This is a genomic window from Bradyrhizobium sp. HKCCYLRH3097 (assembly GCF_051167875.1).
GTDB lineage: Bacteria > Pseudomonadota > Alphaproteobacteria > Rhizobiales > Xanthobacteraceae > Bradyrhizobium.
The window spans coordinates 1-114,579 of the sequence record NZ_JBNPTX010000016.1 but is presented as its reverse complement, the minus strand read 5'-3'; the positions used below and the strand labels follow the sequence as shown (position 1 = coordinate 114,579).

99 protein-coding genes and 1 tRNA gene (1 of these 100 only partly in view) are annotated in these 114,579 nt (G+C 65.5%); 34 read left to right on the top strand and 66 right to left on the bottom strand.

Going from position 1 to position 114,579, the window contains the following annotated elements; all coding sequences use genetic code 11:
* Nucleotides 1-452, top strand: the 3' portion of a protein-coding gene (locus ACQR0U_RS29805; RefSeq protein ID WP_434842823.1) for an HAD family hydrolase. The gene continues 373 nt to the left of window position 1, outside the view; only the last 452 of its 825 coding nucleotides appear in the window; the start codon falls outside the window, past its left edge; it ends in the stop codon at nt 450-452.
* An 11-nt stretch (nt 453-463) separates the two neighbouring features.
* On the opposite strand, the gene ACQR0U_RS29800 is transcribed toward ACQR0U_RS29805, so the two are convergent.
* Together ACQR0U_RS29800 and malQ are read right to left on the bottom strand one after the other, a co-directional pair.
* A complete protein-coding gene (locus ACQR0U_RS29800; protein WP_434842822.1) occupies nt 464-2,275 on the bottom strand; it encodes a glycoside hydrolase family 15 protein in 1,812 nt (603 codons plus the stop codon).
* A 40-nt stretch (nt 2,276-2,315) separates the two neighbouring features.
* Complete coding sequence (gene malQ / locus ACQR0U_RS29795; protein WP_434842922.1) at nt 2,316-4,268, bottom strand: 4-alpha-glucanotransferase; 1,953 nt, start codon at nt 4,266-4,268, stop codon at nt 2,316-2,318.
* 356 nt (nt 4,269-4,624) lie between these two features.
* On the opposite strand from malQ, the gene treS reads away from it, so the two are divergent.
* From treS to treY, 5 genes are read left to right on the top strand one after another with little or no spacing between them, the layout of a single operon-like run.
* The gene (gene treS / locus ACQR0U_RS29790; RefSeq protein ID WP_434842821.1) at nt 4,625-7,930 is read left to right on the top strand and encodes a maltose alpha-D-glucosyltransferase; all 3,306 of its coding nucleotides are present in this window, start codon (nt 4,625-4,627) and stop codon (nt 7,928-7,930) included.
* Nucleotides 7,927-10,065, top strand: coding sequence for a 1,4-alpha-glucan branching protein GlgB (gene glgB, locus ACQR0U_RS29785; protein ID WP_434842820.1), 2,139 nt, complete (start codon nt 7,927-7,929; stop codon nt 10,063-10,065). The genes treS and glgB overlap by 4 nt, the downstream gene beginning before the upstream one ends.
* 4 nt (nt 10,066-10,069) lie before the next feature.
* The gene (glgX, locus tag ACQR0U_RS29780; protein ID WP_315750201.1) at nt 10,070-12,145 is read left to right on the top strand and encodes a glycogen debranching protein GlgX; all 2,076 of its coding nucleotides are present in this window, start codon (nt 10,070-10,072) and stop codon (nt 12,143-12,145) included.
* A complete protein-coding gene (treZ, locus tag ACQR0U_RS29775) occupies nt 12,142-13,908 on the top strand; it encodes a malto-oligosyltrehalose trehalohydrolase (RefSeq protein ID WP_434862875.1) in 1,767 nt (588 codons plus the stop codon). Before glgX ends, treZ begins: the two co-directional genes overlap by 4 nt.
* Nucleotide 13,909: 1 nt before the next feature.
* Nucleotides 13,910-16,708 (top strand): malto-oligosyltrehalose synthase, encoded by a 2,799-nt coding sequence (gene treY / locus ACQR0U_RS29770; RefSeq protein WP_434872363.1) that lies wholly within the window; start codon nt 13,910-13,912, stop codon nt 16,706-16,708.
* On the opposite strand, the gene ACQR0U_RS29765 is transcribed toward treY, so the two are convergent.
* On the bottom strand, nt 16,709-17,020 hold the full coding sequence (locus ACQR0U_RS29765) for a polyhydroxyalkanoic acid system family protein (RefSeq protein WP_315717996.1): 312 nt from the start codon (nt 17,018-17,020) through the stop codon (nt 16,709-16,711).
* Nucleotides 17,021-17,190: 170 nt separating this feature from the next.
* On the opposite strand from ACQR0U_RS29765, the gene ACQR0U_RS29760 reads away from it, so the two are divergent.
* Nucleotides 17,191-17,355: a DUF3309 family protein gene (locus tag ACQR0U_RS29760; RefSeq protein ID WP_006614022.1), complete on the top strand. Its 165-nt coding sequence runs from the start codon at nt 17,191-17,193 to the stop codon at nt 17,353-17,355.
* A 48-nt stretch (nt 17,356-17,403) separates the two neighbouring features.
* Here the strand turns inward: ACQR0U_RS29760 and ligD are convergent, their stop codons facing one another.
* Complete coding sequence (ligD, locus tag ACQR0U_RS29755) at nt 17,404-20,094, bottom strand: DNA ligase D (protein WP_434872362.1); 2,691 nt, start codon at nt 20,092-20,094, stop codon at nt 17,404-17,406.
* 642 nt (nt 20,095-20,736) lie between these two features.
* Between ligD and ACQR0U_RS29750 the strand changes: the two genes are divergently transcribed.
* Nucleotides 20,737-21,618: a Ku protein gene (locus ACQR0U_RS29750; RefSeq protein ID WP_316226459.1), complete on the top strand. Its 882-nt coding sequence runs from the start codon at nt 20,737-20,739 to the stop codon at nt 21,616-21,618.
* 237 nt (nt 21,619-21,855) lie between these two features.
* Here ACQR0U_RS29750 and ACQR0U_RS29745 read toward each other — a convergent pair whose 3' ends face one another.
* From ACQR0U_RS29745 to ACQR0U_RS29710, 8 genes are all read right to left on the bottom strand, one after another.
* Entirely contained in the window at nt 21,856-22,134 is a 279-nt protein-coding gene (locus ACQR0U_RS29745; protein ID WP_315750196.1) for a DUF6496 domain-containing protein, read from the bottom strand.
* A gap of 183 nt (nt 22,135-22,317) precedes the next feature.
* Nucleotides 22,318-22,497 (bottom strand): hypothetical protein, encoded by a 180-nt coding sequence (locus ACQR0U_RS29740; protein WP_315738670.1) that lies wholly within the window; start codon nt 22,495-22,497, stop codon nt 22,318-22,320.
* A gap of 622 nt (nt 22,498-23,119) precedes the next feature.
* Nucleotides 23,120-23,809, bottom strand: a complete 690-nt coding sequence (locus tag ACQR0U_RS29735) for a response regulator transcription factor (RefSeq protein ID WP_315750195.1) — start codon at nt 23,807-23,809, stop codon at nt 23,120-23,122.
* Nucleotides 23,806-26,523, bottom strand: a complete 2,718-nt coding sequence (locus tag ACQR0U_RS29730) for a sensor histidine kinase KdpD (protein ID WP_315750194.1) — start codon at nt 26,521-26,523, stop codon at nt 23,806-23,808. Before ACQR0U_RS29730 ends, ACQR0U_RS29735 begins: the two co-directional genes overlap by 4 nt.
* A 67-nt stretch (nt 26,524-26,590) precedes the next feature.
* Entirely contained in the window at nt 26,591-27,196 is a 606-nt protein-coding gene (locus tag ACQR0U_RS29725; RefSeq protein ID WP_315750193.1) for a K(+)-transporting ATPase subunit C, read from the bottom strand.
* A gap of 121 nt (nt 27,197-27,317) precedes the next feature.
* On the bottom strand, nt 27,318-29,435 hold the full coding sequence (kdpB, locus tag ACQR0U_RS29720) for a potassium-transporting ATPase subunit KdpB (RefSeq protein ID WP_434872361.1): 2,118 nt from the start codon (nt 29,433-29,435) through the stop codon (nt 27,318-27,320).
* Between the two features lie 16 nt (nt 29,436-29,451).
* Complete coding sequence (gene kdpA / locus ACQR0U_RS29715) at nt 29,452-31,155, bottom strand: potassium-transporting ATPase subunit KdpA (RefSeq protein ID WP_316191928.1); 1,704 nt, start codon at nt 31,153-31,155, stop codon at nt 29,452-29,454.
* A 34-nt stretch (nt 31,156-31,189) separates the two neighbouring features.
* On the bottom strand, nt 31,190-31,279 hold the full coding sequence (locus ACQR0U_RS29710) for a K(+)-transporting ATPase subunit F (RefSeq protein ID WP_316191929.1): 90 nt from the start codon (nt 31,277-31,279) through the stop codon (nt 31,190-31,192).
* Nucleotides 31,280-31,719: 440 nt separating this feature from the next.
* Here ACQR0U_RS29710 and ACQR0U_RS29705 point away from each other — a divergent pair, with 440 nt between their 5' ends.
* Both ACQR0U_RS29705 and ACQR0U_RS29700 read left to right on the top strand, forming a co-directional pair.
* The gene (locus ACQR0U_RS29705) at nt 31,720-32,172 is read left to right on the top strand and encodes a hypothetical protein (protein WP_316166610.1); all 453 of its coding nucleotides are present in this window, start codon (nt 31,720-31,722) and stop codon (nt 32,170-32,172) included.
* A gap of 78 nt (nt 32,173-32,250) precedes the next feature.
* Entirely contained in the window at nt 32,251-32,553 is a 303-nt protein-coding gene (locus ACQR0U_RS29700) for a hypothetical protein (RefSeq protein WP_315717982.1), read from the top strand.
* On the opposite strand, the gene ACQR0U_RS29695 is transcribed toward ACQR0U_RS29700, so the two are convergent.
* The 3 genes from ACQR0U_RS29695 to mobB all read right to left on the bottom strand — a co-directional run bounded on the left by ACQR0U_RS29695 (nt 32,540) and on the right by mobB (nt 35,783).
* Nucleotides 32,540-34,195: an OFA family MFS transporter gene (locus tag ACQR0U_RS29695; RefSeq protein WP_315717981.1), complete on the bottom strand. Its 1,656-nt coding sequence runs from the start codon at nt 34,193-34,195 to the stop codon at nt 32,540-32,542. The two genes, ACQR0U_RS29700 and ACQR0U_RS29695, sit on opposite strands and share 14 nt — an antisense overlap.
* Before the next feature lie 687 nt (nt 34,196-34,882).
* Nucleotides 34,883-35,143, bottom strand: coding sequence for a sulfurtransferase TusA family protein (locus tag ACQR0U_RS29690; RefSeq protein ID WP_316201197.1), 261 nt, complete (start codon nt 35,141-35,143; stop codon nt 34,883-34,885).
* A 106-nt stretch (nt 35,144-35,249) separates the two neighbouring features.
* The gene (gene mobB, locus ACQR0U_RS29685; RefSeq protein ID WP_316201198.1) at nt 35,250-35,783 is read right to left on the bottom strand and encodes a molybdopterin-guanine dinucleotide biosynthesis protein B; all 534 of its coding nucleotides are present in this window, start codon (nt 35,781-35,783) and stop codon (nt 35,250-35,252) included.
* Between the two features lie 240 nt (nt 35,784-36,023).
* On the opposite strand from mobB, the gene mobA reads away from it, so the two are divergent.
* The 5 genes from mobA (at nt 36,024) to ACQR0U_RS29660 (ending at nt 39,955) form a co-directional block, all read left to right on the top strand.
* A complete protein-coding gene (mobA, locus tag ACQR0U_RS29680) occupies nt 36,024-36,653 on the top strand; it encodes a molybdenum cofactor guanylyltransferase MobA (RefSeq protein WP_316201199.1) in 630 nt (209 codons plus the stop codon).
* A gap of 9 nt (nt 36,654-36,662) precedes the next feature.
* On the top strand, nt 36,663-37,253 hold the full coding sequence (locus tag ACQR0U_RS29675; RefSeq protein WP_315717976.1) for a cation transporter: 591 nt from the start codon (nt 36,663-36,665) through the stop codon (nt 37,251-37,253).
* A gap of 184 nt (nt 37,254-37,437) precedes the next feature.
* Nucleotides 37,438-38,649: an ABC transporter substrate-binding protein gene (locus ACQR0U_RS29670; protein WP_315717975.1), complete on the top strand. Its 1,212-nt coding sequence runs from the start codon at nt 37,438-37,440 to the stop codon at nt 38,647-38,649.
* Nucleotides 38,650-38,732: 83 nt separating this feature from the next.
* Nucleotides 38,733-39,704 carry a Bug family tripartite tricarboxylate transporter substrate binding protein gene (locus ACQR0U_RS29665; protein WP_315750189.1) on the top strand — a complete coding sequence of 324 codons (972 nt, stop codon included), beginning with the start codon at nt 38,733-38,735 and terminating at the stop codon, nt 39,702-39,704.
* Between the two features lie 175 nt (nt 39,705-39,879).
* Nucleotides 39,880-39,955: transfer RNA gene (locus ACQR0U_RS29660), tRNA-Ile, on the top strand.
* 14 nt (nt 39,956-39,969) lie between these two features.
* Here the strand turns inward: ACQR0U_RS29660 and ACQR0U_RS29655 are convergent.
* The 3 genes from ACQR0U_RS29655 to ACQR0U_RS29645 all read right to left on the bottom strand — a co-directional run bounded on the left by ACQR0U_RS29655 (nt 39,970) and on the right by ACQR0U_RS29645 (nt 43,157).
* Nucleotides 39,970-40,320 (bottom strand): hypothetical protein, encoded by a 351-nt coding sequence (locus tag ACQR0U_RS29655; RefSeq protein ID WP_434842814.1) that lies wholly within the window; start codon nt 40,318-40,320, stop codon nt 39,970-39,972.
* 288 nt (nt 40,321-40,608) lie between these two features.
* Entirely contained in the window at nt 40,609-41,697 is a 1,089-nt protein-coding gene (locus ACQR0U_RS29650; RefSeq protein WP_315718643.1) for a hypothetical protein, read from the bottom strand.
* Nucleotides 41,698-41,921: 224 nt separating this feature from the next.
* Nucleotides 41,922-43,157, bottom strand: a complete 1,236-nt coding sequence (locus ACQR0U_RS29645; RefSeq protein WP_434842813.1) for a hypothetical protein — start codon at nt 43,155-43,157, stop codon at nt 41,922-41,924.
* A gap of 230 nt (nt 43,158-43,387) precedes the next feature.
* On the opposite strand from ACQR0U_RS29645, the gene groL reads away from it, so the two are divergent.
* The 3 genes from groL to ACQR0U_RS29630 all read left to right on the top strand — a co-directional run bounded on the left by groL (nt 43,388) and on the right by ACQR0U_RS29630 (nt 46,551).
* Complete coding sequence (groL, locus tag ACQR0U_RS29640; RefSeq protein ID WP_315718645.1) at nt 43,388-45,010, top strand: chaperonin GroEL; 1,623 nt, start codon at nt 43,388-43,390, stop codon at nt 45,008-45,010.
* A gap of 156 nt (nt 45,011-45,166) precedes the next feature.
* A complete protein-coding gene (locus tag ACQR0U_RS29635) occupies nt 45,167-46,021 on the top strand; it encodes a universal stress protein (protein ID WP_434842812.1) in 855 nt (284 codons plus the stop codon).
* Between the two features lie 29 nt (nt 46,022-46,050).
* Complete coding sequence (locus ACQR0U_RS29630; protein ID WP_434842811.1) at nt 46,051-46,551, top strand: DUF2267 domain-containing protein; 501 nt, start codon at nt 46,051-46,053, stop codon at nt 46,549-46,551.
* A gap of 220 nt (nt 46,552-46,771) precedes the next feature.
* Here ACQR0U_RS29630 and ACQR0U_RS29625 read toward each other — a convergent pair whose 3' ends face one another.
* From ACQR0U_RS29625 to ACQR0U_RS29610, 4 genes are all read right to left on the bottom strand, one after another.
* Nucleotides 46,772-47,119 (bottom strand): c-type cytochrome, encoded by a 348-nt coding sequence (locus ACQR0U_RS29625; RefSeq protein ID WP_315718648.1) that lies wholly within the window; start codon nt 47,117-47,119, stop codon nt 46,772-46,774.
* A gap of 58 nt (nt 47,120-47,177) precedes the next feature.
* Nucleotides 47,178-47,507, bottom strand: coding sequence for a hypothetical protein (locus tag ACQR0U_RS29620; protein ID WP_316172505.1), 330 nt, complete (start codon nt 47,505-47,507; stop codon nt 47,178-47,180).
* 75 nt (nt 47,508-47,582) lie between these two features.
* A complete protein-coding gene (gene polX / locus ACQR0U_RS29615) occupies nt 47,583-49,298 on the bottom strand; it encodes a DNA polymerase/3'-5' exonuclease PolX (protein ID WP_434842810.1) in 1,716 nt (571 codons plus the stop codon).
* Between the two features lie 67 nt (nt 49,299-49,365).
* Nucleotides 49,366-50,709, bottom strand: a complete 1,344-nt coding sequence (locus ACQR0U_RS29610) for a nicotinate phosphoribosyltransferase (RefSeq protein WP_434842809.1) — start codon at nt 50,707-50,709, stop codon at nt 49,366-49,368.
* A gap of 162 nt (nt 50,710-50,871) precedes the next feature.
* On the opposite strand from ACQR0U_RS29610, the gene ACQR0U_RS29605 reads away from it, so the two are divergent.
* Nucleotides 50,872-51,090, top strand: coding sequence for a ChaB family protein (locus ACQR0U_RS29605; protein ID WP_315714354.1), 219 nt, complete (start codon nt 50,872-50,874; stop codon nt 51,088-51,090).
* Nucleotides 51,091-51,101: 11 nt separating this feature from the next.
* Here the strand turns inward: ACQR0U_RS29605 and ACQR0U_RS29600 are convergent, their stop codons facing one another.
* The gene (locus ACQR0U_RS29600) at nt 51,102-51,764 is read right to left on the bottom strand and encodes a phosphoribosyltransferase (protein WP_315714353.1); all 663 of its coding nucleotides are present in this window, start codon (nt 51,762-51,764) and stop codon (nt 51,102-51,104) included.
* Nucleotides 51,765-51,816: 52 nt separating this feature from the next.
* Between ACQR0U_RS29600 and ACQR0U_RS29595 the strand changes: the two genes are divergently transcribed.
* Nucleotides 51,817-52,932 carry a hypothetical protein gene (locus ACQR0U_RS29595; protein ID WP_434842808.1) on the top strand — a complete coding sequence of 372 codons (1,116 nt, stop codon included), beginning with the start codon at nt 51,817-51,819 and terminating at the stop codon, nt 52,930-52,932.
* A gap of 22 nt (nt 52,933-52,954) precedes the next feature.
* Here ACQR0U_RS29595 and ACQR0U_RS29590 read toward each other — a convergent pair whose 3' ends face one another.
* The 4 genes from ACQR0U_RS29590 to ACQR0U_RS29575 form a co-directional block, all read right to left on the bottom strand.
* The gene (locus tag ACQR0U_RS29590; protein ID WP_315714351.1) at nt 52,955-53,947 is read right to left on the bottom strand and encodes a ribose-phosphate diphosphokinase; all 993 of its coding nucleotides are present in this window, start codon (nt 53,945-53,947) and stop codon (nt 52,955-52,957) included.
* 51 nt (nt 53,948-53,998) lie between these two features.
* A complete protein-coding gene (locus ACQR0U_RS29585) occupies nt 53,999-54,565 on the bottom strand; it encodes an HPF/RaiA family ribosome-associated protein (RefSeq protein ID WP_315714350.1) in 567 nt (188 codons plus the stop codon).
* 182 nt (nt 54,566-54,747) lie between these two features.
* The gene (locus tag ACQR0U_RS29580) at nt 54,748-55,170 is read right to left on the bottom strand and encodes a hypothetical protein (protein WP_434872360.1); all 423 of its coding nucleotides are present in this window, start codon (nt 55,168-55,170) and stop codon (nt 54,748-54,750) included.
* Between the two features lie 537 nt (nt 55,171-55,707).
* The gene (locus tag ACQR0U_RS29575) at nt 55,708-56,637 is read right to left on the bottom strand and encodes a hydrogen peroxide-inducible genes activator (protein ID WP_315714347.1); all 930 of its coding nucleotides are present in this window, start codon (nt 56,635-56,637) and stop codon (nt 55,708-55,710) included.
* A gap of 229 nt (nt 56,638-56,866) precedes the next feature.
* Here ACQR0U_RS29575 and katG point away from each other — a divergent pair, with 229 nt between their 5' ends.
* Nucleotides 56,867-59,047 (top strand): catalase/peroxidase HPI, encoded by a 2,181-nt coding sequence (gene katG, locus ACQR0U_RS29570; RefSeq protein WP_315714346.1) that lies wholly within the window; start codon nt 56,867-56,869, stop codon nt 59,045-59,047.
* Nucleotides 59,048-59,142: 95 nt separating this feature from the next.
* On the opposite strand, the gene ACQR0U_RS29565 is transcribed toward katG, so the two are convergent.
* The gene (locus ACQR0U_RS29565) at nt 59,143-59,958 is read right to left on the bottom strand and encodes a lytic murein transglycosylase (RefSeq protein WP_409977953.1); all 816 of its coding nucleotides are present in this window, start codon (nt 59,956-59,958) and stop codon (nt 59,143-59,145) included.
* 169 nt (nt 59,959-60,127) lie between these two features.
* On the opposite strand from ACQR0U_RS29565, the gene ACQR0U_RS29560 reads away from it, so the two are divergent.
* Both ACQR0U_RS29560 and ACQR0U_RS29555 read left to right on the top strand, forming a co-directional pair.
* Nucleotides 60,128-60,373, top strand: coding sequence for a hypothetical protein (locus tag ACQR0U_RS29560; protein ID WP_434842807.1), 246 nt, complete (start codon nt 60,128-60,130; stop codon nt 60,371-60,373).
* A gap of 190 nt (nt 60,374-60,563) precedes the next feature.
* Nucleotides 60,564-61,151 carry a PepSY domain-containing protein gene (locus tag ACQR0U_RS29555; RefSeq protein WP_315714344.1) on the top strand — a complete coding sequence of 196 codons (588 nt, stop codon included), beginning with the start codon at nt 60,564-60,566 and terminating at the stop codon, nt 61,149-61,151.
* Nucleotides 61,152-61,160: 9 nt separating this feature from the next.
* Here the strand turns inward: ACQR0U_RS29555 and ACQR0U_RS29550 are convergent, their stop codons facing one another.
* The 9 genes from ACQR0U_RS29550 to ACQR0U_RS29510 all read right to left on the bottom strand — a co-directional run bounded on the left by ACQR0U_RS29550 (nt 61,161) and on the right by ACQR0U_RS29510 (nt 70,941).
* Entirely contained in the window at nt 61,161-61,853 is a 693-nt protein-coding gene (locus ACQR0U_RS29550; protein WP_315714343.1) for a TetR/AcrR family transcriptional regulator, read from the bottom strand.
* A gap of 148 nt (nt 61,854-62,001) precedes the next feature.
* The gene (locus tag ACQR0U_RS29545; protein ID WP_434842806.1) at nt 62,002-62,724 is read right to left on the bottom strand and encodes an HAD-IA family hydrolase; all 723 of its coding nucleotides are present in this window, start codon (nt 62,722-62,724) and stop codon (nt 62,002-62,004) included.
* Nucleotides 62,721-63,665 (bottom strand): CbbX protein, encoded by a 945-nt coding sequence (gene cbbX / locus ACQR0U_RS29540; protein WP_316192035.1) that lies wholly within the window; start codon nt 63,663-63,665, stop codon nt 62,721-62,723. The genes ACQR0U_RS29545 and cbbX overlap by 4 nt, the downstream gene beginning before the upstream one ends.
* 170 nt (nt 63,666-63,835) lie before the next feature.
* The gene (locus ACQR0U_RS29535) at nt 63,836-64,252 is read right to left on the bottom strand and encodes a ribulose bisphosphate carboxylase small subunit (RefSeq protein ID WP_315714341.1); all 417 of its coding nucleotides are present in this window, start codon (nt 64,250-64,252) and stop codon (nt 63,836-63,838) included.
* Nucleotides 64,253-64,327: 75 nt separating this feature from the next.
* Complete coding sequence (locus ACQR0U_RS29530; RefSeq protein ID WP_315714340.1) at nt 64,328-65,788, bottom strand: form I ribulose bisphosphate carboxylase large subunit; 1,461 nt, start codon at nt 65,786-65,788, stop codon at nt 64,328-64,330.
* A 35-nt stretch (nt 65,789-65,823) separates the two neighbouring features.
* Nucleotides 65,824-66,906, bottom strand: coding sequence for a class II fructose-bisphosphate aldolase (gene fba / locus ACQR0U_RS29525; RefSeq protein ID WP_434842805.1), 1,083 nt, complete (start codon nt 66,904-66,906; stop codon nt 65,824-65,826).
* A 44-nt stretch (nt 66,907-66,950) separates the two neighbouring features.
* On the bottom strand, nt 66,951-68,978 hold the full coding sequence (tkt, locus tag ACQR0U_RS29520) for a transketolase (protein ID WP_434842804.1): 2,028 nt from the start codon (nt 68,976-68,978) through the stop codon (nt 66,951-66,953).
* Nucleotides 68,975-69,850, bottom strand: a complete 876-nt coding sequence (locus ACQR0U_RS29515) for a phosphoribulokinase (protein ID WP_315714337.1) — start codon at nt 69,848-69,850, stop codon at nt 68,975-68,977. The genes tkt and ACQR0U_RS29515 overlap by 4 nt, the downstream gene beginning before the upstream one ends.
* 35 nt (nt 69,851-69,885) lie before the next feature.
* Complete coding sequence (locus ACQR0U_RS29510) at nt 69,886-70,941, bottom strand: class 1 fructose-bisphosphatase (protein ID WP_315714336.1); 1,056 nt, start codon at nt 70,939-70,941, stop codon at nt 69,886-69,888.
* A 146-nt stretch (nt 70,942-71,087) separates the two neighbouring features.
* On the opposite strand from ACQR0U_RS29510, the gene ACQR0U_RS29505 reads away from it, so the two are divergent.
* On the top strand, nt 71,088-72,008 hold the full coding sequence (locus tag ACQR0U_RS29505) for a LysR family transcriptional regulator (RefSeq protein WP_315714335.1): 921 nt from the start codon (nt 71,088-71,090) through the stop codon (nt 72,006-72,008).
* Nucleotides 72,009-72,056: 48 nt separating this feature from the next.
* On the opposite strand, the gene bchJ is transcribed toward ACQR0U_RS29505, so the two are convergent.
* The 16 genes from bchJ to bchF form a co-directional block, all read right to left on the bottom strand.
* Nucleotides 72,057-72,722, bottom strand: a complete 666-nt coding sequence (gene bchJ, locus ACQR0U_RS29500; protein ID WP_316191940.1) for a bacteriochlorophyll 4-vinyl reductase — start codon at nt 72,720-72,722, stop codon at nt 72,057-72,059.
* A gap of 1 nt (nt 72,723) precedes the next feature.
* Nucleotides 72,724-74,328, bottom strand: a complete 1,605-nt coding sequence (gene bchE / locus ACQR0U_RS29495) for a magnesium-protoporphyrin IX monomethyl ester anaerobic oxidative cyclase (RefSeq protein ID WP_316172511.1) — start codon at nt 74,326-74,328, stop codon at nt 72,724-72,726.
* A gap of 93 nt (nt 74,329-74,421) precedes the next feature.
* The gene (hemA, locus tag ACQR0U_RS29490; RefSeq protein WP_316200717.1) at nt 74,422-75,633 is read right to left on the bottom strand and encodes a 5-aminolevulinate synthase; all 1,212 of its coding nucleotides are present in this window, start codon (nt 75,631-75,633) and stop codon (nt 74,422-74,424) included.
* Nucleotides 75,630-76,673: a putative photosynthetic complex assembly protein PuhE gene (puhE, locus tag ACQR0U_RS29485; protein ID WP_316200718.1), complete on the bottom strand. Its 1,044-nt coding sequence runs from the start codon at nt 76,671-76,673 to the stop codon at nt 75,630-75,632. The genes hemA and puhE overlap by 4 nt, the downstream gene beginning before the upstream one ends.
* Before the next feature lie 13 nt (nt 76,674-76,686).
* On the bottom strand, nt 76,687-77,748 hold the full coding sequence (gene acsF / locus ACQR0U_RS29480) for a magnesium-protoporphyrin IX monomethyl ester (oxidative) cyclase (protein ID WP_316200719.1): 1,062 nt from the start codon (nt 77,746-77,748) through the stop codon (nt 76,687-76,689).
* Nucleotides 77,745-78,050, bottom strand: coding sequence for a hypothetical protein (locus tag ACQR0U_RS29475; RefSeq protein ID WP_315714327.1), 306 nt, complete (start codon nt 78,048-78,050; stop codon nt 77,745-77,747). Before ACQR0U_RS29475 ends, acsF begins: the two co-directional genes overlap by 4 nt.
* On the bottom strand, nt 78,047-78,514 hold the full coding sequence (puhC, locus tag ACQR0U_RS29470) for a photosynthetic complex assembly protein PuhC (protein WP_316169206.1): 468 nt from the start codon (nt 78,512-78,514) through the stop codon (nt 78,047-78,049). Before puhC ends, ACQR0U_RS29475 begins: the two co-directional genes overlap by 4 nt.
* 16 nt (nt 78,515-78,530) lie before the next feature.
* Nucleotides 78,531-79,181 carry a photosynthetic complex putative assembly protein PuhB gene (gene puhB / locus ACQR0U_RS29465; protein WP_316169207.1) on the bottom strand — a complete coding sequence of 217 codons (651 nt, stop codon included), beginning with the start codon at nt 79,179-79,181 and terminating at the stop codon, nt 78,531-78,533.
* Entirely contained in the window at nt 79,178-79,960 is a 783-nt protein-coding gene (puhA, locus tag ACQR0U_RS29460) for a photosynthetic reaction center subunit H (RefSeq protein WP_316169208.1), read from the bottom strand. The genes puhB and puhA overlap by 4 nt, the downstream gene beginning before the upstream one ends.
* A gap of 19 nt (nt 79,961-79,979) precedes the next feature.
* Nucleotides 79,980-81,410 (bottom strand): BCD family MFS transporter, encoded by a 1,431-nt coding sequence (locus ACQR0U_RS29455; protein WP_316169209.1) that lies wholly within the window; start codon nt 81,408-81,410, stop codon nt 79,980-79,982.
* Nucleotides 81,407-82,108 carry a magnesium protoporphyrin IX methyltransferase gene (bchM, locus tag ACQR0U_RS29450; RefSeq protein ID WP_316169210.1) on the bottom strand — a complete coding sequence of 234 codons (702 nt, stop codon included), beginning with the start codon at nt 82,106-82,108 and terminating at the stop codon, nt 81,407-81,409. Before bchM ends, ACQR0U_RS29455 begins: the two co-directional genes overlap by 4 nt.
* 13 nt (nt 82,109-82,121) lie before the next feature.
* A complete protein-coding gene (gene bchL, locus ACQR0U_RS29445; RefSeq protein WP_315714321.1) occupies nt 82,122-83,027 on the bottom strand; it encodes a ferredoxin:protochlorophyllide reductase (ATP-dependent) iron-sulfur ATP-binding protein in 906 nt (301 codons plus the stop codon).
* Complete coding sequence (locus ACQR0U_RS29440) at nt 83,024-86,614, bottom strand: magnesium chelatase subunit H (protein ID WP_434842803.1); 3,591 nt, start codon at nt 86,612-86,614, stop codon at nt 83,024-83,026. The genes bchL and ACQR0U_RS29440 overlap by 4 nt, the downstream gene beginning before the upstream one ends.
* Nucleotides 86,589-88,145: a ferredoxin:protochlorophyllide reductase (ATP-dependent) subunit B gene (gene bchB, locus ACQR0U_RS29435; protein ID WP_316194293.1), complete on the bottom strand. Its 1,557-nt coding sequence runs from the start codon at nt 88,143-88,145 to the stop codon at nt 86,589-86,591. Before bchB ends, ACQR0U_RS29440 begins: the two co-directional genes overlap by 26 nt.
* 1 nt (nt 88,146) lies before the next feature.
* The gene (locus ACQR0U_RS29430) at nt 88,147-89,427 is read right to left on the bottom strand and encodes a ferredoxin:protochlorophyllide reductase (ATP-dependent) subunit N (protein ID WP_434842921.1); all 1,281 of its coding nucleotides are present in this window, start codon (nt 89,425-89,427) and stop codon (nt 88,147-88,149) included.
* A 2-nt stretch (nt 89,428-89,429) separates the two neighbouring features.
* On the bottom strand, nt 89,430-90,029 hold the full coding sequence (bchF, locus tag ACQR0U_RS29425) for a 2-vinyl bacteriochlorophyllide hydratase (RefSeq protein ID WP_434842802.1): 600 nt from the start codon (nt 90,027-90,029) through the stop codon (nt 89,430-89,432).
* Between the two features lie 229 nt (nt 90,030-90,258).
* Between bchF and ACQR0U_RS29420 the strand changes: the two genes are divergently transcribed.
* From ACQR0U_RS29420 to ACQR0U_RS29395, 6 genes are read left to right on the top strand one after another with little or no spacing between them, the layout of a single operon-like run.
* The gene (locus ACQR0U_RS29420) at nt 90,259-91,155 is read left to right on the top strand and encodes a cobalamin B12-binding domain-containing protein (RefSeq protein ID WP_315750179.1); all 897 of its coding nucleotides are present in this window, start codon (nt 90,259-90,261) and stop codon (nt 91,153-91,155) included.
* A gap of 21 nt (nt 91,156-91,176) precedes the next feature.
* Nucleotides 91,177-92,661, top strand: coding sequence for a transcriptional regulator PpsR (gene ppsR / locus ACQR0U_RS29415; RefSeq protein WP_315714317.1), 1,485 nt, complete (start codon nt 91,177-91,179; stop codon nt 92,659-92,661).
* A 14-nt stretch (nt 92,662-92,675) separates the two neighbouring features.
* Nucleotides 92,676-93,578, top strand: a complete 903-nt coding sequence (gene chlG, locus ACQR0U_RS29410; protein WP_316201214.1) for a chlorophyll synthase ChlG — start codon at nt 92,676-92,678, stop codon at nt 93,576-93,578.
* Nucleotides 93,575-94,909 carry a BCD family MFS transporter gene (locus ACQR0U_RS29405; protein WP_434841332.1) on the top strand — a complete coding sequence of 445 codons (1,335 nt, stop codon included), beginning with the start codon at nt 93,575-93,577 and terminating at the stop codon, nt 94,907-94,909. Before chlG ends, ACQR0U_RS29405 begins: the two co-directional genes overlap by 4 nt.
* Before the next feature lie 3 nt (nt 94,910-94,912).
* Entirely contained in the window at nt 94,913-96,124 is a 1,212-nt protein-coding gene (locus ACQR0U_RS29400; RefSeq protein ID WP_434842801.1) for a geranylgeranyl diphosphate reductase, read from the top strand.
* An 11-nt stretch (nt 96,125-96,135) separates the two neighbouring features.
* Nucleotides 96,136-96,399, top strand: a complete 264-nt coding sequence (locus ACQR0U_RS29395; RefSeq protein WP_315714313.1) for a hypothetical protein — start codon at nt 96,136-96,138, stop codon at nt 96,397-96,399.
* A gap of 18 nt (nt 96,400-96,417) precedes the next feature.
* On the opposite strand, the gene ACQR0U_RS29390 is transcribed toward ACQR0U_RS29395, so the two are convergent.
* Nucleotides 96,418-96,852, bottom strand: coding sequence for a c-type cytochrome (locus tag ACQR0U_RS29390; RefSeq protein ID WP_315714312.1), 435 nt, complete (start codon nt 96,850-96,852; stop codon nt 96,418-96,420).
* A gap of 317 nt (nt 96,853-97,169) precedes the next feature.
* On the opposite strand from ACQR0U_RS29390, the gene ppsR (ACQR0U_RS29385) reads away from it, so the two are divergent.
* Both ppsR (ACQR0U_RS29385) and ACQR0U_RS29380 read left to right on the top strand, forming a co-directional pair.
* The gene (gene ppsR / locus ACQR0U_RS29385; RefSeq protein WP_315714311.1) at nt 97,170-98,540 is read left to right on the top strand and encodes a transcriptional regulator PpsR; all 1,371 of its coding nucleotides are present in this window, start codon (nt 97,170-97,172) and stop codon (nt 98,538-98,540) included.
* The gene (locus ACQR0U_RS29380; protein WP_315714310.1) at nt 98,541-100,715 is read left to right on the top strand and encodes a GAF domain-containing protein; all 2,175 of its coding nucleotides are present in this window, start codon (nt 98,541-98,543) and stop codon (nt 100,713-100,715) included.
* Between the two features lie 256 nt (nt 100,716-100,971).
* Here ACQR0U_RS29380 and ACQR0U_RS29375 read toward each other — a convergent pair whose 3' ends face one another.
* From ACQR0U_RS29375 to ACQR0U_RS29320, 12 genes are all read right to left on the bottom strand, one after another.
* Nucleotides 100,972-101,655: a heme oxygenase (biliverdin-producing) gene (locus ACQR0U_RS29375; protein ID WP_434842800.1), complete on the bottom strand. Its 684-nt coding sequence runs from the start codon at nt 101,653-101,655 to the stop codon at nt 100,972-100,974.
* A gap of 17 nt (nt 101,656-101,672) precedes the next feature.
* Entirely contained in the window at nt 101,673-102,599 is a 927-nt protein-coding gene (gene pufM, locus ACQR0U_RS29370; protein ID WP_315750173.1) for a photosynthetic reaction center subunit M, read from the bottom strand.
* A gap of 18 nt (nt 102,600-102,617) precedes the next feature.
* Nucleotides 102,618-103,463, bottom strand: coding sequence for a photosynthetic reaction center subunit L (gene pufL, locus ACQR0U_RS29365; RefSeq protein ID WP_315810497.1), 846 nt, complete (start codon nt 103,461-103,463; stop codon nt 102,618-102,620).
* Nucleotides 103,464-103,604: 141 nt separating this feature from the next.
* Nucleotides 103,605-103,793, bottom strand: a complete 189-nt coding sequence (gene pufA / locus ACQR0U_RS29360; protein WP_434842799.1) for a light-harvesting antenna LH1, alpha subunit — start codon at nt 103,791-103,793, stop codon at nt 103,605-103,607.
* A gap of 16 nt (nt 103,794-103,809) precedes the next feature.
* Nucleotides 103,810-104,043, bottom strand: a complete 234-nt coding sequence (gene pufB, locus ACQR0U_RS29355; protein WP_315714305.1) for a light-harvesting antenna LH1, beta subunit — start codon at nt 104,041-104,043, stop codon at nt 103,810-103,812.
* A gap of 152 nt (nt 104,044-104,195) precedes the next feature.
* Nucleotides 104,196-104,423, bottom strand: coding sequence for a hypothetical protein (locus ACQR0U_RS29350; RefSeq protein ID WP_434842798.1), 228 nt, complete (start codon nt 104,421-104,423; stop codon nt 104,196-104,198).
* Nucleotides 104,424-104,453: 30 nt separating this feature from the next.
* The gene (bchZ, locus tag ACQR0U_RS29345) at nt 104,454-105,905 is read right to left on the bottom strand and encodes a chlorophyllide a reductase subunit Z (protein ID WP_434842797.1); all 1,452 of its coding nucleotides are present in this window, start codon (nt 105,903-105,905) and stop codon (nt 104,454-104,456) included.
* Nucleotides 105,905-107,455 carry a chlorophyllide a reductase subunit Y gene (bchY, locus tag ACQR0U_RS29340; RefSeq protein WP_434872359.1) on the bottom strand — a complete coding sequence of 517 codons (1,551 nt, stop codon included), beginning with the start codon at nt 107,453-107,455 and terminating at the stop codon, nt 105,905-105,907. Before bchY ends, bchZ begins: the two co-directional genes overlap by 1 nt.
* A 31-nt stretch (nt 107,456-107,486) precedes the next feature.
* Entirely contained in the window at nt 107,487-108,485 is a 999-nt protein-coding gene (locus tag ACQR0U_RS29335; RefSeq protein WP_316172528.1) for a chlorophyllide a reductase iron protein subunit X, read from the bottom strand.
* Complete coding sequence (bchC, locus tag ACQR0U_RS29330; RefSeq protein ID WP_434872358.1) at nt 108,482-109,423, bottom strand: chlorophyll synthesis pathway protein BchC; 942 nt, start codon at nt 109,421-109,423, stop codon at nt 108,482-108,484. The genes ACQR0U_RS29335 and bchC overlap by 4 nt, the downstream gene beginning before the upstream one ends.
* A gap of 89 nt (nt 109,424-109,512) precedes the next feature.
* Nucleotides 109,513-110,658 carry a methyltransferase gene (locus ACQR0U_RS29325; protein WP_434872357.1) on the bottom strand — a complete coding sequence of 382 codons (1,146 nt, stop codon included), beginning with the start codon at nt 110,656-110,658 and terminating at the stop codon, nt 109,513-109,515.
* A 336-nt stretch (nt 110,659-110,994) separates the two neighbouring features.
* On the bottom strand, nt 110,995-111,864 hold the full coding sequence (locus ACQR0U_RS29320; RefSeq protein WP_316169223.1) for a polyprenyl synthetase family protein: 870 nt from the start codon (nt 111,862-111,864) through the stop codon (nt 110,995-110,997).
* Nucleotides 111,865-111,987: 123 nt separating this feature from the next.
* Between ACQR0U_RS29320 and crtD the strand changes: the two genes are divergently transcribed.
* Both crtD and ACQR0U_RS29310 read left to right on the top strand, forming a co-directional pair.
* Nucleotides 111,988-113,517, top strand: a complete 1,530-nt coding sequence (gene crtD / locus ACQR0U_RS29315; protein ID WP_316193192.1) for a 1-hydroxycarotenoid 3,4-desaturase CrtD — start codon at nt 111,988-111,990, stop codon at nt 113,515-113,517.
* A 155-nt stretch (nt 113,518-113,672) separates the two neighbouring features.
* Complete coding sequence (locus ACQR0U_RS29310) at nt 113,673-114,377, top strand: hydratase (protein WP_315827723.1); 705 nt, start codon at nt 113,673-113,675, stop codon at nt 114,375-114,377.
* Nucleotides 114,378-114,579: the final 202 nt, after the last annotated feature.

Below are 114,579 nucleotides of genomic sequence, written 5' to 3'. Positions count from 1 at the left end.
AGCGGCGCGCGATACGCGCGGAGCCGACGATCGTCGACGATTTCTCCCACTATCTGTCGAACGCCTGCAAGATCGTCGGCGCCAGCAGCGATTTCGAGCTGCTGGCGCACTGCGAGAGCCAGATGCAGCAGACGCTGGGGACCGAGGCGACGGCGGTCCGCTCGCAGAGCTACTATCTCGACATCACTCCGCCCGGGCGCAACAAGGGCACCTTCGTCACGGCGATGGCCAAGCGGCTCGGCGTTCCGCTCCACCAGGTCGCGACCATCGGCGACATGCACAACGATGTCGCGATGTTCGAGGTGAGCGGATTGTCGATCGCCATGGGCAATGCCAGCGACGAGGTGAAGAGCAAAGCCAAGCGCATTACCACGTCCAATCAGGACGAAGGCTTTGCCAATGCCATGGAGATGATCCTGGCGGAAAACGCGCAAGGCTCATCCGCAAGCTGACGCGCGGCGGCTCAGGCTCCCGACCGCTGCCTTGCGGGTTTGTCGCTGGCCTTCTTGGCGCTGCTCAGATTATGCGCCGTGTTGATCAGCGCGATATGGGTCAGCGCCTGGGGAAAGTTGCCGGTCTGCCGCCGTGCCTCGGTGTCGTATTCTTCGGCCAGCAGCCCAACGTCGTTGGCGATGTTCACCACGCGGCGGAACAGCGTCTCGGCCTTCTCCGTATCGCCCGCCAGGACGTGCGCGTCGGCCAGCCACAGCGTGCAGGCCAGGAACGCGCCTTCGATCGGCTGCTGCTCGTCCGGCGGGACCTCGCGCGGATCGTGCCGGAGCACGAAGCCGTCCCGCAGCAGATGCTCCTCGATCGCGTCGACCGTGCCGCGAATGCGCGAATCGGAGCACGGCAGGAAGCCGACCGCCGGCAACAGCAGCAGGCTGGCATCGAGCAGCCGCGAGCCATAGGACTCCACGAAGCTGCCGAGGCTTTCGTCGTAGCCCTTGGCGCAGACATCGCGATGAATCGTCTCGCGCAGCCGCCGCCAGCGCTCCAACGGTGCCTTGAACCCGAACTTCTCCGCGCTCGTGATCGCGCGATCGAACGCCACCCAGGTCATCACCTTGGAGAACACGTAATGACGGCCATCGCCGCGGCGTTCCCAGATGCCGTGGTCGGGCTGGTCCCAGACGTCGGTGAGATGGTCGAGCACCGCGCATTCCAGGTCCCAGGTGCCGTCGTCCAGCTTGAGCTTGGTCATGCGGGCCTGATGGAAGGCATCCATCAGCTCGCCGTAGACGTCGAGCTGGAGCTGCGCATGCGCGGCATTGCCGATCCGCACCGGCTGGGCACCCTCGTAGCCCGGCAGCCACTCGGCCTCCCACTCCATCAGCCGCCGCTGGCCCATGATGCCATACATGATCTGCATGTAGGCGGGAGCGCCGGCCGCGGCGCGCAGCAGCCAGTTGTGCCAGGCCAGCGCTTCCTCGGTGTAACCTGAGTTCATCAACGCGAGCAGCGTGAACGTCGCGTCACGCAGCCAGCAGAATCGGTAGTCCCAATTGCGCCGGCCGCCGAGCTTCTCCGGCAGCGAGGTGGTCGGCGCGGCGACGATGCCGCCAGTCGGCGCGTAGGTGAGCGCCTTCAAGGTGATCAGCGAGCGCATCACGAGTGCGCGATGCTCGCCCTGATAGGTGCAGCGCCGCGACCAGTCGGCCCAGAAGGTTTCGGTGTCATCCAGCGCCTGATCCGGATCGATCGCCTTGGGCGCCGGCAGATGCGACGGACCGTAGGTGAGCACGAAAGGCACGGTTTCGCCGGCAGCGACCTCGAACTCCGCCACCGTGGTCATGTCCGCGCCGCGGGTCGCGACGGGCGTATGCAGCACCGCCATGTCCTGGCCGCAGATGGCGAGCAGCGCGGAGCGATCCTCGGAACGCTTGACCCAGGGAATCTCGATGCCGAACCCGAAGCGGATGATCAGCTCCATCCGCATGGCGACCCGGCCGGAGACGCCGCGGACCAGCCGAACGACATCGGAGGCCCTGCCCCGCGGCGGCATGAAATCGATCATCTCGACGGTGCCGGTCGCAGTTTCGTATCGCGTCTCGAGGATGAGACTGTCGCCGCGATAACGTCGAGACGTCGATCGGACGTCGCCGCGCGGCTCGATCAGCCAGCGGCCGTGGCTGCGATCACCCAGCAGGCCGGCGAAACAGGCGTCGGAATCGAACGCCGGCCAGCACAGCCAGTCGATCGACCCGTTCCGGCTCACCAGGGCAGCCGTCTCACAATCGCCAATCAGGGCGTAGTCTTCGATCCTGCAGGACATTTGTTATCCGCGTGCAACTGCCCCCCGCAATCCCCCCGTTCTAAACGCCGGCCGGGCTGATCCGTTCGGCGGTCGCCGCCTTCAACGCCGCGACGCTGGTCGCACCGGCGATGTCCTCGAGCTTGATCGGCATCTTGCGGCGCCAGTTCGGATGCTCGTCGATCGTGCCGGGAATATTGGGCTGATCGACCACCTCCAGCAGATCCTCCAGGGAAATCACCAGCAGCCGGGACCGCGTCCGCGACAGGAAGGCGATCGCTGAGTGGACGTCGTTGGCTTGAATGCCGTGTTGGCGGAGCACCTCGTCCCAGAGCCCCAACGCATCCCAGCGATCTTGGTCGCTTTCACCGGGATCGATGCCCAGCCCGCGCTTGGTCTTGAGATCGCCGAACGAGCGCCAGCCGGCGTAGGTCGAGAGGTCGTGGGTATTCAGCGTCACCAGCGCGTTCGGCGGATAGAAGTCGACATCGCGGAAGCGGCCGTTGTCGTCGCGTTCGAAGATCATCACCTTGTAGGACCACAAGCCCCAATCGGCCATCTGTTCGCGAAAGCCCTCCGGCACGGTGCCGAGATCCTCGCCAATGACGATGCATTCATTGGCGACGCTCTCGATGACGGTCGCGGCCAGCAGCGCCTCGAACGGCATCTGCACGTACGCGCCCTGCTTGGCCGGAAATCCGTGCGGCACCAGGTACAGCCGCTTCAAACCGAGCACATGGTCGAGCCGGATCGCGCCGGCATGCCGCATCGACGCCCGAACCATCTCCCGGAACGGCTCGAAATTCTTCAGCGCCAGTCCCGGCGCGTTGAACCCGGCGAGCCCCCAGTTCTGCCCGACCGTGTTCAAGGGATCGGGCGGCGCCCCGACGGAGAGCGTGCGCGAAATGGCGCCCTGCTCGTTCCAGGCATCGAAGCCGTCGGATTGAACGCCGACCGCGACGTCGAGATACAAGCCGACCTTCATTCCCAGCCGATGCGCGAGATCCCGGCAATGGCGCAATTGTCGCTCGGCGAGCCATTGCACATAGGCGATGAACTCGGCCTCCCTCCGGTCGGGGCCGCTGAGCAGCGCCGCGCAGCGCGCAGCATCGGGCTGCCGCCACTCCTCGGGCCAGTCCCACCAGGGCTTCTGGAAGCGATGCCGCAACACCTCGAAGCAGGTGAAGCGGGCCAGCAGCTCGCCACGCTCGGCCCGATAGGCCTTGAACTCCGCAGCGGCCGCGGCGTCGGGCGCAGCCATGAAAGCGTCGAAGGCGGCACGCAGGGCCGGCCATTTCAACGCCGCCACACCCTTGTAGTCCACCAGCTCGGCCTGCCGCACCGGCTCCAGCACCTTGCTGCCGGGCCCCTTCGCGAAGCCCGGGGCCTGCTCGACATCGACATAGAGCGCATTCAGGAACAGCCGGCTGTTCGGCGCATAAGGGCTGAAATCGCCCGGCCGATCGTCGAACAGCGCATGCAACGGATTGAGGCCGACGCCATCGGCGCCGATTTCGGCGCAAAGCGTGATGAGATTGGCAAGGTCGGTGAAATCGCCCATGCCCCAGTTGCGGCCGGATCGAATGCCGTAGAGCTGGACCGCCAGCAGCCAGACGCGGTCGAAATCACCGGCGAAGGCCTTCGCCGGCGCGACGAGCAGCGGCAGCTCCTCGCGGTACGACGACGCATCCACCAGCTCGAGGCGGTAGCTGCCGACCGGCAGATCACCCGGCCACTCGACCAGGGCCTCGCCGGCGTCTCCCTTCGCGATCTCAGCGTCGCCACGCCTGATGGTCCACCTGACCGGCAGCTTCGCCGCCTCGGTCAGGCGGCTGCGCGCGGGCTGCCCGGAGCGAATCACCACCGCATCGCTCAGCAGCCGATGCGGCGTGGGCCGGGGAAAGGCCTCCACGATGATCTTGAGGGCCGCTTCGTCGGTCACACGACGGTGCCCCTGACCATCGTAGAATTCTGTCAGGATTCCGAGACTATGGGCTTCGCTGTAGAGATCCATTCGGCACGCGATCTGGACGTAACGGCAAGTCGTACGTCGTAAAATTGTTGTGGGACGGCAAGAGGATAAGCCCCTAACGCCGCGGCAAGGCCGTCGTTCCCCGGGGAACAAAACGAGCCTTGCGGCTTTGTAATTTGGGGTCGTCTCGGTTTCTAGCGAACTGGGACGCCGTTTTATTGTCAATGGCATCACCGTGAACAAATTTGCGCACACGTTCGAGAGCGTCGCCCTCAAAGACGCTTTCTCCCCTATTCTGCCCTCTTTTGAGGAGAGCCGCATCTGTCGAGGCCGAGACATCTTTCGAGACGCCTCCGATCGCAGCCGCATCATCATCCTCTCTCCTAGGTGAGGGCCTCATGAACCTGATGTCATCCCTGGATTCGCCCAGCCTGCAGACCGAGCCCGACGGCGACGGTCTCTGGTACAAGGACGCGATCATCTATCAGCTGCACGTCAAGGCGTTCGCCGACAGCAACAATGACGGCGTCGGCGACTTCGCCGGCCTGACCGACAAGCTGGACTATCTGCAGGACCTCGGCGTCACCACGCTGTGGCTGTTGCCGTTCTACCCCTCGCCCGGCCGCGACGACGGTTACGACATCGCCGATTACGGCAGCATCAATCCCGATTTCGGGACGATGAAGGAGTTCAAGCGCTTCATCCAGGAAGCCAAGCGGCGCGGCCTGCGGGTGATCACCGAACTCGTCGTCAACCACACCTCCGACCAGCATCACTGGTTCAAGCGCGCCCGGCGCAGCCCGCCCGGCTCCAGCGCCCGCAACTGGTACGTCTGGAGCGACACCGACCAGAAATATCTCGGCACCCGAATCATCTTCACCGATACCGAGAAGTCCAACTGGACCTGGGATCCGGAGGCCGGCCAGTTCTACTGGCACCGCTTCTTCTCGCACCAGCCGGACCTCAACTTCGACAATCCACGCGTGGTCAACGCGATCGTCCAGGTGATGAAGCGCTGGCTCGATGCCGGCGTCGACGGCTTCCGGCTCGACGCCATTCCCTATCTCTGCGAACGCGACGGCACCAACAACGAGAACCTCCCGGAGACGCATGCGATCATCAAGCGCCTGCGTGTCGAGCTCGACAGTTACGCCAAGGATAAGCTGCTGCTGGCCGAGGCCAACCAGTGGCCCGAGGACGTGCAGGAGTATTTCGGCCAGGGCGACGAGTGCCACATGGCCTACCACTTCCCGCTGATGCCGCGCATCTACATGGCGATCGCCCAGGAGGACCGCTTCCCGATCACCGACATCCTGCGCCAGACGCCCGACATTCCCGCGACCTGCCAATGGGCGCTGTTCCTGCGCAATCATGACGAGCTGACCCTGGAGATGGTCACCGACGTCGAGCGCGACTATCTGTGGTCGACCTACGCCAACGATCCGCGTGCGCGCATCAATGTCGGCATCCGCCGCCGCCTCGCGCCGCTGATGGACAACGACCGGCGCAAGATCGAGCTGATGAACTCGCTGCTGATGTCGTTCCCCGGCACGCCGATCATCTATTACGGCGACGAGATCGGGATGGGTGACAACATCTATCTCGGCGACCGCAACGGCGTACGAACGCCGATGCAATGGACGCCCGACCGCAATGGGGGCTTCTCGCGCGCCGACCCGGCGCGGCTCTACGCGCCGATGATCATGGACCCGGTGTACGGCTACGAGGCGGTCAATGTCGAGGCGCAGTCGCGCAGCCTCTCGTCGCTTTTGAACGCCACCAAGAAGCTGATCTCGGTGCGCAAGTCGACGCTGGCCTTCGGCAGGGGCACCATGACCTTCATCCGCCCGGCCAACCGGTCGGTTCTGGCCTATGTCCGCCAATACAAGGACGAGGTCATCCTCTGCGTCGCCAACCTGTCGCGCTCGGCGCAGGCGACCGAGCTCGATCTCTCGCCGTTCAAGGATCGCGTCCCGATCGAAATGCTCGGCCGCTCGCGCTTTCCCGCCATCGGCGAGCTGCCTTACATGATCACGCTCGCGCCCTACGGATTCTACTGGTTCCAGCTCAAGGAGCGCGAGAAGTCGGAGCCCATCATCCAGCGCGCGGTACCGGAGTTCGAGACGCTGGTCGTGCCGCTCGGCTCGACCTGGGTATCGCTGGCTCGCACTCGCAGCGTGTTCGAACGCGACGTTCTGCCCGGTCATCTGGCGCGCGCGCGATGGTACCCCGAGCGCTCGGCGGACGCGATCCATCCGACGCTGACCTCGGCGATCCCGTTCTGCGACATCGGCGACAACCGGCCCTGGCTGATCTTCTTCAAGGCCGCCGAGCGCGACGAGAAGCGGCGCTATCTGCTGCCGATGCAGATCGAGTGGGTGCGTTTCGATCGCGATCGCTACAATCCGCAGGCCTTCGCCGCCGTGCGCCAGGGCGCCCGCGAGGGAACGCTGCTCGATGCAGCGACGAGCCCGATCTTTCTTGCGCTGCTCCTGCACAATCTGAAGCAAGCGTTGACGGTCGAGGAAAACGGGGTGCGCCTCGAATTCCGGCCGACGTCGCGGTTTCCCGACAAGCAGATCCGCGAATCGGAACAGGTGCGCGTGGTCGAGACCGACCGCTGCAGCAGCAAGGCGGTGGTCAACAACGAGTTCTTCATCAAGCTCCGCCGCGAGCTGGAGGCTGGTCCGCACCCGGAGATCGAGATCGGCGGTTTCCTCACGGAAACCGTAGGCTTCGGCAATGTCCCGCCGCTGCTCGGCAGTGTCGAGGTGATCCAGGAGGGCGAGCGGCAGACCGTCGGCTGCGTCCACGGCTTCGTCGAGAACCAGGGCGACGGCTGGACCGTCAGCGCCGCCTATCTCGATCGCTACGTCGACGACCAGCGCGTGTTCGCCGCGAGCGGCGACGAGCGGCAGAGCGAGGAGCTGTCGCCCTATCTGCGCTACATGGCGCAGGCAGGCCGTCGCGTCGGCGAGTTGCATGCGGCGCTCGCCTCGCGCAGCGACATCGTCGATTTCGCGCCCGAGCCCGCGAACGCAGATCATCTCGATCACTGGATCGACCGGCTGCGCGGCCAGGCTGACCGGATCCTCACGGGCCTGAGCGAGCGCCGCGATCACCTCAAGGATCCGGAACGAGGGCTGGTCGACCAGGTGCTCGCCAGGCGCGGCGAGCTGTCGGAGCGACTCAGCAGCTTGATCCCGCACCATATCGGCGGCAGCGACATCCGGCTGCATGGCGATTTCCATCTCGGCCAGATCCTCATCGTCAAGGACGATATTTTCATCATCGACTTCGACGGTGACGAGGAGCAGCCGCTTGCCGAGCGTCGGCGCAAGGCGCCGCCGGCGCGCGACATCGCAGGCTTCCTGCGCTCGATCGATTGCTCGGTCCGCGTCGCCCAGGAGCGCGCCCTGAGGGCGAGCCAGGACGATCACGGCCGTATCGCCGCCGCGCTGTCGGAATGGCGCGACCAGGCAGCGACCGCCTTCTTGGCTGGCTATCGCGAGATCAAGGCCAGTCAGCGCCTCTGGCCGGACGATCCGCATACGGCGGAGGCGCTCCTTAACTTTTTCATGCTGGAAAAAGCCCTCGGAGCGCTCGAATATGATCTGGCTCACCGGCCGGACTGGTTGCGCATCGCATTGAGCAACCTGCTTCGCGTCCTGTCCGAGCCAGCATCAGCCAGCGAGTCCTCATGACCCATCTTTCTCCCGAGGCGTTTGCGATCATCGAAGGTCGGCATGCCGACCCGTTTCGCTATCTCGGTCAGCACAATGTCGACGGGCGGGCCGTCGTGCGCGCGTTCCTGCCCGAGGCCTCCCGCGTCGAGGTGGTCGGCGAGCACGGCGACGTCGCCGCGCTGACGCGCATCCATGATGCCGGCCTGTTCACCGGGACCATGCCGTCGCTGCAGCGCTATCGGCTTCGGGCGACATTCGGCGACCACGTCACCGACCTCGAAGATCCTTATCGTTTCCTGCCGATCCTGAGCGACTTCGACCTGCATCTGCTCGGCGAAGGCAATCATGAGCGGCTCTACGACAAGCTCGGCGCGCATCCAATGGTGCTCGACGGCGTCGACGGCGTCGGATTCGTTGTGCTCGCGCCGAACGCGCGTCGCGTCAGCGTGGTCGGCGATTTCAACTTCTGGAATGCGCGGCGCCACCCGATGCGCGTCCGCGGCAACGGCTACTGGGAGCTGTTCATTCCCCGCGCCAGGGCCGGCGACCACTACAAGTTCGACATCATCGGCCCGCAGGGCGAGCACCTGCCGCTGAAATCGGACCCGATGGCCTTCGCGGCCGAGATGCGTCCCAAGACCGCATCGATCGTGGTCGACGAGTCCAGCCTGCCGCAACCTCGGCCGGCGCCGCATGACATCAACAAGCTGAACAGGCCGGTCTCGATCTATGAGGTGCATCTCGGCTCGTGGCGGCGCAAGGACAATAACCAGTGGCTGACCTATCGCGAACTCGCCGAGCAACTGCCGGCCTATGCACGCGACATGGGCTTCACGCACATCGAATTCCTGCCGGTCAGCGAGCACCCGTTCGACGGCTCCTGGGGCTATCAGCCGACCGGCCTGTTCGCGCCGACCAGCCGCTTCGGCAGTCCTGAGGACTTCTGTGCGCTGGTTGATGCGTGCCACCGCGAGGGCCTCGCGGTGTGGCTCGACTGGGTGCCAGGCCATTTCCCGGATGACCCGCACGGCCTAGGCCATTTCGACGGCACCGCGCTGTACGAGCACGCCAACCCGATGCAGGGCCGGCATCTCGACTGGGGCACGCTGATCTACAATTACGGCCGCACCGAAGTCGCCAATTTCCTGCGCTCGAACGCGCTGTTCTGGCTGGAGCGCTACGGCATCGACGGTCTGCGCGTCGATGCGGTCGCCTCGATGCTCTATCTCGACTACAGCCGTCCATCCGGCGGCTGGATTCCGAACAAATATGGCGGGCGCGAGAACCTCGAAGCCATCGAGTTTCTGCGCCGGACCAATATCGACGTGTTCGGCCATTTCCCGCAGGCGACCACGGCTGCCGAGGAATCCACGGCGTGGCCGCAGGTGTCTCGCCCGGTCGACATGGGCGGGCTCGGTTTCGGCTACAAGTGGAACATGGGCTGGATGCACGACACCTTGCGCTACATCAGCAAGGACCCGATCCACCGCAAATATCACCACGGCGAGATCCTGTTCGGCCTGCACTACGCCTTTTCGGAAAACTTCATCCTGCCGCTGTCGCATGACGAGGTCGTGCACGGCAAGCGCTCCATCCTTGGCCGGATGCCGGGCGACGACTGGCAGCGTTTTGCCAACCTGCGTGCGTATTACAGCTTCATGTTCGGGCATCCCGGCAAGAAGCTCCTGTTCATGGGCTGCGAGCTCGCCCAGGAGCGCGAGTGGAATCACGATACCTCGCTCGACTGGCATCTGCTCGGCGACGCCAAATATGCCGGCATCCAGGCCCTGATCCGCGACCTCAACCACCTCTACCGCAACGTGCCGGCGCTGCATGAGCGGGACTGCGAGCCTGCCGGCTTCGAGTGGTTGACGACCGACGACTCCGACCGAAACGTCTTCGCCTGGGTGCGCAAGGGCTTCGATGAGCACGCGCGCTGCGTCGTGGTCGTGAACTTTTCGCCCAACGTGTATTACAATTACCGGGTCCGCGTGCCGTTCGGCGGCAGATGGAGGGAAGCTTTCAATTCCGACTCCCTGCATTATGGCGGCAGCAATGTCGGCAACGTCGGCCAGGTCCATGCCTCTGAAGAACACCAGCTCAACCTCATCCTCCCGCCCATGGCAGCGGTATTTCTCCTCCCGGAAGCCTGACGCAATGCGCCTGGCCGCTGGAAGCCACGCCCGTCTCGGAGCAACCTGGGACGGACGGGGGACCAATTTTGCCCTGTTCTCCGCCAATGCCGAGAAGGTCGAGCTCTGCCTGTTCGACAGCCAGGGCCGGCGCGAGATCGAGCGCATCGAACTGCCGGAGCGGACGGAGGATGTCTGGCACGGCTATCTCAACGATGTCTCGCCGGGGCAGCTCTATGGCTACCGTGTCTACGGTCCTTACGAGCCGGAGCAGGGCCACCGCTTCAATGCCAACAAGCTGCTGCTCGACCCCTATGCCAAGCGGCTCGCCGGCCGGCTGGTCTGGAGCGACGCCCATTTCGCCTACCGCGCCGGCTCGCCGCGCGAGGATCTCTCGTTCGACCGGCGCGACAACGCCCGCGGCATGCCCAAGGCTGTCGTCATCGACGAGACCTTCAACTGGGGCCGGCGCGAAATGCGGCCGCAGATCCCGTGGGAGGACACGATCATCTACGAGGCCCATGTCAAGGGCCTGACCAACAAGCGCGACGACGTCCCACCCAATCTGCGCGGCACCTATGGCGGGCTGTCGTCGCCGGCGATGATCAAGCATCTGAAGCGGCTCGGCGTCACGACGATCGAGCTGCTTCCCATCCACGCCTTCATCGACGACCGCATGCTGGTCGAGAAGAAGCTGGTCAACTACTGGGGCTACAACACGATCTCGTTCTTCGCGCCGGAGCTTCGCTACGCGCAGGACAATCCGCTCGATGCCTTCCGGACGACGGTGGCAAGGCTGCACGATGCCGGCATAGAGGTCATGCTCGACGTCGTCTACAACCATACCGCCGAAGGCAACCATCTCGGACCCACCCTGTGCTATCGCGGCATCGACAACGCGTCCTACTACTGGCTGAAGCCCGACAATCCGCGCTTCTACGACGATTTCACCGGCTGCGGCTCGTCCGTTAACCTGACGCATCCGCGTGTGCTCCAGATGGTGATGGACTCGCTGCGCTACTGGGTGGAGGTCTGCCACGTCGACGGCTTCCGCTTCGACCTTGCCACCACCCTGGCGCGCGAGAAGCACGGCTTCGACCGGCGCAGCGGCTTTCTCACCGCGATCCGCCAGGACCCGGTGCTGGCGAGCGTCAAGCTGGTCGCTGAGCCCTGGGACGTCGGTCTCGGCGGCTATCAGGTCGGCGCATTCCCCTCGCAATGGTCCGAATGGAACGACCGCTATCGTAGCGCCATGCGTCGCTACTGGAGCGGCGAAGGCAGCCTGATCGGCGAGGTGTCGAGCCGCATGACCGGCTCGTCCGACATCTTCAACCATGACGGCCGCACCCAGCGCGCCAGCGTCAATCACGTCACCGTCCATGACGGGTTCACGCTGGCCGATCTCTTCAGCTACAACAGCAAGCACAATGAAGCGAACGGCGAGGACAATCGCGACGGCTCCAACGACAACCACAGCAACAATTTCGGTCATGAGGGGCCGACCGACGACGTGACGATCACGGCGCTGCGGCGGCAGTCGCGCAAGAACCAGCTCGCCTGTCTGTTCCTCGCACAGGGCCTGCCGCTGCTGCTCGCAGGCGACGAGGTCGGCAACTCGCAGCATGGCAACAACAACGCCTATTGCCAGGACAACGAGGTCGGCTGGGTGGACTGGAGCGGCATGGGCCGCGAGGGCGATGATCTCATCGACTTCATCGCGCACATGACCGAGCTGCGCCGCCGCTTCGGCCAGATTCGCGCGCGCCGCTGGCTCGATGGCCGCCGCCCGGACGGCAGCTTCGGCGTGCTGTGGCTGACGCCTTCGGCGGAGGAGATGACGCAAACCGACTGGACCTTTCCCGACGGACGATTTCTCGCCTATGTGCTCGCTCCGGTGGAACAGGAACAGGCTCCGATCTTTATCGTTCTGAACGCGGCCCCCGAAGAGATCGGATTCAAATTGCCCAAGCTTGCCGAGTACAAGACGTGGCAACAGGTCCTGAACACCACCGAAGCCCAGCAGACGCCGATCGATTTCGCGTCCGGTGCGGACCTCAAGGCCCCGTCCCGCTCCGTGCTGGCGTATGCGGGCCAGTCATGAACGGCCGTCAATTCGGACCTCGGCTCACGCAGGACGGCACGACGTTCCGGCTGTGGGCGCCTGCCGCCAGGCGCGTCGATCTGATCCTCGACGTCAAGCATGAGATGCAACGCGGGGATGGCGGTTGGTATTCGCTCGACGTCGCCGGCGCCGGCGCCGGCACGCGGTATAAGTTCCGTATTGACGATGAGCTCGACGTTCCAGATCCCGGCTCGGATTTCCAGCCGGAGGATGTCTCCGGCCCGAGCGAAATCATCGACCACCGTGCCTACACCTGGCGCTCCGAAAACTGGCGCGGTCGTCCATGGCAGGATGCCGTGTTCCTCGAAAGCCATGTCGGCACCTTCACGACGGAAGGCACCTACCGCGCAATGATCGACAAGCTCGATCATCTCGTCGAAACCGGCATCACCGCGCTCGAACTGATGCCGCTGGCGGACTTCGCCGGCTCCCGCAACTGGGGCTATGACGGCGTGCTGCTCTACGCGCCGGACAGCGTCTATGGGCGTCCCGATGATCTGCGCGCGCTGATCGACGAGGCGCATCTGCGTGGCATCATGGTGTTTCTCGACGTCGTCTACAATCACTTCGGCCCGGAGGGAAACTACATCGGCCGCTATGCGCCGACCTTCTTCACCGACGCGCATACGCCGTGGGGCAGCGCGATCGACTACCGGCTCTCCGAAGTGCGCGCCTTCGCGATTCAGAACGCGTTGCATTGGCTGACGGACTATCGCTTCGACGGCCTGCGCTTCGACGCCGTGAATCACATCCTGTCCAACGAGGGTGAGATCCCGATGCTGCACGATCTCAGCGCCGCCGTGGGCAAGCTGGTCGAAGCAACCGGGCGGCACATCCATCTCGTGCTGGAAAACGGCGACAACCGCGCCAGCATGCTGGATTCCGCAGAGGAGCCGCCGCGCGGCAAATTTCGCGCGCAGTGGAACGACGACTATCATCACGCCTGGCACGTGATCCTGACCGGCGAGAGCGGCGGCTATTACGGCGACTACCAGCAGGCGCCGCGCCGCGATCTCGCTCGCGCGCTCGCCTCCGGCTTCGTCTACCAAGGCGAACCCGCGGCATTCTGGGGCGGCGATCCGCGGGGCGAGCCGAGCGGTCATCTGGCCCCCGGCGCGTTCGTCAACTTCCTGCAGAACCACGACCAGATCGGCAACCGCGTGTTCGGCGACCGCCTGGAGGCGCTGGCGTCGCCGGAAGGGATCGCGGCGGCACTCGCGGTGACGCTGCTCGCGCCCACCGTCCCGATGCTGTACATGGGCGAGGAATGGGGCTCGAAGCAGCCGTTCCCGTTCTTCTGCGACTTCCAGGGCGACCTCGCGCATGCCGTGCGCAACGGACGCCGCAGAGAGTACGAGTGGGCGTACGCCAAATATGGCGACGAGGTTCCCGATCCGCTCGACATCGAAACCTTCCAGTCCGCAATCATCGACTGGGACTCCCGCAATGAGTCGCCGGGGCGCGAGCGTCTCGCGCTGGTGCGCGCGCTCCTTGCGGTGCGTCACAAGGAGGTTGCGCCGCGGCTTCCGGGAGCGAAATTCGGCGAGGCGGACGTGACCGATGACGGTCGCCTGAGCGCGCATTGGCTGATGGGCGATGGCAGCCGGCTAAATCTGCTTGCCAACGTCTCCGACAAGGAACTCGCGGCTTCGCCGACCGGCGTCCCGGGCACCCCGATCTGGGGCGGCACGCCTGGAGACCGCCTGCCGCCGTGGTCGGTGTTCTGGAGCATCGGGGGATAGCATGCCTCCGGCCATTCCCCTCGCGACCTATCGCCTGCAGCTCACGGGTGATTTCAACTTCGAATCGGCCGCACGCGTCGTGCCATATCTGAAGGCGCTCGGGATCAGCCACGTCTACGCTTCGCCCTTCATGACGGCGCGGAAGGGCTCGACGCATGGCTACGACATCACCGATCATTCCAAGCTCAATCCCGAGCTCGGCGGCGAGGACGGCTTTGCGAAACTGTGCGCGGCGCTGAAGCAGCACGATCTCGGCCTCATCCTCGACTTCGTGCCGAACCATGTCGGCGTGCATTTCGACGACAATCCATGGTGGCTCGACGTGCTCGAATGGGGCCAGGCTTCGCCGCACGCCGCCTCGTTCGACATCGACTGGGACCAGTTGCCGTACCGCGCGCGCGGCGGCGTGCTGCTGCCGATCATCGGCACCTCCTACGGCCACGCGCTCGAACATGGCGACATCGAGCTGCGCTATGATCCGGACGAAGGCTCGTTCTCCTGCTGGTACTTCGAGCATCGGCTGCCGATCGCGCCGGAGCGCTATGGCGAGGTACTGCGCATCATCGTCAAGGAGGCCGGTGACGAGAGCAGCGAGGCCGGCAAGGCGATCCTCGACCTGGCGTCGCGCTATCGCGGCTTGCGCCATCCGAACCGCAAGGAAGCGCCGGCGTTCAAGGCGGCCCTCAAGGCCATTCCCGGCGCGGCCGACGTCATTGCCCAGGGGATCGCAGCCTATAAGGCCGGCGACCGTGGTGCGCAGACGCTCGCTCTGCATCATCTGCTGGAGCGACAGCACTACAAGCTCGGCCATTGGCGGCTTGCGTCCAGCGACATCAACTACCGCCGCTTCTTCGACGTCAACACGCTGGCGGGCCTGCGCGTCGAGGATGCCGGCACGTTCGAAGCGATCCACCGGCTGGTCAAGAAGCTGATCGCGGATGGCCAGTTGCAGGGTCTGCGGCTCGACCATATCGACGGCCTGCGCGATCCCGCACAATATTTCCAGCGCCTGCGGCGGCTGATCCGCGACGCTCGGGGGCCCGCAGCCGGGCCGTTCTACGTCGTCATCGAGAAGATTCTCTGCGAGCACGAGAAGCTGCCGGGTTTTGCCGGCGTGCACGGCACCACCGGCTACGAGTGGATGAACGTCATCACCCAGGTCCTGATCGACGGCAAAGGTCTGGAGCCCTTGGACGAGATCTGGCGCCAGATCAGCAACAAGCCGCCGAAGCTCGCGCCTGTGATCAAGGAGGCCAAGCGGCGCGTGCTGGAGACTCTGCTGACCAGCGAGTTCACCGTGCTGACCCGCCTGCTGGCGCGCATCGCCAACGGCCACTACTCGACGCGCGACTATTCGGAAGACATCCTGCGCCAGGCGCTTGAGCTGTATGTTCTTCACTTCCCGGTCTATCGCACCTATCTCACCACAGCCGGCCCGACCGAGACCGACCGCAAGCTGATCGACCACGCCATCGCAGGCGCCCGGGCCGAATGGTTCGCCTCCGACGGCTCGATCTTCGAGTTCCTGCGCGATGCGCTGACCATGGATCTCATCAAGCGCGACCGCAGCACCAACCACAGCGTCCCGCGTGTGCGCCGCTTCGCCCTCAAGGTGCAGCAGCTCACCGGGCCGATGATGGCGAAGTCGCTGGAGGACACCGCCTTCTACCGCTTCCACCGACTGCTCGCGCTCAACGAGGTCGGTGGCGATCCAGCGGCGCATGCTCTGGCGATCGCCGACTTCCACAAGCTGATGCGGGACCGCGCCAGGCATTGGCCGCACGGCATGACCGCCACTGCTACCCACGACACCAAGCGCGGCGAGGATGCGCGCACGCGGCTCGCCGCCATCACCGAGCTGCCCAACGATTGGACGTCCGCGATGGCGCGCTGGAAGACCTTGAACGCGCCGCACGTCATCACGGATGGCAAAATGCGCGCGCCCTCGGCGGCGTTCGAATACATGCTGTACCAGACGCTCGTCGGCATCTGGCCGGCAAGCGGCACCGATGGCACCCTGCCCGAGCGGCTGCAGGCCTATGCGCTGAAGGCCGCGCGCGAGGGCAAGGAGGAGACCAGCTGGCTCAATCCGAACGAGGCCTATGAGAACGGCCTGCGCGCCTTCATCGACCGCATCCTGGATCGCGAGCGCTCGTCCGAGTTCCTGCAGTCGCTGGAGACGCTTTCCAGGCGACTCGCTTTGCTCGGCGCGCTGAACTCGCTGACCCAGCTCACGCTGAAGGCGACGATGCCCGGCGTGCCGGATTTCTATCAGGGCACCGAGTTCTGGGACCTTTCGATGGTCGATCCGGACAACCGCCGCCCGGTCGATTTCGCCGCGCGTGAGCACGCGCTGCGTGCGTGCGAGACTCCCGACTGGGCCCACCTCGCGGACCGTTGGCCGGACGGCCGCATCAAGCTCGCCTGGACGCGGGAGCTGCTGAAGCTTCGCAACCAGATGCCCGCCGTGTTCACCGACGGCTCCTACGAGCCGCTCGAGGTGAGCGGACGTCATGCCGATCACGTCATTGCCTTCGCACGGCGGCGTGGGCGCGACGCCGTCGTCGTCGTCACCGTGCGCAACTTTGCACCCTTCACCGACGGTGGCCGGGTGTGGCCCCACGCAGATGGTTTCGAAGCCGAGGTTCATGCCCGCGGCTACATACCGGGGGACATGCAGGACGGCATCCTGGCGGTGTCCTCCATCTTCACGCATTTGCCTGCAGCGGCGATCCCGGCGCGGACCGACGCGGCAGCCCACCCGCCTGGTCGACGTCGGACAGCAGCGGCCCCGACCTGATCAGCTCTTCTTCGTCAACAGCAACTGGCCGCGGCTGCGGATCGCGGATTGCGCCGCCTCGGCAAAGCGCTGCAGCAGCCAGGGCAGCACGACCTCGACACGCACGTGATCGTCGGCGACGTCGACATGGCCCGACGCCGCCTGACCGAGCGCGCGAACGCGAAAGATCATCTTGTCGCCCTCCCAGCGCTCTTCGTCGACCTTCAGGACCGGAACGCTGGTCGCGGCGCGGCTGAGACCGGCCTGGAGCCGGCGCACGGCCTCGTCCTTGCCGAGGCGATGCGGAATGGAAACGACAAGCGGTCTTGACATCGCGATCTCCTGACTAACAACCCTCTCTACGTAGTCATCAGTGGCTACGACCGCAAAGACACAATCCGCATTTTAGCTGTTCCCTTACGGAACTTTCGAAGTTCCGGCCAGTTTTCTCGTCGACGGCAGAGCACGTTGTCGCCCCGCTGCCGGGCACTGGAGGGAAGCACATGTCCATCGGAACTATCATCCTGATCATTCTCATCATCGCCCTGCTCGGCGGCTTCTCCGGCATCGGCGGCGGTCCGTTCTACGGCACCGGCTACTACGGCGGCGGCGGTCTCGGCCTGATCATCGTCATCGTGCTGATCCTCGTCCTGCTCGGACGTATCTGATCTTCTGATGCGATCGGACTCGGGCAGACGGCACGTCTGCCCGAGCGACTACGACGTCTCTGCGAGCGTCTTCATGGCCGCCTTGATAGAGCCAGCGGCATCTTCATAACCATCCCACGCCTTGGTCTTGGCCAGCAGCGCCGGTACGGTGCGGACGGTGTAGCGCTCGGGTTCGAGCCCGTTCTTCACCTGCGCCCAGGTCAGCGGCATGGACACGGTGGCGCCTTCGCGAGCGCGCGGCGACAGCACGGCGACCGCCGTCGACATCCGGTCGTTGCGCAGATAGTCGAGGAAGATCTTCCCCTTGCGCAGCTTCTTCGACATGTTGAGCAGGTACTGCTCCGGGCGGTCGTTCGCCATCCATTGGCACACGCCCTGTGCAAACGCCTTCGCTTCGGGCCAGCTCACCTTGTCGCGCGCGCCGTGCAGCAACGGCGTCACCACATGCAGACCCTTGCCGCCCGTGGTCTTGCAGAAGCTCTCGAGTCCGAGGCTCTTCAAGCGCTGGCGCATCTCCTTGGCGGCCGCGATCACCTCCTCGAACGCGACGTTCGGCGCCGGATCGAGATCGAACACCAGCCGACCCGGCACGTCATAGGCGTCCGGCGCGCAATTCCATGGATGCAGCTCGACGGCGGCGACCTGGGCCACCGCGATCAATCCTTCGACGCGGTCGATCTGCAGATATGGTTTGCGGTCGCCCGAGACCTTGACCAGCTCCAGCAGGTCCGACATGCCCTGCATGCCGTGCCGCTGGAAGAATTTTTCGCCACCGATGCCATCAGGCGCACGCACGATCGAGCACGGCCGCCCCCTCAGATGCCCGATCATCCAGTTGCCGACGGCTTCCAGATAGGTCGCAAGATCAAGCTTGGTGACGGGCTCGCCGTCGCCGGCGTCCGGCCACAGCGCCTTGTCGGGCTTGGAGATCGCAACGCCCATCACGGTCGCCGAGCCCTTCGTGCGTGACGGCGTCTTGTGCAGCGTGGTGCCGACGGTCGCGACGCTCGCGGCGGCCCGCGCCACCGGCCTGGCAACCTTCGTCGTCATCACCGGCGCCTCGGCAACGACCTCGCGGGCCGGCTTGTCCTCGCGCAGTCCCTTGAACGAGGCCTGCCTGACATTGCCGTCGCCGGTGAAGCCGGCAAACTCGATCTCGGCGACCAGCTCGGGCTTGAGCCAATGCACGTCACGCGTCTTGCGCGGCGCGTTCTTGCCGCTGAACGGGCTCTTGTCGGATGCCGCCGCCTTCAGCGCCGGCATGATCTCCTTCACCGTGTCCTGGCCGAAGCCGGTGCCGACGATCCCGACATAAGCGAGATGATCGTCCTTGTTGACGCCGACCATCAACGATCGGAATTTGCCGTTGGTCGTCTTCCAGCCGCCGATGACGACCTCGTGGCCGGGCCTGGTCTTGGCTTTGGTCCAGCTCTCCGTCCGTCCCGAATGATAGGCCGAGTCCAACTTCTTCGAGACGATGCCTTCGAGGTTCAGCTTGCGCGCCGACTCCAGCACGGCTTCGCCGTCGCTCTCGAAATGCTCGACGTAGCGGATCCGCGGTGTCTTGCCCTTGATATGCGCCTTCAGCAGCTTCGCCAGCCGTGCCTTGCGCTCGCGCAAAGGCTGGCGGCGCAGGTCGAACTCCTCGGCGAACATCAGGTCGAAGGCGAAGAAGATCAGCTCGTCGGTTTCACCCGCCGAGATCGCCGCCTGCAGGGCGGAGAAGTTCGGATTGCCGTCCTTGTCGAGCGCGACGATCTCGCCGTCGATGATCGCGTCCGGCAGCTTCGCAGCCTCCTCCGCAATCGCGCCGAACTTGGCGGTCCAGTCCAGGCCCTTGCGGGTCTTCAGGGTTGCCTCGCCGCCCTCGACCCTGATCTGCACGCGGTAGCCGTCGAACTTGATCTCATGCCCCCAGCCCTCGCCGCTCGGCGGTTGCGCGACCGACGTGCAAAGCTCGGGCGGCACGAAATCGGGCAGCGACGATACCGTCTTCGGCGCAACGCGGGCCTTGGTGCCGTTTGCCTTCGCGGCCCTCGCTTTCGGCGATGAGGCCTTCGTAGTCGGCTTGGTTTCGCTGTCACTGCGGTTGGAGTGCCACACCGCATCCGCGTTCATGCGCTGCGTCTTGGCGAGCATGAACGGCTTCGGCGCCTTGCCCTTGCCGGCCGCGATCTGCTCCATCGTGCGGCCCGAGGCGACCGACTTGTCGGCATCCAGGATATCGTTGGCCTCGCCTTCCCGGGCAAACTCGTCGCGATGCTTGATCAGCAGCCAATTGGTCCGCTTGCCGCCGGTGCGATCGTGGCGCATCCGCACCAGCACCCAGCTGCCATGCAGCTTTTCGCCCTCGAGAGTGAATTTGAGATCGCCCTTCTTGAACCCGCGCTCCGGGTCCTCGCTGTCCCAATAGCCGCGGTCCCACAGCATGACGGTGCCGCCGCCATACTCGCCTTCCGGGATCGTACCTTCGAAATCGCCGTAGTCGAGCGGATGATCCTCGACCTCGACCGCAAGTCGCTTGTCGTGCGGATCGAGCGACGGCCCCTTGGTGACGGCCCACGACTTGAAGACGCCGTCGAATTCGAGCCGCAGGTCGTAGTGCAGGCGCGTTGCGTCATGCTTCTGGATGACGAAGCGCGGCCGCGCCGTACGCGCGACCTTGGCGTCGCCGGACGGCTCCGCCGTCTTGTCGAAATCGCGCTTCTTGCGATAGGTGGAAAGCTTCCCGAGCGCCACGGTGATCCCTCGCGTTGAGTGGTAGCGTAGCAAAGCCGGCGAACTCGTGGAACCGGCCGCATCGGCAGGATAACTTCGGGCAAAGTTCCGCGTTCCCGCGGCTCATGGAGGGCCCAGGCTGTGCTGGCGTCCGCCCTCTGCCAGTCGAGAGGGCGCGCAGGGAAGGCCGGGAGCTCGCCGCCCCCATGGCCCGCCTGCAGAAAGAAATGCAGGCGGCAGGTACCACAGGTGCAGCCGAGACATCCCGGCCCTCCCTGCGCGACGGCTTTAACGGCTGCTTCGCGTTCTCCCCGGTGCGCCGGGCTTGTTGGCCACCGTGTCACGACAATGCGCCTGCGCGCATTGCGCTGGATACCAGCATCGGGGTATCAGGACCGCGCGACTTGACCGTGCATGCCGGATTGTTCGTCGGCGCGACTGAATCACGCTGCAACCCGGCACACCCATCGCATTCCGCTGCCGACGTCCGTGACGACCGCGATACGTCCCCTCCGACGCAACGGAACGGTCCGGACCATAATGCTGATTTTACGAAGTCGTCAAGCGAATTATTTTTTCCCGAAGCGACCTTCGCCGGGCTCATGGAACCCACACCGATGCTTGCCCGTTGCAGCCTCGTTCGGATTGTCCAAGGAGACCACGATGGCCCCCCGCGCCTACTGGAAAGGCTCGCTCAAACTCTCGCTCGTCAGCTGCCCCGTCGTGCTCTATCCGGCGTCGACGTCGGTCGAGAAGACGCGCTTCCATCTGATCAACCGCGAGACTGGCAACCGGCTCAAGCAGCAGATGGTGGACGCCGAGACCGGCGACATCGTCGAGGGCGACCAGAAGGGCCGCGGCTATGAACTCGCCAAGGGACAGTATGTCGAGATCGAGCCGGAGGAGCTCGAGGCGGTCCAGATCGAGAGCAACCATACGATCGACATCGATAGCTTCGTGCCGCGCGACGAGATCGACCAGCGCTATCTCAACCACCCCTATTACATCGCCCCCGACGGCAAGGCGGCGCTCGACGCCTTCGCGGTTATCCGCGACGCCATGAAGGACCAGGAGCGCGTGGCGCTGGCGCGGATCGTGCTGACCAACCGTGAGCACGTCATCGCCATCGAGCCGATGGGCAAGGGCATGCTCGGCACCACGCTGCGCTTTCCCTATGAGCTGCGCGACGAAGCCGAGTTCTTCGACGACATCAAGGCGCCGAAGATCAGCAAGGACATGGTCGAGCTGGCCGGCCACATCTTGCAGACCAAGGCAGCCCATTTCGACCCCTCGGAGTTCAAGGATCAGTACGAGACCGCGCTGAAGGCGCTGGTGAAGCGCAAGGCCTCGGGCAAGCCGATCAAGCTGCCGGAGCCGGCGGAGCGGCCCGACAACGTCGTCAGCCTGATGGATGCGCTGAAGCAGAGCCTGAACGGCAAGAGCCGAAAAAAGACAGCGCGTGCGGCGTCGCGGCGGACGAGCACGCATCGACGCCCGGCGAAGAAGGCGCATCGGTCGGCGGCGCGGCAGAGGAAGGCGGGGTGAAAGCCAGCAGCTGCCTGCGTGGCGCAAGCGGCCTCCACACCCACCGCCGTCGTCCCGGCGAACGCCGGGACCCATACTCCGCGGCGGGTGTTGTAAGACAAGACTTGTCCCACATCCCGCGCAATAACATCTCCCTGGGGTTATGGGTCCCGGCGTTCGCCGGGACGACAGCGGAGAATTTTGCGACGGCTGCGGGTCATGGCGTGCGCGATGATCGTAGCCCGAATGATCGCCTCGTCAGCTCTTCTTCGACTTCTTCTTCGTCGTTTTCTTGGTAGTCTTCTTCGTGCTCTTCTTGCTCGCCTTCTTGGCCGTCTTCTTCGCCGAGGCCCTCGCGCTCTTTTTCGCGGGCACCTTCTTGCCTTCGCGGCGCGCCTCCGACAGGCCGATCGCGATGGCCTGCTTGCGGCTCTTGACCTTGCGACCGGAACCGCCGCTGCGCAGCGTGCCGGCCTTGCGCTTCTTCATGGCCCGGCCGACCTTGGCCGATGCCTTGCGCGAGTATTGTCGTGCCATGAACATCCTCCCGATTGCGACACGTAAACCGCGTCGGCGAGACGAAAGTTCCAAAGCGCAAGCTGATGCCGCGTACCTCCACCCATGCTTTCACGATCGCGGGAATCGAAGCCCGCCGATACATCGAGATTCCAATGCAGCTTCGCGCTCGTCGTTTCGATGACGGATAGACCGAGAAGCCAATCAGACGTTCTGATCCGCCGCATGAGGCGCAACTGGACAAGGCGACGTTCCGAATGATGCGTCCCTGGCCTCTTCCTCAGTCAGCAATTTCAGGAGCACCGTCCGCTTGGACTCATCGTTGAATTCAGCGAGACGTTTCCTGAACAGGATGAGGTTCTGCAGATGAATGTATTCTTCCATGACCGACCTCACTGATGGGAGCCAAGAACGACGTCGATGGACGAACGGCAAACGAAATCCAGGTGTGCAATATCTTTGATCTCATCGGGTCTTCCGAACCCGTCAAGGTCTGGATCTTGTGCTGCGATCTCGAACAGTCCCTGCAGGCTGAAAGATCGAACGCGCAGAACCCCTCACCGGGACATAGGCCGGCCTTCATGCCGAAGCGGCACTGCAACGCGTCGGGCTGACCTTGATTGAGATGAATTTCAGGCATGATGCTCTTCCCGGTATCGCCGATGACAATCTCTGCGCCGCAGTCGGCAGCCTCGTCCCCCCAAATTCAGATCGTGTTCTGACAAGCCGAGACATGGCACGTCCCGTGTTTACACCGTCGTGCATGCAAACGCACGATCAGCTGCGCCGATGAGGTGGCACGACCGCGGTCTCGATCATCCGTTGATCCAGAGAACGGGCGCCAGCGGACGTACTGTGCCGCAGCGCGAGATGACCGGCTGGTCAAAATTGCTCGAAAATATAACGAAACGAGCTGATGCCGCCCGCGGGACACGCAAGCTCGCCCATCGAATGGCGATGCCAACGCCCCTGACACACAGGACCAGTCGGCCGATACGGCCAAAGCTCAGTCCGGCGCGCGCAGCCGATAGCCGATGCCGGTCTCGGTCAATACGAATTGCGGGCGCTCGGGATCGGCCTCGATCTTCTGCCTGAGCTGACGCACATAGACGCGCAGATATTGCGCGTCGGTCAATTCGTCCCACAGCTCCTTGAGCAGGAAGCGGTGCGTCAGCACCTTGCCGGCGTGCTGCACCAGGACGCGGAGCAGATCGTACTCCTTGGGCGACAGCTTGATCTCGCGCTCGCCGACCTTGACGATGCGGCGCACCAGATCGACGGAGAGATCGCCGGTGCGGAACACCGGCCGCTCGCCCTGCACCTGCAACTGGTGCCGCAGCGCCGCGCGCAGCCGCGCCAGCAGCTCGTCCATGCCGAACGGCTTGGTGATGTAGTCGTCGGCCCCGAGATCGAGCGCCTGGACCTTGCCCGCCTCGTCGCCGCGGCTGGACAGCACCACGACCGGCACGGCCTCGTTGCGGCCACGGATGGTTCGCAGCAGCTCGAGCCCGTCGACGTCGGGCAGGCCAAGGTCGAGAATGATCAGCGCCGGCTCCTGGCCCAACAGCTCCAGCGCGATCCTGCCGTTCGAGGCTTCGAGAATCTCGTAGCCCTGCGTGGTCAGGCCCATCCGCAGCAGCTTGCGGATCGGCGGCTCGTCGTCGATCACGAGCACCTTGATCGGAGCGCCGGTCATGCGGCCGTATCCAGCGATCTGGCCTGCGCCGGCACGGGCAGGCGGATGGTGAGGACCGCGCCGGGCCGATCGGTGCGGTTGCCGGCGAAGATGCGGCCATGCATCGCCTCGATGAAGCCGCGCGAGATCGCGAGCCCCAGACCGGTGCCAGGCCGCACCTGGTCGCCCTTCTGCACGCGATAGAACTTGTCGAACACGTGCTCGACCTCCGCGGCGGGAATGCCGTCGCCTTCGTCACGGATCTCGAGCATGATCCAGTTGCTGTCGCGGGCCGCGCGGATCGCGATCGAGGTCTCGGGAGGCGCATATTTGGCGGCGTTGTCGAGCAGATTGAAGAGCACCTGCTCGAACAGCACCGCGTCGACCTCGACCATCGGCAGATCGGGCGCCAGTACCAGCGAGACATGATGACCGGCGAGGATCTTGCTCGCGCGCCGCAGCGCGCTGCCGACGATCTCGCCGACGTCGTGGAGCGCGGCGTTCGGCACGATCGCGCCCGATTCCAGCTTGGTCATGTCCAGGAGATTGGCGATGAAACGGTTGAGCCGTTCGGATTCGTCGATGACGGTGGCGAGCAGGTCGAGCTTCTCCTTGTCGGACAGCTGGGCCGCGAGATCGCGCATCGTCGAGGCCGCGCCGAGCACGGAGGCGAGTGGCGTCTTCAGATCGTGCGAGATCGAGGTGAGCAGTGCCGAGCGCAGCCGGTCCTGCTCCATGGTGCGCTTGACCTTGTCCATGTCTTCGACCAGCAGCACGCGCTCGATCGCGAGCGCGCCCTGGTCGACCAGGGCATCGAGCAGCCGGCGCTGGTCCGGCGTCAGCAGCGGCCCGGTGCGATCGTCATCAATGCCGATGACGCCGATCGAGCCGCGCCCCGTGCGCATCGGCAGGAACAGCCGCTTGGCGCCCGGCAGCGTGTCGGAGCCGCGCCCAGCGGCGCGGTCGTTGCTCCAGGCCCAGCTCGCGGCGGCGAGGTCGGCGTCGTCGAGCTGATCCTCCGGCGGGTAGCCGGTCATGACCGTGAGCTTGCCGTCCTGCGGCAGCAGCAGCACGACCCGTACCTTCAGCATCAACGCCGCCTGATAGGCCGTGGCCCACAGCACGTCATCGAGGGTCGCGGTGCCCGCAAGCTTGCGGCTGAAGGCATAGAGCTGCTCGGTGGTCCGGACGCGGTGGGTGGCGGCGTCAGCCTGAACGCGAACGCGCGCGGCGACGTTGGACACCAGGATCGCGATCAACATGAAGAAGAAGAACGCGCCGATGTTGGTCGGATCGGTGATCGTGAACGTATACAGCGGCGGCAGGAAGAAGAAGTTGTAGCAGAGCGAGGCGGCGAGGCTCGCCAGCAGTGACGGCCACAGGCCGTAGCGTGCGGCGACGCCGACCACGGCCGTGAGGAACACCAGATCGACGTTCTCGATGCCGAAGACGGGCTGGATCAGCTCGGCGAGGCCAAGGCCGACAGCCGTGATCAGCAGCGCCTTCAGATAGGGCTTCGGCTGCAGCGGCTCGCTGCGCGCTCGCGTCTGCACCGAGCTGCTCGTGGTGTCCGGCGCCTCCTCGCCGGCGATGACGTGGATGCTGATGTTGCCGGCGCCCCTGACGAGGTCGTGGACCACGGAGCCCCTGATGATCTCGAACAGGCGCGAGCGGCTCGACTTGCCGATGATGATCTGGGTGACGTTGTTGGCCTGCGCGAAGTTGATAAGGTCATCCGCGATACGCCGGCCGACGCCCGGAATCGTCAGCGCCTCGCCGCCGAGGGTCTCGGCTAGCCGCAGCGTATCGGCGAGCCGGTCGCGCTGCTTGTCCGTGAGTTGCAGGTTGCGCCGAGTCTCGATGGTAACGGCGGTCCACGGCGCGTGGACACGGTCGGCGAGCCGCTTGGTGTAGCGCACCAGCCCTGTCGCCCGCGGATCCTCCGACACGCAGACGAGGATGCGCTCGCCGGCTGCCCAGGGGCCGGCGATGGCATTGGCCTGCATGTGGGTGAGCAGTTGCTCGTCGACGCGCTCGGCCGTCCGGCGCAGCGCGAGCTCGCGCAGCGCGGTCAGGTTGCCGGGCGAGAAATAATGCTCCAGCGCCCGCTCTGCCTGCTTGGGCACATAAACCTTGCCCTCCTTCAGTCGCTGGATCAGATCGTCGGGCGTGAGGTCGATCAGTTCGATGGCGTCGGCGCGGTCGAGGACCGAGTCCGGGACGGTCTCGCGCACGCGCACATGGGTGATCTGGGCAACGACGTCGTTGAGGCTCTCGATGTGCTGGACGTTGACCGCGGTGTAGACGTCGATGCCGTGCGACAGCAGCTCCTCGACGTCGAGATAGCGCTTGGGGTGGCGGCTGCCCACCGCATTGGTATGCGCGAGCTCGTCGACGATCGCGAGCTTGGGGCGGCGCGCGATCACGGCATCCAGATCCATCTCCTCGACGATCTGGTCCTTGTAGGAAATACGTTTGCGCGGGACGATCTCCAGGCCGCGCACCAGCGCCTCGGTCTCGGCGCGGCCATGCGTCTCGACGAAGCCGATCACGACGTCGACGCCGGCCCTCAGCTTGGCATGCGCGCTCGACAGCATCTCATAGGTCTTGCCGACGCCGGGGGCGGCGCCGACGAAGATCTTGAGCTTGCCGGCAGGACTGTCCTCCCGCCGGGCCGCTTCGAGCAGGGCCTCCGGCGAGGGACGTTGGTCAGGATCGCGGCGTTGACTGGCCATGCGGCATTATAGACGGAGGGACCTCGGCGCCAAGACCAAGACCTTCAAGGCCAAGACCTTCAAGGCGTCATTGCGGTTTGGCAGCATCGAGTGCCAGGTTGAGCGCCAGCACGTTAACGCGGGGTTCGCCGAGCAGTCCGAGCAGACGGCCCTGGGTCTGCCGGGCGATCACGGCCTGGACGCTCGCCTCCGGCAAGCCGCGTGCCTTGGCCACCCGCGGCACCTGGAACAGCGCCGCCTCCGGCGAGATGTCCGGATCGAGCCCGCTCGCCGAGGTCGTCACCAGATCGACCGGCACGGCCTGCGCGGGATTCTCCGCCTTCAGCTTGTCGACGTCCTCCTTGACGCGGTCGGCCAGCGCCTTGCTGGTCGGGCCGAGATTGGAGCCGGACGAGTTGGCGGCGTTGTAGGGCGCAGAAACCGTCTTGGTGGAGTCGTTCGGATCGGCGGCCGAGGTCGCCGACGGACGGCCGTGGAAATATTTGTCGTCCTTGAACTCCTGACCGATCAGCGCCGATCCGATCACCTTGCCGTTGCGCGTGATCAGGCTGCCCTCGGCCTGCGCCGGAAAGATGGTGCCGGCGACGACGGTCATGGCGAGCGGGTAGAGCAGCCCGGTAATCAGGGTCAGCGCGACCAGGACCAAGATGGCGGGACGGATTTCTTTGAGCATGAGAATCTCCTGTGTCTCTCCCGTCATTGCGAGGAGCGAAGCGACGAAGCAATCCAGAGTCGCGTGGCCCGAGACAGTCCTGGATTGCTTCGCTTCGCTCGCAATGACGGCGGTTGGGGCTTTAAGCCAGATGCAAGGCGGTCACGATCAGGTCGATCGCCTTGATGCCGATGAAGGGGATGATGATGCCGCCCAGCCCGTAGATCATCAGGTTACGGCCGAGCAGCGCGCCGGCGCCGATGGCGCGGTAGGCGACGCCCTTCAGCGCCAGCGGGATCAGCGCGATGATGACGAGCGCGTTGAAGATGATCGCCGACAGGATCGCGCTCTGCGGGCTCGCCAGGTTCATGACGTTCAGCACGTTGAGCTGCGGGTAGAACGCCAGGAACATTGCCGGGATGATCGCGAAATATTTGGCGACGTCGTTGGCGATCGAGAACGTCGTCAGCGCGCCGCGCGTCATCAAGAGCTGCTTGCCGATCTCGACCACCTCGATCAGTTTGGTCGGGTTGGAGTCGAGATCGACCATGTTGCCGGCTTCGCGCGCGGCCTGCGTGCCGGTGTTCATGGCAACGCCGACATCGGCCTGCGCCAGCGCGGGCGCATCGTTGGTGCCGTCGCCGCACATCGCCACCAGCTTGCCCTTGGCCTGCTCGTCGCGGATCAGCTTGAGCTTGTCCTCAGGCGTCGCCTGCGCCAGGAAATCATCGACGCCGGCTTCGGCGGCGATCGCCGCCGCGGTCATCGGGTTGTCGCCGGTGATCATGATGGTGCGGATGCCCATCCGGCGCAGCTCGGCGAAGCGTTCGCGGATGCCGCCCTTGACGATGTCCTTGAGCTGGACGACGCCGAGCAGGCGCCCGTCCCTGGCGACCGCGAGCGGCGTGCCGCCGGATTTGGCGATGTCGTCGGAGATTGCACGGATCTCGCGGACAAGCTCGCTCTCGACCGGCTGGACCGCGCGCGCCGTGTTGCCGGAGACCGGCTGGGTCGGGCCGCCACCGATGGAGTTGAGGATGGCGTCGACCGCACCCTTGCGCACCGAGGAGCCGCCGGCATCGACGCCGCTCATGCGGGTCTGCGCCGTGAACGGCACGAAGGTGGCGCCGAGCTCGGCCATGTCGCGGCCGCGGATGCCGTATTTGTCCTTCGCGAGCACCACGATCGAGCGGCCCTCCGGTGTCTCGTCGGCGAGCGATGCGAGCTGCGCCGCGTCGGCGAGCTCCTGCTCGCTCACGCCCTTGACGGGACGGAATGCAGTCGCCTGGCGATTGCCGAGCGTGATGGTGCCGGTCTTGTCGAGCAGGAGCGTATCGACGTCGCCAGCGGCCTCGACCGCGCGGCCCGACATCGCCAGCACGTTGAAGCGCACCAGGCGGTCCATTCCAGCGATGCCGATCGCCGACAGCAGCGCGCCGATCGTGGTCGGGATCAAGGTCACGAACAGCGCCACCAGCACCACCACCGAGATCGAGCCGCCGGCATAGGCCGCGTAGCTCGGGATCGTCACCGTCGCGAACACGAAGATGATGGTGAGGCCGGCGAGCAGGATGTTGAGCGCGATCTCGTTCGGCGTCTTCTGCCGCTCCGCGCCCTCGACCAGCTTGATCATGCGGTCGATGAAGGTCGAGCCTTGCGCGGCCGTGATCCTGACGCGGATCCAGTCCGACAGCACCTGCGTGCCGCCGGTCACCGCCGAGCGGTCGCCGCCGGATTCGCGGATGACGGGCGCGGATTCGCCGGTGATGGCAGCCTCGTTGACCGAGGCGACGCCCTCGATCACCTCGCCGTCGGAAGGGATGGTGTCGCCGGCCTCGACCAGCACGAGATCGCCGACCTTCAGGCTGGTGCCGGGCACGAGCTTGTAGGTGTGATCGGCCGGGTTCGTGCCCGTCAGCAGCTTGGCCTGGCTCTCGGTGCGCGTCTTGCGCAGCGAATCCGCCTGTGCCTTGCCGCGGCCTTCGGCGACGGCTTCGGCGAAATTGGCGAACAGCACGGTGAACCACAGCCAGATAATGATCTGGAAGGTGAAGCCGAGATCCGCTCCGCCGGTCACGACGTCGCGCAGGAAGATCACCGTGGTGAGCGCGGCGACGACCTCGACCACGAACATCACCGGATTTCTGATCATCAGCCGCGGGTCGAGCTTGACAACCGCGGCCCTGATGGCCGGCAGCACGATCTTCGGGTCGAGCATCGTCGACATCGACGAGCGCTTCTGCAGTTTCATGGTGTCCATGGAGGTTGCTCCGAGATCAAAACACGGTGCCGGCGGCCATCGCGAGATGCTCGACGATCGGACCGAGGGCGAGAGCCGGGAAGAAGGTGAGGCCGCCGATGATCAGGATGACGCCGACCACGAGGCCGACGAACAGGCCGCCCGTGGTCGGGAACGTGCCGGCCGAGGGCGGGATCGACTTCTTCCCGGCGAGCGAGCCCGCGATCGCCATCGCCGGAATGATCATGAAGAAGCGGCCGACGAACATCGACGACGCGAGCGTGAGGTTGTAGAAGAAGGTGTTGCCCGTGAGTCCTGCGAATGCCGAGCCGTTGTTGGCGGTCGCGGAAGTGTAGGCGTAGAGCACCTCGGTGAAGCCGTGCGGACCGGCATTGGCCATCGACGCGACGGCCGAGGGCAGCACCACCGCGACCGCGGTCCAGCCGAGATACATCAGCGGCAGCACCAGGATCGCCAGCATCGCCATCTTGACCTCGCGCGCCTCGATCTTCTTGCCGACATATTCCGGCGTGCGCCCGACCATCAGGCCGGCGACGAAGATCGCGAGCACGACGAACAGCAGTATGCCGTAGAGCCCGGCGCCGACGCCGCCTATGATGATCTCGCCGAGCTGCATGTTGATCAGCGGGATCATGCCGCCAAGCGCGGTGAAGCTGTCATGCATGGCATTCACCGCGCCGCAGGAGGCGGCCGTCGTGATCACGGCGAACAGTGACGACGCGACGATGCCGAAGCGGACCTCCTTGCCTTCCATGTTGCCGCCCGTCAGTCCCAGCGCGTTCAACGTGGTCGTACCGTTGGCCTCGGCCCAGTAGGTGATGGCGACGCCGGCGATGAACAGGACGCCCATCACGGCGAGGAGCGCCCAGCCCTGGCGCTGGTTGCCGACCATGCGGCCGAACACGTTGGTCAGCGCGGCACCGAGCGCGAAGATCGAGAGCATCTGGATGAAGTTCGACAGCGCGTTCGGGTTCTCGAACGGATGCGCGGCGTTGGCATTGAAGAAGCCGCCGCCATTGGTGCCGAGCATCTTGATCGCGACCTGCGAAGCCACCGGGCCGACCGCGATGGTCTGCTTCGCCCCTTCCAGCGTCGTGGCCTCGACATAGGGCCCGAGCGTCTGCGGGATGCCCTGCCAGACCAGGAACAGCGTGTAGACGATGCAGAGCGGCAGCAGCACATAGAGCGTGCATCTGACGACGTCGACCCAGAAATTGCCGACGGTCCGCGCCGAGGCGCGTGAGAAGCCGCGGATCAGCGCGATCGCGAGCACGATGCCGGTCGCGGCCGACAGGAAGTTCTGGTGCGTGAGCCCGAGCATCTGCACGAGATAGGAGAGCGTGCTCTCGCCGCCGTAGTTCTGCCAATTGGTGTTGGTCAGGAAGCTGATCGCGGTGTTGAAGGAGAGATCCTCGGCGACCGCAGACTGTCCCGCGGGATTGAACGGCAGCACGGCCTGCAAGCGCATCACGCCGTAGATGATCAGGAAGCCGCCGACATGGAACAGCAGCATCGCGACCGTGTAGGTCAGCCAATGCTGCTCGCGGCGCTCGTCGACGCCGCCGATCCAGTAGATTGCGGACTCGACCGGCCGCAGCACCGGCGACAGGAAGGTGCGCTCGCCATTGAAGACGCGCGTCATGTACCAGCCGAGCGGCTTGGCAAGCGCGACGATGACGGCGCAGTAGAGCAGGATCTGGATCCAGCCGATCACAGTCATGGGGATGTTGTCCTTGAAGGTGCGACGGTGGCGGTCAGAACCGCTCGGGCCGCAACAGCGCGTAGGTGAGGTAGATCAGAAGGCCGAGCGATACCGCGCCGGCGAACGAATAGTCGAAGATCATGGCTCGTCTCCTAGAGCCGCTCGCAGGCGTAGGTGTAGCCGATCGCCAGCGCGAACAAGCCGGCGGCCAGCGCCAGCAGCAGGATGTCCAGCATGGTGTGCTCCTCATGCGCGCGAAAGACGCGCAACGCTTGGAGCGGCCGGGAGCGCCGGTGCGGCCACGGTCCGTTCCATGGCGGACAGATGGCATCCGGCCTCATAGGTTTTCGAGACAGCACTGCCGACAGAGTTATAGGAATCTCATAAAGACCGCGGCGTTCTCGCGCCCCCCGGCAGAACCGCGCGGCCGCAGCCGCATATGAACCGGCCATGCCGCCGAGGCGTCTTTATGCGCCGGCTATTTCTTCGCGCCTTCGCCCCTCTCGCATTCCTACGCCGCCGTCGACCACATTGCCGATCAAGGCCCATCGGGCCATCGCTCACTGACGACGGGAGGCCGGCATGGCTGCCTTGACGACACGACCGGATGTGCCCGAGCGGGTACAACTCGCGCAGACCACGACGGCGATGCTGACGGCCCTGCTTGGCGAAGACGAGGACGTCTCACCGTTGTCGGCGCGAGGGCGACGCCGGCTGCGGATCGCACGATTGCTGGAGACCGACGCGCGGATCGATGCCGCGCTGGAGCTGGTCGCGCTGCAATTGCCACGATGGCAGCTCCGGCGCATCGCCTATGATGACGGCGAATGGCACTGCGCATTGTCGCAACAGCGCGAATTGCCGGACTGGCTCGATCATTGCGTCGAAGCCCGCCACGCCGATCTCGCCCTCGCCATTCTCCACGCAGCGGCCGAGGCCCGCCGTCTCGAGCCCGGCGTCTCGCAGACTGACGCAAGGCGCGGCGTCCAGGCCGAACCGGGGCTTGCCGACCTGCTCTGCTGCGACAACTTCTGAGCCGGTGTTACCTGCTCGACGCTGATCTCCACCGACAAGCCCGCTGAGCGTCCGGCGGCCAGGATCCTGCTGCGAGTTGTGCTGCGACTAGCAATCCTCATCCTGTTCGCCACGTTCGGCCGCATCGGCTTCGGTCGCAGCCTCGCCGCCCTGCTCTGGATGACCATGATCCTGTGTGCCATGCTTGCGGTGCTGCGCCGCAAGGGCGTGTTCGCCGCGGGCCTGAACCATTGGGACGAGATGATCGGCTACACCGCGCTCTTTTGCGCGACGATGGCGCTGATCCAGTCGTCCGGAAACCAAGCCTCTGCGCCGCAAAAAAAGGGGCGGCCGATCCGGCCGCCCCGCTTGTCTCATCGCCGATCGGTCAGAAGATCTTGACCGCGCTTTCCAACGTCTTCCAGACACCCCATGCCAGCGGCACGCCGACGAAGGCCCAGAACAGGGCGGCCTTGACGTCGAGACCGCCCTTGCCGATGCCGAACGACCCGTGCTGGATCGCCGACTCGTTCTTGGCGAGCTCTGCCTGGTACTTCGCGACTTCGTCCGCGCTCATGTTCCACTTGTCATCGACAGGCTTGATCAGGAAGTTGCAGATCAGGCCGGCGAGCAGCATGGCGCAGAGAATATACATCGTCGTGTTGTACAGCTGGTCGCGCGGCACGCCGGCGGCAAGCTGGAACTCGCGGATGTAGTTGACGACCACCGGACCGATGATGCCGGCCGTCGCCCAGGCCGTCAGCAGACGGCCGTGGATGGCGCCCACGAACTGGGTGCCGAACAGGTCGGCCAGATAGGCAGGCACCGTCGCGAAGCCGCCGCCATACATCGAGAGGATGATGGCGAAGGCCGCCACGAACAACAGCTTCGAACCCATCGCTGCGAAGGTCGGCGCCAGCGCATAGAGCACGATGCCGATCAGGAAGAAGCAGTAATAGGTGTTCTTGCGGCCGATGTGGTCCGACAGCGACGCCCAGAAGAAGCGGCCGCCGATGTTGAACAACGACAACAGGCCGGCAAAGCCTGCCGCGATGCCCGCGATCGCGGCCTTCTGGCCGGCGTCGAGCTGGTTGAAGCTGACGTCGGGCAAACCGATCAGCTTGCCGGCGAAGATCTCCTGCAGCATCGGCGAGGCCATGCCGATCACGCCGATACCGGCCGACACGTTCAAGCAGAGCACCCACCAGACCAGCCAGAACTGCGGAGTCTTGTGCGCGTTGTCGAGGTGCACATGGTGCTCCGAGATCATTGCCTTCTTGACCGCAGGCGGCGTCCAGCCTTCGGGCTGCCAGCCCACCGGAGCGACGCGATAGGCAAAGGCACCGATCATCATGAAGACGAAGTAGATCACGCCCATCGTGACGAAAGTCTCCCAGACACCCACCGAGGTCGGGGTCTTGAAGTAGTTCATCAGCAGGTTGGCGAGCGGAGCACCGATCATCGCGCCGCCGCCGAAGCCCATGATGGCCATGCCGGTCGCCATGCCGCGCCGGTCCGGGAACCATTTCACCAGGGTCGACACCGGCGAGATGTAGCCGAGGCCGAGGCCGATGCCGCCGATGACGCCGGCACCGAGCCACATCATCCAGAGCTGGTGAACATAGATGCCGAGCGCCGCGATCAGGAGGCCACCGCCCCAGCAGCAGGCCGCGACGGCACCCGCCTTGCGCGGTCCGGCCCGCTCGAGCCAGCCGCCCCAGACGGCAGCGGAGCCGCCCAGCAGCACGAAGAACAGGGTGTACATCCAGCCGAGGCTCGCGACCTTCCAGTCGCAGGTCGTCGTGAACAGCTCCTGCACCAGGGTCATGTCCGGGCAGGCCTGGGTCTTGGTCACGCCGATCGCGCGCGACAACGGCAGCCAGAACACCGAGAAGCCATAGGCCATGCCGATGCAGAGATGGATGCACAGCGCAGCCGGAGGAACCAGCCAGCGGTTGAACCCCGCCTTGGCGACCGTGTGCTCACGATCGAAGATCCCCGCCTGCGCGCCCGGGAGCGTGCCCGCGCTTTCAATGGTAGCCATGCATCCCTCCCCTACGGACTCTCGTCCAACGCAACAACGTCATGTTCTGTCCCCTTGATCAGAATCAATACGCCCACTCACCCCGCCCGCTATCGCGTACCAGAGCAGTCTTGCAACGCACAAACGCTCATCACTGCCTCGATGCGCATAACACCCCACCCGAGACGTTATGCCCTCACCATTCTTGTGCCGCTGGTCTGCCTGGCCCGCTCCCCAGCGGGCATGACTCGCCCCCCGCAACCTCCGCGGAAGCGCCCCAATTGGTGCAGAACCGAGGCAAATTGTCGATAGTAAAATGGTAATAATCGGTCAATCTTGGTGGATTGATCGCACTGCAGCGCGAATGTGTTGCTAACACACACACAAATTCACGTGCAACCAACGCGACCGCCACTCACGGCTGTAGTCATGTTGCTCTCGATTACTTTCTCGACGCGTCACGACCATCCCTGATGAAATCAACTAATGAGATGTGCCGACCATCAGCATGCGCGCGCTCGCGGAAACGTGAAGAAGAACAACTTGTCCTTGCCTTGCAACAGCGTCGCAAGCCTGGACTGAGAACGCGGCATTGTTGTGAGCTCGGGTTGGCGCCGCTGCGACGATAGGAAGCAGCGCGATCTCTTGACAGTCCGACCAAGACCGCGCGCGAACTACGTAGTTCGAGCACCCCGCAGCAGAGGATGTTCACCGCCGCACGGATCCGGCCGCTTCCGCGGCCTTCTCGATCCGAAATAGGATGCCGCGCTCAGTGCGATCGACGCTCTCGACCCGATCTCCGGTCTCCCGGACCAGATTCGGGATGTCGATCACGGCAAGCGGGTCGGTACAGCACACTTCGAGCCGCTCTCCCGCCTTGAGCGTCTGCAGCGCCTTCCGGGTCTTCAGCACCGGCAATGGGCACTTCAGGCCCGTCAGATCCAGCCTCGTCATCATGCGCGCGACCATGGAGAAGCGGTTCCGGCACGTCAACCGGGGCGGCACCATCCTATGGAGCTCGGAGCAGGGTTCCTGGGATGCCAGAAGCGATGAGCGCGAGCTCGAGCGAGTTCCATCACGGAACACCAGGTTTGTCGCACAGCGCGAGAATATCCGCCCGCGGCGTCGCCAGATGTTGGACGAGCGCCGCGACCGCCGGGATGTCGTCGAGATGAACGCGCGGCAACGCCGTCTCGACATCGCCGTCGCTGGCGAGCCCGACAATGCCTGGATCGTCGGGAAACAGCAGCGGCTTGCCATTGGCTGTGCGATGCACCTCGATGCGGCGATGCGGCCCGGCCTTGTACCCTTCGATGACGACCAGATCGACGGGAGACAATTTCGCCAGAAGCTCCGCGAGTGCCGGCTCCCTTGCGCCGCGCAGCTCGTGCATCAGCGCCCAGCGCGTGCCCGACGCGACGAGGACCTCCTCGGCCCCGGCCTCGCGATGCCGCCACGAATCCTTACCCGGGACGTCGACGTCGAACTTGTGATGGGCGTGCTTGATCACCGAGACGCGCAGTCCCTGCCCCCTGAGATGAGGAATCAGCCGCGTCAGCAGCGTGGTCTTGCCGGCGCCGCTCCAGCCGGCGAGGCCGATGACTTTCATCGCGGTCTCCAGAAAGGCCCCGGCGTTTTCGCACAGCCAGGAGCGCGGGATCGATCGATGGCCCGAAGGCCCCGTGGAACGCCACGTCCACTCTTGGCGATGTCATGCCAGCAGCCCCATGGACCAGGCAAGGGCCCGTGGGGAGGGCCATGCCGGCATGGCCGCCGGGCAGGCGCAAATGGTGGATCGCGCGCGGCGCAACGCTGACGCCCTGGCAGCAGTCGTGGTAACGAACCCGCGATGACAGCCATGACCTCGACTTCGATCCCCGGCGTGCTGCTCGCCGGCGGTCGCGCGCAGCGGATGGGCGGCGGCGACAAGCCGTTGCGCATGGTCGACGGCCGCACCATCCTCGAGCGCGCGATCGCGCGGCTGGCGCCGCAGTGCAGCCGGCTGATCCTCAACGCCAATGGCGACCCCGCGCGGTTCGCAGGCAACGGCCTGTCCGTCGTTCCGGATGGCGTCGCAGGCTTCCCCGGCCCGCTCGCCGGCATTCTCGCCGGCCTCGACTGGGTCGCGGCGCACATGCCGGAGGCCCGGTGGATGCTGAGCGCCGCCGGCGACTGCCCATTCCTGCCGCGTGATCTCGTCGCGCGGCTGGCGACAGCACGGGCGGCCGAGCAGGCCAAGCTGGCGTTGGCGGCGTCCGGCGGACAGATCCACCCGGTGATCGGACTGTGGCCGGTCGGGCTGCGCGAGGATCTCCGGCACGCCCTGGTCGCGGAGGACATCCGGAAGGTCACCCGCTTCACGGCGCGCTACAAGGTCGCGACCGTGAGCTGGCCGACGGTGCCGCTGGATCCGTTCTTCAATGCCAATACCGCAGTCGACCTCGCCGAGGCGGAGCGGCTCGCAGCTCTCGAGGATTGAGGACGCCTGATGGACGCGACAACCATCGTTCGCCGCGCCGTGCTTGCCGTTGCCGCGCTGAATCTCGGATATTTCGGCATCGAGTTCGCCGTGGCGCTGGCGATCGGCTCGGTGTCGCTGTTCGCCGACAGCGTCGACTTTCTGGAGGATGCCTCGGTCAACATCCTGATTGCGCTGGCGCTGCGCTGGAGCGCGCCGCGGCGGGCGCTGCTCGGCAAGGTGCTGGCGCTGATCCTGCTGGCGCCGGCGGTCGCCGGACTGTGGACCGCCGGCGAGAAGTTCTTCACGCCGATCGTACCCGCACCGCTGCCGCTCACCGTGACCGGCCTCGGCGCGCTGATCGTCAATCTCGGCTGCGCGTTGATCCTGGCGCGGGTCAGGGACCACCAGGGCAGCCTCACCCGCGCCGCCTTCCTGTCCGCACGCAACGACGCCTTCGCCAACATCGCGATCATCGCGGTCGGTCTCGTGACCGCCTTTGTGTGGCCCTCGATCTGGCCCGACCTGATCGTGGGCGTCGGTATCGCGCTCATGAATGCGGACGCCGCGCGCGAGGTGTGGGAGGCTGCGCACGAAGAGCAAAAGACCGCCAAGGCCTGAACGGCCGAGAATCCTGCGCGCGCGCGACGACCTCACTGCTTGCGGCATTGCAGCGCACGGGATCGCTCCACCGCTCCGCCGTCCGGCATGATTGACGGCCGCCCTGGATTGATTGCAGATAGGCGGACCGGCCGGCAGAGCCGGAACAAACAACGGCGTCACGCCGCTACCGGTGGAGGACTGATTGCAACTCAGCTGTTTGAAGCGGGCGGCGTGGGCCGCAGCCGCGCTGCTGGTCACGACCGCCGCGCAGGCCGAGATCTCCGACAACGTCGTCAAGATCGGCGTGCTCAGCGACATGAACGGCCCGGCCTCGACGCCGACCGGACAAGGCTCCGTCACCGCGGCGCAGATGGCGGTCGATGATTTCGGCGGCAAGGTGCTGGACAAGCCGATCAGCGTCATCGTCGGCGATCATCAGCTCAAGCCCGACATCGGTGCCGCGATCGCGCGCCGCTGGTACGACACCGAGCAGGTCGATCTCATCGTCGACGTGCCGGTCTCCGCGGTGGGCCTCGCCGTGCAGACCATCGCCACCGAGAAGAAGAAGCTGTTCATCACCCAGTCGACCGGTGCCGCCGATTTTCACGGCAAGTTCTGCTCGCCCTACGCGATGCAATGGGTGTTCGACACCCGCGCACTCGCCACCGGCACGGCGAAGGAGGTCGTCAAGCGCGGCGGCGACAGCTGGTTCTTCATCACCGACGACTACGCCTTCGGCCATTCGCTTGAGCGCGACGCCTCCAGCGTCGTCATCGCCAATGGCGGCAAGGTCGTGGGCGCGGTGCGGCCGCCATTCGCGACGCCCGATCTGTCGTCCTTCATCCTGCAGGCGCAGGCATCCAAGGCCAAGATCATCGGCATCGCCGCCGGCCCGCCCAACAACATGAACGAGATCAAGACCGCATCCGAGTTCGGCCTGCTCAAGGGAGGCCAGCAGATGGCGGCGCTGCTCGCGCTGGTCACCGACATCCATTCGCTCGGCCTTCCGGCGGCGCAGGGGCTCCTGCTCACCACCTCGTTCTACTGGGACATGGACGACAAGACGCGCGAATGGTCGAAGCGCTATTTCGCCAAGATGAACCGGATGCCGACGATGTGGCAGGCCGGCGTCTATTCCGCCGTCATGCACTATCTCAACGCCATCAAGGCGGCGGGCAGCGACGATCCCCTCGCGGTCGCCGCGAAGATGCGGGACACGCCGGTCGAGGACTTCTTCGCCCGCAACGGCAAGCTGCGAGCCGACAATCTGATGGTGCATGATCTCGTGCTGGCGCAGGTCAAATCGCCGGAGGAGAGCAAATATCCCTGGGACTACTACAAGATCCTCGCGACCATCAAAGGCGATGACGCGTTCGGCCCGCCGGATCCGGCGTGCCCGCTGATCAAGAAGTGACGGCGCACTGAACGATCGGCGGCCGGGGCGACCGGGCCGCCGCATGCGAGCTGAACGACAACAATCAATGGGGGAAGACGAGCATGAAGCTGGCGCGCGCGCTGCTGTTCGGGTTGATCGTCGCGGCGGGACTCGCCGCCAAACCGGGACCGGCGCTCGCCGCCTATCCGGACCGTCCCATCCGCTGGCTGATCGGCTTTGCCCCCGGCGGGCCCGTCGACATCGTCGCCCGCATCATGGCGCAGTGGCTGTCCGACCACCTGGGCCAGCAGGTCGTGGTCGAGAACCGCACCGGCTCGGGCGGCAACATCGCGGCCGCCGCCGCGATCAACTCGCCGCCCGACGGCTATACGCTGCTGTTCGTCGCGCCCAACAACGCGATCAGCACCTCGCTCTACAAGAAGCTGCCCTATGACTTCATCCGTGACACCGTGCCGGTCGCCAGCATCATGCAGCTCACCAACATGCTTGTGGTGAGCAACGACGTGCCGGCCAAGACCGTCAAGGAGTTCATCGACTACTGCAAGGCCAACCCGGGCAAGATCGCCTTCGCCTCCTCCGGCAACGGCACCTCGGTGCACATGGCGGCCGAGCTGTTCAAGGCGATGACCAAATGCGACATGCTGCACGTGCCCTATCGCGGCTCGGCGCTGGCCTTTCCCGATATCATCTCCAACAAGGTGCAGTTGATTTTCGACAACCTCCCGACGGCGCTGGAACAGTCGCGCGGCGGCAGCGTCCGCGCACTCGGCGTCACCTCGCCGCAGCGCTGGCCGACGGTGCCGGACGTGCCCGCGATCGCCGAGACCGTGCCGGGCTACGAATCGGTCGGCTTCTACGGCATCTCGGCGCCCAAGGGCACGCCGCCCGACATCGTCGAGATCCTCAACAAGGCGGTCGGCGAGGCGCTGAAGGACCCCAAGCTGGTGGCGCGACTCACCGAGACCGGCGGCATCCCGCGCGCGATGACACCGGCGGAGTTCGGCAAGCTGGTCGTCGACGAGACCGAGAAGTGGCGCAAGGTGGTGGAATTCGCCGGGGTTTCGGTGGACTAGCGTCGCGGCGCGCCTGGACGGACCGGCGGCGACGGAAGCGCGCCAAAACAATCGGGCAGCGGCATTGCCGGATGGCTGGCCAGGCTGTAAACGGAGCCCGAGCCGTCGTTGGGGTTCCGACGCCGCGCCGGACAGGCCCGCTCCTGCCCGCCGCCGGCAAGACCTCAGCGTCGCGGGGCCTGTAGCTCAATGGTTAGAGCCGACCGCTCATAACGGTCTGGTTGCAGGTTCGAGTCCTGCCGGGCCCACCAATGAGCTCAAGAGTTTACGGCTTACGCGCCAAGTGTTTTTCGAGGTGAACCTCCGTTTCGACCACCGATACGTTCTGCTTGCGATCCCTCGAGGTAATCGCGGCCGCGGCCTTGCGCATGCAGTCCGGATGATGATGGCCGAAGGTGTCGAGCAGCACCTTGACCGACATTCCGAGAAGGCCTGAGACCTGCCACGGATAGCGCGCCGCTGCATAAGCCACGTCGCCGCCGTGTGGCGCAGCGTGTGCGGCGAGATCTCCCCCTCCTTCGGCGACAGCCCTGACAGCCGCACGCGTCTGTATGGCACGGTTGGCTTCACGTGCGGCGAGGACGCAGAGCCGGTCGTTAAGCTGGTTGGCCCGCACGGCAGCTGTACCACGCTGCCGGGCTGGACGCGCACTTCAGGCTCTATCCTGACGTGCGCCACGAGATGGAAATGACGCCGGCAATGTGGAACGATGTCTTGGACGTGTTCCGAGGCGCACCTGGTGCCGATTGACGTGTTGAGCCCGCCGCATGCGCCGCAAGGCCTGCGATGCACCTGTGAGCGCGGCACCCGGCGGCGCACCTCGCGCAAGACCGCTTCGTATGTCCCTGCACTTCAACCTGCGATCCACTGAACGATCAGCGGATCGATACTGCATACGGTTGCCTCAAGAAGCTGGCCCAGCGGGACTCTTATTGCCGGCAACAGGAACGCCGTGCAGCGGCGCGTAGTTGGCTGCGAAATCCGAGCAGAGCTTGTTCTGGTACTCGATAGGTAACGACGCAAGCACCGATGCGGCCGCCACCGCCCTTGCATCGTCCTTTGATTTCACGGTGATGTAGGCGATCATTCGGTGAAGTGTCAGAAAAATCGAGAAAAAGTTCCGTGTATTGACGTAGAAGCAATGATTGCTTTCGAGCTTTGTGCCCGGCCGGTCCTGCCAATGCCGCTGCACGATTGCGGTCCCCGCATCGAAATCTGTAACGGCAAAATTGCCGTAGCCGAGCCGAGTAAATAGCGGACGATTGCTGAGAAACTTGGCAAGGTCGAGCTCCTGTCCACGCACGGCCCCGATCAGCAGCATCTGATCCGCTACAGGAATGTTCTCACGGATCTGAAATCCTTTCGACAGTTCAAGCGCGCAGACTACGTAGCGCGGAAGGCGGGTCGTTTCCATCGCCTTTCCCTGTGCGGCCGGCGTGCACAGATCCTGCCTGACGAGTTGGGAGAGATGAGCGAGCGCGCCTGATACCCCGACCGCCTTCCCCTTCAAGAGCAAAGGCGCCGGGTCTTTCTCACGCAACGCGATTCCAATATCCAGCAGGCCGTCAAATTCATCGTCTGCAGGCAGGTCGATCTCGAGCGTGGAAGACCAGCCGAACGGCCACAGCCAGATGGTTGACCGCACTTTCCCCGTCGTGTGCCACACGGCCTCGTTCAGCGTTAAGTCGAGATTCTTGGGCCTGCAGCGTAGAGGCCACACGAGATCGCAGGCATCTCCAAACGAGGTTATGGTCCCCGGGATATTGCTAGCGACCGCCTGATAGCGCGGCCAGAAGTGATTCCGGCGCAGGTCGAATTCATCATTCAGTGGAAGAAGGACAAGGTTCGCGAGCTCGATCTTGGCCCCCTGGCTGCGCATCTCGCGATAATCACGAGAGGACCAAAGGAAGTGAACCCGTGGATCAAAATCGGCCGCAACGAACGGCTGCGACCAGAGGTGAACGTCAAAAACACAATAGACAGCGCGCGCCATTATCGATTTCCTCACAAGATCGATTTCCTCACAAGCGCAGCATCCCCGGCATCTCGCTTCGCCGGTCATCCGCAAACCATTGTCTTCTCGCGCTTTGCGCGCTATTCTCAACGAGCTGTACAGCTGGGCGACTGCCCAAATATGTCGCCAGTGCTTACCGACCAGGCGAGCAAGGCGGCAGCGATCTCCTGGGACCGGCCGCAAGGCCGGTCCCGGCCGGCTCTTCAGGTTAAGGTGAGCGGTTTCATTTGTGCAAGATCCTCGCGCCCGGCCGGCAACCGCGCTGCCTTTTCGTCAAAGTACATCCAGAGAAATTCGGTCGGCTCAAGATTGCCGGCTCTTGATTCCTTGATCGGGTCGAACATGGTCGGTTCGACTCCCCATCGGGCTGCTGCATCAATGGGTTTGATGAACTCGTCTTTATCGAACCATTCTTTCATTTCCGATCGGCACTTCGCATCAGGCGCCTTGAGCTGAAACCAGCCGAGCAAAATCCTGCCGCCATTGCTTGCAGGCACGACAAGCGAGCCGAAATATTGCTTGCCATCCGCGATCATCATAACCGGATCGAGCTTGCCCCCGGCCGCACGCACGGCTTTCTGAATGATCGGGCCGACCCTGTCGGTTTCCTGGACAATGCGCGCGTTGCGCTCCCGGGCGCCGATCATCGAAATACCTTGCAAGACGGCAGCCAAGATTCCGCCAAGCACAATTGCAGCGCCACACAGCGCGAGAAACGCGATCGCGCTCACAGTCGATCCGATCCCCGCAAAATGCAGCTGCAAGGAAGGAATGAGGTACGCCGTCCCAAGGAACAAAAGAGTCGAGATAAAGATGCTGAGTGTAACGGACTCGGTCGCGCCCAGTTCAACTCTTGACTCCTTGGGGGCGAATAGCCGCAAAATCATCAAGAAGAACGTGCCGGGAATGACGTACGACGCGAGGCGGAGCGAAACACCGCCCACGCTCTCAGTCCCGAAAAGACCGATGCTCATCTTCTTTTCCGCAACAGATGCGCCGGCGATCGTTTTGTTGTCCTTCACGTTTTGGAGCGAATAACTGATACTGAACGCCAGGTTCTCGTCCCGCTCTGCGATGCTGGAATCGGCTTTGAGGCACATTCTGCTGCGCACCAAAGTCGAACCGGGCTCAACGGTGCCGAGACCGATGGTGTCTTTCACGTCGCATGTGCCGTCTGGCCCGAGGCTTCCGATCTTCAAAGAAGGAGGACCAAACAAGCTAAGACCCGCGTCCATGATCCTGGCTTCGGTCGCATTCTCGATCCATATGCTGAAGCCCATCGTCTGGCCGGCGAGGATTTCATTGCGCGCGAGAATAACCGTCAACGCCGGCTTGCCGGGAGCATCGGCCCAGGTGAGGCCGGGAAGCAAGCAGGCCATCAGTTGAAGGACGATGGTCCAAAAAGCCCCATTGAGCCGAGGAATTGGAATAGAGCGCACGTCCCGCTCCCAATGAATTTCGCAGCGCAAGCTGCGCGGCGCGTTACCGCAGCAAAGCTGTTTTCTACTAAAGCTTGCAACAGCGTAGGCTTGCTCGGTAGGCAATGCAAGACCACTCGGCATCCGACCGGCGAGTTGCTCCCAGGCCTAGGCTTGATCAGGATCAAGCGTCCAAAACGGCGTCACTTCTATCTTGATCTGATGAAAGCCGTCCTTCTGAGGAGCGATTGATGCCTCACAAGCAGGTGCTGTTTCATTCCGCGGCCCGTGAAAAGATCCTGCGCGGAGCCTCGCTGCTTGCGGACGCCGTGCGCGTGACGCTCGGCCCCAAATCAAAATCAGTGTTGATCCAGAAGAGCTGGGGCACCCCGATCGTATGCAACGACGGCGTCACGATCGCCAAGGAATTTGACCTCAAGGATCCGGAGGAGAATCTCGGAGCGCAGGTGCTGCGTCAGGCCGCGGAGAAGACCGGCGATCTCGTTGGCGACGGAACAAGCACCTCGACGATCCTGGCACATGCGATTCTTGCCGACGGCGTCAGGAACGTGGTCGCCGGCGCCAGTGCCATCGATCTGAAGCGGGGCCTCGACCGCGCTGCCCACGCGACGATAGCGGCCCTCCATGCCATGGCGCGCCCCGTCAAGACAAAGGCGGAAAGAGCTCAGGTCGCCACCATCTCGGCTCACAATGATCCATCGATTGGCGCGCTGGTCGCCGATGCGCTCGAGAAAGTCGGCAGCGATGGAGTGATCTCGGTGGAGGAGTCCAAGACCACCGAAACGTCGCTCGACGTGGTGGAAGGGATGAAATTCGACCGCGGCTTCCTGTCGCCCTACTTCGTGACCGATGCCGATCGCATGGAAGCGGTTCTTGAAGAGCCATTCATCCTGTTGTGCGACCACAAGATCAGCGCTCTGCGCGACCTCATTCCGCTGCTCGAACAGATCGCAAAGTCGGCACAACCGCTCCTGATCATCGCCGAAGACATTGAAGGCGAGGCGTTGGCCACGCTCATCGTCAATCAGCTTCGCGGCGTGCTCAAAGGCTGCGCCGTCAAGGCGCCCGGTTTTGGTGAGCGACGCAAGGCGATGTTGCAGGATATTGCAATCCTCACTGGCGCCCAGGTCATCTCCGACGATCTCGGTTCGAAGCTCGAAAACACCACTTTGCAGCAGTTGGGACATGTCGCCCGTGTGGTTGCCGACAAGGAAAACACCACGCTGATCGGCAGCAAGGGCGAACGCAGCCAGATCGATGCGCGGCTGCAACAACTCCGCCGCGAGATCGAGAAAACGACCAGCGAGTACGACAAGGAGAAGCTTGAGGAGCGGCTCGCCAAGCTGTCGGGCGGGGTTGCCGTTATCCGTGTCGGAGCGCCGACTGAAGCTGAGATGAAATCACGAAAAGAGGCGCTTGACGACGCCATCAGTTCGACGAAGGCGGCCGTTGCAGAAGGTATCGTGCCGGGCGGCGGGCTTGCCTTGCTTCGATGCATCGAAGCCGTCGGCAAGGAGGAAGCACTCTGCGAAGGCGACGAAAAGACCGGTGTACAGATCTTGAAGCGCGCGCTCGAGGCCCCCGCTCGCCAGATCGCGGAGAACTCGGCAACGGATGGCGGCGTGGTCGTGGCGCGCATGCTGAGTGGCGTCGGCAGTTTCGGGTTTGACGCCGCGCGCAAGCAATATGTCGATCTCGTCGAGGCCGGCATTGTCGATCCCGCGAAGGTCGTTCGGACAGCCCTCGAGAACGCGGTGTCGGTTGCCGGCATCCTCCTGCTCACCGAGGCGACGATGACCGAAATCGCGGAGCCAAAGCGCGAACGGTTAGCGGAACCCGAAATTCCGGTGTGACGCTAGACCACGAAACGGGGCCGTGCCCCCTCCCCCGAGCGGAGCACAACTTTGCGGCGGACCGGTTAGTGACGGCCGGCCATTGACTGTTGATTCAAGTCAACATGCCGCTTCATCCGACGGAGAGTATGGAGTGGGTCCCGGAGGGAGGTCGTCGTGATCAATATCAACGACATTCTCGTGCATATTCCGACCGAGCAGCCACCGCAGCCTGTCGTTGATGCCGCCGTCTCGTTGGCTGCCCGGTTCGACGCCCATCTCGATGCGATTGCAGTCGGATACATCCCGCCCGGTAGCGCGTATGTGGTCGATGGAGGCGCGGGCGCAGCAGTCGCCGCTTCAGAGATCTTCGAAATGGAGCGGCAACGCGCCGCCCAACGCAGCGCGGCTGCACTCGCCATTTTCGAGACGGAAGCCCGGAATGCGAACATCTCTCACGCAAGCCGCTCGGTCGAGGACCTGCCCGGTGAAGCCGCGTCCGCGCTCGGCGCTGCGGCCAGGCTCTATGGACTGACGGTGGTCCTGCAGACGGACGCAACACAGGACAGCTACGACACTAGGACTGCGACGGAGATCCTGCTCCAGGCGGGCGGACCCGTCCTGTTCGTGCCGCATGTCTTCCGCGGCACCTTCAGGGCCAACCGTATCGGCATCTGCTGGGATGGAAGCCGCCTTGCCGCCCGCGCTTTCAAGGACGCAAGACCGTTTCTTTCTCAAGCAGAAGCGCTGGTCACGATTTCGATCAATGAGGCGCAGGTTGCTCCCACCGAGGCCTCAGCGCGGAAATTGACTGAACACATGGCTCGCGCCGGACTTACGACAACGCTGCTCGAGTTGACGGCAGAGCATTCCGAAATTCAGCCGTCCATCCTGTCCCTGGCCGCCGACGAAAGTCTCGACATGCTGGTGATGGGGGCATATGGGCATTCCCGCCTGCGGGAAGGCATTTTCGGCGGCGTCACCCGTGAAATGCTGAGGACGATGACGATCCCGACCCTGCTGTCACATTGAATCGAGGCCGGCATCCGTGCTCACCGATCATGACAACGGACGTGATTGCGGAGACGCCGTCGATCCGGAATGCCTCCATTGTGGCCAATCTAGGAGAACGCATCATGAGCGTAACAGGCGTCACCGCGCTGGATCACACCATTCAGGAGACCAATCTCTGGCTCAAGGCGATCGAGGAGAAGCTGGATCTCGGTAGTCGTCAACAGGCCTACAACGCGCTCCGGGCTGTTCTGCATGCGTTGCGCGATCGCGTACCTCCGGAGGTGGCGATCAAGCTTGGCGCCCAGCTGCCGATCCTCCTGCGCGGGATCTACTACGAGAACTGGCACGCGGCGGGAACGCCGACCAAGGAGCGACATGCCAGCGACTTCGCGGATCACGTCGCAATGGAGCTGCCCCAGCAGTTTCCCATCGCGCCGCTGACCGTCATTCGCGGGGTGTTCGAGATCGCATGGGAGAAGCTCGATCCGGGTGAATTTGAGAAACTGATGCACCATCTGCCGGTGCAGATCCGCGAATTGAAATCCTAATCCGGTCATCTGGCTCCGCCCGGCACGTCCGCCGCGCACTCAGCGACGGGACGCCTTCGTACCGGCCCAATCGCGTGTCGCCAGACCAGCGGCGATGCCGCCGGACCGTCGAATGGACCGCGCAGCCGGCCAAGTGAGCTTCCCAAGTGAGCTTCCCAAGTGAGCTTCCCAAGTGAGCTTCGATGTGCAGGGATCAGCGCTTTCCTGAGCACGCGAGCATTCATTTCCTGACTGCAAGAATGTAGAGATAGCTCATGATCGCGTACACGTCCTCGTCGGAAAATTCGATTTGCGGCATGTCCCTGTGCTTCGACACCATGCCTTCCGACAGCTCCGCCTGCAACTCGCGCCGATTGAACCGGGCGTAGATATCGCGCATCGGCGGAGCATTCTCGAGCGGGCTTTCGCCAACCGATTTGATCGCATGACAGCGCCCGCATCTTTCCTGCAGGATGGTCCTGCCTCGTTGCGCTGCCTTGCTGAGGTTCGCGGCGTCCACGTTTGTCGGCCAACACGAGAGCAGTCCGACGAAGAGGCCCAGAGCCCGAAACTTGAAACGCCCCGACATGCGTCTGGCTCTCCGCGGCAATCTAACAGCCCCGCCCGTTGCTCGAGTGCAAGCGGATTTAATAGCAGACCCGCACGTAATGCACATGCCGCCTGTGCCGGACAGCTCGGACATAGCAGTCGCCGTATCCGTACGGTCCCCAGAACGGTCCTGGCCCCCAATACGGTGCCGGTGGGTAGTAATAGACTGGCCCCGGATAGCCGTAATAGGGATACGGCCCCCAATAGCCGCCGCCGAGGGCCGCGCCGAACAGCGCGCCGGCAGCCAGGCCGCCGACGATTCCCGCGGCAATGCGCCCGTTGCGAGCGTCGGCACCCGTCGGTGCAAGCAGCGCGAGGGTCAGGACAGCCGCGGTCGCAACCGTGCCAATCTTCTTCTCGAAGCTCATTTCACCCCTCCTGTGCTGTTGCCTAAGAGAACGCAACATCGCGTGCGCAACGTTGCGAAGGATCAAACAATCCGGCTAGCGCTTCAGCATTTTCTTCGCCCGCGACAACGGTTGAGTGTTGATGACGTCTGCGGCTTCGAGCCAGCCTCGGCGCGCCTGATCGACGCCGAAACGCATGTTGGCGAATCCAGCCGTCGAATGTGCGTCCGTCGAGATCGCCAGCTTGACGCCCGCGGACTTGGCGGCATGAACATGGATATCGTTGAGATCGAGCCGGTCCGGGTCGGCGTTGAGCTCGAGATGACAGCCGCGCTCGCCCGCCGCCGCAATGACGGCTTCCATGTCGAGCTCGTAAGGCTCGCGGTCCCCGATCAACCGTCCGGTCGGATGACCGATAATCGAGACATGGCGATTGTCCATCGCCCGGATGATGCGCTCGGTCTGCATCTTGCGCGAGAGCTCGAACTTGTAGTGAACGGAAGCAACGACCAGATCGAGCCGCGACAGGATCTTGTCAGGCAGATCAAGGCGTCCGTCCGCCAGAATATCGACCTCGGCACCTTTCAGCACCGTAAATCCATCCAGCCGGTCGTTCAAACGGCCGATCTCGTCGATCTGACGCGACAGACGTCCGGCATCGAGACCGTGGGCGACAGTGACATGTTGGCTATGGTCGGTCAGAGCCATATAGGCATAGCCTCTTGCCTTGGCGGCAGTCGCCATCTCGGCGATCGCGGCGGTGCCGTCGGTCCATTTGGAATGGACGTGCAGGTCGCCTCGAATATCGGACAGCGTAATCAGTTTCGGGAGCTTTTTTGCTTTTGCGAGCGCGATCTCGCCGCGATCCTCGCGCATCTCGGGCGGAATCAGGGGCAGCCCGAGCTTGCCATAGATCTCCTCCTCGGTTGCTCCGGCGATGCGCCGCTTGCCGGCGAACAGGCCATATTCGTTCAGCTTCCAGCCGTGATCGTTAGCGAGTCCGCGCAAGGAGATGTTGTGCGCCTTGGATCCGGTGAAATACATCAGCGCGGCGCCGTAGCTGGCCTCAGGAACAACGCGCAGGTCGACGTGCAGCCCGGAGCGCAGCACCACTGCCGTCCGCGTATCGCCATGAGCGAGCACATTGGCGACATTGTCGTATCGAGAGAGTCTCCCGCCGGCGGCGTGGCCGTCACGTGCCACCATCAAGATATCAAGATCACCGACGGTATCGCGCCTGCGACGGTAGCTTCCGGCGACGATCACCTTTCCATCGGTCGCGTCTGGCCTCAGATAGCTGAGGAGTGCTTCCGCTTCGGCTTCGGCCTCGGATAGTCTGAAGCGCCTCTCGGCTCGAGGCTTGGCCAACGCCGCGGTGAGCTTTTCCTCGCTCTTGGCACCGAAGCCCCGAAGCTCTCTCAGCCGACCCGACCTCACCGCGCGCCTGAGGTCCGCGAGTGACCGCACGCCCAGCTTGTCGTAGAGCAGTTTGACGCGTTTCGGACCCAAGCCCGGGAGTGCCGCGATCTCTCCGAGATCGCCGGGCAGTTCACGCTTGAGCTTGTCCAGCACATCGAAATGATGGGTTGCGACGATCGTTTCGATCTTTCCTGCCAGATCCTTGCCGATACCTGGCAGCTCGGAAAGATCCTCACCCGCCTTCAAGAGGTTGGTGATGCTCTTGGGCAGACGTTCAATCACCCGCGCAGCATTGCGATAGGCCCGCGAACGAAACGGATTGTCGCCTTTGATCTCGAGAAGTTCGGCGGTCTGGTCGAACATCTCTGCAATTTCGGCATTCTGTACCGGCATCGATGCACCTCCGTCGCTTGACAAGCTAGAGAGGGATCGAGCCGCTTCCCTTGATGCAGATCAGAATTCAGGGACGCGAGCCTATCCGGTCGGCGACAGCTGCCAGCTGTTCAAGATGGCTTGAAATCTGCACCGGATAGGGCGCGACCGCTTTGGAGGTTCTCAGGTCCGGAGGCAGTAGATCGAGCTGCCGGCGCGCGTGAGCCCGGATGTCGTGAAGTGAAGGTTGAGAGGCGATAGGGCGTCCGCCGAGCATCACCGCCTGGATCAGCGTTTCCCCCTCTTGTTGGTCCTCCTCGGTCGAAAGAATGTCTGCGAGCATGCGGCCATCCCTGTCATACCGGCGCCAAACCTGCTTGCGGCCGGGCCAGGTGGCCTTTCCCGTCGAGCGCTTGCGACGGGGCAAGCCCGCATACTCCTGCAGCTTATAGGCACAGTCGAGTGCTGGCGCATCGGACGACGTGACGAGGCCCGTGCCGATGCCGATACCGTCGATCGGCGCCGCATCCCGAGCGAAGGCAATCAGGGTACCCTCCTCTATCCCGCCACTGACGAAGATGCCGGTGTCCTTGAGTCCGCCGGAATCCAGAATGCAGCGCACCTTCTTGGCGAGCGCAGACAGATCCCCGCTGTCAAGCCGCACGGCGCTGACCGCAATTCCAAGCTCCTTCAATCGGGGCGCCAGCATGACGACCTTCCTCGCGGCCGCCTCGGTGTCATAAGTGTCGATCAGCAGGACGAGATTCTCTGGCCTGGCGCGCGCAAACGCCTCGAATGCTGCAGCTTCGTCATCAAAGGATTGAACAAACGAATGCGCCATGGTGCCATAGGTCGGAATGCCGAATGACTTCTCGGCCAGGAGGGTTGCCGTACCGGAGAACCCAGCGACATAGCTCGCGCGGGCGGCCAGCAGCCCTGCCTCGGCACCATGGGAGCGACGCAAGCCAAAATCGACCAGGAGCTTGTCTGGCGCGAGTAAGACCATGCGCGCGGCCTTGGAGGCAATCAGCGTCTGAAAATGCAGGATGTTGATCAGGCGCGTCTCGACAAGCTGCGCCTCCGGTAAAGGAGCCGTAACCCTAAGGATCGGTTCGTTGCCAAAGAACACGGTGCCTTCCGGCATCGCGTGAACCTCGCCGGTGAAGCGGAAATTGGCGAGATAGTCGATCAACGACTTGCTGAACTTTTCCGTTCGCTCAAGCCAGCCGAGTTCGTCTTGCGAGAACCGTATGTTTTGCAGGAAGTCGAGCGCCTGCTCCAGTCCGGCCGCCATCAGGAAGCTGCGCTGAGGCGGCAGCTTGCGCACAAAGAACTCAAATACGGCTGTATCAGTCTGGCCCGATTCAAGATACGCTTCGATCATGGTCATCTGATACAGATCGGTTAGCAGCGCGCTCGGTAACGGGTCCATCGATGTCCTCGGCGCTCACATGACGTCAGCCATCCTGTCGATGTCTGCGCATCCCTATTTGACGCCGGTCAAGAGGCGGAAGCAAGTTGCCTCTATCCTCTTTGGTGGAAACGCCGCGGCGTCGCGAGCAAGGCGCGGCAGTGAGCGTCCGAGGCAAGAGCCATGCCCTATCGCACAAACATCGATCTTCCCCCTGCTGTTCGCGCTCACCTCCCATCGCACGCGCAGGACATCTATCGGGAAGCATTCAACCACGCCTTTGCCTCCCATGCGGAAGACGAACGGCAGGAAGAGATTGCTCACCGCACAGCCTGGGCAGCGGTGAAGCGATCCTACGTGAAGGTCGGCGACCGCTGGGAGCCGCTGCCCCACGACCATTAGGCGCCGGCTCGTCAGGAGGCGTGCATGGATCTGCTTGATGGAAACTGCCTCAAAGTGGCAATCACCTCGTCGTCGCTGACCTGATGAAAGTCGCGATAGAAATAGCCGATCGCGCCAAACTCCTGAGGCTCATGCAGACAGACGACGGCATCGACTTCCGCATGCAATTTCCTGATGGCGTCCGGCGGCGCGACCGGGACCGCAAGCACGAGCTCTTTCGGTTCCTGCTTCCGAACAGCCTTGATGGCGGCAAGCGTGGTTGCGCCTGTCGCAACGCCGTCATCGACGATGATCGCAACCTGCCCCTTGACTTCGGCGCGAGCCCGATCGCCCAGATAGCGCTTGCGGCGCCGTTCGATCTCAGCACGTTCCTCCCTGCAGACGACCTCAAATTCTTCGGAGGTGACGCCGGATAGCTCGATCACGTCCTGGTTACGTATGGTGGTCATGCCCTCACCATCCGCGATGGCGCCCATTGCGAGCTCCGGCTGCCCCGGCAGCCCGATCTTGCGGACCAGCAGCAGATCGAGTGGCGCATTGAGGGCTGCTGCGACTTCCGCCGCAACCGGCACGCCGCCGCGTGGCAGCGCAAGAACGACCGGGTGCCGCCCCTTGTATTTGAGCAGCGCCTCGGCGAGTTGCCGGCCGGCATCGGTTCGGTTCTGGAACAGCATGGCAGACCTCATGCGGAAGAGGGGCAGGATATGAGCCGGACAACCACTGCTATTGATCCGTATCAAGCTGCCGGCTGCCTCGATTGGCGATAGGCATCATATGCCCGGATGGCAGAATGAACCCTGGGGCGAGGACGCTGAGAATGGCAGCGCGACCGCTCTTGCTCGCAAGGTGGCGTTTCTCAGCCGGCCGGACAGTTATGTCCCGGTGCCCGACGCTGTGATCACGCGGGAGACCCACATGTCCTGGGTCTTCATGGTTGACGAGCGCGTCTACAAGCTCAAGAAGCCGGTTCATTTTCCATATCTCGATTTCTCCAGCCTTGAGCGCCGCGCAGAGGCCTGCCGCGCTGAGGTTTCGCTGAACCGAAGGCTGGCGCCCGACGTCTATCACGGCGTGGTGCCGCTGACGGCTGCGCCGGGTGGTTACGCCATCGGAGGAGGCGGACACATCGTTGATTGGCTCGTCGTCATGCGCCGGCTCGACGAAGGCCAAACACTCGAAGTCGGGCTTCGCGATCGCAAGGTCTCCCAGGCCCAGATCGATGGTTTGGCAAGTCGCTTGAGCCGCTTCTATTCGCATGCGCGCCGGATCATGATCAATCCGGAGAGCTACATGGTGACCCTGCAAAAGGCAGTTCTGGCGGATCGGCGAGGTTTGCTCGAGTCGGCCTTCGACCTGCCCCGCGGCACCATCGAGCGCATCGCCAACCTGCAATGCCGTTTCCTGCGGCAGCGGACCGATCTACTGGCGCAGCGGGTGCATCACCGGCTCGTCCTCGACGGCCATGGCGATCTGCGGCCGGAACATATCTGGTTGAGCCCTCCCTTCCCCATCATCGACTGCCTGGAGTTCAATGCCCGCTTGCGGACGTCGGATGCACTGGACGAAATTGCCTTCCTGCACTTGGAATGCGCTCGACTGGGAGGACCGTGGGTCGGTGAGAGGCTTCGGCGATATCTGGCCGTCCAGCTCAATGATGACCCGGCCAGCGGACTGTTCTTGTTCTATCGGATTGGCCGCGCCATGCTGCGCGCCAGGCTATCCATCGCTCATCTCGCCGACGCCCATCCACGGACGCCGGAAAAATGGCCGCGGCTGGCGCGCACCTATCTCAAACTTGCCAAGGCGGACGCAGCGCAGCTTGAGCGGCAGCTCACGGCGTGAGCCAGAATTTGAATTGCGGGGATCAATCCTGATACGGAAGCAGCTCCGTCAGCGGCTCGTTGTGGTGCAGCCGACGAATGGTCTCTCCGAGAAGGGGCGCCGCCGAGACAATCTCGAGCTTATCGCGAACCGCGCCCGGCGGAAGCCTGAACGGTGGCACGCTGTCGGTCGCGATGATGCGGCCGATCGCAGGGTCGGCGAGCGTCGTTGCCGCGCCCGGCATGAACAAGCCGTGCGCCACGCAAGCTATCACCTCTTCGGCCCCATGGGCACGGGCCGCCTTCGCCGCCCGCACCAGGGTTCCACCGCTGCTGATGAGATCATCCACGATCACGCACAGCGCGTTCGCCACCTCTCCGGCGAACAAGTCGCCCGAAACGACGCCGGAGCTGCGATGCTTCTCCACGAATGCCTTGCCGATCGGACGGCCGAGCGCTTTCCCCAGAACCTCGCGGAGCAGGTCCGCGCGCTTGCCGCCTCCGAGATCCGGCGAAACCACGGCAATCGGCCGATCAGCCGCGATCGCCTTGATCCTGCCGATCAAGAGCGGCGCCGTGCTCAGCGCTACCGATGGGCAACGGAACGCGTTCTCGAACGCGGCCTCGTTGTGAACTTCGAGGGTCACCACTGCGTCAACACCGATCGCCTCGAACATGGTCGCAAGATAACGGATCGTGACGGGGTCATTGGCCTTGGTGCGACGATCCTTTCGCGCATAGCACAGATACGGTGCGACCGCCGTCACCCGCGCAGCACCGGCATCCTTCAACGCTCCGACCAGGAACAGCAGCCGGCACAGCTTGTCGTTCGGACTCTCGTCAGGACCGCCATGGAGGCTATGCAGAACGTAGACGTCGCAGCCGGCGACAACTTCCAGCGGCCGCACCTTGTGTTCGCCGTCCTCGAAGCTGCGTTCTTCGACAGCGGCGAGACGGCATCCGAGCGCGTGAGCGATTTTTTCGCCAAGCCCTTCCGTGCCATGAAGACAGAACAAACGCAGGCGATCACCAATCATCGGTTACCTCCAACGTCAAACCTGCTCGCCGCTCGCGTCTCGGCCGCCGATCTAAGCCCGCAGCCCATGTTTCCCGAGCAATCTGACTGTGCTCGCCTGCGGTCCTTTTTCTCCGATCTCCTCGACGTAGCTTACGCGGGCGCCGGGCACGATGCTTGGTCCACCATCAACGACACTATTGCAGTTGAAATAGACTTCGTGGCCGTCGGCGGCTTCCAGAAAGCCGAACTGGCCGCTTGGATCGATACGCGCAACGGTTCCGATCGGTTGAGGCTCGTGCGTCTTGACATCGCCACGCATCAGTCGCGCCCGGTCCTGCAGTTGTCGACGCGCGCGTTTGAATGCGTTGTCCACGGCGAAGGTCAAGTCGACGTACCGTTCATCCAGCTTCGGGGTACGTCCAACGTGGACTTCCCGACCGTCGGGCAGCGCCAGCCGAACGCTCACCAGATATTGACCGCCGGTTTGGTGATGGCCGCCCGGACCTTTGACCATGACGCGCGCCGCGGTGATCCGGCCGAAGCGGCTCTCCAGTTCCGCGACATGTTGCTCAACGGCAGCCCGGATTTCAGCGGAGACGCGAATCCCTTCAAATTCGATTTGAACTGGTGTTTGCATTTCCGGCTCCTCTCCCGTGTCGAACTTATTGGACCACGGGAGCGAGGAGCAGCTTTGAGCAAGATCAACTTGCCTTCAGCGTTCTGGCTGCCACGCGATCACGATCAGCTCGCAGCAAACACGAAATCGTCTGCGCGATCGCTCGCGCAGACGCCAGGGCATCCGGAACCAATCAGCCGATCTCACCAGGGGCCGCCCCACGGACCGCCCCAGCCATAATAGCGATGCCGCCAATACGGACGGGCATAGTAGGGACGGCCGCAATACGGCCCGTAGCCGACGCCGACATAGCCGTAGGGCGGACCATAATAATAGGGATCGTCGTAGTAATAAGGCGATGCCGTCGCCGCGATCCCGGCGCCGAGAAGCGCGCCGGCCGCGAGCGCGCCTGCTCCCCAGCCCCAGCCGCCGCCACGCCAACCGCCACCACGCCAGCCGCCGCCATGCCAGCCGCCATAGCGGACCTGAACCGTGCTGAGCGGCGCAACGTCGGCCTTCGCCGCGGCCGACAGCGCAGTGACGGGTGCAGACAACGCCGGAGCGCTCGCTCCGGCCAGCAGCGCGCCGGACAGGGCCAGCGCTCCCACATAGTTCAAGCTTCGCATCGCAAGGACTCCTCGACCAAGGTCATCACGCATGACTGCCCGCGAAGGTCATCCGGCGCAGTCCTCCGCCGCGATCGCGGCGACGAGCAAATGAGTTGCTCGTCGCTACGAACCGCCTGTCGGCACGACCGTTCCATTGCAAAAGCGCGATCGCCGGCGAGACATCCCTTCAATGCCGGCCGAGATTGCTCGAGCTGCCGGAATTGTCGTCGCCGGAGCTCGGGCTGTTGTTGTCGAGCAAGCCGGTGGCGTCATTCGGCGCCGATGGCGTGCGCCCCGATCCGTTCCCCGCCGCACGGCTCCTGCCGCGCCCCACCCCATTCCGGTCGTCCCCGTCGCGTTTCCGGGTCCGCCCGGCGTTGAGGTTGTCGCGTCGCGGGAGGCGCCGGCGCTGCTGCCACCCGTGCCGCTGCTATCAGCCAAGGCGAGCTGCTCGACAACGCGAGCGCAGCAGCGGATGCGATCAAGGCCAATTTCATGAGGATGTCCTTCCTTAAGGAAGGACAACGCCGCCTCGGACGGGATGGTCCCGAAGGATCAGCTTCGCCGTTTGCGGCCCTGCGCTGCCGCGGCCTGCTTGCGCAGACCCTCGGCCGCGCTGCCGACGATCTCGGAAATCTGCATCAGTTGCTTGGCGAGCGGGCTGGTCTTGCGCCAGACCATGCCGACCGTACGCTGCGGCTGCGGATCGGCGAAGCGCGCCAGCGACACCGACGCCGACCGCGTCTCGACGCCGACCGCCATCTCCGGAATCAACGTCACGCCCATGCCGGCGCCGACCATCTGCACCAGGGTCGACAGCGAGGAGGCATCGAGCATCTCGCGCGGCGCCTGCATGTTGCAGAACGACAGCGCCTGGTCGCGGAAGCAGTGCCCCTCCTCCAGCAACAGCAGCCGCATCTCGCGCAGCATCTCGCTGCTCGGCACCGCCGCGCCTTCATATTCCGGCGGCCGCACCAGCAGGAAGCTCTCCGCGAACAGCGCGACCTCGGTCAGCGACGGCTCCGACACTGGCAGCGCGACGATCGCGGCATCGAGCCGGCCCTCGACCAGTTCCTCGATCAGCTTCGGCGTCTTGGACTCGCGGACGTGGATGTCGATCTCGGGATGTCTGCGCGTCAGGTTCCCGATCACCTTGGGCAGCAGATAGGGCGCGATCGTCGGGATCATGCCGAGCCGCAGCCGGCCCGTGAGCTTGTCGCGCGAGGCGCGGGCGAAATCGCCGAGCTCATCGACCGAGCGCAGGATCTCGCGCACGCGCTCGGCGAGCTGCTCGCCGAATCGCGTCAGCACCACCTGGCGCGCATTGCGCTCCAGCAGCACGCCGCCAAGCGCGTCCTCCATCTCCTTGATCTGCATCGACAGCGCCGGCTGCGAGATCGCGCAGGCCTCCGCGGCGCGGCCGAAATGGCCGAGACGCGCCAGCGCATCGAAATAGCGAAGCTGCCGCATCGTCAAATGTATCATCAGTTTATCTTATCGTTCACCGCCGCGGAGTCAATTTTCCCTGACCACAATCTTGAGATGCAGCGGTCATGCACCGTGTCCATATGCGTTTGAATGGCGTCAGACCAGGTTCATCAGATAATCTTATCGTTGCGATCACCAATCTCAATTTCCCCTGATCGAAGCAGCCGCGTAGGGTCCCGGCTCCCACCCCAGGGGGGAACCATGACGATCACGTCAGGAGAGAAACATGGATGACGTCAGCAAGTGCCCGTTCTCGGGCGGCTTGAAGGGATTTTCGAACAAGGATTGGTGGCCGAACCAGCTCAATCTGTCGGTGCTGCATCAGCACTCGAACCTCTCCGATCCGCTCGGTGAGGCGTTCGATTATTCCAAGGAATTCAAGAGCCTCGATCTCGACGCGCTGGTCAAGGACCTGCACGCGCTGATGACCGATTCGCAGGACTGGTGGCCGGCCGATTTCGGCCATTACGGTCCGCTGTTCATCCGCATGGCCTGGCACGCCGCCGGCACCTATCGCATTGGCGACGGCCGTGGCGGCGCCGGCACCGGTCAGCAGCGCTTCGCGCCGCTGAACAGCTGGCCTGACAACGCCAACCTCGACAAGGCCCGCCGCCTGCTGTGGCCGATCAAGCAGAAGTACGGCCAGAAGATCTCCTGGGCCGACCTGTTCGTGCTGACCGGCAACGTCGCGCTGGAATCGATGGGGTTCAAGACCTTCGGCTTCGGCGGCGGCCGCGCCGATACCTGGGAGCCCGAGCAGGACATCTATTGGGGCCCCGAGGGCAAGTGGCTCGCCGACGAGCGCTACAGCGGCGACCGCGAGCTCGCAGGCTCGCTCGCTGCCGTGCAGATGGGCCTCATCTACGTCAACCCGGAAGGCCCGAACGGCAATCCCGATCCGCTGGCTGCCGCGCGCGACATCCGCGAGACCTTCGCCCGCATGGCGATGAACGACGAAGAGACGGTGGCGCTGATCGCCGGCGGTCACACCTTCGGCAAGACCCACGGCGCGGGTGATGCGTCGCTGGTCGGGGCCGAGCCGGAAGGCGCCGACATCGCGCAGCAGGGTCTCGGCTGGGCCAGCAAATACGGCTCGGGCAAGGGCGGCGATACCATCACCTCCGGCCTCGAAGTGATCTGGACGACGACGCCGACCAAGTGGAGCAACAACTTCTTCTGGAATCTGTTCGGCTACGAATGGGAGCTGACCAAGAGCCCGGCCGGCGCGCATCAGTGGAAGCCGAAGCACGGCGCCGGCGCCAACACGGTGCCGGACGCGCATGACAAGTCGAAGCGGCATGCGCCGTCGATGCTCACCACCGACCTCGCGCTGCGCTTCGATCCGGCCTACGAGAAGATCTCGCGCCGCTTCCTGGAGAACCCGGATCAGTTCGCCGACGCCTTCGCCCGCGCCTGGTTCAAGCTGACCCATCGCGACATGGGTCCGAAGGTGCGTTACCTTGGCCCGCTGGTGCCGAAGGAGGATCTGATCTGGCAGGATCCGGTGCCGGCCCTCGATCATCCCGTTGTCGACGACAAGGACGTCGCGGCGCTCAAGGCGAAGATCCTCGCCTCGGGTCTGTCGGTGTCGCAACTGGTGTCGACGGCCTGGGCCTCAGCCTCGACCTTCCGCGGCTCGGACAAGCGCGGCGGCGCCAATGGCGCGCGCATTCGCCTGGCTCCGCAGAAGGACTGGGCGGTCAACAACCCGGCCGAGCTCGCCAAGGTGCTCTCGACGCTCGAGGCCATCCAGAAGGAGTTCAACGCGCAGGCCTCCGGCGGCAAGAAGATCTCGCTCGCCGACCTGATCGTGCTGGCCGGCAATGCCGGCGTCGAGGCGGCCGCCAAGAAGGCCGGCGTCGAGGTGACCGTGCCGTTCGCGCCCGGCCGCACCGATGCCTCGCAGGAGCAGACCGACGTCGAGTCGTTCGCGGTGCTCGAACCGACCCATGACGGCTTCCGCAACTATCTCAGCGGCAAGCAGTGGCTGTCGGGCGAGGAGCTGCTGGTCGACAAGGCGCAACTGCTCACCTTGACCGCGCCGGAGATGACCGTGCTGGTCGGCGGCCTGCGCGTGCTCGGCGCCAACGCCAACGGCTCCAAGCATGGCGTGTTCACCGAGCAGACCGAGACGCTCTCCAACGACTTCTTCGCCAACCTGCTCGACATGGGCGTGGCCTGGCGTCCGGTCGATCAGGGCGAGCACACCTTCGAGGGCCGCGACCGCAAGTCCGGCGCGATCAAGTGGACGGCGACCCGCGCCGACCTGATCTTCGGCTCGCACTCGCAGTTGCGCGCGCTGGCCGAGGTCTATGCCAGCTCGGATGCCAAGCAGAAGTTCGTCAAGGACTTCGTCGCCGCCTGGACCAAGGTGATGAACCTCGACCGGTTCGATCTGAAGGCCTGAGGCGACAAGCCGACTGACCGACACCAAAGAGAAGCGGCGCTTCAGTGATGAAGCGCCGCTTTTTTCATTGGACATGTCTATCAGTCGCGGGCCCGTCAGCGCGCCGCGGCCGAGCCGCCGCCGTCGATCTGGCGGCCCATCAGCGCGATCGCCTTCTGATAGACGCCGGCGGCGTTCCAGGCCTCGATGGCGGCGAAGTTCGGCTCGCCCGGCTGATAGCCGGCGCCTGCCTTCCAGCCGTTGGCGCGCAGGAAGTTCGCGGTCGAGGCCAGCGCGTTGGCGGCGACGTCGAGATTGCCGACGCCGTAAGCGAGGATGTTCTTCGGCATGAATTGCGTCTGCCCGACCTCGCCATGCATCGAGCCGCGGGTGTTGCCCGAGAGCACGCCGCGGTCGATCAGCTTGAGCGCGGCATAGAGCTGGTCGGTGAAGAACTCCGGACGGCGGCAGTCATAGGCGAGCGTCGCGATCGACGACAGCATGTGCTGATTGCCGCGCTGGCTGCCGAACGCGCTCTCCATGCCCCAGATCGCGATCAGCGGTCCGGGCGGCACGCCGTAACGCTGCTCGATCGAGGCGAACATCGCCGCCTGCGACTGCTTGAGCTGGCGGCCGCGCGCGACGATCGCAGCAGCCCCGCGCTTGGCGAGGAACTGATCGAGCGACAGCGAGAAGCTGCGCTGGCCGCGATCGGCGGCGATCGTCGCGGAGGCGTAGTTGGTCTGCATCAGCGCGGCGATCGCGGCGCCGCCGACGCCCTTCGCCCGCGCCTCCTCGCTGAATTCGCGCTTCCACGCCTCGAACCCCGCCGGCGACGAACCGCACTGCGCCGCTTGCGCAACGCCGCCGCAGGCTGCGAGCAGCGTCGCGACGGTGAACGTGAAGGTGATCATGGCCCGGCGCTTAATCATTCAGACTCCTCTGGTCGCGTCCGCCGATGCGGCCTGCATCGTGACCCCTATCGGGACATCGGACGCCGCTGCGCGGCAATATCGGCCGCTCCCGGTTGAAACGGCGACAACCTATCGGAAATGGAAGAAAATCATAGCCGGTAGCCGGAGATGAACGCGCCGAGCACCCGTGATTGCGCAGCCGCCCATCGACATGCGTGGCCGTGCGGGTTCCAAGGATGCAGCTCCCGCAATCGTGATCAGCGCCATCTACATCATCATGAACGGCCGGACGTCCACCGGTTTCAGGCCGGTCGAAAACAGCGCCAAGGCGATCGCGATCCGCTCGCTGGCCATGAAGAGCAAACGCGAGATCCAGAGCTATCTCCCGCCACCTATCAGTTCGCCAGGCACAATGGCTTGGCCTTCAACATGACGGCGATCGCCCCTCCATCCCCGAGGGCCACGGCGTCGGCTTCGACACCGACTACATGACGCCGCCGGTACCGTAACCTTGACATATACGCTGCCCTTAATTATAAAACGATACAGTTTCGTTTTACCACAACCGTTTTCCGAGGGAATGCTCTACAAGCACCGACCGAGATCGGAGACAGCAGGCCGTCATGAAACGAATCATTCTGTTGACCTTGATCCTGCTGTCATGGGCGCCCCTGGCGCACGCGGTCGCCGGGACCGGCTCCGGCATGCAGACCGAGAGGGATCCGTCAGCCTCCACCGATCCGGCACTGAGCCAGGAGACGATCGATCGCGAGCTCGACAAGTTCCGGCGGACGGAGGTGTCACTGCACCAGGCGCTGCGGATCGCCGAAAGGATTCATCCGGGCTCCAAGACCGCGGACATCAGCTTCGAGGGTGGGCTCGACGCGCCCGTCTACAAGGTCCGAACCCTGCAGAGCGGACGGATCTGGGAATCCGACATCGACGGCACCACGGCGAAGGTGCGCAACAGCGTGCTGTTCTCCACCGTGGATGGACTGAGCGAAAGCGATCGTAACAGCCTGGCTGCCCTCACCACGGTCCGGCTCAAGATGTCGGATGCGATTCGGATCGCCGAGCGCTCGGCGGCCGGCCGGGCGATCAGTGGCGGCCTGATGAACAAGGACGGCAAGCTCGCCTTCGTCGTGGTCGTCGTCAGCGGCAACGATCTCAAGCAGGTGACGCTCGAACCGTCATCGCTCCGGCGACGCTGATCGCGCTGCTCAGACCTTCGGCTGCAGCGCCAGGAACGTCTTGACCCGGTCACGGACGAAGCCGGGCAGCTCCCTGCGGATCGTCCTCTCGCTCTCGCCCATGAGCGAGCGCATGATCACCGGCATGACGATCAGATCGATGAAGATCTCGGCAGAAACGGCCGACGCCTTCGACGGCGTCCGGCGAGCGGTCGTGGCCGAGGCGCCGATCGTCTCGCCGAGCAGCACCGCCACAGCATGGGTGGCCCGCTTGCGCGAGACGTCATGAAACTGACAACTGAGATCGGGAAACCGGTAAGCCTCCCCGATCGTGACCCGTAACAATCCCAGCGAGTCCTTCAGCGCGCGATCGACGATGGCGATGGCCAGTCCAACCAGCTTTTCCTGTGCGGTGCCGGCCACCGGCGTGTAGGACCCGAGATTCATCACGTCGTTGATGGAGCGCGCGACGACGGCGGCGAACAAGGCGGCCTTGCCGGTGTATCGGGCATAAATCGTCGGCTTGCTGGCGGGGGCGCGCTCGGCGATCTCGTCGATGCTGGCGCCGTCAAAGCCGCGCTCGAGAAACACCGCGCGCGCGGCGTCCAGAATACGTTCCTCGATGTTTCCAGCCAGCGCCTTCGGCGGCCGTCCCACCCGGCCGCGAAACGCTTCCGTGCGTGCAACGTCCGTACGTTTCAATTTGGCCTGCGTGCGGGCCATACTCAACGACCTCGACTCGACATGAAGAGATGTCGTCAAGGGATTACACGTTCTTGTCGAGACGGCAATAGAACGACCACGCCACGCGGCTATGCGCATGGTGGCGTACATAATCGGCAACGCATCAGCACAAACACCTCAAAATACCTCAGGCAACAAACTCCCCGAGATCGTCGAACACGGCGAGCGCACCGTCGAACGCGTCGTCACGAAAGTAGAGGCTGCGCGTGATCAGCACGGGAACGCCGGCGCGGGTCGCAGCCATCAACCCGTTACCGGAGTCCTCGATCGCGATGCAACTGGCCGCGGGTAGATCGAGCTGCGACAAGACCTCCAGGTAGACATCGGGCGCAGGCTTCTTGCGCACGACATCGTCGGCCGCCACGACGGCGGCAAATCCTGCCTCCCAGTTCGCGCCCAGCACGGGCGCCAACAGGGCACCGATATTGGCGCGCGTGGTCGTCGTCGCGATCGCGAGCCGCTGCCCGCGGGCCGAGGCAGCCTCCAGCAATGCTTGCACGCCCGGGCGCAACGGGCAGCCCTTGTCGGCCATCAGCGCGGCAAACCGCTCCGTCTTGATGCGATGAAGCCGGGCAACGACGGCGTCGCTGAGCGGAGGACCCGTGCGCCGCATCTGGTCGAACGCACGAACGCGCTCCTTGCCACCGGTGACACGCAGCAGCTCCTTGTAGATGCGGCGGCCCCAGTGCCAGTCGATGCCCACCGCGACGAACGCCTCGTTGAAGGCCTCGCGATGGATTTCCTCGGTCTCGGCCATCGTGCCGTCGACGTCGAAGATCAGTGCGCCGGCGTCGGCGATGCGGCGCCGGAGGTCGTCGAGCGGCGCGTTCCTCACCAGAGCCAGACTCATGATTGCACCTCCACCCTGCCGTCTCCCGCGTCGGCCCCCTTGGCGAACACGCGGCTTGCCAGCACGTCGCTGGCTTCGATCGACATCACGTCATCGGACGTCAGCACGCGGTCGAGCCGCGACACCAGCCGGTTGGCCTGGCGCAGGCGGATCCGATCCAGCGCGTTGCGGATCGAGCGCGCGTTGGAGAACATGGGCTGAGTGCGCCGGACGGCGATGTATCTTTCGAAAGCGGCGCGGGCCTCCGGCGTGAAGCGATAATTCTGCCCTTCCAGCATCATCTCGGAGATCGTCAGCAGCTCGGCCTCCGAATAGTCGGGGAAGTCGATGTGGTGGGCGATGCGCGAGCGGAAGCCGGGATTGCTCTGGAAGAACTTCTCCATCCGGTCGGCATAGCCGGCAAGAATGACCACGAGATCCTCGCGCTGCGACTCCATGATCTGCAGCAGGATCTCGATCGACTCCTGGCCGTAGTCGCGCTCGTTCTCGGGACGGTAGAGATAATACGCCTCGTCGATGAACAGGACGCCCCCCATCGCCTTCTTCAGCACCTCCTTGGTCTTCGGCGCGGTGTGGCCGATATACTGGCCGACGAGGTCGTCGCGGGTGACGCTGATGACGTGGCCGCGGCGCACGAAGCCGAGCCGGTGCAGGATGCCGGCCATGCGCAGCGCGACAGTGGTCTTGCCGGTGCCGGGATTGCCGGTGAACGACATGTGCAGGGTCGGAAACGTCGTCGCCAGCCCCATCTTGCGGCGGATCCGCTCCATCATCAGCAGCGACGCGATCTCGCGGATTCGCGTCTTGACCGGGGTGAGCCCGACCAGCTCGCGGTCGAGCTGCTCCAGCACCGGCGCAATATCGACGCTCTCGAACTCGCGGCGCAGGTCGACGGTGTCGACCGGCGTCGCCTCGGTGGTGTCCGTCTGCGTGGCCTGCATCATCGACTGGTGCTCCGTTCTGGACGTTCGCATCAGATCGCCGTGCGTTCGATTGCGAACCTGGCAACAACGAAGCAACGGCAAATACAAGGTGATATGGCCGCTCCGGGCGGAGATCCCTGCCACGCCGCAGACCCGCAGACGCAGCAGCGACCTCCGCCCGCCAGGGATCAGTAACGCTGGCCTTCCGGGCGCTCGGCCGCGTAGGACCGCGTCGAATAACGCTGATTGCGCCCGACGGTTTCCTGCCGGTCGAGCCGGAAGCCCGGCTCGTTCTGCGGCCGGTTGACGATGAAGGACAACCGGGTCGATTCCCAGCCATGGCTGGAATCGAAGGCCGAGATGCGGATGTAGCGGTCGCCGTAGATCTTCCGGCACTCGGTCAGCTCGCGCATGATGCCGGCAGCGTCACGCAGGTCGAACATCGGCAGGCCCCACATCTCCCAATAGGTGTTGCGGGGATGCGGATCGTCGGTGAACTCGATGTTCACGGCCCAATTCTTCTCGAGGCAATACTGGATCTGAGCGGAGATCTGCTCGTCGGTCAGATCGGGCAGGAAAGAAAAGCAACCCTGGGTCACGCGCATGTTGATGTCTCCTGATATCGCTGAAACGGGCGAGCCGGTGTCCGGCTCGCATCGCGGCGTCGCATCGAACGATTGTTAGGCGGCAGGCGTCACGGTCGGGACGAAGTCCGGCGAATCGGTCGATTCGTAGTTGAAGGTGACGTCCTTCCAGATCTCCAGCGCCTCGCGCAGCGGCGTGCAGGTCTGTGCCGCCTTGGCCAGGATCTCCGGACCTTCATGCACGTAGTCGCGGCCCTCATTGCGGGCGAGGATCATCGCTTCCAGCGCGACGCGGTTGGCGGTCGCACCGGCGGCGATGCCGCGCGGATGGCCGATCGTGCCGCCGCCGAACTGCAGCACGACGTCCTCGCCGAGCAGGTCGAGCAACTGGTGCATCTGGCCGGCATGGATGCCGCCGGAGGCCACCGGCATCAGCTTGTTCAGGCTGGCCCAGTTCTGGTCGAAGAACACGCCATGCTCCAGCCGCATCGGATTGAAGTCCTCGCGGCAGATGTCGTAATAGCCGCGCGTGGTGTTCGGATCGCCTTCGAGCTTGCCGACCACGGTGCCGGCATGGATGTGGTCGACGCCGGCGAGCCTCATCCATTTGGCGATGACGCGGAACGACACGCCGTGCGCGCGCTGCCGCGTGTAGGTCGAGTGACCGGCACGATGCAGATGCAGGATCATGTCGTTCCGGCGCGCCCATTTCGCCATCGACTGGATCGCGGTGTAGCCGATCACGAGGTCGATCATGACGATCGTCGAGCCGAGCTCCTTGGCGAACTCGGCGCGCTCATACATGTCCTCCATCGTCGCCGCGGTGACGTTGAGGTAGGTGCCCTTGATCTCGCCGGTTGCCGCCTGCGCCTTGTTGACCGCCTCCATGCAGTACAGGAAGCGCTCGCGCCAATGCATGAACGGCTGCGAGTTGATGTTCTCGTCGTCCTTGGTGAAGTCGAGCCCGCCCTTCAGCGCCTCGTAGACGACGCGTCCGTAGTTGCGGCCGGACAGGCCGAGCTTCGGCTTGACGGTGGCGCCGAGCAAGGGACGGCCGAACTTGTCGAGCCGCTCGCGCTCGACGACGATGCCGGTCGCCGGGCCCTGGAAGGTCTTCACATAGGCCACCGGCAGCCGCATGTCCTCGAGCCGCAGCGCCTTCAGCGGCTTGAAGCCGAACACATTGCCGATGATCGAGGCGGTCAGATTGGAGATCGAGCCGGGCTCGAACAGGTCGAGGTCATAGGCGATATAGGCGAAATAGCTGCCTGGCGAGCCCGGCACCGGCTCGACCCGGTAGCACTTGGCGCGGTACTTCTCGGCTGCGGTCAGACGGTCGGTCCACACCACGGTCCAGGTCGCGGTCGAGGATTCGCCGGCGACCGCGGCGCAGGCCTCGGTCGGATCGACACCGTCCTGCGGCGTGACGCGGAACAGCGCGATGACGTCGGTGTCCTTGGGCTGATAGGACGGCTCCCAATAGCCCATCTTCTTGTATTCCATCACGCCGGACTTGTAGCGATCCTTGCCGCGCACCGTGATCGATTGGTCGTTCATGTGTTCCTCCTGGATTTTCGTTGTGGCTGTGGACGTCACGCAGCTTCGGTCATTCCCCCAATTCGTGGATCGAGCGCGCCGGAGCGATAGCGCTTGGCCATCTCCGACAGCGGCAGCACCTTGATCCTGGATGCATTGCCGGCGGCGCCGAACTGCTCGAACCGCTCGCGGCAGAGCTCGCGCATCGAATCCATCGCGGGCTTCAGGAATTTGCGCGGATCGAACTCGCTCTTCGACGACGCGCCGACTTTTCGGAAGATGGCGGTCATTGCCAGCCGGCAGTCGGTGTCGATGTTGACCTTGCGCACGCCGTGACGGATGCCGCGCACGATCTCCTCGACCGGGACGCCCCAGGTCTGCGGCATCTCGCCGCCGAACTGGTTGAACATGTCCTGCAGGCTCTGCGGCACCGAGGACGAGCCGTGCATGACGAGATGCGTATTCGGCAGCCGGCGATGGATCTCCTCGATCACGTTCATGGCGAGAATCTCGCCGTCCGGCTTGCGCGAGAATTTGTAGGCGCCGTGCGAGGTGCCCATCGCGATCGCCAGCGCATCGACCTTGGTCGCGCGGACGAAGTCGACCGCCTGCTCCGGATCGGTCAGCAGCTGCTCGCGGCTGACCTTGCCTTCGAGGCCATGGCCATCCTCCTGCTCGCCGCCACCATGCTCGAGCGAGCCGAGCACGCCGAGCTCGCCTTCGACCGAGGCGCCGACCCAGTGCGCCATGTCGGTGACGCGGCGGGTGATGTCGACGTTGTAGTCGTAGTCGGCCGCGGTCTTGGCATCGGCCCTGAGCGAGCCGTCCATCATCACGGACGTAAAGCCGTACTTGATCGCGGTCGCGCAGGTCGCCTCGTCATTGCCGTGGTCCTGGTGCAGGCAGAGCGGGATCTGCGGATACATCTCCTCCAGCGCGTCGATCATCTTGGACAGCATGATGTCGCCGGCATAGGAGCGCGCGCCGCGCGAGGCCTGGATGATCACGGGGGCATCGACGGCCGCGGCCGCCTCCATGATCGCCAGCCCCTGCTCCATGTTGTTGATGTTGAACGCCGGCACGCCGTAGCCGCGCTCGGCCGCATGGTCCAGCAATTGTCTGAGCGTGATCCGCGCCATGTTGGTCTCCGTCCCTGGTTCGATGTTCTGCTTGGTGGCGCGGCTCAGGAAGCCCGCGCCCGGATGATGTTGCGCATCGCCGCATCGGCCACCGCCGCAGGCGTGATGCCGAATTCGCGGTACAGCACCTCGGCCGGCGCCGAGGCGCCGAAGCCGTGCATGCCGACGAACTCGCCGGCATCGCCGAGCCAGCGCGCCCAGTCGCCCTCGATCGCGGCCTCCACGCCGATGCGCGGCACGTGGCCGAGCACCGCGGCGCGATACTCTGCCGACTGCTTGCGAAACAACTCGAAGCACGGCGCCGACACCACCGCCGCCTGGACGCCCTCGGCCGCCAGCAGCTTGGCCGCCTCCAGCGCGATCGCCACCTCCGAGCCGGTCGCAATCAAAGTTACGTCACGACCGGCCTCGGGCTCGATGACCACGTAAGCGCCGAGCGCGACCTTGTTGTGATCCGATGCCTCGGTGCGGAAGGCCGGCAGGGCTTGCCGAGACAGGCACAGCACCGACGGCGAGGTCTCCGCGCGCAGCGCGCAGTCCCAGGCTTCCGCCGTCTCGACGGCGTCGGCCGGGCGGAAGACCAGGAGGTTCGGAATGGCGCGCAAGCTCGCGACATGCTCGACCGGCTGATGCGTCGGGCCGTCCTCACCGAGGCCGATGGAATCGTGGGTCATCACGTGGATGACGCGGATGCCCATCAGCGCGGCCAGGCGAATCGCCGGCCGGCTGTAGTCGGCGAACGCGAGGAAGGTGCCGCCATAGGGAATGAAGCCGCCATGCAGCGCGATGCCGTTCATGGCAGCAGCCATCGCGTGCTCGCGCACACCATAGTGGACGTAGTTGCCATCCATTGCGGCCGGTGTGACGGATTTGTGCGTCTTTGCCTTGGTCAGGTTGGAATGCGTCAGGTCCGCCGAGCCGCCGAGCAGATTTGGCAGCACTGTCGCAATGACATCGATGACGTTCTGCGAGGCCTGGCGGGTGGCGATCTTCGGCCGCTCGGCCGTGAGCTGCGCGATGAACTGCGCCATGCGCTCGGTATAGGCGGCCGGCAGCTTCTTGTTCAGCGCGTCATGGCACGGCGATCGGTCCGCGGTGCACAGCTTGCGCGCACGCTCCTTCCAGGCCTGGCGCACGCTGCGGCCGCGCGCGCCGATCTCGCGCCAGCTCACCAACACATCGGCTGGCACCTCGAACGGACGGTGCGGCCAGTGCAGGGCCGCGCGGGTCTTCTCGACCTCCTCCGGCCCGAGCGGCGCGCCATGGGCCTTCTCCGAGCCCTGCCGTCCGGGTGAGCCGAAGCCGATCGTCGTCCGGCACGCAATCAAGCTCGGGCGGGTGCTCTGCCGCGCCGCCGCGATAGCAGCCTCGATGGCTTCGGGATCATGGCCGTCGATGCGGGACGTCGCCCAGCCCGACGCCGCGAAGCGTCCGAGCTGATCGTCCGAGCAGGCGAGATCGGTCGAGCCGTCGATCGAGATGCCGTTGTCGTCGAACAGCACGATCAACCGATTCAGCTTGAGATGGCCCGCGAGCGAGATCGCCTCGTGGCTGATGCCCTCCATCAGGCAGCCGTCGCCGGCGATCACGTAGGTGTAGTGATCGACCAGATCGTCGCCATAGCGCGCGTTCATCAGGCGCTCGGCGAGCGCCATGCCGACCGCCGTCGCGATGCCCTGCCCGAGCGGACCGGTGGTGGTCTCGACACCAGGCGTGTGGCCATACTCAGGATGCCCCGGCGTCTTGGCGCCCCATTGCCGGAACCGCTTCAGCTCATCGATCGTGACGGCCTCGTAGCCAGTCAGATGCAGCAGCGCATAGAGCAGCATCGAGCCGTGTCCGGCCGACAGCACGAAACGGTCGCGATCGGGCCAGGCCGGATCGGCGGGATCGAATTTCATGAAGCGTGAGAAAAGGACGGTTGCCACGTCGGCCATGCCCATCGGCATGCCCGGATGACCCGATTTCGCCTTTTCGACGGCGTCGATGGCCAGGAAGCGGATGGCATTCGCCATCTCGGCATGGCTGGGATCGGCTTTCGGAGCCAGCGTTTGCACGGCGGTGGCGGTCATAGCGTGCGCCTCTTTCGGTCCATCAGTTGCATGATCATGGGGGTGAGAATGAGCTGCATCGCGAGATCGAGCTTGGCGCCGTGGATCACGATCGAATTGGCGCGCGACATGAAGCTCTGCGGAATCATCGAGAGCAGATAGGGGAAGTCGATGCCGCGCGGGTTCTTCAGCCGGATCACGACCATCGATTCATCGGGCGTCGGGATCCAGCGGGCGACGAACGGGTTCGAGGTGTCGACCGTCGGCACGCGCTGGAAGTTGATGTCGGTCTCGGAGAACTGCGGGATGATGTAGTTCACGTAGTCCGGCATGCGGCGCAGGATCGTGTCGGTGACCGCTTCGGTGGTGTAGCCGCGCGACGCGCGGTCGCGGTGCAGCTTCTGGATCCACTCCAGGTTCATCACTGGAACAACGCCGATCTTCAGATCGGCGTGCTGCGCGATGTTGACCTTGTCCGTGACAACGGCGCCGTGCAGGCCTTCGTAGAACAGCAGATCGGAGTCCTCCGGCAGCCGGCTCCACTCGGTGAAGTTGCCGGGCCTTGTGTCGTAAAGCCGCGCCTCCTCCTCATCGTGGACGTAGTGGCGCGTCATGCCGGTGCCAGTCTCGGAATAATCGCGAAAGGTCTTCTCGAGCTCCTCGAACAGATTGGTGTCGGGGCTGAAATGGCTGAAGTGCTTATTGCCGATCTCGGCCTCCTCGACCATCTTGCGGCGCATCTCCTCGCGATTGTAGCGATGGAAGGCGTCGCCCTCGATATAGGCCGCCTTGACGTTCTCGCGGCGGAAGATGTTCTCGAAGGTCTTCTTGACGGACGTGGTGCCGGCGCCCGACGAGCCGGTGATCGAGATGATGGGATGACGACGTGACATGAACTTTCTCCGGAAGGCGCGTTCGACAGGCGGGCTCAGCGGAACAGGCCGCGCCGCGCGAACAGGGGCGCATCGCTGGTTTCGAACAGCGGCTCGATGCCCTCATGCAGCTGGTCGACGTCGCGGACAAGGCGGACGTCGCCCATGATCAGCGGCGCACGCTGATGCGGCGAGCGCGCCGACAGTTCGAGGATGCGCGAACGGCCGCTCGAGGCCGAGCCGCCAGCCCATTCCATGATCAGCGCCATCGGATGCGCTTCGTAGACCAGCCGCAGCCGGCCCTCGCGATAGCCGGGGCGGGAGTCGGCCGGATAGAGGAACACGCCGCCGCGCATCAGGATACGATAGGCCTCGGCGACCAGAGAGGCGATCCAGCGCATGTTGAAGTCGCGGCCGCGCGGGCCGGCCGCGCCCGACAGGCATTCGTCGACATAGTTGCGCACGGTCCCGCTCCAGTGCCGGCGGTTCGACGCGTTGATGGCGAACTCCGGCGTATCCTGCGGGATGCGGATGCCGGACTTGGCGAGCATGAACTCGTGCAAGGTCGGATGCAGGACGTAGAGATCGACGCGATGGTCGATGGCGAGCACCAGGCAGGTCTGCGGTCCATAGACAAAGAAGCCGGCGGCAAGCTGTGCCGTGCCGGGCTCGAAAAAGCTGGAGAGCACGTCGCGGCCCCGCGGGCGGATCGAGAAGATGGTGCCGACGGAGATGTTGTTCTGCAGGTTCGACGAGCCGTCGAGCGGGTCGATCGCCACGCAAAGTGGGGCAGCAGCATTGACCGTTTCCGGCCGGTCGACCTCCTCGGACAGGATGCCGGCGACCGGAGCCCGGCGCAGCGCATCCCGCATCAGATTGTCGGCGACGATGTCGAGCGCCTTCTGGACGTCGCCGTCGGCGTTCACGGTGGCGGCGCCTTCGTCGACGCCAGACAGCGGTGCGACCGCGATCTGCCGCGCGAGTTCGCGCGCCGCCCCGGCCAGAGCCTCGATGACCGCGGCGCAATCGGCGTCGGCACCCTGCGCCGCCAGATGTGCCTGCAATGTCTGATGTTGATCCATTTGGTGATTCATGGGCCACTCCCTCGCCATCAGCTCCTCTGCCGGGAACTTGATGAAGCCGCACGAATGCGTCGTGCCGCGCTGCTATCAACACTCGATTTGCCTAATTAGGGAAATTTCATTATCTTTGGATAGACCAAAGTTTTCCTTATACTGGCGATCTCATCGAGGGTTCCATGAGCCGGCACTTCTCTCGCGATCTCACCATCCGCCAGCTTCGGGCGCTGGCTGCCGTGCAAAACTCGGGTTCGGTGACGTCTGCGGCCGGCCGTTTGAACCTCACTCAGCCTGCCGTGACCCTGCAGATTCGCAATCTTCAGGAGCTCGCCGGACTGCCACTGATCCAGCGTACCACCGACGGGATGATCCTGACCGAGGCTGGCCGCAGCGTCCTGGCACTCGCCGAGCGCGTCGAAGCCGCGCTGCAGGACTGCGAGCAGGCGCTCGACATTCTGGCGGGACGCAGCGGCGGCCGCGTGGCGATCGGCGCGGTCAGCACCGCGAAATATTTCGTGCCGTTTGCGATCGCGGAATTTTCGCGGCGCTTCCCCAAGATCGACGTCACCTTGCGGATCGGCAACCGCGACAGCCTGCGCGAGGCGCTGCGCGGCTATGATCTCGACATCGCCATCATGGGCCGGCCACCGGCCGACGTTCCCGTGGATATGCGGCCGTTTGGCAAGCACCCGCACATCATCATCGCCCCAGCCAACCACCGGCTGGCGCGCCGCAAGCGGATCGCGGCCGAGGATCTCGCCGGCGAGGTGTTCATCACCCGGGAGCCGGGATCGGGCACCCGGCTGCTGATGGAGACATTCTTCGAGAAGCATGGTCTGAAGCCGAAGACCAGCATGGAGATGGACAGCAACGAGACCATCAAGCAGGCCGTGATCGCCGGCCTCGGCATCGCCTTCATCTCGCAGCACACCGTCGCCCATGAGCTCAGCGAGGGACGGCTGGTGACGTTGAAGGTCGCGGGATTGCCGATCATCCGCCAGTGGCACGCGGTGCGGCGCGCCGACAAGCTGCTGCTGCCGCCGGCGCAGGCGATGCTGGACTTCTTCGGCAAGGAAGGAGCGCGGTTTCTGCCGAGCTGAGCGCGACAACCGATGCCATTGCGGTGTCACGTCTCGCATGGCGCCGTCTCACCAGCCGATCTCGAACCGGCAGGCCTCGTCACCCCAGGCTTCGCAGGCGATCTCGCGCGCATGGGCGTCGGGATGCACGAGCGTTGCGAACAGCGTCTCGAACGTCCCAGCGTAGAAGTCGCAGACGGCACGATCGCCATGATGACCACGGCACAGCGGACAACGGCTGATCGCGTAGATGGTGGGCCGACCTGGGCGTGCGGTGAAGGTGCCGGTCCCAACAAACGTCCAGGCATGCGCGGATATCGCCCGCGTCAGCACGCCGCTCGCAAGCCGGGCCGGCAGCAGCCGGAGCACGCGCTGCGCCGCGGAGGGGATGCGATGCGCGAGCAGATAGGCCGCCGTCAGCCGCCCTGCCCTGGTGCTGACGGCGCGCGCAGCATCGTCGTCGAGCTCGGTCCGAAGCGCACGATGGAGCCGCGTGACCTCGGCTTCGTCGACCATCGCCGCCGGAGGCGTCGCGAGATAGGTGTCGAGCCGCGCGGCCGCGAAGACGCGGCGCGCCGCCTCCTCGCCGTGCAGCTGACGCAAGGCCTCCGCGGTCTGGATGATCGCGTTGGGACCGATGCGGCCGGCGATGTGGCCTTCAGCAACGCCGTCCTGATGGTCAGGCGCGGCGTCAGCACGCGGCAGCGGAACGTGCCGGGCGCACGTGCCGTGCATCTCAATGCACCCGCGTCTCGGTCTCGTCGCTCATCTGCCCGGCGCCGCCGCCACAGGCCATCACCTGCGCCTGCTGCGGTCCGCTCAGCTTGCGATTATGGCTCGTCTTCCATTCGATCTTGCCGGGATCGGCGCGCCTGCGCGACGTATCGAAGCCGAAATCGACCTTGCCCTTGGACTGCGGCCCCCAGTAATTAACGCGGCCGAGATCGTAGAATTTCCGCTCGAAGCCCGACTTCAGGAACGCCTTGAGGCAGCCGAGCAGATAGCGGCGGCGCTCGCCGGAGCCGGCCCAGGGATAGGAGAACAGCGCCTTTAGGATGTAGAAGCGGCGATAGTTGTTCATGACGCCGTCGAGCAGCTCGCCGCGGTCCATCGCGTCCGGCTTCATGATCGGGGTGACGAAATTGTACTTCTCGTAGTCGAAGATCTCGACCTTGTCGCCGAGGTCGCGGAACAGATCGGAGAACGGCCAGGGCGTGTACATCGCCCAGTTGGCGAGATCCGGCTTCCAGTCGCGCGCCATCTGGTAGGTCTCTTCCAGGGTCTCGCGGGTCTCGTTCTCGAGGCCAACGATGAACTGGGCCTCGACGACGATGCCGGCGTCGCGCAAGAGCTGGATCGCCTTCTTGTTCTGCGCGACCGTGGTCTCCTTGTTGAAGCGGTCGAGCTTCATCTGCGCCGCGGCTTCCGTCCCCAGCGAGACGTGGATCAGGCCGGCCTTGCGGTACAGCGGCAGCAGCGCCTCGTCGCGCAGGATGTCGGTGACGCGGGTGTTGATGCCCCAGAGGATCTTGAGGTCGCGGCGGATCAGCTCCTCGCAGAAGGCTATGAACTTCTTCTTGTTGATGGTCGGCTCCTCGTCGGCGAGGATGAAGAAGCCGACATCGTGCTCGCGCATCAATGTCTCGATCTCATCAACCACCTTCTTCGGGTCGCGGATGCGATAGTCGCGCCAGAATTTCCATTGCGAGCAGAAGCTGCAGGTGAACGGGCAGCCGCGCGCCATGTTGGGGATGGCGACCCGCTTGTTCATCGGGATGTAGATGTACTTGCTCCATTCGAGCACGCTCCAATCCGGCGTGATCGCATCGAGGTTCTTCACCGTCGGCGCCGCCACCGTCGCCACGACCTCGCTGCCGTCGCGATAGGCGATGCCCTTGATGCTGCGGCGGTCCGTCGCCCAGCGGCCGTCCTCGCGGGCGCGCATCAGGTCGACGATGATCTCCTCGCCCTCGCCGCGCACGATGGCGTCGATCCACGGCGCCTCGGTCAGCACCTGCTGATACATGAAGGTGGCGTGGATGCCGCCGAGCACGGTCAGTGCGTCCGGGTGCTCCTCCCGAGCGATCTCCAGAAGACGCTCGGCCTTGTAGATGGAGGGCGTGATCGCGGTGCACCCGATCACGTCAGGCTTTTCGCTGCGCAGGATGGCGCGGACCTGATCCTCGGAGAGATCGTTGGTCATCGCGTCGATGAAGCGGAGGTCGGTGAAGCCGGCCGCCTTCAGCGCGCCAGAGATATAGGCCGCCCAGGCGGGCGGCCAGTTGCCGGCGATCTCGGCGCCGCCGGAGTGATAATTCGGATGCAGCAACAAGATCCGCACGGCGTTCTCCCCGACTATCAATTTGTCTATCAATCTTAACGTCAAGATCGATTGACAATTTGATCTGACTCAAACGCCGCGCGAAGCGTCACCTCATGCCGCTTGCGCGAGACCCATCTCGGCCCAGATCTCCGAGAGTGCCGCAACGAGATGCTCGATATCCGCATCGGAATGATAGGGCGACGGCGTGATGCGCAGCCGTTCGGTGCCGCGCGGCACCGTCGGATAGTTGATCGGCTGCACATAGATGCCGTAGCGGTCGAGCAGGATGTCGCTGATCCGCTTGCACAGCACAGGATCCCGCACCATCACCGGCACGATGTGACTGGGATTGTCGAGATGGCTGACGCCGGCCTCGTCGAGCCGGCGGCGCAGCCGAGCGACGCGGTCCTGGTGCCGGGCGCGCTCGGCATTGCTGGCCTTCAGATGCCGGATGCTGGTCAGCGCCCCCGCCGCCACCGCCGGCGGCAGCGAGCTGGAGAAGATGAAGCCGGAGGCAAAGCTGCGAACGAAGTCGCAGACCGTGTTGGAGGCCGTGATATAGCCGCCGATCACGCCGAACGCCTTGGCCAGGGTACCCTCGATCACGGTCAGGCGATCGGCCACGCCGTCGCGCTCCGAGATGCCGCCGCCGCGCGGACCGTACAGGCCGACGGCGTGGACCTCGTCGAGATAGGTCATGGCGTTGAACTCGTCGGCGACGTCGCAGACGTCCGAGATCGGCGAGATGTCGCCGTCCATCGAATAGACGCTCTCGAACGCGATCAGCTTCGGCGCCTTGGGATCGAGACCCGACAGCTTGTCGCGGAGATCGGCGACGTCGTTGTGGCGCCAGATCCGGGTGTCGCAGCGGCTGTGGCGGATGCCCTCGATCATCGAGGCGTGGTTGAGCTCGTCGGACAGGATCACGCAGCCGGGCATGCGCGCAGCCAAGGTCGACAGCGACGTCCAGTTCGAGACATAGCCGGAGTTGAACAAGAGCGCAGCCTGCTTGCCGTGGAGATCGGCGAGCTCCTCCTCCAGCAGGACATGATAGTGGTTGGTGCCGCTGATGTTGCGGGTGCCGCCGGCGCCGGCACCGCAGCGGTCGAGCGCCTCGTGCATCACCTCCAGAACCTTGGGGTGCTGGCCCATGCCGAGATAGTCGTTGGAACACCACACCGCGACATCGCGCTCGCCATGGGGGCCACGATAGGTCGCACGCGGGAAGGCGCCGGCCTTGCGCTCGAGGTCGGCGAACACGCGATAGCGTCCTTCGCGCCTGAGACCGTCGAGCTGGCGGCGGAAATAGTCTTCGTAGTTCATGGTACTCCCCCCTGTGCTGTCGTGTTCGGATCGACCGGCGGCGTGACCGGCACCGCGGCCAGTCCGGTGATGGTTTGCGCCTGCGCGTCAGCGCGGGCCTGGCGATAGGCTTGGCGGAATTGCTCTTCGAGCCGCTGCCGTGCTGCGGCTGCTGCATTCTTCTGAACAGAGACGGGACGCTCGGCCTGCGGCGCAGGAGAGACTACCGCGAGCACCGGCCGGACCAAAGGCGTCGCGGGCACTGGTGCGGGAGCGGCAGCCACGACCGCCATCGCTGGCACGGCAGGCTCGACTGGCGCGCTCCAGCGCCACAGATTGATCACCGGCATCGGCAGCGCCATGAAGCCATGCTCGAGCAGGCCGAGCGCGATCAACGATGCAAGCAGTGACAGCGCGACGCCGTCGAACGATGACGTTGCGCCGATCGCGGCAGCGGCGACCATCACGGTCGCGGTGGTCGCCGCGGCAATCGAGAACGGGAACAACGGGTTGGTGGACTTCTTTGCAAAATAGCTGCGCATGAAGCGGACCTGCTGCGGCAGCAGCTCGTCGTTCAGGGTGCGCACGCCAAGGAACAAATTGATCTTGGCGCTTTGCCGCAGCACCAGCAGCGCGGCGAAGGTCCACCAGCTCAGCCGGTTCGGCGCGCCCGATGTCACCGCGAAGACGAGGCCCGCGGTCGCGATCAGCGCCAACTCGTGATAGGCGATCGCCTGCAGCGCGAAACCGACGCGCGAGGCCGGTGTGCAGTCCCGCGGGCACGACTCGGGCCGCGGGCCGGTGATCCAGCCGGCGAGCAGCGACATCTCGACCGTGCCCCACAGGAGAACGGCGCAGGTGAAGGCGCAATAGGCGTTGGCATCCTCCGCCGCCTGGCTCGACACCGCGACGCCCGACAGGGCCGCGACGAAGGCTGCGGCCGTGCCCCATTTGAACGCGGCCGGATGGCGGGCGGCGAGCCCGACCAGCGCCAGCACGGCGCCGGTCGAGAACCACCAGACGAACACGACGTAGGGAATGGCAATCGCGGTCGCGCCCATGGCCGGCTCCTTGTCACCAGGCGGGTTGCAGCCTGATCTCCCGTGGCAGCTCGTTGCTCTTGGCCGGCAGCATGTACAGCCGGCCGAAGGTCAGCGCCGCCTTGAGCGGCAGCACGGCGCGCTTCAGCGTGCCCATGATGCCCCCCTGTGCCTTGGCATCGGCAATCGCCTCCGACACCTGGCGCAGCTGCTTCAAGCCGGCCCAGAAGCGCGGATTGTCGATGTCCAGCATAACCGGGAAGACCTGGCGCGAGATCTCCGAGGTGATCCGGAACACGCGCATGTCGTACTCGTCCACCGGCATGCCGAGCGCCTCGTAGAAGGCGGGGCGCATGTGGTCGCGGACATGCATCGTGGCGAACACCGCGAGCAGGAAGAACTTGATCCACAGCTTGTTGAGGCCGCTGAGCAGCTTCGGATCGGCGCGCATCAGAAGCGCGAACGCCTCGCCGTGGCGGAACTCATCGTTGCACCACCTCTCGAACCACTTGAAGATCGGGTGGAACTGGCGCTCGGGATTCCGCTCCATCTGGCGATAGATGGTGATGTAGCGGGCATAGCCGATCTTCTCGGAGAGATAGGTAGCGTAGAAGATGAACTTCGGCTTGAAGTAGGTGTACTTCTTCGTCTTGGTGAGGAAGCTGAGGTCGACGCCGATGCCGTGATCCTTGAGGATCTCGTTGATGAAGCCGGCATGGCGCGCCTCGTCGCGGCTCATGAACTGGAACAACTCGCGGATGTCCGGATTGGTGATCCGCTTCTTGATCTCGGCATAGAGCACGCAGCCGGAGAACTCGGCGGTCAAGGACGACACCAGGAAGTCCTTGAACTCCACGCGAAGCGCCTCGGGCAGCTCGTTCAGATCCTTCTCGAATTCCGGCGTGCGCACGAAGTGCTTGCGGTTGTGGTCGGCGCGCAGCTCGGCCATGACCGCATCCCATTCGCGGCGCACCAGGTCGACGTTGAGCCGGTCCATCGCCGCAAAGTCGGTGGTGTAGAAGCGCGGCGTGAGGATCGTGTCCTCCAGTGCCATCTTGGTGGAGATGTTGCCGCTTCCGCCTTCCATCGCGATCATCTGACCCTCCCGTCCGAAAAGCTGACGTCGTACAATTCCGTGAGCTCGAGATAGCCCGCGACATGCATCATCAGGCGCTTCAAGGGACCTGCCCGCACCACCGTGGCGGTGCGGCGCAGGTTGAGCTGCTCGCCGAACTTCACCACGATCGGCGCGCCCTGGATCAGCACTTCGTCGCCCGGACGAATGTTGACGTCGCGGTCGAGCGTGACATGGGCATGCAAGGTCTCGGAGGTCTGCTCGATCTCGATGCTGCAGCCGATGTCGAAGCGGCGCGGCCCGGCGGCCCATAATCCTCTCATCGCGGCTCTCCCATCGCCATCAATCCCGTGAACCGGCGCATGTTGTCGGCGCCGAACGGCGCGAGATCGATCCGCCGGCCGGTGGCGGGATCGTCCAGTGTCAGATGGCCGTCGGACCAGCGGTTGATCGTGAACGCCGGGCCCGATCCGATCGCGTGACGCTGGCGGTCGAAGGCCATGCTGCGCAGCACGGTGCGCAGGAAGCCATCGCCGCCGGCCTCGACAACGGTCACGAGCTTGCCGCTGTCGGGCGACACCACCGCAATGCCGCCATCGGCACGGTCCTCGAACCGCAGCGCCGTCGACTGCACCGCCGTGACGTGGTCGTTGCGCACCGTGCCGATACCCGTGACCCGGCCGACGCCGGCCGCGAGCAGGGCAAAGGCGACCAGGGCGAAGGCCGCGCGGAGCGCGCCCCTCGGAATGATGATCTCGGCTTCGGCATGGCTATCGGCGTTGCTCATCGCGCCCTCCTCCCGATCACGCCGCGCTGGCGACCGCCGCCGGCGGTGCGCCTTGCGACTGACCATTGGCTGCCGGCAGCGGCTGCGCGGCGACGGCGCCATCCGAAGCCGCAACCAGCGCCTTGGCGAGAATCTCGGCGACGTTGCGGGCGTCCGAAACGCCGCGCAGCATCGGCTCGACCTCGTTCAGCCGCCACGGCCGCGCATGCGGCCACAGCAGCAGATACGACAGCCGCTGCTGCGCGGTGACGCCGAGCGGCAGATCGCCGGAGCCATCGGAGAACAGCTTCGCATCCGCCCGTGCCACCTGCTTGAACGGCACGTTCAGGGTCATCGGCAACACGGCGCCGAACTGCAGCAGCACGCGACGGCTGGTAATGGTGTAGCGCGTGGTGCGGCTGTAGAGCACCGCGAGCCCGGTGAGCAGCAGCGTCGCCAGTGCCACCGGCGTCACCAGCGACGAGGCGCTGGCGACCGAGGCCGCGAGCGGCTGATGATCGAGCACGCCCGCCACGACGCGCGCGCCGAACAGCGCCGCGAAATAAGCCAGCACCAGGCGCAGGTGGAACACCCGCAGCAGCAGCGCCTTCACCGTGGGCTGTCCCTGCCAAAGCAGCCGCTCGCCCTCCGGCAGCATCAGCGTATCCATCTCCCTGCGCGTACTCACAGCAGCGGCTCCTGCCGTGCAGCAGTCGCGTAGAGATGACCGCCGCCATAGTAGCCGACGATCTTGTCTTCCTCGAGCTTGGTGACCCGGTCGGGGTTGGCAAGGCCCGGCACGCTGGCGAACTGCGAGCCGAGGATGGCATCGACCAGCACCGCCTTGCGCGACCTGTCGACGATGGCCATGGTCATCGGTAGCAGCACGTGACGTCCGACGATGCCGTCGACCTCGACCTCGAGGTATCGGATCAGCATCTCGGCGCGGTCGACCCAGACCTCCCGAACCTTGCCGCCGAGCCTGCCGTCGCAACCCAGCACTGGCATGCCGCGCGGATCCGGATCTTCGGAGGCGATGAAGATGCTGCCGTCGACGCGCAGCGGCACGATCGCAGGGATGTTGTCGATGGTCAGCTCCGGCTCGTCCTTGCGCGCGGCAAAGGAGCCCGGACCGACACCGTCGAGCATCGGATTGCCGGTCGGCAGGTAGGGCGTGCCCGGCCAGGGATACATCGGCGTCACCGGCGCATCGGCGCGGTCGTTGTCCCAGTTCGGCAGGGTCGCGTTGCGGCCGCCATGCATGTGGTAGGTCTTCGGGCTCGGCGGGGTCGGGAAGCCGTGACCGCTCGAGGCGGTCCGGCGGCCGACGCGGCCCTCGAACTGCAGCGGATAGCCTTCGCGCTTGTCCTCGGTGCGCAGGTAGAAGATCAGGGCTGCGAAGAACACCCAGAACCCGTAAAGCACCACCTGGGCGACATCGATGTAGCTCGTGAAAGACGTCTGCATGGTTTCCTCCCCGACCGGGCTAACCTGGAAATTCAGCGATTCCGAATTGTAGTTGCTGCGGCTCCGCCGCTCGCCGCCGCACCAGCGGTCCGATGACCGCAAGCGTGACGAACAGCAGCGCGATTTCGACGTGGTAGACGATGCTGTAGCCGGTCGCGGGACCGGCAAGGGCGACGCCGAGGCGGCCATCCAGCGCGAGCTGCGACATCACATCGCGAATGGCGCCGCCGCCGGCGATCGCGAGCCCCGCCGCCGTCGCCTGCACCGCGCCCCAGGCACCGAGCGCAAGCCCGCTCTCGCCGTTCTGCACCAGTGCCATCGCCGCCGTCAGCGTGCCCACGGCGAACAGCCCGCCGCCGAAACCGATCAGCGTGGTGCCGATCCGGAACAACAAGGGTGAGGCCAGCGGCGCCGAGAAGATGAGGGCGGAGAACGCGAACAGCCCGACAAGGCCGCCCAGCGCCGCGATGCGATACGGATCGGAGCCCTTGCCGAGCCGGCGCGCGGAAAGGCCGAAGCCCGCCAGCGTGCCGGCGGCGAACAGCGCGGTCAGCGCCGTGGTCTCGCCAACCGTGAGATGCAGGATCTCCGCACCATAGGGCTCGAGCAGGATGTCCTGCATCGTGAAGCCGGCGGTGCCGAGCCCGACCGCGACCAGCACGCGCATCGAGCCGCCGGCCTCGCGGAAGCGTCGCCAGGAGTCGCCGAAGCGCGGCGGCTCGCGGGCCGCCGACGTGCGCGACGGATCACGCGCCTCCTGCTTCCACAGCGCGATGACGTTGAGCACCATCTCGGTCAGCGCCGCGCCCTGGATCACCTGGATCAGCCGCATCTCGCTGAACTCGGCGAGCAGCCCACCGAAGGTCAGCGCGCTCGCCATCATGCCGAACATCAGCATCACGTAGAGAAAGGCAACGACGCGCGGACGCGAATGCTCCGGCGCGATGTCGGTCGCGAGTGACAGGCCTGCCGTCTGCGTGGTGTGCAACCCGGCGCCGACCAGCAGGAAGGCGAGCGCCGCACCGAGACGGCCGGCAATCACCTGGCCCGGCGCATCGGCCGACGACAGCAGCAGCAGCGCGAACGGCATGATCGCGAGGCCGCCGAACTGCAGCAGCGTGCCCATCCAGATGTACGGCACGCGGCGCCAGCCCAGCACCGAGCGGTGATGGTCGGACTTGAAGCCGATCAGCACACGCAGCGGCGCGAACACCAGCGGCAGCGCCACCATGGTGGCGACCAGCCAGGAGGGCACACCGAGCTCGACGATCATGACGCGGTTGAGCGTGCCGTTGAGCAGCACCACCGAGATGCCGATCGAGACCTGGAACAGCGACAGCCGCATCAGGCGCGACAGCGGCAGCTCGGTCGAGGCGGCATCCGCAAACGGCAGATAGCGCGACGACAGCCGCATCCACGCCTGCATGATCGATGGTGCGCGTGCGCTCATGACGGGCGGAGCTCCAGCGCCTGCGAGATATAGAAGCCGTTGGCGATGCGGCGGCTGCGGGCGCAGCGCCAGTCGGCGAGATCGTGATGGTCGGCGATCAGGCGATACAGCTTCTGCTCGGCGACCGGCTCGATCGACGGCGCGCGGTTGCCGCGCGGGAACACGCCACCGACGGCATGCATGACGGCGAGCATCGGCGTGCGCGGCGCATAGGTCATCAGGATCGCGTCGGAGGTGCGAGCGGCCAGACCGGCGACAATCCGCACGGCATCCTCGGCGCGGTAGTGGATGAACGAGTCCATCGCGACGACGAAGTTGAAGCCGCCGTGCCTGGGATCGAGCATGTCGCCGGCGACGAACTGAATGGCGTTGCGGCTGATGTCGTCGGGCAGCCGGCGCTGGGCGATCTCGATCAGGGTCGGCGAGATGTCGACGGCGACGACGTCGGCGCCGCGGCGCGCCGCTTCGATCGAGAAGCTGCCGGTGCCGCAGCCGGCATCCAGGATTCGCGCGCCGCGCAGATCGAGCGGCAGCCATGACAGCAGCGTCCGCCGCATCTCGTCACGGCCGGCCCGCACCGTGGCGCGAATGCGGCCCACCGGTGCGTCCGAAGTCAGCCGCGTCCAGGCGGCGACCGCGGTGCGGTCGAAATACGTCTCCACTTCACTGCGGCGGGCGAGATATTCCGCTGTCGTCATCGGCTGGCTCCACTCAATCAAAGCCAAGGAGATCGAAGATGTCGCGGTCCTTGAGCGGCACCGCCTGCATCGGCTCGCTGCCGGCGAGCAGCGAGGCCGCGAGGCGCAGATACTCGTTCTGGGCGCGCTCGACGTCGGGCGAGGCCTCCATCTCGAACAGCGTGCACTTCTTCAGCCGGCTCTTTCTGATGACGTCGAGATCGGGGAAGTGCGCCACCGTCCTCAATCCGGCCCGCTCGTTGAACTTGTCGATCTGGTCCGTCGCGGCGCTACGGTTGGCGATCACGCCGCCGAGCCGCACCGGATAGTTGCGCGACTTGGCCTGGATCGCGGCGACGATGCGGTTCATCGCGAAGATCGAGTCGAAATCATTGGCGGCGACGATCAACGCGCGGTCGGCATGCTGCAGGGGGGCAGCGAAGCCGCCGCAGACGACGTCGCCGAGCACATCGAAGATCACGACGTCGGTGTCTTCGAGCAGATGGTGTTCCTTGAGCAGCTTGACGGTCTGGCCGACGACGTAGCCGCCGCAGCCGGTGCCGGCCGGCGGCCCGCCCGCCTCGACGCACATCACGCCGTTATAACCCTGGTAGACGAAGTCCTCCGGGCGCAGCTCCTCGGCGTGGAAATTGACCTGCTCGAGAATGTCGATGACCGTCGGTACCAGCCGCTTGGTCAAAGTGAAGGTGGAGTCGTGCTTGGGATCGCAGCCGATCTGCAGCACGCGCTTGCCGAGCTTGGACAGCGCGACCGAGAGGTTCGACGACGTCGTGCTCTTGCCGATGCCGCCCTTGCCATACACCGAGAACACCTTCGCGGTGTCGATGACGACGTTCGGATCGAGCTGCACCTGCACGCTGCCGGCCCCGTCAGGGCGTCGCGGCGCGGTCGTCAGCGGCGGTCGTAATGTCACGTTCATGCGGCAACTCCCACGCCTTCGAGGCGATCTTCGAGCTCTTCCCCCGCCTTGCGCAGCACGTCGAGCATGTCAGGGTCCGGGGTCCAGTAATTGCGCTCATGCGCCTCGATCAGACGGTTGGCGATCTTCGCCGACGCGGCCGGATTGAGCGAGGCAAGCCGCTCGCGCATCGCGGGGTCGAGCACGAAGGTCGTCGTGATCTGCTGATAGACCCAGGGCGCGACCTGGCCCGTGGTGGCCGACCAGCCGACGGTGTTGGTCACATGCGACTCGATCTGGCGCACGCCCTCATAGCCGTGGGCGAGCAGCGCCTCGTACCATTTCGGATTGAGCGTGCGGGTACGGGTCTCCAGCGCCACCTGCTCCGACAGCGTGCGCACCGTGCCTTCGCCGCGGGTCTGATCGCCGATATAGACCGGCGCCGCCTCGCCCTTGGCGCGCTTCACCGCGCGGCTGATGCCGCCGAGCGTATCGAAATAATGATCGATGGTAGTGACGCCGAGCTCGACCGAGTCGACGTTCTGATAGGCCGCATCGACGCCGGCCAGCACATGGCCGAGCAACGCGTCGCGCCGGACAGGGCGTCCGTCGGTGCCGTAGGCAAAGCCCTTGCGCCGTGTGTAGACGTCGGCGAGTTCGTCCTCATCGGTCCAGGCGCCGCAATCGATCAGATGATTGACGTTGGCGCCATAGGCACCCTCGGCATTGCCGAACACACGCAGCGACGCATCCGCCAGCTCGCCGCCATGCGCGGCCTGGAACGCGACCGCGTGCTTGCGCACGTAATTCATGTCGGCCGGCTCGTCGGCGGACGCCGCAAGCAGCGCTGCTTCGGCGAGCAACTTGGTCTGCAACGGCATCAGGTCGCGGAAGATGCCCGAGAGAGTGATGACGACATCGATGCGCGGGCGGCCCAACTGCTCCAGCGGGATCAGCTTCGCGCCGCAGAGGCGGCCATAGCTGTCATGGCGTGGCTCGGCGCCCATCAGCCACAGCGCCTGCGCGATCGGCCCGCCCTCGGTCTTGAGATTGTCGGTGCCCCACAGCACCAGCGCGATTGTCTCGGGCAGCTTGTGGCCTTCACCTGCATGGCGGGCGAGCAGCCGCGCGACCTGGCGCTCGGCATCCTTGAGCGCGAAGGCGCTGGGAATGCGGAAGGGATCGAAGCCATGGAGATTGCGGCCGGTGGGCAGCACGTCGGTGTTGCGCAGCAGATCGCCGCCGGGCACGGGGCGGATGTAGCCGCCGTCGAGCGCGTGCAGGATCGCGGGCGTCTCGCCGTCGGTGGCGAGCATCCTGTCGAGCTCGGCACGCTTGGCCGGATCGGCGATGCCGGCGAGGTCGAGCAGCTCGGTCCGCTGCCCCTCGGGCGGCGGCGCGCCGACGACATGCAGGCCATGCGGGATCAGCGAGTATTCCAGCTCCAGCACGCTCGCGGACAGCGCGCCGATGCTGGCATCGCGCTCGTCACCCCACAGCGGCTCGGCCGCGGCAAGATCGACCGCCGCCGCCTGCGCCTGGATCAGCGCCGCGCTGTCGCCCCTCACCTGCTCGGTCGCGTCCGGCGACAGATTGCGCCAGGCGTCGAGCGAGGATTTCAGATCGGCGAGCCCCTTGTAGAGGCCGGCGCGCGTGATCGAGGGCGTGAGATAACTGATCAGGGTGGCACCGCCGCGCCGCTTGGCGAGCGCGCCCTCGGACGGGTTGTTGGACGCGTAGATGTAGAAGTTCGGCAGGTCGCCGATCAGGCGCTCCGGCCAGCATTCCGCGGACAACCCGGCCTGCTTGCCCGGCATGAATTCGAGCGCACCATGGGTACCGAAATGCAGCACGGCGTGGGCACGGAAATCCTCGCGCAGCCAGCGATAGAACGCCGCAAACGCATGCGTCGGCGCAAAGCTGCGCTCGAACAGCAACCGCATCGGATCGCCTTCGTAGCCGAAGGCGGGCTGCAGGCCGACGAACAGATTGCCGAACTGCTCGCCGAGCACCAGGAGGCTGGCGCCATCGGTCTGGTGGCGGCCGGGCGCCGGCCCCCACTGCTTCTCGATCTCGGCGAGGTGCCGCTCGCGCCGGACATGCTGATCGACCGGGATGCGCGCCGCGACGTTGGCGGCGGTGCCGAAACGCTCGGCATTGCCCTTGAGCACGCGGGCGCGCAACTCATCGACCGTGGCCGGAACATCGATCGTGTAGCCGGCGGCGCGTAGCGAGGTCATCACGTTGTGCAGTGACTCGAACACCGAGAGATAGGCCGCGGTGCCGGCGCTGCCGCCGTTCGGCGGGAAGTTGAACAACACCACGCCGAGCTTCCGCTCGGCGCGCGCCGAACGGCGCAGCTCCACGAGCCTGGCGACGCGCGCGGCGAGTTGCGTCGCGCGCTCCGGCATCGAGGCCATGTCACGGCCGGCATCGGCCACCGCCGACCGCCCGCCGAACACGGTCGGGCCGACGGCGCCGTCGAGCTCGGGAATCGCGACCATCATCGTCGCTTCAACCGGCGTCAGGCCGCGCGCGTCATCGCGCCACTGCTCGACGGTCTGGAATTCGAGCGGATGCGCCGCGATCAGCGGCACGTCGAGGCCGGCCATCACCTCTTCCGCGGCGCACGCGTCATTGTAGGCGGGGCCGCCGACCAGCGAGAAACCGGTGAGCGAGATCACGGCATCGACGGTGGCGACGCCGTTCTTCTGGAAATAGCGCTCGATCGCAGGGCGCGAGTCCAGCCCGCAGGCGAACACCGGAATGACCGCAAGCCCGCGCGCCTCCAGCGCTGCGATCACGCCGTCATAATGCGCGGTGTTGGCGGCGAGCAGATAGGAGCGCATCAAGATCACGCCGACGCGGCCGGCCGGCTTCGCCAGGGCCGGCAACTGGTCGGCGCGCTCGATGATCCGCGGCGACAGCCGCGGATGATAGAGGCCGACATCCGGATAGGTCACCGGCTCGGCCGCGTTGGTCTTGCCACGCAGCGCGGCGCGCGGGCCGTCGGCGTAGCGGCCGACCAGGAAGCGCACCATGTTCGCAAAATTCTGCTCGGAGCCGGCGAGCCAATATTGCAACGTGAGGAAGTAGGCGCGCAGGTCCTGTGCGGTGCCGGGGATGTAGCGCAGCAGGCGCGGCATCCGCTGCAGCATCTTCATCTGGCCCTGGCCGCTGGAATTGCCGGAGCGGTTGCTGCCGCGCAGCCGCTTCAAGAGGCCGAGCACGCCGGTGGCGGAGCCCGACATCGTCAGCTTGCCGAGCCGGGTCAGGCGCACCACCTCGCCGGCCGAGAGGCAGCCGATCATGGCGTCGCATTGGTCGCGGCGCGCCTGCAACGCCGGCAGCACCGGCTGGATGTGATCCTCCATGAACAGCATCGTGGCGACGACGATGTCGCCGGTGGCGATATCGGCAAGGCAATGTTCGAGCGCGGTCGGATTGCAGCCCCACTCGTCGGCCGCATGCACCTTCAGATCGAGCCCGGGCAGCTCCGCCTGCAACGCCGTGCGCGCGCGCACGGCAGCCGAGGCGAGATGGCTGTCCATCGTCACGATCACCACCCGGATGGGTGTGACGTCAGCGACCGAAATGCGCTTTGGCATCGTACAAGGTCTCGAGCGTGATCAGGTTGACGTTGCGCTCGCGCGCGAATCGTTCGGTGTTGCGGCGGGCCTTGCCGCGCACGAAGAAGGGGATCTTGGTCAGTTCGCGCTCGGCGTCGGACGCCCAGGCAAGCTCGGTGGTGACGTTGGTTTCGACGACGCGCAGCTGCGGCTGCTGCGGCGGCGCGGCCGGTGCTGCGCCGAGATGCGACGGCGCGTGATCGGCGAATTCATGGTCCTCGCGGAACATGCCGAGCAGATGCTCCTCCAGGCCCATCATCAAAGGATGCACCCAGGTGTCGAACAGCACGTTGGCGCCTTCGAAGCCCATCTGCGGCGAATAGCGCGCGGGAAAATCCTGCACGTGGCACGGCGAGGAGATCACGGCGCAGGGAATGCCGAGCCGCTTGGCGATGTGACGCTCCATCTGCGTGCCAAGCACGAGCTCGGGCCGCAGCTCGCCGACGCGGGCCTCGACCTCCAGGTAATCATCCGTGATCAGCGGCTCCACGCCGTAGATCGCGGCGGCTTCGCGGATCTCGCGGGCGAACTCGCGGGCATAGGTGCCGAGGCCGACGACCTCGAAGCCGAGCTCCTGCGTCGCGACGCGCGCCGCGGCGACCGCATGGGTCGCGTCGCCGAAGATGAAGACGCGCTTGCCGGTGAGATAGGTCGAATCGACCGAGCGCGAGTACCACGGCAGCCGGCTCTCGCTGCGCGCCAGCACCGGCGCGGCATCGACGCCGGCGAGGCCTGCGACCTCCGCAATGAAGTCGCGCGTCGCGCCGACGCCGATCGGGATCGTGCGCGTGAAAGGCTGGCCGAACTGGCGATTGAGCCATTGCGCCGTCGTCAGCGCGATCTCGGGATACAGCACGATGTTGAAATCGGCGTCGGGAAGGCGGGCGAGATCGGCCGGCGTCGCGTTCCACGGCGCGACGACGTTGATCTCGATGCCGAGCTCCACAACCTGCCTGGTCACTTCCGCGAGGTCGTCGCGGTGACGGAAGCCGAGAGCCGTCGGACCAAGCAGGTTGCAGACTGGACGGGCGCCTGTCTTCCTTTCACGGCGGGGGGAGCCATCAGCGGAAGACGCAGCCAACGCCCGTACAATCCGGTAGAGCGTTTCCGAGGCGCCCCAATTCTCCTTGCGCTGATAGGCCGGCAGCTCGAGCGGGATCACCGGAATGGGAAGCTTCAAGGCCTGCGCGAGCCCGCCGGGATCATCCTGGATCAGCTCGGCCGTGCAGGACGCGCCGACCAGCATCGCCTGCGGCTGGAAGCGCTCGTAAGCGGCGCGCACCGCGCTCTGAAGCAGATCCGCAGTGTCGCCGCCGAGATCGCGCGCCTGGAACGTGGTGTAGGTGACCGGCGGGCGGCGGTCGCGGCGCTCGATCATCGTGAACAGGAGATCGGCGTAGGTGTCGCCCTGCGGCGCGTGCAGCACGTAGTGCACGTCGCGCATCGCGGTCGCGATGCGCATCGCGCCGATGTGCGGAGGTCCTTCATAGGTCCAGACCGACAGCTGCATCTCACACCGCCAGTCGGGTTTGCCGCAGCAAGGGCCGCGCGAACAGCTCGGCGAGATCGCCGGCCTGCTCAAACCCCTGAATCGGCGTGAAGATCAGCTCGATCGACCATTTGGTCGTGAGACCCTCGGCCTCCAGCGGATTGGCGAGGCCGAGCCCGCACACGACGAGATCGGGCCGCGCGGCGCGGCAACGGTCGAGCTGGCGCTCGACGTCCTGGCCTTCGCTGAGCTGGGTGCCATCAGGCAGCAGCGCCAGCTCGGAGGCGAGATGATCGCGGTGCAGATAGGGCGTGCCGACCTCGACCAGCTCCATGCCGATCTCGCGCGTCAGGAAACGCGCCAGCGGGATCTCGATCTGGGAGTCCGGAAACAGGAAGACGCGCTTGCCGGCGAGCTGCGCGCGGTAGCGCGCCAGCGCGCGCTCGGCCCGCGCCTTCAGCGGCGCGAGGGTCCGCTCGACATGGGGGCGAGAGACACCGAAGGCGTCGGCGGCGGCTGCGAGCCACAGCGCGGTGCCTTCGCCGCCGAGCGGAAATGGCGCAGCGATGCGGCGGCAACCGCGCTCCTCGAGCGCACGTGCGGTGTCGCCGAGGAAGGGCTGCGCCAGCAGCACGCGCGTCTCCGGGCCGATCGCGGGCAGCTCCGAGGAGCGGCGCGGCGGCAGGAAGGAAACCTGGTCGATGCCGAGCGCCGCAAAGGTCCGCCTGAACTGGTCCTCCACCACGTCGGCGAGCGCGCCGACCACCAGCAGCGATGGCCGCGCAGCCCGATCGGCTGCGGGGAGCACCGGCACCAGCGACGCGAGGCAGGCATCCTCGCCTTGCGTGAACGTCGTCTCGATGCCGCTGCCGGAGTAGTTGAGCACGCGCACATCAGGTGAGAAGCGCTGCGACAGCCGCAGCGCCGCGCGTGACAGGTCGAGCTTGATCACTTCCGACGGGCAGGAGCCGACCAGGAACAGCAGCTTGATCTCGGGCCGACGCGCCAGCAACTGCGCGACGATGCGGTCGAGCTCGTCATTGGCGTCGACGAGGCCGGCGAGATCGCGCTCCTCCATGATGGCGGTGGCGAAGCGCGGCTCGGCGAAGATCATGACGCCGGCGGCCGACTGGATCAGATGCGCGCAGGTGCGCGAGCCGACGACGAGGAAGAACGCGTCCTGGATCTTCCTATGCAGCCAGACGATGCCGGTGAGGCCGCAGAACACCTCCCGCTGTCCGCGCTCGCGCAGCACGCCGTCCGGCGAAGCAGGTGGTTTCACGGCACAGGCTTGCGCGGACATGCTCATGACGCGCGCTCCACGCTGGTGACGGCGGCCGGCGCCATCGCCTCGCCCTGCAGCCGCGCCGCGCGCAGCTTGAGCAGGAATTGCGCGGCGTTGATCGCGTAGGCGGCGTAGGCGGCGAGCACGAGCAGCATCTGCTGCTGGGCGCTGCCGATATGACCGATGATCGCGGCCAGATAGGCCGTATGCAGCGCGATCACCAGCATCGAGAACACGTCCTCCCAGAAGAAGGCCGGTGCGAACAGATAACGCCCGAACACGACCCGCTCCCAGATCGAGCCGGTGATCATGATGGTGTAGAGCAGCGCTGTTTTCAGAACGACCGAGGCGGTCGCGAGCCAGAGTCTCTCGCCGGTCGCGAGATAGCGCGCCACGAGTCCGAGGCTGATCAGGAAGACGAGAAATTGCAGCGGCGCCAGAATGCCCTGCACCAGGGTCCATGGCGTGGCGTCGCGCCGGCGCTTTTCCTCAGGCGTGTAAAGCGCTTGCCGCTTTGCACGCGGCGCCGGTTCAGGGGTGAAGCAGAGCTGGCTCCAGAGCGACGGATCGGTGGCGGATGTGAACTGGGCGTCACACCGTGTGTAAAGATGATTTGACAACATCGGTGCCCAGTGATGCGATGACGACAACCACAGGGGGATTTGTGGTGCACCGCACTCGGTCTGATCAGCGCTACGTTGTGCAGTTCGCAGGTGGCGCATCGCAAATCCCCGAGTGCGAGCCCGATGGGGAAACGCTAGACCTGGGCAGGAAGAGTGTCAATCAAAATTGACGTCAAATAATATTGACGCAACGAGTGACGTGCGCTCATATGGAGGGGAGGCGCTTATGACCGAGCTCAATGAGACAGCCCGATTTCCGCGAGCCCGCTTTCGGACGAAGCGTGGGCAGCCCGGCTTTCATGCGCCTGCATCGCCGCGCATCATCGCGCCGCTGCGCAACACACGTCACCCCCAACTCAACGACGCGATCGAAGCCGAGATCATTCCGCGGCTCGTGATGGCCCATGCCTCCGCGCTCGAACGCGTCCCGGCAATCATCACGGCCTCGGCGCAGGAGGCGGCCGATTTCGCCGAACTCGTGCTGGATGCGGACGATGTTGGCGCGGTGGCCTGCATCCAGGCGCATCGCGATCACGGCGAGACCCTGGAACGCATCTATCTCGATCTCCTGGTCCCCACCGCGAACCATCTGCGCCATCTGTGGGCCGACGACGAGCGCGACTTCGCCGACGTCACGCTCGCGCTGTGGCGGCTGCAGCAGCTGCTGCGGCATTTCAGCTCGGCCTTCTGCGCCGAGCTCTCGGTCGCGCCCGCGGGGCTGCGCGTGCTGCTGACCACGGCGCCGGGCGACAGGCGCGAGCTGGGCCACATGATGTTCGGTCTCGTGCTGGCCGGCGAGTTCTTCCGTCGCGACGGCTTCGAGACCTGGATCGAGCCGGACACGGCCGATCGCGGCTTCGTCGAGACGCTTCGCTCGCAGTGGTTCAACGTCGTCGAGTTCTTCGCCAACAGCGACAAGAAGCTTGACGATCTTGCCTCGAACATAAGGATGGTCCGGCGCGAGTCCTCCAACCAGGACGTCGGCGTGCTGGTCTGCGGTCCTGCTTTTATTGAACGGCCTGAACTCGTTCTCCTGGTCGGCGGCGACGGTGTCGTCTCCGATCCGAGCAGAGAGGCTTCGCAAGCCCGGCACGTCGTCAGTCTTCTGACCGAACGGCGATAGCTGAGGGTGCAGTGAAGATGAATGCTGGAACGAGACTTGCCGCGCGAAGGCTCCTTGACTGGGAGGACAACGGCGTTGGTGAGGGCGTTCAGAGCTCCGAAAGAGTCGCTTGGCGACCTCAATGCGGATGTTGCGGGCATGCTGGTGGCCGCAGCGTCCGACATTGCGCTCGCGCTCGACGCCGACGGCAACATTCAGGACCTGGCTTTTCAACAAGCCGGCCTGCCGCTTGAACTGAGAAACACAGACGCGTGGATCGGCCGATCCTGGCAAGCAACAGTGTCCGAGGAAAGCCAGACCAAGCCAGAGCTGCTGCTCGCCGAAGCCTCCCAGCGCAAGGTGTCGCGCTGGCGCGAGGTGCGTTATCCGGCCGCGCGCGGGCCGGACATCCCGATCCTGTTTGCGGTGGTGGCGATCAAGGGCGCGGCGCGCTTCATCGCGGTCGGCCGCGACGTGCGCGCCACCGCCGCGCTCCAGCAGAAGCTGATCGAGGCGCAAGTTGCCATCGAGCGCGACTACTCGCGCATGCGCAACGCCGAATCGCGCTACCGGATCCTGTTTCAGATCACGGCCGAGCCGGTGCTGATCGTCGATGCGGTGAGCCATCGCATCGTCGAGGCCAATCCGGCCGCGGCCGCCCTGCTCGACCATGGCGCCGCCAATCTGATCGGCAAGCTGTTTCCCGACGTGCTGCTGCTCGACGACATGGCGATGTCGCAATCCCTGTCGCTGGCGATCCGCTCGCAGGGCAAGATCGAACGCGCCAAGATCCGGCTCGACGGTGGCCGCGACTATCTGCTCGACGGCACCTTCTTCCGGCAGGACAACTCGTCGCTGTTCCTGCTGCGGTTCTCTCCGCAGACGTCGCAGCCTGCGCTCCCCAGGACGTCCGACGTCAACACCCAGCTCGTGCAGTTCGTCGAATCGGCGCCCGACGGCTTCGTCATCACCGACATGGACGGCCGCCTACTGCACGCCAACGCCACCTTCCTCCAGCTTGCCCAGATCGAGAACATGCACCAGATCATGGGCGAGACGATCGACCGCTGGATCGGCAAGTCGGCGATCGATTTCTCGGTTATGCTGACCAATCTGCGCCAGCATGGCAGCGTGAAGCTGTTCTCCAGCGTCGTCCGCGGCGAGCACGGCTCGCCGGTCGACGTCGAGATCTCCGCCAGCACGGTCGGGGCGCCCGGCCAGGCCCGGCTCGGCTTCACCATCCGCAACGTCGGCCCGCGCATCTCCGGCGACGGCGGCGACCACGGCTATATTCCGCGCTCCCGCGAGCAGCTCGCCGAGCTCATCGGTCGCGTGCCGCTCAAGGAGCTGGTGCGCGAGACCACCGACGTGATCGAGCGGATGTGCATCGAGACCGCGCTCAAGCTGACCGGCGACAACCGCGCCACCGCCGCCGAGATGCTCGGCCTCAGCCGACAGAGCCTCTACGTCAAGCTGCGGCGCTATGGCCTGGCCGAGCCGAGCGAAGAAGACAGCCAGTTGGAATAGGGGGAACAGTTGCAATGACCGAGATCGCGCCCGTCCCGCTCGCTCCCCGGCTTCATCCCTCGGCCGTTCTCGAGCTGTTGAAGCCGATCACCTGGTTTCCACCGATCTGGGCGTTCGGCTGCGGCGTGATCTCGTCCGGCGCGCCACTGGCGCCGCGCTGGCCGGTCGTGATCGCAGGTCTCATGCTCGCCGGGCCGATGGTTTGCGCCACCAGCCAGGCCGTCAACGACTGGTTCGACCGCCATGTCGATGCGCTCAACGAACCGGACCGCCCGATCCCGTCGGGCCGCATTCCCGGACGCTGGGGTCTCTATATTGCGCTGATCTGGACGGTGCTGTCGCTCGGCGTCGCCACCCTGCTCGGCACCTGGGGCTTTGCTGCTGCGGCGCTTGGCCTCGCGCTGGCCTGGGCCTACAGCGCGCCGCCGATCCGGCTCAAGCAGAACGGCTGGTGGGGCAACAGCGCCGTCGGCCTCTGCTATGAGGGCCTGCCCTGGATCACCGCGGCGGCGATCATGAGCGCGCAGGCGCCGTCCTGGCCCGTTCTCGCGGTCGCCCTGCTGTATAGCGCCGGTGCGCACGGCATCATGACCCTGAACGACTTCAAGTCGATCGGCGGCGACCGCGTCAGCGGAGTCAACTCGCTGCCGGTGCTGCTCGGCGCCGAGAGGGCCGCGCGCCTCGCCTGCATCACGATGGCGCTGGCGCAGGTTGCGGTGTTGGCGCTGCTCATTGTCTGGAGCCGCCCGGCCCACGCCATCATCGTGGTTGCGCTGATCGCGGCCCAGCTGGTGCTGATGCGGCGGCTGATGACGAACCCGCGCGAGCTCGCGCCCTGGTACAACGGCACGGGCGTGCTGCTCTACGTGCTGGGCATGCTGGTCACGGCCCTCGCGCTGGCGGGGTTGTCGGCATGAGCAACGCTGCGCCCGCTCCTCTGTCCTGGTTCGGCATCGTCAGGCTGGGCCTGGTGCAGACCGCGCTCGGCGCGGTCGTGGTGCTGACCACCTCGACCTTGAACCGCGTCATGGTGATCGAACTGGCGCTGCCGGCGATGATCCCCGGCCTGCTGGTCGCGATCCATTACGCGATGCAGGTGCTGCGGCCCTGGCTCGGCCACGGCTCCGATGTCGGCGGGCGTCGTTTCGCCTGGATCGTCGGCGGCATGGCGGTGCTCGCGGCTGGCGGCCTGCTGGCCGCAGCCGCCACCGCGCTGATGGCGGCCCACCTCGCCGTCGGCCTGGCGCTCGCAGTGATCGCGTTCATCATGATCGGCATCGGCGTCGGCGCCGCCGGCACGTCGCTCTTGGTGCTGCTCGCCAAGCGCACCGCGCCGGAGCGGCGCAGCGCCGCCGCCTCGATCGCCTGGATCATGATGATCACAGGCTTCATCGTCACCACGGCGGTGGCCGGCAAGGCGCTCGATCCGTTCTCCGGCGAGCGGCTGATGACGGTGTCGGGCACGGTGTCGGCCATCGCCATGGTGCTGACGCTGCTCGGCGTCTGGGGCATCGAGCAGCCCGACACCTCTGCCGAGACGACCTCCGCCATCGCGGAGCGGTCGGGCTTCATGCAGGACTTCCGCGAGATCTGCCGGGAGCCGCAGGCGCGGCGCTTCGCGATCTTCATCTTCGTCTCGATGCTCGCCTACAGCGCACAGGACCTGATCCTGGAGCCGTTCGCCGGCAGCGTGTTCGGCATGACGCCGGGCCAGACCACGCAGCTCTCATCGGTGCAACACATGGGTGCACTGATCGGCATGATCCTGATGCCGGCGATGGCGAGCCTGCATGCCGATTGGCGGATGCGGCCGCAGCCGTGGATCATCGGCGGCTGCCTCGCCTCGGCGCTGGCGCTGCTCAGCCTGGTTGCGGCCGCGACCGTCGGCCCGGCCTGGCCGCTGCGCGCGTCCGTGTTGCTGCTCGGCATCACCAACGGCGTCTACGCCATCGCCGCGATCGGCGCGATGATGAACATGGTCAGCGAGGGCCGCGACAACCGCGAGGGCACGCGCATGGGCCTGTGGGGCGCCTCGCAGGCAATCTCGTTCGGCATCGGCGGCTTCGTCGGCACCGCGGCGGCCGACGCCGCGCGCCATTTCATGCCGACGACCGCCTCGGCCTACGCGGCGGTGTTCGCGGCCGAAGCGGCACTGTTCGTCCTCTCCGCCTGGCTCGCGATCTGGATCAAGCGCCCGCGCGAGCCATCACCGACGCTGGCGGCGCAGCCGGCCAATCTGGGAGCCTGACCGATGAGCCCCTCCTCCAGCCCGGAATGCTTTGATGTCGTGGTCGTCGGCGGCGGTCCCGCCGGCGCCACCGCCGCCAATGATCTGGCCCGCCAGGGTCATCACGTGCTGCTGCTCGACAAGGCCGGCCGCATCAAGCCGTGCGGTGGCGCCATTCCGCCGCGGCTGATCGCCGAGTTCGAGATTCCCGACCATCTGCTGGTGGCCCGAATCTCGTCCGCCCGCATGGTGTCGCCGAGCAACCGGGACGTCGACATGCCGATCGACGGCGGCTTCGTCGGCATGGTCGATCGCGAGCACTACGACGAATGGCTGCGCGCGCGCGCCGCCGCAAACGGCGCGATCCGCCGCACCGGGACCTTCAGCCATATCGCGCGCGACGACGACGGCAAGTCGGTGGTGCACTATGTCAGGCGCATGGACGACGGCAGCGTGCGCGAGGACCGTGTGCGGGCCCGAGCCGTGATCGGCGCCGACGGGGCGGTCTCGGCCGTGGCGCGCCAGTGCATCCCCGAAGCCAGCGAGATGCGCTACGTGTTCGCGTATCACGAGATCATCCGCTCGCCGGACCGCAGCCATCCGGTGTTCGATGCCGCGCGGTGCGATGTCGTCTATCGCGGCCGGCTGTCGCCCGACTTCTACAGCTGGGTGTTTCCGCACGGACCGACCACCAGCATCGGCACCGGCAGCGCGCATAAGGGCTTTTCGCTGCGGGGCTCAGTCGCCGAATTCCGCAAGGCCGCCGCGCTCGACGATCTCGAAACCGTCCGCCGCGAAGGCGCGCCGATCCCGCTGAAGCCGCTGTCGCGGTGGGACAATGGCCGCGACGTCGTGCTGGCCGGCGATGCGTCCGGCGTGGTGGCCCCGGCCTCCGGTGAGGGCATCTACTACGCAATGGCCGGCGGCCGCGCGGCCGCCGTCGCCGTTGCCTTGTTCCTCAAGACCGGCGATGTAGCCGCCCTGGCCACCGCCCGCAAATCCTTCATGCGCAAGCATGGCGCCGTGTTCTTCATCCTCGGCATGATGCAGCGCTACTGGTACACGAACGACGCCCGCCGCGAGCGCTTCGTCGCGATCTGCCGTGACAAGGACGTCCAGCAGCTGACCTGGGACGCCTACATGAACAAGGAACTGGTGAAGGCGAAACCGCTGTCGCATGTGCGGATCTTCTTCAAGAACATCGCGCACCTCACCGGGCTCGCGAGGGCCGCCTAGCGGCTCGCGCAATGGGTGAGCTGTTTCGCAGCCCGCATCTGGTCGACCTGATCCTCGCGGTGGTCGCCGTGGAGTTCGCCGCCGTGGCGTGGATCTGGCAGCGGCACCGCCGCGGCATCAGCCCGCTTGGACTGCTGCCCAACCTGCTCGCCGGCGTGTTCCTGCTGCTGGCGCTGCGCTGCGCGCTGATCGGGGCGCCTTGGTTCTGGCTCGCAGGCTGTCTGGCGGCCTCGGGTCTCGCCAACGCCGCCGATCTGCGGCAGCGCTGGCGATGAGGGGGCGGCCGATACCAATCACTTCTTCTCGGAGAACGTCTTCAGATACGCGATGACGTCCTTGCGCTGCTGCTCGTTGGCGAGCTTGAACACCATCTTGGTCGATCCAGTGGCCTGATCCGCTTTGCCCTTGTCGGTGAGGAACTTCTTCAGGAAGGCGTTGGGATCTGGGAGGTATGCGAAGATGTTGTCCTCGGTCCAGACCAGCCCGGCCTCGCCGGCATGCTTGTTCAGCTCAGAATAGGCGAAGCCCGGATAGGTCCCGGTAGGCCGGCCGACCACGCCGGTAAGCACGGGACCGACCGCGTTCTTCGCCTCCGGTCCGATCCGATGGCAGGTCATGCACTGCTTGAAGACCTGTTCGCCCTTCGCAGCGTCGCCGCCGTCCAGCGCCAATGCGGCGCCTCCCGACGTTGCAACCACGACTGCCGCAACCAAACCCGCCTTGAGCATGTGCATCCTCCCAATTTGTCGTTCCGTTAGCCCATGTGACCTCATCGTTACATTTATCAGTGTCATGATATCTTGTCATTCTCACCCGAGTGATTAAGTCGCAGCTCGAACATGCAATAAGCGCAGGGATACCAACGAAAGCTGGATGCTCTGAAATAAGCCTTGACAGCGAGCGCCCTGCATGGGCTAACGACATTCTCAAGACTCTCAATACGTTAGCGGGATGGGGCGCAACACCTTCAAAATGCGCGCCAAATGAACTGGCCGCGATCCCCCGAGCGTCTCAAGAGGGTGCCAAGATAACGGGTGCCAAGACCATGGCCGAGTTTCACGGTCCACGACCCGACGTGACATTGCTGCTGGACATGGACGGCGTGATCCGTGAGGCGACGCTGTCGCCGAACATGTCAGCCGAGAATGTCGACATCTGGCTCGGCCGTCCCTGGTCCGAGATCGTCGATGATGCGAGCGAGAAGATCGAGCGCATCATGCAGGACACCAGGCGGACCGGCATTTCCGCGTTCCGACAGATCACGCAGCGATTCCCGAGCGGTCTCGAGCTGCCGATGGAATTCACCACCGTGCTGCTCGGTGGCCGGGCCGGCATGCTGGCGATCGGCAAGAATCTGCAGGCGGTCGCGGAGCTCCAGGCCCGGCTGATCTCGGCCCAGCAGACCATCGAGCGCGACTACTGGAAGCTGCGCGAGATCGAGACGCGCTACCGCCTGGTCATCGAGGATTCCAACGAGGCTGTGCTGCTGACGAAGGTGTCAGATCTGCGCATCGTCGAAGCGAATCGGACGGCGGCAGCCGCGCTCGGCGTTTCAAGCCGGCGCCGGGACAATCTGGTGGGCCGCGAGTTCCTGCAGGAGATCCCGCAAAAGGATCGCGAGCCGGTGGAGCTGATGCTGAGGCGCGTCCGCGACCAGGGCAAGGCGCCGGGCATCGTGATTCACCTCGGCCAGGACACCGCCCCCTGGATGCTCCGGGGATCGCTGATGAGCAGCGACACCGCCCCGATGTTCCTGCTGCAGATGGCGCCGATCGGCAAGGCCGCGCAGCCCGGTCCGCTGCCCGACGATCCCGAGGCGCTGATCGACAATCTTCCCGATGCCGTCATCAGCATCGATGGCACCGGTGCCGTCAAGCGCGCCAATCGGGCCTTCCTGGAGCTGGTCGAGGTCGGATCGAAAGAGGCGCTGATCGGCGAGAAGCTCAGCCGGTGGCTGACGCGCCCCGGCGCCGACCTTTCGGTGCTGATCTCCAACGTCGAGCGCCATGGAGCCGTCCGACTGCTGTCGACCACGATCCAGGGCGAGCTCGGAACCGAGACCGAGGTCGAGATCTCGGCCGCCGCCCATGGCCTCGACGGCCAGCGCCGGATCGGCCTGGTGTTGCGCAACATCGCCAGGCGGTTGTCGCCCACGGCGGAGCATGACAATCTGCGGGTCGCCCTCGCGGGCATCAACGAATCGGTCGGCAAAACACCATTGCGCGACCTGGTGAGGAGCACGGTCGAAGTCGTCGAGCAGCATTACGTCCGCGCTGCGCTCGAGCTCGCCAACGGGAACCGGACGTCGGCTGCCGAAATTCTCGGCCTCAGCCGCCAGAGTCTTTACGCCAAGCTCGATCGGTATAATCTGAGCCAGCTCGAAGAAAGCGACGAGGAAACCGAAAAGGGGAGATAGTTGCCCGTTCCGCTGACAACGCCGGCCTTCGGCCACGCTACTCTTGCGGATTGCGAGCGTGAACAGATTCATCTCGCAGGCTCGATCCAGCCGCACGGCATTCTCCTGGCGGTCAAGGAGCCCGACAACATCGTCATCCAGGCCAGCACCAATGCGGCCGCCTTCCTCAACACCGGCTCCGTGGTCGGACGTCCGTTACGCGATCTTGGCGGCGATCTCGCGCTGCAGATCCTGCCGCATCTCAACAGCCCGCTCCATCTGGCTCCGATGACCCTGCGATGCACCGCCGGGGCGCCGCCGCGCCGGGTCGACTGCACGCTTCACCGGCCCTCGAATGGCGGGCTGATCGTCGAGCTGGAGCCGGCGACGAAGACGACCAACATCGCGCCTGCGCTCGACGGCGCCTTCCACCGCATCACCTCAGCCTCATCGCTGCTCGGCCTGTGCGACGAGACGGCGACCATCTTCAGGGAGATCGCCGGCTACGACCGCGTCATGGTCTATCGCTTCGACGAAGATGGCCATGGCGAGGTGTTGTCGGAGCGGCGGCGGCCGGATCTGGAGGCCTTTCTCGGCAACCGCTATCCGGCGTCCGACATTCCGCAGATCGCGCGCCGGCTCTACGAGCGCAACCGGGTGCGCCTCCTGGTCGACGTCAACTACAGGCCTGTGCCGCTGCAGCCGCGCATCTCGCCGCTCAACGGCCGCGATCTCGACATGTCCCTGAGCTGCCTGCGCAGCATGTCGCCGATCCACCAGAAATATCTGCAGAACATGGGTGTCGGCGCGACACTGGTGTGCTCGCTGATGGTCAGCGGAAGGCTGTGGGGACTGATCGCCTGCCATCACTATGAGCCGCGCTTCGTGCCGTTCGACATTCGCGCGGCAGGCGAGGCGCTGGCCGAGACCTGCGCGATCCGGATCGCGGCGCTGGAGAGCTTTGCCCAAAGCCAGTCCGAGCTGGTCGTGCGCCGGCTGGAGCAGCGGCTGGTCGAAGCGGTGTCGCGCGACGGCGAATGGCAGGCCGCGCTGTTCGACGGCTCGCAGTCGCTGCTGCAGCCGCTCGGTGCCAGCGGCGCGGCGCTGCTGTTCGAGGGCCAAGTCACGACCGCCGGCGACGTCCCGTCGACGCAGCGCATCCGCGACCTCGCCGCCTGGCTCGATCGCCGGCGCAACACTCCGGGAGCAGCCCCCGAGGGCTTGACGGCGACCAGCTCGCTGACGCTCGATGAGCCGTCCTTTGCCGACATCCGCTCGATCGCCAGCGGCTTGATCGCCGCTCCGCTGTCGGCGAGCGAGGGCGAGTATCTGTTGTGGTTCCGGCCGGAGCAGGTCCGGACGGTGACCTGGGGCGGCGATCCGCTCAAGGCCGTCATCATCGGCGACGATCCGTCGGATCTGTCGCCGCGGCGCTCGTTTGCGAAATGGCATCAGCTGGTCGAAGGCAAGTCCGAGCCGTGGTCGAGCGCCGAGCTCGCCTCCGCCCGCGCGGTGAGCGAAACGGTCGCCGACGTGGCGCTGCAGCTGCGTTCGGTCCGCATGGTGATCGCGCAGGACCAGCTCGCCACGATCAGCGCTCAGGTGCTGCGCTCGGAGCAGCCGGTCATCATCGCCGATGTCGAGGGCCGCATCCTGCTGATGAACGAAGCGTTCGAGCAGCAGCTGCGCGCCCCGCATCCGCACATCCCGCATCTGCGCGATCTCGGCAGCTACTGCACGGCGCCGGCGGAATTCCGCGCCAATCTCGACGACCTCATGCGCAACAAGCGGAGCTGGCGCGGCGAGCTGACACTGACGGGCGGCGCCTCGCCGCAACGGCCGTTGATGGTGCGCGCCGACCCGGTGATCGCACCGTATGATCGCGTGCTCGGCTTCGTGCTGATCTTCTCGGACTTGACCGAGCGCAAGACCGCCGAGGCGGCCCGGGCGCGCTTCCAGGAAGAGATCGACGGCGCCCGCCGCCCGACGCTGCGGCTCGATCAGAGCGCAAGCCTGATCTACAAGGAGCTCGCTGCCTCCACCGTGGAGAACGCGCAGCTCGCGGCGCTCGAGGTGACGCACGGAGCACAGGCCGGCAGCATGCCGGAGATGCTGGAGAGCATCCGCAATTCGACCACGCGGACACTGGAGATCCTCGAGCACCTGGTGTGGTACCGCTCGCAGAGCGAAGAGTGACGGCGGGCCGCAGCTCTCGTCCGGGCGACCTCGACTGCCTTGTCCGTCCTGTCTCCGGAGAGCCAATCTGGATTCGAAAATCTCCCGACGTCGGCCTCTGCGATCCAAGTTGCGGCTGGGCCGAATTGGAAGGGCATATGCGATTGCCCTGCCGGAAAGGAGGAGCGGAGCCCACCGCCCTCGGGGGAGGACGCGGGGTCTCACGCGATCGTATTCGACCAACCCGATGGCGAAGGATCAATCAGGCCTCCGCACATCACGTTCTCAGCCCGGCCGCCTCCTGCAGCGCTTGCGACAGCGTGATGTTCATCTCGAACGCCAATGCCGCCTCCTCGACGACGGTCTCATGCTCCGCCATCGCCGCGCCCGCCTGCTCCAGCACGTCGCGGTAGTCGTCCTTGAACTGCGGGATATCAGCGATCTCGGGGAATTCGTAGAACGACGTCGCCTCGGGCCGTAGCTCGAGCGAACGCGCGAGAATCTTCTTGATGATCTGGCCGCCGCTGAGATCACCGAGATAGCGCGTATAGGCATGGGCCAGCAGCCGATGGCCGGAGCCGGCTCCCGCTTCCTGGATGACCCGGACATAGGCGATGGCCTCGGGCAGCAGCGGCAGAGGGCTCGCGTCGAACCACGCAAGATCAAGCTTGATCGCAGCACTGCGATGCAGCTCCGGCCGCACGATGCGGCCCATCACCGGCGTTCCCTGATGGCGGAGCAGCTCCGCTTCGAGCGTCTCGTAGACCGGCAGCAGATTGCGCAACAACAACGCGTAGGCCTGCCGCGTGCCGCGTCCCCGCAGCAGCTCGGCGACGATCCCGGTCCGCTCCGCGGTGACGTGCAGCGTCTTGGTACGCTCGCGCATCGCCTGCAAGAGACTGGCCGGGCGCGCGCTGCGTCCGGCCGTCTCGATCCGATCCAATTCGACTCTGTCCAACATGCCTCGACCTGCAGCAGTCAGCGCGGCGGCGCCAGCCCGTGTTTCACGCCCCAGTCGAACCAGCTGTCGACGACGGTGCCCGACAGTAGGATACCGATGCCGCCGGTCAAGGGACAAAGCACGGCGAACCACCAGGCCCAGCGATGGATCGATTCGGCCGTGGCATTGAAGCCCATCGTCCAGCGCCAGAACAGCGCACCGCGTTCGAAGGCCGTGCCGCGGTCGACGATCTGCTCCAGCTCACGCTCGCCGCCGTATCGGCTGATCGCGAGCACCGTCGCGCCATGCATCGCGAACAGCAGCGCCGATCCGTACAGGAAGGCGATCGAGAGCATGTGGAATGGGTTGTAGAACAAATTGCCGTGGGTGATGGAGAAGTTGTTGGTCCAGTCGAGATGCGGGAAGATGCCGAACGGCACCGCCTCGCTCCAGCTCCCCATGAAGATCGGCCGGATGAAGCCGAGCACCAGATAGAGCCAGATCGCCGCCGCGAACGCCCACGACACATGCGTGCCGAGGCCGAGCGCCCGGGCGCGGCGATAGGTGCGCGCCCACCACAGCAGGATCGACGTCGTCAGGAAGAAGCCGGCCATCAGCCACCAGCCGCCCTCCTGCAGCGGCGGGAAGATCTGCAGGCCGTATTCCGGCGCCGGCGGCTGCAGCGCCAGCCACGGGAACTGTCGAATGAACTCGAGCGGGCTCCAGTTCACCGACGCCAGCATGTTGAGACCGATGATCTCGATCGCGACGAAGCCGGACATCAGCGAGGCGAGGCCAAGGAAGCCGAGATAGACCGGCCCCACCTGTGCGTCGCCGACCTTGCCGAACCAGTAGTTGAAGCTGCCCTTGCCGAGCCGCTCCCAGATTCCGGGCTCGATCGGGATGCCCGGGTAGATCGCACTGCGAACTTGGATCTGCGTGAAGATGTTCTGGTATTGGGCCATGGTGACCTCTCCTTGAACTCATTGCGGCGGCGACCAGATCGGGACCCTGCGCCACCACTCCCACCAGTCCGACCAGGCATTGCCTTCCGGCAGCAGCCAGGCGGGACCGGAGATGACGATGCACACCGCGCTGAAGAACACGGCCGACAGCGCCAGGAACAGGCCGACCCGGTGGATGCCGAGCGTGCCGACCGAATAGCCGATCAGATCTCGGAACATCGTGTTCTCGTGCTCGGGCGACTTCATCTCCTCACCCCGGCCCGGATTGCTCGCCGAGAGGATCAGTCCGCCGTGCAGCGCGAGCGCGAGACACGTCGTGAAGAAGAACGTGATCGCGATCATGTGCGCGGGGTTGTAGTGGAAGTTGCCGAACTGATAGCCGGTGTTCGACACCCAATCGAGATGGGTGATGATGCCGTAGGGGAAGGCGTAGCTCCACGAGCCCATCAGCACCGGACGGATCACCTCCAGCGTGAAATAGGCGAAGATCGCAAAGCCGAAGGCGAACGGTACGTGATAGCCGATCGCGAGCTTGCGGCAGATCTCGACCTCCCGCAGCGCCCAGGAGACGAATGCGCCATGCGCGCACACCGTGATGAGCTGCCAGAAGCCGCCCTCGGTGAGTGGCGCGAATGACAGCCCGTATTTGGCATCGGGCGGGTTGATGCTGATCTGCCAGAGATTCCACGTCGGTCCGAGCGCCGTGGCGTAGAGGATCAGCGCCACGCCGACGAAGGTGAAGAAGATCGTCGTCACGCCGAAGAAGCCGACATAAAACGGTCCGACCCAGAAATCGAAGAGGTCACCGCCGATCAACGTGCCGCCGCGGACGCGGTATTTTCGTTCAAAGCTGAGCATTGCCATCGGTCCTGCCTCCGCTGCCCGTCGCTCGATATGCTGCGTGTCGTATCGTCGTGTCGTGAATTCGTGGACAAGAGGATTTGGGAAGCGGGCGAACGGGGTCTGCCGCCGTCGCACGTCCGCTTCCCTCTGGTCGTCGAGCTGTTAGCTGAGCTTCAGCAAGGTCGCCGGCTCGGAGATCGACGACGTCTTCGCTGCACGCGGTCCCTCCAGCCAGTTGAACCGGTTGGTGCTGAGCAGGATGAAGTGAATCACCAATGCCAGCCCGAACAGGAACACGCCGAGAGCCACGAGAACCCTGCGGGGATCGAACAACAACCACAAGCGCCACATAGTTTTCTCCTTTCGATCAGGTCAGGTAGGAGAGCACGATATTGGCGTAGTGGGTCGCCCCATCCAGCGCCGCCGCCTTGTAGCCAGTCGGCCCGGGCAGCCAGGGACGCCACATCCAGGCGAGAATGTGGGCGACGATCGCAACCGCCGTGAAGACCACAAAGCTCGTCATGAAGATGCTATGGAATTCCCTCGCCTCCGCTTCGGTCAGCCCCGACAGAGAGCCTCCCTTGTTTGGTACGTCCACCATAGTGGTACCTCCTGGTGTTGGCCTTTCGGCCGGATGCCACTCACCGAGATGAGCGGCGTCGAAGCGCCATCCCGTCGCCGGGATGGCATCCATGCGGCGAGCCGCACGAATTCCTAGCAATACTTGGAGAGCGAACTCACAGCTCTCGAAACTCATAACCCCATGAAGGACGAGGTCGCGCAGTTCGCGGCCTTGATCCTTGCTTCACCGACGATCGCGCCGAGCGGCGCGGGCAGGTGGCCGGTGATCATGGAGCCGATCCGGCGCAGCACGCCCTCGACCATCAGCACGGCGAAGCACACCGCGTAGACCAGGAGATAGTCGATGCGCTCGCGCGATCTCGGCGCGACGTCACGATCAATGCGCTCGTATAACGACATCGTCCTCTCCCTGTCCGCTATCCTCGTGCCCTACGCGGCCTGGCCCGTTGCGAGCTGCGACCGCGCATGCGCGAGAACATCTTCCGTCACCTTGTCCAGCCCCGCCTGGCGCGCGCCGCGTTCCGCCGCGTCGCGCAGCCGCTTGGCCGCCGAAATCCGCACCAGCACCGGCTGTGTCTCGATGATCTGGTCGAGCGCGAGCTTGGCCCCGTCATCCCATGGCAGCTCGCGCTCGAGCCGCGCCGGCGTCGCCGCGATCTGGTCGAGCTGGTTGGCGAGCGGCAGGATGTTGAACAGCGCATCGAACAGCGCGTTGCAGACCTCCTGCACCACGTAGGTCGCGCCCGCGTAACCCATGAACGGCGTGCCGGTGTGGCGGCGGATCACCGTCCCCGGGAACGAGGCCGGGATGTAGATCGACCGGTTGCCGGCTTCCGCCGCATACATGCGCTCGTTATAGCTGCCGAACAGCACCAGCGGCGGCCGCTCGTGGATGAGCTTGCGGATGGCGTCGTTGTCGGTCTTGGCGCCGGCGCAGCGCGAGATCGCGAAGCTGCAGGGCAGCCCGAGCTCGGTCTCCAGGAAATTGCGCAGGCCCCGCGCGTAGGTCTCGGACGCGACGATGCCGAAGCTCGCGGTGCCGAAGAAGTCCTGTGTCACCGAGCGCCACAGGTCCCACAGCGGCTTGATCGTCGTATGCTTCTCCCGGGTGATGAACGGCTCGGGATCGAGACCGAGCATCTCGCCCAGCGAGCGCAGGAATTTCGTCGTCGAATGCAGCCCGATCGGCGCCTGCAGATAAGGCCGCTCCAAGGTCTCGCACAACAGCCGCCCGAACTCGCGATACATGCAGACGTTGACGTCGGCATCGACCAGCTTTCCGACATCGGCGAGATGGCTGCCGAGCGGAAACACCATGTTGATCTCGGCGCCGATGCCTTCGAGCAGGCGACGGATCTCGGCGACATCCGACGGCGTGTTGAAGGTGCCGTAGATCGGGCCGATGATGTTGACGCGCGGCTTCTCGCCGTCCTTGCGCGGCCTGCGCTCCGGGATCTTGCGCAGGCCGTATTCGCTCCACAGCCAGCTCAACGCGCGGTTGGCGCTCTGCCACTGGTCCTCGTCGATCGTGCGGGGCAGGAAGCGCTTGATGTTGGAGCCTTCCGGCGTGACGCCGCCGCCGATCATCTCGGCGATCGAGCCGGTGACGACCACCGCCGGCAGATCCGGATCGAGCGCCGCGCGGGCGCGCTTCATCGCCTGCTCGGTGCCCTTCTGGCCGAGCTCGTCCTCGCCAAGCCCTGTCACGACGATCGGCAGCTCGTGCGGCGGCAGGCCGTCGGTGTAGTGCAGCACCGAGGTCACCGGCAAATTCTCGCAGCCCACGGGGCCGTCGATGATGACCTGCAGGCCCTTGATCGCGGTGAACGCGTAGACAGCCCCCCAATAGCCGCCGGCGCGATCGTGGTCGAGGATCAGCATCACACCATCTCCTCGGACGTGCGCTTCCTGGCCTGCGCCGCGACCGCCTTGCGGAACTTGTCGCGGAATTCGGGACGTTCGACCGGTGTGCCCTGCCACACGCCAGCATTGTCGCCCTCGCCGACACCTTCGAAGAAGTCGCGCATCTCGTCGAAGCGCGCCTTGCCTGCGATCGCCGCGTTGACGACCTGCGCCAGCGAGCCGGCTCCGGACACGCCGAACAGCGGCCGCGCCGAGATCAGATTGGTGAAGTAGAGCGACGGGATCGCGCGCGCCTTGGCCTTCTGCACGACCGGCGTGGTGCCGATGGCGAGATCCGGCGCGAACTCATCGACCGCCGCGAGATCCTGCTCCAGCGAGGCGCGGTACTGCACGCGCACACCGCGGCTCTCGAGCCAGGCACAATCGGCCTCCGACCAGCGCGTGCGCGGACAGGCGGTGCCAACATAGCGCAGATCGGCGCCGCTCTCGGCCAGCAGACGCCCGACCAGCAGCTCCGATCCCTCATATCCCGACAGCGTGATGCGGCCGCGGATCGGCGTGGCCGCAAGCGCCGCGCGAATTGCCGGCAGCACCGCGGTCTTGGCCGCATCGATCTGCGCGCGCCCGACGCCGCAGGTCTTGCCGACAGCTTCCAGCCAATCCGCGGTGCCATCGCAGCCGACCGGCGCCGAGCCGATGATCGGACGGCCCGCCGTCTCGAACTCGCGGATCGAAGCCGTATAGAACGGGTGGATCGCCGCCACCGCCGCACAATCCAGCGCGCCATAGAGCTCGCGCCATTCGCGCGTCGGCACGGTGGGGCCTGCGGCGAGGCCAAGCGGCGCCAGCATCATGCCGATGCCGACGGGATCGGCGGGGAATATCTCTCCCAGCAGGGTGATGGTCGGCTTGTCGCCGCGTGGCGCCCGCGGCGCCTGCACCGGGCCCTGCTCCGCCTCGCGGCGCGCGTAGTTCAGCATCGCGCCGGCGAGCACATCCTTGGCCTCGGCATGGGTCGGCACACCAAAACCTGGAACGTCGATGCCGATGATGCGGACGCCGTTGATCTCCTTCGGCAGGATCTGCAGCGGCACGCCCGAGGCGGTGGGGACGCAGAGATTGATGATGACGACGCAGTCGTAGTTGGCGGGATCGGCCAGCTTGAAGACCGCCTCACGGATGTCCTCGAACAGTTTTCCGGTGACCAGCGTCTCCGAGTTGAACGGGACGTAGCCGACGCTGCGCCGCGCGCCGTAGAAGTGCGAGGTGAAGGTCAGGCCGTAGACGCAGCAGGCCGAGCCCGACAGCACGGTGGCGGTGCGCCGCATCCGCAGGCCGACGCGCAGCGAGCCGAACGCCGGACACATGCTCTGCGGCTGGTCGTGCGGTCCCGCCGGATAATCCGCGGCATAGCGCGCCAGCACCTCGCTCTTGCCGGCGGCATCCGCCGCCTTCTTGAGCTCGGCTTTGCCGGCATGACAGCCGAGCGCCTCGGGCTGCACCGGCAGGAGGCCTGCCTCTGCGCCGCTCTGCGCGCTCATTGCCTGATGGACCACAGGATCGCTCATTGCATTACATTCCGCTCGTCGGCCGATCCCATCACAAATTGTCGTAGATCACTTCGAGCGACGGCTTGGTCACCGCGGCGCTGCCACACATGTCTTCGAGCGTCGCCTGCTCCAGCACGACGCCGCGTCCCACATCCGAGCCCTTGAACAAACCGAGCAGGCCGTCATGCGTCAGGGGGTGCGGATGCTGCGGCGGCGCCTCGGCGACGTTCTTGGCGAGATGCTCGAACAGCGGCGCCCAGGGCGTTCCAGGCCGGCCGATGATCTGATAGCTCGCGCTCTTGCGGCGGATGTCGTCGTCCGCCGGGATCGAGGCCAGCACCGGAATGCCGGTCGCCTCGGCAAATGCGGCGGCCTCGCCGGTGCCGTCGTCCTTGTTGATGACGATGCCGGCGACGCCGACATTGCCGCCGAGCTTGCGGAAATACTCCACCGCCGAGCAGACGTTGTTGGCGACGTAGAGCGATTGCAGATCGTTGGAGCCGACGATGATCACCTTCTGGCACATGTCGCGCGCGATCGGCAGGCCGAAGCCGCCGCAGACGACGTCGCCGAGGAAGTCCAGCAGCACGTAGTCGAAGCCCCAATCGTGGAAGCCGAGCTTCTCGATCAGCTCGAAGCCATGGATGATGCCGCGTCCGCCGCAGCCGCGGCCGACCTCGGGCCCGCCGAGCTCCATCGCGAACACGCCGTCGCGCTTGAAGCAGACGTCCCCGATCTTGACCTCCTCGCCGGCAAGCTTCTTCTTCGAGGAGGTCTCGAGGATGGTCGGGCAGGCCCTGCCGCCGAACAGCAGCGAGGTGGTGTCGCTCTTCGGATCGCAGCCGATGAGGAGCACCTTCTTGCCCTGCTGGGCCATCATGTAGGACAGGTTGGCGAGCGTGAAACTCTTGCCGATGCCGCCCTTGCCGTAGATCGCGATGATCTGCGTGGCCTTCTTCGGCGCAGCCGTCGACGGCGCATCCGGCTCGATCGCCGCTTCGGCGCGCAGGGCATCGGTCATGTCACTGATCTTGGTCGGGGCATTCATGCGGCAGCTCTCCAGTCCAAGACCATTTTGAGACATGACGGATCGTCGAACGCGGTCCGGTAGGCGCTCTCCGCGGACAGAGCGTCGGCATGGTGCGTGATCAGCCCATCCAGAGACAGCCTGCCGGTGTCGATGAGATTGCGCACCGCGAGCAGATCCTCGTGCTTCCATTCGGCGGCGACGCGGATCGCCGCCTCGCGTATGAAGGCCGGAGGGTAGGAGAAGGAGAGCGGCGCGCTGTAGAAGCCGGCGAGGATGATCTCGCCACGTGGCGCCAGGCGAGCAATGAGGCTGTCGAGCAGGCCGGCATCGCCGCTGGCATCGAAGATCAGGCGATAGTCGCGTCTGCTGTCCTCTGCGGGATCGATGACGCGATAGCCCGTCGCGCCAACGGCGCGCTCCGGATTGCTCTCCCACACCACGGGCGGATCGCCGCCCATCGCCACGATCAGCCGCGCCAGCAGACGGCCGAGCACGCCATGGCCAACCACGCATTCGGCCTGGCCGTCACCACCGATTGACAATGCATGATAGGCGGTGGCCGCCAGCGCCAGCAGCACGCCGCGCTCGCCGGTCGTTTCATCGATCGCAATAATGCGCTGCGCGGGAACGTTGAGGCGCGAGGCGGCGGCGCCAAACAGGCTCCTGATCTCGCCGAAGCAGCGCGCCGCGCCCGGCACGAACACGCGCTCGCCTTTGCGAAAACCGGAATGCGGGGCGGCGTGCGCGACGCGGCCCACCGCCTCGTAGCCCGGCACGAGCGGATAGCCCATGCCGGGAAACTGCGGCATGCGGCCTTCATACAGCAGCCGTTCGGTGCCGGTGCTGATCGCGCTCCATTCGATGTCGACGGTCAGGCAGTCCGGGACGTCTGCGAGCAGCAGGTGCTGCAGCGACAATTGCCTCGGCCTCCCCAGTACGACGGCGATCGCGTCCATAGCCCAACTCCCCGGCGACGCCCGCTTAGTTACGGGTGTCAGGTTAGCCTGACTGAAAGAAGTGTCAATATTTATTTACAGTCCGGGTGTCAGCTTTTCGCGACAATCACGCTTGCGATCAGCGGAATTCGCGTACGAAGTACTCGCACCTGCGAAAAACCCGCCGCCTGGAGCAGGTCGCGCAAGCGGGCGGCGCTGCGCGGCCGCCCCTGTCCCATCGCGCGGAGATAGATCTCGAAATAGGCGCTGACGCCGTCGGCCCCGCCGGCCGCCTCGCGCATCGGCTCGCCCAGCAGCAGCACGCCATCGTCAGGCAAGGCGGCGCGCACCTTCGCGAGCAACCGCGCCACGGCGTCGTCGTCGTGATCGTGCACGACACGAATCAGCGAGATCACGTCCGCGCCCGTGGGGAGCGGATCATCGTGGAAGCTGCCCGGATGGATCGTGACGCGATCGGCGAGCCCGGCCCTGGCGAGACGCTCCTGCGCGATCGCGGCGACCCCGGGCAGATCGAACAGCTCGAGCTGCAGTTGCGGCGCAGCCCGCGCGGCGGCGGCGAGGAAGCTGCCGTCACCACCGCCGACATCGAGCAGGCAACGGTGGCCGCTCAGGGGATAGGCTGCGAGGACGATGTCCGCGATCATCGGCTGCGACGCCGCCATCAGCGCCGTGTAGGGCGCGACGCTGTCGGGTGTCAGCGCATCGCCGGTCTTGTCCAGCGCATACGGCCAGTACTGTGCGAGCCGGCGCTGGCGGTCATGTCCGCGCAGCAGCGCCACGGGATCGGTGAGATCGGCATACAGCGCGGCGTGATGTCGAACCATGGCGGCGATGCCGGGATTGCCGAGCAGCGCCGCGCCGAGCGGCCCGAGCCCGTAGCGCGCCGCACCGCGGCGCTCGAGCAGCTGAAGCGCGGACGCCGCCTCGCACAGGCTGAGCATCGCGTCGGGGGCCATCGCCGCGCGCGACGCCAATGTCGCGACATCGCGGGGGCCGGAACGCAAGCCTTCGAACAGATCGAGCTGCACGCAGGCCGCCAAGGTCTGCGAGTAGACGAAGCCGGCGCAGAGATCGAACAGCTCCGCGGCACGCTTGCGCGCGATCGGCCGCGTCAACGGAAACGCCGCCGCCCAGCGCTGGAACGCCGCACTCGCCAGCAGCCCGTCCCGCCAGCCGCGCCAGCGATCGCCGAAGCTGACCGGCGCCGGCGCGTTGTGGCGGATGGCCCCGGGCATGGCGCTAGGGCTCCAACCACAAAGGTTGCGCTGGCTGACGCAGTTGATTGGTCCGAATGGCTCGACACACGCAGGTGCCCACCCTCCCCTGGAGGGGGAGGGTCGACGCGCGCGAAGCGCGCGGCGGGGTGGGGTGGGCTCGGAAATTGGTGCTTATGAGTCCCGATGCTCTTCGCTGCGCCTGCCTAAGCCTGCGGGGTATCACCGGCACTGCGGGCGCGGATGGGCTGTCACCCCACCCCGCCGCGCGCTTCGCGCGCGTCGACCCTCCCCCTCCAGGGGAGGGTGAGCAACGCTCGTGTGGTGAGACCGTCGCCATCCCATGCGGCCGAACAATCACGCCGCCGACGCCGCCAGGCGGCGCGGCACGAGGCGCTTGGCTTCCTGCTCCATCAGGACGCGCAGCTCGTGCGCGTGGGCGCAGGGCGGCATGGTGCGGATGCCGTCGGCGACGAGATCGTGCAGATAGCTGACGGCGCCGGTGAGCCCATAGATCAGCACGGCGTTGGGCCGGCCATGCGCGGCGTCCTGGCCAACGGGCTTGCCCGCCTCCTCTTCGTCACTGGCGGCATCGCGAATGTCGTCGGCGACCTGATAGGCCTCGCCAATGGTCTCGCCGAGCGTGCGCCACGCTTCCGGATTCTCATGCCCTGCCGCAGCGGCACCCGACACGGTGGCCGCCGCAAACAGCGCGCCAGTCTTCGAGCGGTGATAGCGCGACAGATCGATCTGCGGCTCGCATTCCCAGGCTTGTCCAGCCGAGATGCCATGCGGTACGCCGACGGCATCGCCGATGGTCGCGATCAGCTGCGCCAGCCGCAGCGGCGAGCAGCGCGACTTGGCCAGCGTCTGGAAGGCGAGCACGATCAGCGCGTCGCCCGCGAGCACCGCGAGCGGCTCGCCGAACGCGGCATGCACCGAGGGCCGCCCGCGTCGCAGCGCCGCGTTGTCGAAACACGGCAGATCGTCATGCACCAGCGAGGCGCAGTGCAGCAGCTCGATCGCCGACCCGGCCGCGTCGGTCGCCGCGGGCTCGTCGTCGCCACAGGCCGCGGCCACGGCATGACAGAGCCGGGGCCGGACCCGCGCGCCCTTGGGAAACACTGCGGCCTGCATTGCCGCCGACAGCCGCGGCGGACATCCGGGCCGGTCGGCCAAAGCGACCGCTGCGACGAGGGATTTCTCGATCCGGGCCACCACATCCATGTCCGCCTCCCCTGCCGCGAGGTCCACCCGGTCCTCGCTTATGTAAATTACAACTTACACCCATAATGTAAATCATGCTAGACATTTCCCGTGTCAGGTCCTGCGGACGGGAGGTGCGAGGAAATGGCCGATCCCCGCCTGATCGTGGTCGGCGCCGGCATCGCCGGGCTGGCCGCTGCGCTCACGCTCGCCGCGCACGGCGCCGAGGTGACGGTGCTGGAGCGCGCGCCCGCGCCCGGCGGCAAGATGCGCCAGATCGCGATCGGACCTGTCAGCATCGACTCCGGTCCTACGGTGTTCACGATGCGCTGGGTGTTCGACGAGCTATTTGCCGAGATCGGCACCGCACTCGACGATCATCTCACCCTGACGCCGCTCGACGTTCTCGCTCGCCACGCCTGGACCGATCGCCGCACGCTCGATCTGTTCGCCGATGAGGAGCAATCGGCCGACGCCATCGGCCATTTCGCCGGACGCAGCGAGGCCGAGGGCTATCGCGCCTTTTGCCGCGACGCCCGCCGCATCTTCGAGGTGCTCAAGGATCCCTTCATCCGCACGCCGGCGCCGAGCATGACGCATCTCCTGCGCACCGCCGGCTTCCGCGACCTCACTGCAATTCGCCCGTTCCAGACGCTGTGGAAGGCGCTCGGCGGCTATTTCCGCGATGCCCGACTGCAGCAATTGTTCGGCCGCTACGCGACCTATTGCGGCTCGTCGCCGTTCCATGCTCCGGCGACGCTGATGCTGGTCGCTCATGTCGAGCAGTCCGGCGTCTGGCTGATCGACGGCGGCATGCACGAGCTCGCCGCGTGCCTCGCGGCGCTGGCGCGGCGCCACGGTGTCACCATCCGCTATGACGCCGAGGTCGCGGGCATCGCGACGAACGCCGGCCGCGCTGCGGGCGTGCGGCTCGCCAATGGCGAGCAGATCGACGCCGACGCCGTCATCGCCACCGCCGATGTCGCGGCATTGGCGCAGGGCCTGTTCGGACCCGAGGCGGCGCGAGCCCTCCCCGCAATCCCGGAATCGGCGCGCTCGCTCTCGGCGATGACCTGGAGCTGCATGGCGCGCGCCGACGGCTTTCCGCTGTTGCGTCACAACGTGTTCTTCTCGCGCGACTCCCGCGCCGAGTTCGAGCAGTTGATCGACCGTCGCACGATGCCGCAGGAGCCGACCGTCTATGTCTGCGCGCAGGCGCGCGACGACCAGCCGCACGAGGCTGCGACGAGCGAGCCGCTGTTCGTGCTGATCAACGCCCCCGCCACCGGTGACCATCACAGCTTTGCTCCCTCGGAGATCAGCCAATGTGCCCGCCAGACCTTCGACCTGTTGCAGCGCTGCGGCCTCAGCATCGCGACGACGCCGGAACTGACCCGCGTGACGACGCCGACGGACTTCAACCGGATGTTTCCGGGCACGGGGGGCGCGCTGTACGGCCGCAGCTCGCACGGCTGGATGGCATCGTTCCAGCGGCCGGGCGCACCGACGAAGCTGCCGGGGCTCTACGTGGCGGGGGGCAGCGCGCATCCGGGACCGGGCGTGCCGATGGCGGCGCTGTCGGGCCGGATGGCCGCTGCACGGGCGATCGCGGACCTCGCTTCGACCGCCTTGTCCCGGAACACGGCTATGCGTGGTGGTATGTCGACGCGCTGAGCGATGACGGCCGCTTCGGCATTACGCTCATTGCCTTCGTCGGCAGCGTGTTCTCACCGTACTACGCGTGGGCGCGGCGGCGGGGAGCGGCTGATCCCGAAAATCACTGTGCGCTCAACGTCGCGCTCTATGGCGCGCGCGCGCGGCGCTGGGCCATGACCGAGCGCGGACGCGGCGCGCTCACGCGTGAGCCTGCGAGCCTCAGGCTCGGTCCGAGCAGCCTCGCCTGGAACGGCCGCGAACTCACCATCGAGATCAGCGAGGTCAGCGTGCCCTGGCCGCTGCCGCTGCGCGGTCGCGTCCGCGTCGTGCCGACGGCGCTGAACGAGATCGCGTTCACGCTCGATGCCGAGGGACGCCACCGCTGGCAGCCGATCGCGCCATGCTGCCGCGTGTCGGTCGATTTCGATCATCCCGATCTGCGCTGGCGTGGCGACGGCTATTTCGACATCAACCATGGCGACGCGCCGCTGGAGCGCGACTTCCAGAGCTGGCAATGGTCGCGCGCGGCGACGCGCACCGGCACCGTGATCTCGTATGACACGGTCGCGCGCGACGGCGCCAATACGTCGCTCGCGCTGCACGTCGACCCCGCGGGCCGTTTGGAATCGATCACGCCGCTCACGGAGGCGCCTTTGCGCAAGACCCTGTGGCGGGTCGACCGCAGCGCCCGCGCCGACGCCGACGCACCGGTGCGCGTCGTGAACACGCTGGAGGACGCCCCGTTCTACGCGCGCTCCCATCTCGCTGCCCGTCTGCACGGCGAAGATGTCGAGGTGATGCATGAGAGCCTGTCGCTCGACCGCTTCCAGATGCCGATCGTCCAGGCCATGCTGCCGTTCCGGATGCCGCGGTGGTGAGGATGGGACAGGGGCGACGTTGGCTGCAGTCGCTGGCGAGCGCAGCGGACCTGCAATGGTCGCGGAACGACGGCGGAATGCGGCGAGACAGATTCCGATAATAATAAATCTCTTGCTATTTATCTGAAATCATGATTGTCTACGCGCATCCCGCCTCACCGCAGAGGGGCGTAGCGCGCGATCGTCACGACACGCGAGGTGG

Excerpts from the sequence above, each read along its gene's own strand:
- ACQR0U_RS29800 (WP_434842822.1), bottom strand. The coding sequence starts at position 2,275 with ATGTCCTGCAGGATCGAAGACTACGCCCTGATTGGCGATTGTGAGACG.
- malQ (WP_434842922.1), bottom strand. The coding sequence starts at position 4,268 with ATGGATCTCTACAGCGAAGCCCATAGTCTCGGAATCCTGACAGAATTC.
- treS (WP_434842821.1), top strand. The coding sequence starts at position 4,625 with ATGAACCTGATGTCATCCCTGGATTCGCCCAGCCTGCAGACCGAGCCC.
- glgB (WP_434842820.1), top strand. The coding sequence starts at position 7,927 with ATGACCCATCTTTCTCCCGAGGCGTTTGCGATCATCGAAGGTCGGCAT.
- glgX (WP_315750201.1), top strand. The coding sequence starts at position 10,070 with ATGCGCCTGGCCGCTGGAAGCCACGCCCGTCTCGGAGCAACCTGGGAC.
- treZ (WP_434862875.1), top strand. The coding sequence starts at position 12,142 with ATGAACGGCCGTCAATTCGGACCTCGGCTCACGCAGGACGGCACGACG.
- treY (WP_434872363.1), top strand. The coding sequence starts at position 13,910 with ATGCCTCCGGCCATTCCCCTCGCGACCTATCGCCTGCAGCTCACGGGT.
- ACQR0U_RS29765 (WP_315717996.1), bottom strand. The coding sequence starts at position 17,020 with ATGTCAAGACCGCTTGTCGTTTCCATTCCGCATCGCCTCGGCAAGGAC.
- ACQR0U_RS29760 (WP_006614022.1), top strand. The coding sequence starts at position 17,191 with ATGTCCATCGGAACTATCATCCTGATCATTCTCATCATCGCCCTGCTC.
- ACQR0U_RS29750 (WP_316226459.1), top strand. The coding sequence starts at position 20,737 with ATGGCCCCCCGCGCCTACTGGAAAGGCTCGCTCAAACTCTCGCTCGTC.
- ACQR0U_RS29745 (WP_315750196.1), bottom strand. The coding sequence starts at position 22,134 with ATGGCACGACAATACTCGCGCAAGGCATCGGCCAAGGTCGGCCGGGCC.
- ACQR0U_RS29740 (WP_315738670.1), bottom strand. The coding sequence starts at position 22,497 with ATGGAAGAATACATTCATCTGCAGAACCTCATCCTGTTCAGGAAACGT.
- ACQR0U_RS29735 (WP_315750195.1), bottom strand. The coding sequence starts at position 23,809 with ATGACCGGCGCTCCGATCAAGGTGCTCGTGATCGACGACGAGCCGCCG.
- ACQR0U_RS29730 (WP_315750194.1), bottom strand. The coding sequence starts at position 26,523 with ATGGCCAGTCAACGCCGCGATCCTGACCAACGTCCCTCGCCGGAGGCC.
- ACQR0U_RS29725 (WP_315750193.1), bottom strand. The coding sequence starts at position 27,196 with ATGCTCAAAGAAATCCGTCCCGCCATCTTGGTCCTGGTCGCGCTGACC.
- kdpB (WP_434872361.1), bottom strand. The coding sequence starts at position 29,435 with ATGGACACCATGAAACTGCAGAAGCGCTCGTCGATGTCGACGATGCTC.
- kdpA (WP_316191928.1), bottom strand. The coding sequence starts at position 31,155 with ATGACTGTGATCGGCTGGATCCAGATCCTGCTCTACTGCGCCGTCATC.
- ACQR0U_RS29710 (WP_316191929.1), bottom strand. The coding sequence starts at position 31,279 with ATGATCTTCGACTATTCGTTCGCCGGCGCGGTATCGCTCGGCCTTCTG.
- ACQR0U_RS29705 (WP_316166610.1), top strand. The coding sequence starts at position 31,720 with ATGGCTGCCTTGACGACACGACCGGATGTGCCCGAGCGGGTACAACTC.
- ACQR0U_RS29695 (WP_315717981.1), bottom strand. The coding sequence starts at position 34,195 with ATGGCTACCATTGAAAGCGCGGGCACGCTCCCGGGCGCGCAGGCGGGG.
- ACQR0U_RS29690 (WP_316201197.1), bottom strand. The coding sequence starts at position 35,143 with ATGGTCGCGCGCATGATGACGAGGCTGGATCTGACGGGCCTGAAGTGC.
- mobB (WP_316201198.1), bottom strand. The coding sequence starts at position 35,783 with ATGAAAGTCATCGGCCTCGCCGGCTGGAGCGGCGCCGGCAAGACCACG.
- mobA (WP_316201199.1), top strand. The coding sequence starts at position 36,024 with ATGACAGCCATGACCTCGACTTCGATCCCCGGCGTGCTGCTCGCCGGC.
- ACQR0U_RS29675 (WP_315717976.1), top strand. The coding sequence starts at position 36,663 with ATGGACGCGACAACCATCGTTCGCCGCGCCGTGCTTGCCGTTGCCGCG.
- ACQR0U_RS29665 (WP_315750189.1), top strand. The coding sequence starts at position 38,733 with ATGAAGCTGGCGCGCGCGCTGCTGTTCGGGTTGATCGTCGCGGCGGGA.
- ACQR0U_RS29650 (WP_315718643.1), bottom strand. The coding sequence starts at position 41,697 with ATGGCGCGCGCTGTCTATTGTGTTTTTGACGTTCACCTCTGGTCGCAG.
- groL (WP_315718645.1), top strand. The coding sequence starts at position 43,388 with ATGCCTCACAAGCAGGTGCTGTTTCATTCCGCGGCCCGTGAAAAGATC.
- ACQR0U_RS29630 (WP_434842811.1), top strand. The coding sequence starts at position 46,051 with ATGACAACGGACGTGATTGCGGAGACGCCGTCGATCCGGAATGCCTCC.
- ACQR0U_RS29625 (WP_315718648.1), bottom strand. The coding sequence starts at position 47,119 with ATGTCGGGGCGTTTCAAGTTTCGGGCTCTGGGCCTCTTCGTCGGACTG.
- ACQR0U_RS29620 (WP_316172505.1), bottom strand. The coding sequence starts at position 47,507 with ATGAGCTTCGAGAAGAAGATTGGCACGGTTGCGACCGCGGCTGTCCTG.
- polX (WP_434842810.1), bottom strand. The coding sequence starts at position 49,298 with ATGCCGGTACAGAATGCCGAAATTGCAGAGATGTTCGACCAGACCGCC.
- ACQR0U_RS29610 (WP_434842809.1), bottom strand. The coding sequence starts at position 50,709 with ATGGACCCGTTACCGAGCGCGCTGCTAACCGATCTGTATCAGATGACC.
- ACQR0U_RS29605 (WP_315714354.1), top strand. The coding sequence starts at position 50,872 with ATGCCCTATCGCACAAACATCGATCTTCCCCCTGCTGTTCGCGCTCAC.
- ACQR0U_RS29600 (WP_315714353.1), bottom strand. The coding sequence starts at position 51,764 with ATGCTGTTCCAGAACCGAACCGATGCCGGCCGGCAACTCGCCGAGGCG.
- ACQR0U_RS29590 (WP_315714351.1), bottom strand. The coding sequence starts at position 53,947 with ATGATTGGTGATCGCCTGCGTTTGTTCTGTCTTCATGGCACGGAAGGG.
- ACQR0U_RS29585 (WP_315714350.1), bottom strand. The coding sequence starts at position 54,565 with ATGCAAACACCAGTTCAAATCGAATTTGAAGGGATTCGCGTCTCCGCT.
- ACQR0U_RS29580 (WP_434872360.1), bottom strand. The coding sequence starts at position 55,170 with ATGCGAAGCTTGAACTATGTGGGAGCGCTGGCCCTGTCCGGCGCGCTG.
- ACQR0U_RS29575 (WP_315714347.1), bottom strand. The coding sequence starts at position 56,637 with ATGATACATTTGACGATGCGGCAGCTTCGCTATTTCGATGCGCTGGCG.
- katG (WP_315714346.1), top strand. The coding sequence starts at position 56,867 with ATGGATGACGTCAGCAAGTGCCCGTTCTCGGGCGGCTTGAAGGGATTT.
- ACQR0U_RS29565 (WP_409977953.1), bottom strand. The coding sequence starts at position 59,958 with ATGATTAAGCGCCGGGCCATGATCACCTTCACGTTCACCGTCGCGACG.
- ACQR0U_RS29555 (WP_315714344.1), top strand. The coding sequence starts at position 60,564 with ATGAAACGAATCATTCTGTTGACCTTGATCCTGCTGTCATGGGCGCCC.
- ACQR0U_RS29550 (WP_315714343.1), bottom strand. The coding sequence starts at position 61,853 with ATGGCCCGCACGCAGGCCAAATTGAAACGTACGGACGTTGCACGCACG.
- ACQR0U_RS29545 (WP_434842806.1), bottom strand. The coding sequence starts at position 62,724 with ATGAGTCTGGCTCTGGTGAGGAACGCGCCGCTCGACGACCTCCGGCGC.
- cbbX (WP_316192035.1), bottom strand. The coding sequence starts at position 63,665 with ATGCAGGCCACGCAGACGGACACCACCGAGGCGACGCCGGTCGACACC.
- ACQR0U_RS29535 (WP_315714341.1), bottom strand. The coding sequence starts at position 64,252 with ATGCGCGTGACCCAGGGTTGCTTTTCTTTCCTGCCCGATCTGACCGAC.
- ACQR0U_RS29530 (WP_315714340.1), bottom strand. The coding sequence starts at position 65,788 with ATGAACGACCAATCGATCACGGTGCGCGGCAAGGATCGCTACAAGTCC.
- fba (WP_434842805.1), bottom strand. The coding sequence starts at position 66,906 with ATGGCGCGGATCACGCTCAGACAATTGCTGGACCATGCGGCCGAGCGC.
- tkt (WP_434842804.1), bottom strand. The coding sequence starts at position 68,978 with ATGACCGCCACCGCCGTGCAAACGCTGGCTCCGAAAGCCGATCCCAGC.
- ACQR0U_RS29515 (WP_315714337.1), bottom strand. The coding sequence starts at position 69,850 with ATGTCACGTCGTCATCCCATCATCTCGATCACCGGCTCGTCGGGCGCC.
- ACQR0U_RS29510 (WP_315714336.1), bottom strand. The coding sequence starts at position 70,941 with ATGGCGAGGGAGTGGCCCATGAATCACCAAATGGATCAACATCAGACA.
- ACQR0U_RS29505 (WP_315714335.1), top strand. The coding sequence starts at position 71,088 with ATGAGCCGGCACTTCTCTCGCGATCTCACCATCCGCCAGCTTCGGGCG.
- bchJ (WP_316191940.1), bottom strand. The coding sequence starts at position 72,722 with ATGCACGGCACGTGCGCCCGGCACGTTCCGCTGCCGCGTGCTGACGCC.
- hemA (WP_316200717.1), bottom strand. The coding sequence starts at position 75,633 with ATGAACTACGAAGACTATTTCCGCCGCCAGCTCGACGGTCTCAGGCGC.
- puhE (WP_316200718.1), bottom strand. The coding sequence starts at position 76,673 with ATGGGCGCGACCGCGATTGCCATTCCCTACGTCGTGTTCGTCTGGTGG.
- acsF (WP_316200719.1), bottom strand. The coding sequence starts at position 77,748 with ATGATCGCGATGGAAGGCGGAAGCGGCAACATCTCCACCAAGATGGCA.
- ACQR0U_RS29475 (WP_315714327.1), bottom strand. The coding sequence starts at position 78,050 with ATGAGAGGATTATGGGCCGCCGGGCCGCGCCGCTTCGACATCGGCTGC.
- puhC (WP_316169206.1), bottom strand. The coding sequence starts at position 78,514 with ATGAGCAACGCCGATAGCCATGCCGAAGCCGAGATCATCATTCCGAGG.
- puhA (WP_316169208.1), bottom strand. The coding sequence starts at position 79,960 with ATGCAGACGTCTTTCACGAGCTACATCGATGTCGCCCAGGTGGTGCTT.
- ACQR0U_RS29455 (WP_316169209.1), bottom strand. The coding sequence starts at position 81,410 with ATGAGCGCACGCGCACCATCGATCATGCAGGCGTGGATGCGGCTGTCG.
- bchM (WP_316169210.1), bottom strand. The coding sequence starts at position 82,108 with ATGACGACAGCGGAATATCTCGCCCGCCGCAGTGAAGTGGAGACGTAT.
- bchL (WP_315714321.1), bottom strand. The coding sequence starts at position 83,027 with ATGAACGTGACATTACGACCGCCGCTGACGACCGCGCCGCGACGCCCT.
- ACQR0U_RS29440 (WP_434842803.1), bottom strand. The coding sequence starts at position 86,614 with ATGCCAAAGCGCATTTCGGTCGCTGACGTCACACCCATCCGGGTGGTG.
- bchB (WP_316194293.1), bottom strand. The coding sequence starts at position 88,145 with ATGCAGCTGTCGGTCTGGACCTATGAAGGACCTCCGCACATCGGCGCG.
- ACQR0U_RS29430 (WP_434842921.1), bottom strand. The coding sequence starts at position 89,427 with ATGTCCGCGCAAGCCTGTGCCGTGAAACCACCTGCTTCGCCGGACGGC.
- ACQR0U_RS29420 (WP_315750179.1), top strand. The coding sequence starts at position 90,259 with ATGACCGAGCTCAATGAGACAGCCCGATTTCCGCGAGCCCGCTTTCGG.
- ppsR (WP_315714317.1), top strand. The coding sequence starts at position 91,177 with ATGCTGGAACGAGACTTGCCGCGCGAAGGCTCCTTGACTGGGAGGACA.
- chlG (WP_316201214.1), top strand. The coding sequence starts at position 92,676 with ATGACCGAGATCGCGCCCGTCCCGCTCGCTCCCCGGCTTCATCCCTCG.
- ACQR0U_RS29405 (WP_434841332.1), top strand. The coding sequence starts at position 93,575 with ATGAGCAACGCTGCGCCCGCTCCTCTGTCCTGGTTCGGCATCGTCAGG.
- ACQR0U_RS29400 (WP_434842801.1), top strand. The coding sequence starts at position 94,913 with ATGAGCCCCTCCTCCAGCCCGGAATGCTTTGATGTCGTGGTCGTCGGC.
- ACQR0U_RS29395 (WP_315714313.1), top strand. The coding sequence starts at position 96,136 with ATGGGTGAGCTGTTTCGCAGCCCGCATCTGGTCGACCTGATCCTCGCG.
- ACQR0U_RS29390 (WP_315714312.1), bottom strand. The coding sequence starts at position 96,852 with ATGCTCAAGGCGGGTTTGGTTGCGGCAGTCGTGGTTGCAACGTCGGGA.
- ppsR (WP_315714311.1), top strand. The coding sequence starts at position 97,170 with ATGGCCGAGTTTCACGGTCCACGACCCGACGTGACATTGCTGCTGGAC.
- ACQR0U_RS29375 (WP_434842800.1), bottom strand. The coding sequence starts at position 101,655 with ATGTTGGACAGAGTCGAATTGGATCGGATCGAGACGGCCGGACGCAGC.
- pufM (WP_315750173.1), bottom strand. The coding sequence starts at position 102,599 with ATGGCCCAATACCAGAACATCTTCACGCAGATCCAAGTTCGCAGTGCG.
- pufL (WP_315810497.1), bottom strand. The coding sequence starts at position 103,463 with ATGGCAATGCTCAGCTTTGAACGAAAATACCGCGTCCGCGGCGGCACG.
- pufA (WP_434842799.1), bottom strand. The coding sequence starts at position 103,793 with ATGTGGCGCTTGTGGTTGTTGTTCGATCCCCGCAGGGTTCTCGTGGCT.
- pufB (WP_315714305.1), bottom strand. The coding sequence starts at position 104,043 with ATGGTGGACGTACCAAACAAGGGAGGCTCTCTGTCGGGGCTGACCGAA.
- ACQR0U_RS29350 (WP_434842798.1), bottom strand. The coding sequence starts at position 104,423 with ATGTCGTTATACGAGCGCATTGATCGTGACGTCGCGCCGAGATCGCGC.
- bchZ (WP_434842797.1), bottom strand. The coding sequence starts at position 105,905 with ATGCTGATCCTCGACCACGATCGCGCCGGCGGCTATTGGGGGGCTGTC.
- bchY (WP_434872359.1), bottom strand. The coding sequence starts at position 107,455 with ATGAGCGATCCTGTGGTCCATCAGGCAATGAGCGCGCAGAGCGGCGCA.
- ACQR0U_RS29335 (WP_316172528.1), bottom strand. The coding sequence starts at position 108,485 with ATGAATGCCCCGACCAAGATCAGTGACATGACCGATGCCCTGCGCGCC.
- bchC (WP_434872358.1), bottom strand. The coding sequence starts at position 109,423 with ATGGACGCGATCGCCGTCGTACTGGGGAGGCCGAGGCAATTGTCGCTG.
- ACQR0U_RS29325 (WP_434872357.1), bottom strand. The coding sequence starts at position 110,658 with ATGCCCGGGGCCATCCGCCACAACGCGCCGGCGCCGGTCAGCTTCGGC.
- ACQR0U_RS29320 (WP_316169223.1), bottom strand. The coding sequence starts at position 111,864 with ATGGATGTGGTGGCCCGGATCGAGAAATCCCTCGTCGCAGCGGTCGCT.
- crtD (WP_316193192.1), top strand. The coding sequence starts at position 111,988 with ATGGCCGATCCCCGCCTGATCGTGGTCGGCGCCGGCATCGCCGGGCTG.
- ACQR0U_RS29310 (WP_315827723.1), top strand. The coding sequence starts at position 113,673 with ATGACCGAGCGCGGACGCGGCGCGCTCACGCGTGAGCCTGCGAGCCTC.